This is a genomic window from Stenotrophomonas sp. YJH_SMC_27 (assembly GCF_059369815.1).
This window is the reverse complement of the sequence record NZ_JCAFTA010000011.1, coordinates 1-113485: the sequence shown is the minus strand read 5'-3', so window position 1 is coordinate 113485 and position 113485 is coordinate 1. Positions and strand designations below refer to the sequence as shown.

Annotated in this window: 99 protein-coding genes, 1 tRNA gene, 1 other RNA gene and 1 riboswitch (1 of these 102 cut by a window edge); of the genes, 49 read left to right on the top strand and 52 right to left on the bottom strand. The window is 67.0% G+C overall.

All coding sequences use genetic code 11. The annotated features are described in order from the left end of the window. Positions 1-246: the end of an ABC transporter substrate-binding protein gene (locus AC5P7R_RS16415; RefSeq protein ID WP_021204358.1), read on the top strand. Its footprint begins 810 nt before the window's first position; only the last 246 of its 1056 coding nucleotides appear in the window; its start codon lies beyond the left edge, outside the window; the stop codon is at positions 244-246. A 28-nt stretch (positions 247-274) separates the two neighbouring features. After that, complete coding sequence (locus AC5P7R_RS16410) at positions 275-925, top strand: response regulator (RefSeq protein WP_005414428.1); 651 nt, start codon at positions 275-277, stop codon at positions 923-925. Positions 926-1343: 418 nt separating this feature from the next. Here AC5P7R_RS16410 and AC5P7R_RS16405 read toward each other — a convergent pair whose 3' ends face one another. Together AC5P7R_RS16405 and AC5P7R_RS16400 are read right to left on the bottom strand one after the other, a co-directional pair. After that, entirely contained in the window at positions 1344-3986 is a 2643-nt protein-coding gene (locus AC5P7R_RS16405; RefSeq protein ID WP_227852077.1) for a hybrid sensor histidine kinase/response regulator, read from the bottom strand. A gap of 66 nt (positions 3987-4052) precedes the next feature. Next, positions 4053-5222, bottom strand: coding sequence for an OprO/OprP family phosphate-selective porin (locus AC5P7R_RS16400; protein WP_111098062.1), 1170 nt, complete (start codon positions 5220-5222; stop codon positions 4053-4055). A 328-nt stretch (positions 5223-5550) separates the two neighbouring features. On the opposite strand from AC5P7R_RS16400, the gene AC5P7R_RS16395 reads away from it, so the two are divergent. Both AC5P7R_RS16395 and AC5P7R_RS16390 read left to right on the top strand, forming a co-directional pair. Beyond that, positions 5551-6894, top strand: a complete 1344-nt coding sequence (locus AC5P7R_RS16395) for a dicarboxylate/amino acid:cation symporter (RefSeq protein ID WP_021204354.1) — start codon at positions 5551-5553, stop codon at positions 6892-6894. A gap of 229 nt (positions 6895-7123) precedes the next feature. After that, a complete protein-coding gene (locus tag AC5P7R_RS16390; protein ID WP_495214044.1) occupies positions 7124-9415 on the top strand; it encodes an NADP-dependent malic enzyme in 2292 nt (763 codons plus the stop codon). A 452-nt stretch (positions 9416-9867) separates the two neighbouring features. Here AC5P7R_RS16390 and AC5P7R_RS16385 read toward each other — a convergent pair whose 3' ends face one another. Together AC5P7R_RS16385 and AC5P7R_RS16380 are read right to left on the bottom strand one after the other, a co-directional pair. Beyond that, positions 9868-10611 carry a basic secretory protein-like protein gene (locus AC5P7R_RS16385; RefSeq protein WP_111098063.1) on the bottom strand — a complete coding sequence of 248 codons (744 nt, stop codon included), beginning with the start codon at positions 10609-10611 and terminating at the stop codon, positions 9868-9870. Then, on the bottom strand, positions 10608-13952 hold the full coding sequence (locus AC5P7R_RS16380; protein WP_495214043.1) for a GH92 family glycosyl hydrolase: 3345 nt from the start codon (positions 13950-13952) through the stop codon (positions 10608-10610). The genes AC5P7R_RS16385 and AC5P7R_RS16380 overlap by 4 nt, the downstream gene beginning before the upstream one ends. 422 nt (positions 13953-14374) lie before the next feature. On the opposite strand from AC5P7R_RS16380, the gene AC5P7R_RS16375 reads away from it, so the two are divergent. The 4 genes from AC5P7R_RS16375 to AC5P7R_RS16360 all read left to right on the top strand — a co-directional run bounded on the left by AC5P7R_RS16375 (position 14375) and on the right by AC5P7R_RS16360 (position 17602). After that, positions 14375-14572: a zinc-finger domain-containing protein gene (locus AC5P7R_RS16375; protein WP_005410967.1), complete on the top strand. Its 198-nt coding sequence runs from the start codon at positions 14375-14377 to the stop codon at positions 14570-14572. Between the two features lie 15 nt (positions 14573-14587). Beyond that, positions 14588-15703 (top strand): glycosyltransferase, encoded by a 1116-nt coding sequence (locus AC5P7R_RS16370; protein ID WP_019662058.1) that lies wholly within the window; start codon positions 14588-14590, stop codon positions 15701-15703. Next, positions 15684-17015, top strand: coding sequence for an O-antigen ligase family protein (locus AC5P7R_RS16365; protein ID WP_021204349.1), 1332 nt, complete (start codon positions 15684-15686; stop codon positions 17013-17015). The genes AC5P7R_RS16370 and AC5P7R_RS16365 overlap by 20 nt, the downstream gene beginning before the upstream one ends. Before the next feature lie 137 nt (positions 17016-17152). Beyond that, on the top strand, positions 17153-17602 hold the full coding sequence (locus AC5P7R_RS16360; protein ID WP_021204348.1) for an REP-associated tyrosine transposase: 450 nt from the start codon (positions 17153-17155) through the stop codon (positions 17600-17602). 107 nt (positions 17603-17709) lie between these two features. Here the strand turns inward: AC5P7R_RS16360 and AC5P7R_RS16355 are convergent, their stop codons facing one another. Beyond that, positions 17710-18627, bottom strand: coding sequence for an LpxL/LpxP family Kdo(2)-lipid IV(A) lauroyl/palmitoleoyl acyltransferase (locus tag AC5P7R_RS16355; protein ID WP_058983548.1), 918 nt, complete (start codon positions 18625-18627; stop codon positions 17710-17712). Positions 18628-18687: 60 nt separating this feature from the next. On the opposite strand from AC5P7R_RS16355, the gene waaA reads away from it, so the two are divergent. Further along, a complete protein-coding gene (gene waaA / locus AC5P7R_RS16350; RefSeq protein WP_058983546.1) occupies positions 18688-19986 on the top strand; it encodes a lipid IV(A) 3-deoxy-D-manno-octulosonic acid transferase in 1299 nt (432 codons plus the stop codon). Positions 19987-20211: 225 nt separating this feature from the next. Then, on the top strand, positions 20212-21438 hold the full coding sequence (locus tag AC5P7R_RS16345; protein ID WP_021204345.1) for an APC family permease: 1227 nt from the start codon (positions 20212-20214) through the stop codon (positions 21436-21438). 66 nt (positions 21439-21504) lie between these two features. Here AC5P7R_RS16345 and AC5P7R_RS16340 read toward each other — a convergent pair whose 3' ends face one another. The 3 genes from AC5P7R_RS16340 to AC5P7R_RS16330 form a co-directional block, all read right to left on the bottom strand. Beyond that, a complete protein-coding gene (locus tag AC5P7R_RS16340) occupies positions 21505-22863 on the bottom strand; it encodes a TolC family outer membrane protein (RefSeq protein WP_005419128.1) in 1359 nt (452 codons plus the stop codon). Between the two features lie 16 nt (positions 22864-22879). Beyond that, the gene (locus AC5P7R_RS16335) at positions 22880-23527 is read right to left on the bottom strand and encodes a protein-L-isoaspartate O-methyltransferase family protein (RefSeq protein ID WP_019662052.1); all 648 of its coding nucleotides are present in this window, start codon (positions 23525-23527) and stop codon (positions 22880-22882) included. A gap of 125 nt (positions 23528-23652) precedes the next feature. Beyond that, a complete protein-coding gene (locus tag AC5P7R_RS16330) occupies positions 23653-24351 on the bottom strand; it encodes a TetR/AcrR family transcriptional regulator (protein ID WP_478436033.1) in 699 nt (232 codons plus the stop codon). A gap of 117 nt (positions 24352-24468) precedes the next feature. Here AC5P7R_RS16330 and AC5P7R_RS16325 point away from each other — a divergent pair, with 117 nt between their 5' ends. Together AC5P7R_RS16325 and AC5P7R_RS16320 are read left to right on the top strand one after the other, a co-directional pair. Beyond that, positions 24469-25599: an efflux RND transporter periplasmic adaptor subunit gene (locus AC5P7R_RS16325; RefSeq protein WP_021204344.1), complete on the top strand. Its 1131-nt coding sequence runs from the start codon at positions 24469-24471 to the stop codon at positions 25597-25599. A 4-nt stretch (positions 25600-25603) separates the two neighbouring features. Next, the gene (locus tag AC5P7R_RS16320; RefSeq protein WP_111104247.1) at positions 25604-28765 is read left to right on the top strand and encodes an efflux RND transporter permease subunit; all 3162 of its coding nucleotides are present in this window, start codon (positions 25604-25606) and stop codon (positions 28763-28765) included. Between the two features lie 278 nt (positions 28766-29043). Here AC5P7R_RS16320 and AC5P7R_RS16315 read toward each other — a convergent pair whose 3' ends face one another. Next, positions 29044-29949 carry a LysR family transcriptional regulator gene (locus AC5P7R_RS16315; RefSeq protein WP_021202147.1) on the bottom strand — a complete coding sequence of 302 codons (906 nt, stop codon included), beginning with the start codon at positions 29947-29949 and terminating at the stop codon, positions 29044-29046. Between the two features lie 116 nt (positions 29950-30065). Between AC5P7R_RS16315 and AC5P7R_RS16310 the strand changes: the two genes are divergently transcribed. From AC5P7R_RS16310 to AC5P7R_RS16285, 6 genes are all read left to right on the top strand, one after another. Then, complete coding sequence (locus AC5P7R_RS16310) at positions 30066-30839, top strand: SDR family oxidoreductase (protein ID WP_021202146.1); 774 nt, start codon at positions 30066-30068, stop codon at positions 30837-30839. 125 nt (positions 30840-30964) lie between these two features. Continuing rightward, positions 30965-31987: a hypothetical protein gene (locus tag AC5P7R_RS16305; protein WP_227854052.1), complete on the top strand. Its 1023-nt coding sequence runs from the start codon at positions 30965-30967 to the stop codon at positions 31985-31987. Between the two features lie 198 nt (positions 31988-32185). Next, the gene (locus tag AC5P7R_RS16300; RefSeq protein WP_227854051.1) at positions 32186-32710 is read left to right on the top strand and encodes a hypothetical protein; all 525 of its coding nucleotides are present in this window, start codon (positions 32186-32188) and stop codon (positions 32708-32710) included. 82 nt (positions 32711-32792) lie between these two features. Next, positions 32793-33209, top strand: coding sequence for a hypothetical protein (locus tag AC5P7R_RS16295; RefSeq protein WP_227854050.1), 417 nt, complete (start codon positions 32793-32795; stop codon positions 33207-33209). Between the two features lie 151 nt (positions 33210-33360). Further along, complete coding sequence (locus AC5P7R_RS16290) at positions 33361-34215, top strand: hypothetical protein (RefSeq protein WP_227854049.1); 855 nt, start codon at positions 33361-33363, stop codon at positions 34213-34215. After that, positions 34212-35324 (top strand): hypothetical protein, encoded by a 1113-nt coding sequence (locus AC5P7R_RS16285; protein ID WP_227854048.1) that lies wholly within the window; start codon positions 34212-34214, stop codon positions 35322-35324. The genes AC5P7R_RS16290 and AC5P7R_RS16285 overlap by 4 nt, the downstream gene beginning before the upstream one ends. A gap of 336 nt (positions 35325-35660) precedes the next feature. On the opposite strand, the gene leuB is transcribed toward AC5P7R_RS16285, so the two are convergent. From leuB to ilvC, 9 genes are all read right to left on the bottom strand, one after another. Then, a complete protein-coding gene (leuB, locus tag AC5P7R_RS16280; protein WP_021202145.1) occupies positions 35661-36722 on the bottom strand; it encodes a 3-isopropylmalate dehydrogenase in 1062 nt (353 codons plus the stop codon). Then, positions 36712-37290 (bottom strand): 3-isopropylmalate dehydratase small subunit, encoded by a 579-nt coding sequence (gene leuD, locus AC5P7R_RS16275; protein WP_021202144.1) that lies wholly within the window; start codon positions 37288-37290, stop codon positions 36712-36714. Before leuD ends, leuB begins: the two co-directional genes overlap by 11 nt. Then, positions 37290-38708 (bottom strand): 3-isopropylmalate dehydratase large subunit, encoded by a 1419-nt coding sequence (gene leuC, locus AC5P7R_RS16270; RefSeq protein WP_021202143.1) that lies wholly within the window; start codon positions 38706-38708, stop codon positions 37290-37292. The genes leuD and leuC overlap by 1 nt, the downstream gene beginning before the upstream one ends. Before the next feature lie 60 nt (positions 38709-38768). Beyond that, positions 38769-39548 (bottom strand): class I SAM-dependent methyltransferase, encoded by a 780-nt coding sequence (locus tag AC5P7R_RS16265; RefSeq protein ID WP_019662044.1) that lies wholly within the window; start codon positions 39546-39548, stop codon positions 38769-38771. 10 nt (positions 39549-39558) lie between these two features. Next, positions 39559-41145, bottom strand: coding sequence for a 2-isopropylmalate synthase (locus AC5P7R_RS16260; protein ID WP_021202141.1), 1587 nt, complete (start codon positions 41143-41145; stop codon positions 39559-39561). After that, positions 41142-42233: a threonine dehydratase gene (locus AC5P7R_RS16255; protein WP_188250320.1), complete on the bottom strand. Its 1092-nt coding sequence runs from the start codon at positions 42231-42233 to the stop codon at positions 41142-41144. The genes AC5P7R_RS16260 and AC5P7R_RS16255 overlap by 4 nt, the downstream gene beginning before the upstream one ends. A gap of 96 nt (positions 42234-42329) precedes the next feature. Then, positions 42330-42581: an ACT domain-containing protein gene (locus tag AC5P7R_RS16250; RefSeq protein ID WP_005410947.1), complete on the bottom strand. Its 252-nt coding sequence runs from the start codon at positions 42579-42581 to the stop codon at positions 42330-42332. Continuing rightward, complete coding sequence (ilvG, locus tag AC5P7R_RS16245) at positions 42565-44301, bottom strand: acetolactate synthase 2 catalytic subunit (RefSeq protein ID WP_021202139.1); 1737 nt, start codon at positions 44299-44301, stop codon at positions 42565-42567. The genes AC5P7R_RS16250 and ilvG overlap by 17 nt, the downstream gene beginning before the upstream one ends. A 39-nt stretch (positions 44302-44340) precedes the next feature. Further along, positions 44341-45315: a ketol-acid reductoisomerase gene (gene ilvC / locus AC5P7R_RS16240; RefSeq protein WP_134731353.1), complete on the bottom strand. Its 975-nt coding sequence runs from the start codon at positions 45313-45315 to the stop codon at positions 44341-44343. A gap of 659 nt (positions 45316-45974) precedes the next feature. Between ilvC and ggt the strand changes: the two genes are divergently transcribed. Next, positions 45975-47690: a gamma-glutamyltransferase gene (gene ggt, locus AC5P7R_RS16235; RefSeq protein ID WP_227854047.1), complete on the top strand. Its 1716-nt coding sequence runs from the start codon at positions 45975-45977 to the stop codon at positions 47688-47690. Between the two features lie 640 nt (positions 47691-48330). Here the strand turns inward: ggt and AC5P7R_RS16230 are convergent. Beyond that, the gene (locus AC5P7R_RS16230; RefSeq protein WP_021203612.1) at positions 48331-49908 is read right to left on the bottom strand and encodes a BCCT family transporter; all 1578 of its coding nucleotides are present in this window, start codon (positions 49906-49908) and stop codon (positions 48331-48333) included. Positions 49909-50153: 245 nt separating this feature from the next. After that, positions 50154-50254: riboswitch (TPP riboswitch) on the top strand. A gap of 82 nt (positions 50255-50336) precedes the next feature. Between AC5P7R_RS16230 and thiC the strand changes: the two genes are divergently transcribed. The 5 genes from thiC (at position 50337) to AC5P7R_RS16205 (ending at position 59459) form a co-directional block, all read left to right on the top strand. Beyond that, the gene (gene thiC, locus AC5P7R_RS16225; protein WP_227854046.1) at positions 50337-52181 is read left to right on the top strand and encodes a phosphomethylpyrimidine synthase ThiC; all 1845 of its coding nucleotides are present in this window, start codon (positions 50337-50339) and stop codon (positions 52179-52181) included. 93 nt (positions 52182-52274) lie between these two features. Continuing rightward, positions 52275-52946, top strand: a complete 672-nt coding sequence (locus AC5P7R_RS16220) for an ion channel (RefSeq protein WP_019662036.1) — start codon at positions 52275-52277, stop codon at positions 52944-52946. A 259-nt stretch (positions 52947-53205) separates the two neighbouring features. Further along, on the top strand, positions 53206-55530 hold the full coding sequence (locus AC5P7R_RS16215) for a winged helix-turn-helix domain-containing protein (protein ID WP_227854045.1): 2325 nt from the start codon (positions 53206-53208) through the stop codon (positions 55528-55530). Between the two features lie 115 nt (positions 55531-55645). Continuing rightward, positions 55646-56545: a helix-turn-helix transcriptional regulator gene (locus AC5P7R_RS16210; RefSeq protein WP_019662034.1), complete on the top strand. Its 900-nt coding sequence runs from the start codon at positions 55646-55648 to the stop codon at positions 56543-56545. 49 nt (positions 56546-56594) lie between these two features. After that, positions 56595-59459 (top strand): TonB-dependent receptor domain-containing protein, encoded by a 2865-nt coding sequence (locus tag AC5P7R_RS16205; protein WP_171952672.1) that lies wholly within the window; start codon positions 56595-56597, stop codon positions 59457-59459. A gap of 178 nt (positions 59460-59637) precedes the next feature. On the opposite strand, the gene AC5P7R_RS16200 is transcribed toward AC5P7R_RS16205, so the two are convergent. Continuing rightward, complete coding sequence (locus AC5P7R_RS16200; protein ID WP_021203616.1) at positions 59638-60759, bottom strand: HDOD domain-containing protein; 1122 nt, start codon at positions 60757-60759, stop codon at positions 59638-59640. A gap of 151 nt (positions 60760-60910) precedes the next feature. Next, positions 60911-61447: an inorganic diphosphatase gene (ppa, locus tag AC5P7R_RS16195; protein ID WP_005410935.1), complete on the bottom strand. Its 537-nt coding sequence runs from the start codon at positions 61445-61447 to the stop codon at positions 60911-60913. Positions 61448-61632: 185 nt separating this feature from the next. Between ppa and AC5P7R_RS16190 the strand changes: the two genes are divergently transcribed. The 4 genes from AC5P7R_RS16190 (at position 61633) to AC5P7R_RS16175 (ending at position 66894) form a co-directional block, all read left to right on the top strand. Then, positions 61633-62106, top strand: a complete 474-nt coding sequence (locus AC5P7R_RS16190) for a hypothetical protein (protein ID WP_495214042.1) — start codon at positions 61633-61635, stop codon at positions 62104-62106. Positions 62107-62178: 72 nt separating this feature from the next. Next, positions 62179-62679 carry an RNA polymerase sigma factor gene (locus AC5P7R_RS16185; protein WP_019662030.1) on the top strand — a complete coding sequence of 167 codons (501 nt, stop codon included), beginning with the start codon at positions 62179-62181 and terminating at the stop codon, positions 62677-62679. 104 nt (positions 62680-62783) lie between these two features. After that, on the top strand, positions 62784-63719 hold the full coding sequence (locus tag AC5P7R_RS16180; RefSeq protein WP_227854044.1) for a FecR family protein: 936 nt from the start codon (positions 62784-62786) through the stop codon (positions 63717-63719). Positions 63720-63975: 256 nt separating this feature from the next. Beyond that, positions 63976-66894, top strand: coding sequence for a TonB-dependent receptor (locus AC5P7R_RS16175; protein ID WP_227854043.1), 2919 nt, complete (start codon positions 63976-63978; stop codon positions 66892-66894). A gap of 108 nt (positions 66895-67002) precedes the next feature. Here the strand turns inward: AC5P7R_RS16175 and AC5P7R_RS16170 are convergent, their stop codons facing one another. Beyond that, a complete protein-coding gene (locus AC5P7R_RS16170) occupies positions 67003-67260 on the bottom strand; it encodes a DUF2789 domain-containing protein (protein ID WP_006390068.1) in 258 nt (85 codons plus the stop codon). A gap of 106 nt (positions 67261-67366) precedes the next feature. Here AC5P7R_RS16170 and AC5P7R_RS16165 point away from each other — a divergent pair, with 106 nt between their 5' ends. The 6 genes from AC5P7R_RS16165 (at position 67367) to AC5P7R_RS16140 (ending at position 70742) form a co-directional block, all read left to right on the top strand. After that, on the top strand, positions 67367-67954 hold the full coding sequence (locus AC5P7R_RS16165; RefSeq protein WP_019662027.1) for a biliverdin-producing heme oxygenase: 588 nt from the start codon (positions 67367-67369) through the stop codon (positions 67952-67954). A gap of 31 nt (positions 67955-67985) precedes the next feature. Further along, positions 67986-68453, top strand: coding sequence for a YbaN family protein (locus tag AC5P7R_RS16160; RefSeq protein ID WP_021203620.1), 468 nt, complete (start codon positions 67986-67988; stop codon positions 68451-68453). Further along, on the top strand, positions 68440-69168 hold the full coding sequence (gene exbB / locus AC5P7R_RS16155) for a tonB-system energizer ExbB (protein WP_111098782.1): 729 nt from the start codon (positions 68440-68442) through the stop codon (positions 69166-69168). Before AC5P7R_RS16160 ends, exbB begins: the two co-directional genes overlap by 14 nt. A gap of 9 nt (positions 69169-69177) precedes the next feature. Further along, positions 69178-69603 (top strand): TonB system transport protein ExbD, encoded by a 426-nt coding sequence (gene exbD / locus AC5P7R_RS16150; RefSeq protein ID WP_021203622.1) that lies wholly within the window; start codon positions 69178-69180, stop codon positions 69601-69603. Beyond that, positions 69600-70319 (top strand): energy transducer TonB, encoded by a 720-nt coding sequence (locus AC5P7R_RS16145; RefSeq protein ID WP_227854042.1) that lies wholly within the window; start codon positions 69600-69602, stop codon positions 70317-70319. Before exbD ends, AC5P7R_RS16145 begins: the two co-directional genes overlap by 4 nt. Positions 70320-70436: 117 nt before the next feature. Continuing rightward, positions 70437-70742, top strand: a complete 306-nt coding sequence (locus AC5P7R_RS16140) for a hypothetical protein (protein ID WP_031270312.1) — start codon at positions 70437-70439, stop codon at positions 70740-70742. Positions 70743-70785: 43 nt separating this feature from the next. Here AC5P7R_RS16140 and AC5P7R_RS16135 read toward each other — a convergent pair whose 3' ends face one another. Beyond that, entirely contained in the window at positions 70786-72813 is a 2028-nt protein-coding gene (locus AC5P7R_RS16135) for a sodium-translocating pyrophosphatase (protein WP_019662021.1), read from the bottom strand. Between the two features lie 360 nt (positions 72814-73173). Here AC5P7R_RS16135 and AC5P7R_RS16130 point away from each other — a divergent pair, with 360 nt between their 5' ends. Then, positions 73174-73677, top strand: coding sequence for a hypothetical protein (locus AC5P7R_RS16130; protein WP_021203625.1), 504 nt, complete (start codon positions 73174-73176; stop codon positions 73675-73677). Positions 73678-73751: 74 nt separating this feature from the next. On the opposite strand, the gene AC5P7R_RS16125 is transcribed toward AC5P7R_RS16130, so the two are convergent. The 3 genes from AC5P7R_RS16125 to AC5P7R_RS16115 all read right to left on the bottom strand — a co-directional run bounded on the left by AC5P7R_RS16125 (position 73752) and on the right by AC5P7R_RS16115 (position 76479). After that, entirely contained in the window at positions 73752-74144 is a 393-nt protein-coding gene (locus tag AC5P7R_RS16125) for a DUF488 domain-containing protein (protein WP_109814501.1), read from the bottom strand. A 119-nt stretch (positions 74145-74263) separates the two neighbouring features. Continuing rightward, a complete protein-coding gene (locus AC5P7R_RS16120) occupies positions 74264-75058 on the bottom strand; it encodes a hypothetical protein (RefSeq protein WP_164144702.1) in 795 nt (264 codons plus the stop codon). A gap of 164 nt (positions 75059-75222) precedes the next feature. Further along, positions 75223-76479, bottom strand: coding sequence for a 6-phosphofructokinase (locus tag AC5P7R_RS16115; protein WP_227854041.1), 1257 nt, complete (start codon positions 76477-76479; stop codon positions 75223-75225). Positions 76480-76615: 136 nt separating this feature from the next. On the opposite strand from AC5P7R_RS16115, the gene AC5P7R_RS16110 reads away from it, so the two are divergent. From AC5P7R_RS16110 to AC5P7R_RS16100, 3 genes are all read left to right on the top strand, one after another. Beyond that, on the top strand, positions 76616-77179 hold the full coding sequence (locus AC5P7R_RS16110; RefSeq protein WP_019662016.1) for an adenylate kinase: 564 nt from the start codon (positions 76616-76618) through the stop codon (positions 77177-77179). Between the two features lie 330 nt (positions 77180-77509). After that, positions 77510-78874: a UDP-N-acetylmuramate:L-alanyl-gamma-D-glutamyl-meso-diaminopimelate ligase gene (gene mpl / locus AC5P7R_RS16105; protein ID WP_191863595.1), complete on the top strand. Its 1365-nt coding sequence runs from the start codon at positions 77510-77512 to the stop codon at positions 78872-78874. Next, the gene (locus AC5P7R_RS16100) at positions 78871-79449 is read left to right on the top strand and encodes an LON peptidase substrate-binding domain-containing protein (protein ID WP_021203629.1); all 579 of its coding nucleotides are present in this window, start codon (positions 78871-78873) and stop codon (positions 79447-79449) included. Before mpl ends, AC5P7R_RS16100 begins: the two co-directional genes overlap by 4 nt. 145 nt (positions 79450-79594) lie before the next feature. Here the strand turns inward: AC5P7R_RS16100 and AC5P7R_RS16095 are convergent, their stop codons facing one another. Beyond that, positions 79595-81622, bottom strand: coding sequence for a bifunctional DedA family/phosphatase PAP2 family protein (locus tag AC5P7R_RS16095; protein WP_227854040.1), 2028 nt, complete (start codon positions 81620-81622; stop codon positions 79595-79597). Between the two features lie 85 nt (positions 81623-81707). On the opposite strand from AC5P7R_RS16095, the gene AC5P7R_RS16090 reads away from it, so the two are divergent. Together AC5P7R_RS16090 and AC5P7R_RS16085 are read left to right on the top strand one after the other, a co-directional pair. Next, complete coding sequence (locus tag AC5P7R_RS16090; protein WP_019662012.1) at positions 81708-82370, top strand: serine/threonine-protein kinase; 663 nt, start codon at positions 81708-81710, stop codon at positions 82368-82370. A 14-nt stretch (positions 82371-82384) separates the two neighbouring features. Further along, complete coding sequence (locus AC5P7R_RS16085; protein ID WP_428986848.1) at positions 82385-82873, top strand: DUF2867 domain-containing protein; 489 nt, start codon at positions 82385-82387, stop codon at positions 82871-82873. Positions 82874-82924: 51 nt separating this feature from the next. On the opposite strand, the gene AC5P7R_RS16080 is transcribed toward AC5P7R_RS16085, so the two are convergent. Beyond that, on the bottom strand, positions 82925-83608 hold the full coding sequence (locus AC5P7R_RS16080; protein ID WP_021203633.1) for a hypothetical protein: 684 nt from the start codon (positions 83606-83608) through the stop codon (positions 82925-82927). Between the two features lie 108 nt (positions 83609-83716). Between AC5P7R_RS16080 and AC5P7R_RS16075 the strand changes: the two genes are divergently transcribed. From AC5P7R_RS16075 to AC5P7R_RS16065, 3 genes are all read left to right on the top strand, one after another. Then, the gene (locus tag AC5P7R_RS16075) at positions 83717-84535 is read left to right on the top strand and encodes an SDR family oxidoreductase (protein WP_021203634.1); all 819 of its coding nucleotides are present in this window, start codon (positions 83717-83719) and stop codon (positions 84533-84535) included. 93 nt (positions 84536-84628) lie between these two features. Further along, positions 84629-85621 (top strand): YiiG family protein, encoded by a 993-nt coding sequence (locus tag AC5P7R_RS16070; protein WP_021203635.1) that lies wholly within the window; start codon positions 84629-84631, stop codon positions 85619-85621. A 160-nt stretch (positions 85622-85781) separates the two neighbouring features. Continuing rightward, the gene (locus AC5P7R_RS16065; RefSeq protein ID WP_021203636.1) at positions 85782-86723 is read left to right on the top strand and encodes a YiiG family protein; all 942 of its coding nucleotides are present in this window, start codon (positions 85782-85784) and stop codon (positions 86721-86723) included. Between the two features lie 102 nt (positions 86724-86825). On the opposite strand, the gene AC5P7R_RS16060 is transcribed toward AC5P7R_RS16065, so the two are convergent. Beyond that, positions 86826-87698: an ion transporter gene (locus AC5P7R_RS16060; RefSeq protein WP_021203637.1), complete on the bottom strand. Its 873-nt coding sequence runs from the start codon at positions 87696-87698 to the stop codon at positions 86826-86828. A gap of 63 nt (positions 87699-87761) precedes the next feature. Here AC5P7R_RS16060 and AC5P7R_RS16055 point away from each other — a divergent pair, with 63 nt between their 5' ends. After that, positions 87762-88988 (top strand): acetylornithine transaminase, encoded by a 1227-nt coding sequence (locus AC5P7R_RS16055; protein ID WP_227854039.1) that lies wholly within the window; start codon positions 87762-87764, stop codon positions 88986-88988. A gap of 93 nt (positions 88989-89081) precedes the next feature. Here AC5P7R_RS16055 and AC5P7R_RS16050 read toward each other — a convergent pair whose 3' ends face one another. After that, positions 89082-89684 carry an HAD-IA family hydrolase gene (locus AC5P7R_RS16050; protein ID WP_111101884.1) on the bottom strand — a complete coding sequence of 201 codons (603 nt, stop codon included), beginning with the start codon at positions 89682-89684 and terminating at the stop codon, positions 89082-89084. Positions 89685-89807: 123 nt separating this feature from the next. Between AC5P7R_RS16050 and azu the strand changes: the two genes are divergently transcribed. Then, the gene (gene azu, locus AC5P7R_RS16045) at positions 89808-90257 is read left to right on the top strand and encodes an azurin (RefSeq protein ID WP_111098760.1); all 450 of its coding nucleotides are present in this window, start codon (positions 89808-89810) and stop codon (positions 90255-90257) included. Positions 90258-90328: 71 nt separating this feature from the next. Here azu and hemL read toward each other — a convergent pair whose 3' ends face one another. After that, positions 90329-91618 carry a glutamate-1-semialdehyde 2,1-aminomutase gene (gene hemL / locus AC5P7R_RS16040; protein WP_019662003.1) on the bottom strand — a complete coding sequence of 430 codons (1290 nt, stop codon included), beginning with the start codon at positions 91616-91618 and terminating at the stop codon, positions 90329-90331. A gap of 16 nt (positions 91619-91634) precedes the next feature. After that, complete coding sequence (gene thiE, locus AC5P7R_RS16035; protein ID WP_021204574.1) at positions 91635-92261, bottom strand: thiamine phosphate synthase; 627 nt, start codon at positions 92259-92261, stop codon at positions 91635-91637. Between the two features lie 67 nt (positions 92262-92328). Between thiE and AC5P7R_RS16030 the strand changes: the two genes are divergently transcribed. Further along, the gene (locus AC5P7R_RS16030) at positions 92329-92520 is read left to right on the top strand and encodes a rubredoxin (RefSeq protein ID WP_012512010.1); all 192 of its coding nucleotides are present in this window, start codon (positions 92329-92331) and stop codon (positions 92518-92520) included. Positions 92521-92579: 59 nt separating this feature from the next. Here the strand turns inward: AC5P7R_RS16030 and AC5P7R_RS16025 are convergent, their stop codons facing one another. The 8 genes from AC5P7R_RS16025 to AC5P7R_RS15990 form a co-directional block, all read right to left on the bottom strand. Continuing rightward, on the bottom strand, positions 92580-93425 hold the full coding sequence (locus AC5P7R_RS16025) for a SirB1 family protein (protein WP_019662001.1): 846 nt from the start codon (positions 93423-93425) through the stop codon (positions 92580-92582). A gap of 157 nt (positions 93426-93582) precedes the next feature. After that, on the bottom strand, positions 93583-94029 hold the full coding sequence (locus AC5P7R_RS16020) for a DUF192 domain-containing protein (protein WP_014648292.1): 447 nt from the start codon (positions 94027-94029) through the stop codon (positions 93583-93585). A 21-nt stretch (positions 94030-94050) separates the two neighbouring features. Beyond that, positions 94051-94698 carry a ribose-5-phosphate isomerase RpiA gene (gene rpiA, locus AC5P7R_RS16015; protein WP_227854038.1) on the bottom strand — a complete coding sequence of 216 codons (648 nt, stop codon included), beginning with the start codon at positions 94696-94698 and terminating at the stop codon, positions 94051-94053. Positions 94699-94720: 22 nt separating this feature from the next. Next, positions 94721-95200: an EVE domain-containing protein gene (locus AC5P7R_RS16010; RefSeq protein WP_227854037.1), complete on the bottom strand. Its 480-nt coding sequence runs from the start codon at positions 95198-95200 to the stop codon at positions 94721-94723. Then, complete coding sequence (locus AC5P7R_RS16005) at positions 95197-95790, bottom strand: 5-formyltetrahydrofolate cyclo-ligase (protein ID WP_478436030.1); 594 nt, start codon at positions 95788-95790, stop codon at positions 95197-95199. The genes AC5P7R_RS16010 and AC5P7R_RS16005 overlap by 4 nt, the downstream gene beginning before the upstream one ends. A gap of 83 nt (positions 95791-95873) precedes the next feature. Beyond that, positions 95874-96059: non-coding RNA, 6S RNA (gene ssrS / locus AC5P7R_RS16000), on the bottom strand. Positions 96060-96156: 97 nt separating this feature from the next. Next, a complete protein-coding gene (locus AC5P7R_RS15995; protein WP_010484026.1) occupies positions 96157-96453 on the bottom strand; it encodes a cell division protein ZapA in 297 nt (98 codons plus the stop codon). Then, positions 96450-96671 (bottom strand): TIGR02449 family protein, encoded by a 222-nt coding sequence (locus tag AC5P7R_RS15990; RefSeq protein ID WP_005410898.1) that lies wholly within the window; start codon positions 96669-96671, stop codon positions 96450-96452. The genes AC5P7R_RS15995 and AC5P7R_RS15990 overlap by 4 nt, the downstream gene beginning before the upstream one ends. A 153-nt stretch (positions 96672-96824) precedes the next feature. Here AC5P7R_RS15990 and AC5P7R_RS15985 point away from each other — a divergent pair, with 153 nt between their 5' ends. Then, positions 96825-97373: a YecA/YgfB family protein gene (locus tag AC5P7R_RS15985; RefSeq protein ID WP_138969839.1), complete on the top strand. Its 549-nt coding sequence runs from the start codon at positions 96825-96827 to the stop codon at positions 97371-97373. A 5-nt stretch (positions 97374-97378) separates the two neighbouring features. After that, a complete protein-coding gene (locus tag AC5P7R_RS15980) occupies positions 97379-98701 on the top strand; it encodes an aminopeptidase P N-terminal domain-containing protein (protein WP_029379908.1) in 1323 nt (440 codons plus the stop codon). Positions 98702-99258: 557 nt separating this feature from the next. Here AC5P7R_RS15980 and pepQ read toward each other — a convergent pair. The 7 genes from pepQ to rph form a co-directional block, all read right to left on the bottom strand. Beyond that, the gene (gene pepQ, locus AC5P7R_RS15975; RefSeq protein WP_010484029.1) at positions 99259-100590 is read right to left on the bottom strand and encodes a Xaa-Pro dipeptidase; all 1332 of its coding nucleotides are present in this window, start codon (positions 100588-100590) and stop codon (positions 99259-99261) included. Between the two features lie 75 nt (positions 100591-100665). Continuing rightward, complete coding sequence (locus tag AC5P7R_RS15970) at positions 100666-101040, bottom strand: PilZ domain-containing protein (protein ID WP_010484030.1); 375 nt, start codon at positions 101038-101040, stop codon at positions 100666-100668. Then, positions 101037-103316: a DUF1631 family protein gene (locus AC5P7R_RS15965; protein WP_478436029.1), complete on the bottom strand. Its 2280-nt coding sequence runs from the start codon at positions 103314-103316 to the stop codon at positions 101037-101039. The genes AC5P7R_RS15970 and AC5P7R_RS15965 overlap by 4 nt, the downstream gene beginning before the upstream one ends. 195 nt (positions 103317-103511) lie before the next feature. Beyond that, positions 103512-104738, bottom strand: a complete 1227-nt coding sequence (hemW, locus tag AC5P7R_RS15960; RefSeq protein WP_111102391.1) for a radical SAM family heme chaperone HemW — start codon at positions 104736-104738, stop codon at positions 103512-103514. A 56-nt stretch (positions 104739-104794) separates the two neighbouring features. Next, a complete protein-coding gene (gene rdgB / locus AC5P7R_RS15955) occupies positions 104795-105391 on the bottom strand; it encodes an RdgB/HAM1 family non-canonical purine NTP pyrophosphatase (RefSeq protein WP_005410891.1) in 597 nt (198 codons plus the stop codon). Then, positions 105388-105777 (bottom strand): VOC family protein, encoded by a 390-nt coding sequence (locus tag AC5P7R_RS15950; protein WP_005414366.1) that lies wholly within the window; start codon positions 105775-105777, stop codon positions 105388-105390. The genes rdgB and AC5P7R_RS15950 overlap by 4 nt, the downstream gene beginning before the upstream one ends. Then, positions 105774-106499 (bottom strand): ribonuclease PH, encoded by a 726-nt coding sequence (gene rph / locus AC5P7R_RS15945; RefSeq protein WP_049426699.1) that lies wholly within the window; start codon positions 106497-106499, stop codon positions 105774-105776. The genes AC5P7R_RS15950 and rph overlap by 4 nt, the downstream gene beginning before the upstream one ends. Before the next feature lie 124 nt (positions 106500-106623). Here rph and AC5P7R_RS15940 point away from each other — a divergent pair, with 124 nt between their 5' ends. Then, complete coding sequence (locus AC5P7R_RS15940) at positions 106624-107484, top strand: YicC/YloC family endoribonuclease (RefSeq protein WP_019661992.1); 861 nt, start codon at positions 106624-106626, stop codon at positions 107482-107484. A gap of 57 nt (positions 107485-107541) precedes the next feature. Here AC5P7R_RS15940 and selD read toward each other — a convergent pair whose 3' ends face one another. The 5 genes from selD to fdhE form a co-directional block, all read right to left on the bottom strand. Then, complete coding sequence (selD, locus tag AC5P7R_RS15935; RefSeq protein ID WP_227854035.1) at positions 107542-108621, bottom strand: selenide, water dikinase SelD; 1080 nt, start codon at positions 108619-108621, stop codon at positions 107542-107544. Between the two features lie 26 nt (positions 108622-108647). Next, positions 108648-108743 (bottom strand) — tRNA-Sec (locus AC5P7R_RS15930). A gap of 24 nt (positions 108744-108767) precedes the next feature. After that, a complete protein-coding gene (gene selB / locus AC5P7R_RS15925; protein WP_031270539.1) occupies positions 108768-110699 on the bottom strand; it encodes a selenocysteine-specific translation elongation factor in 1932 nt (643 codons plus the stop codon). Beyond that, positions 110696-112120, bottom strand: coding sequence for an L-seryl-tRNA(Sec) selenium transferase (gene selA / locus AC5P7R_RS15920; RefSeq protein WP_227854034.1), 1425 nt, complete (start codon positions 112118-112120; stop codon positions 110696-110698). The genes selB and selA overlap by 4 nt, the downstream gene beginning before the upstream one ends. 4 nt (positions 112121-112124) lie before the next feature. After that, positions 112125-113108 carry a formate dehydrogenase accessory protein FdhE gene (gene fdhE, locus AC5P7R_RS15915; RefSeq protein WP_227854033.1) on the bottom strand — a complete coding sequence of 328 codons (984 nt, stop codon included), beginning with the start codon at positions 113106-113108 and terminating at the stop codon, positions 112125-112127. Positions 113109-113485 lie beyond the last annotated feature (377 nt).

Sequence of the window (113485 nt, the reverse complement as noted above, 5' to 3'; positions counted from 1 at the left end):
GGCCCACACCCGGAAGAAGCCCGGCGCTTCCTCGACTACCTGCTGTCGCCACGCGGCCAGCAGGTGCTGTCGCGCGAGGCACGGCTGATGCCGATCGTGACCGGCAACGCGCGCGGCGATGATGCGCCGGGCCGCAGCCGCCGCCCGATCCAGCTCGGCCCGGGCCTGCTGGTGTACCTGGACGCGCTCAAGCGTCGCCAGTTCCTCGATGCCTGGCGCAGCAGCGTGGAGCCGGCAGGGCGCTGAGGCGGCGACCTGCCCGTACAATGGCGGCATGAGCGAATACACCATCCTGATCGCCGATGACCACCCGCTGCTGCGTTCGGCGGTGGTGCAGTCGTTGCGGCAGAGCCTGCCGCTGGCGCAGGTGCGCGAAGTCGCCAGCGCCGAGGCATTGGCCGAAGCGCTGGATGCCCACCCGGATGTGGACCTGGTGCTGCTGGACCTGACCATGCCCGGCGCGCACGGTTTCTCCGCGCTGCTGCACGTGCGCGGCTCGCATCCGGACATTCCGGTGGTGATCCTCTCCTCCAACGACCATCCGCGGGTGATCCGTCGTGCCCAGCAGTTCGGCGCGGCGGGTTTCATTCCAAAGTCTGCTCCGGCCGAGACCATCGGCGAGGCGGTGCAGGCGGTGCTCGATGGTGGCCTGTGGTTCCCGGCGATGGCCGCCGAACGCTCCGAGGCCGACGCACTGCTGGCCAGCCGCCTGGCCCAGCTGACCCCGCAGCAGTTCCGTGTGCTGCTGTGCCTGGCCGATGGCCTGCTCAACAAGCAGATCGCCTACACGCTGGGGTTGGCCGAGAACACGGTGAAGGTACATGTCACTGCGATCCTGAAGAAGCTCGAATGCCACAGCCGCACACAGGCAGCGGTACTGGTGAAGGCGCTGGAGCCTGAGGGCGACGCCGGCATCGGGTTGTAGTTTCCGGCCAACGGCGCAGCCCCTCGTGGGTGGGTTTGGGTTGGTCGCTGAAAGCAGAAGCTGCGACCGGCCTCTGACAGATTTCGGTGGCCTGCCACCCACGGAGAAGAAAAAAGATCAAAAGCAAAAGCAGGCTGTCAGGCCGCCTTTTGTAGAGCCGGGCCCACGCTCGGCTTCGCGGACCGGCCGGAAAGCAGCCGAGCATGGGCTCGGCTCTACACGAGCAAGCGCAGCGCGCGACCCGCTTTTGATCTTTTTTCTTCTCCGAGGGTGGACGCGCACGGAACGTGTCCGTGGCCGGGTAGATGGGCTGCACAGGGACGTACTTGCAGCGCCCCCTGTGCAGCCCATCTACCCGGCCCCACCGATGAACTGCTTTGCGCGACCACCCACGAGGGGCTGCGCTGTTGGCTGGAAACTATCCGCGATGCCGGATCAGCAACTGACTCATCAGCGCCCGCAGCGCCGGCGGCTTCACCGGCTTGGCCATCATTCCCCAACCGCGTTCGGCAGCCATCTCACGCAATCCCGCATCGCGCTCGGCGGTGACCAGCACCACCGGCGGACGGGCCTGCCACAGCTTTGCCAATGTCTCGTACAGCACCGGGCCATGGTGGTCACCCATGCGCACATCCAGCAGCACCAGCTCTGGCACCGCGCCTGTTGCCGCCAGCTGCAGCGCCGCCTGCGGGCCGTCGGCCAGCGCCACCTCGCAGCCCCAGCGCTCCAGCAGCGCGCGGCTGGCGGCGCAGACGTGCGGATCGTCGTCGATCACCCACACCCGGCGACCGCGAAGCGGGTTGTCCGCGGCCGGTTCCTGCATCAGCACCGGCACAGGAGCAGTAGCGGGAATCGCGCTGGCTTCGCCGAACGGCACGCCCACCGCGAACACGCTGCCCCGGCCCAGCTGCGAGCGCAGGCGGATCGGGTGGCCGAGCAGCCGACCGATGCGGTCGACGATCGCCAGGCCAAGGCCGGCGCCGCGCTGCTGGCCGTCGTGCAGGCGGCGGAACTCCTCGAAGATCTCGCCCTGCAGCGCATCGGGAATGCCGGGGCCCTGGTCGTGAACTTCGATCCACAGCAGGCCTTCGCGGCGACGGCAGCCGAGCAGCACGCGGCCACGTTCGCTGTAGCGCAGTGCGTTGGACAGGAAGTTCTGCAGGATGCGGCGCAGCAGCGCTTCATCGCTGACCACCACCGCAGCGGTATCGACCCAGTCGACCACCAGCCCACGTGACTGCGCGGCGATGCCGAACTCGCGTGCCAGCGTCTGCAGCAAAGGCCCGAGCCGGAACGCCTGTACGCGCGTGGGCAGGCTGCCCGATTCCAGGCGCGCGATATCCAGCAGGCTGTTGAGGATCGCATCCTGCGCGGCCAATGCAGCATCGATGTGGTCGCTGGTCTGTTGCTGCGCCGGGTCACTCAGCTTGCCGCGCAGCACCGAGACGAACATGCGCGCCGCGTTGAGGGGCTGCAGCAGGTCGTGCACGGCCGAGGCAACGAAACGGGTCTTGTAGCGGTTGGCCTGCTCGGCTTCGCGGCGTGCTTCGTCCAGGTCGCGGGTGCGTTCGGCGATGCGGTGTTCCAGCGCATCGGCCAGGGAGCGCAGTTCGCGCGCGGCGTTCTTGTAGCTGGTGATGTCGGCATAGCTGGTGACGAAGCCGCCGTCAGGCAGCGGATTGCCACGGATCTCCAGCACCGTGCCGTCGTCCTTCTCGCTCTCGCGCATGTGCGGGCGGCCGCTGCGCAGGTGGTTCAGGCGACGCTCGATTGCTTCATCGACGGGGCCCGGACCGAGCAGGCCACGGCGTGCGTTGAAGCGGAACAACTCCTCGATCGGCCGGCCCACGCGGACCAGGTCTGCCGGGAACCGGAACAGTTCCAGATAGCGCGAATTCCACGCGACCAGGCGCAGTTCGCGGTCGATCACCACCACGCCCTGCGGCAGGTGTTCGAGGCTGCGGCTGAGTCCGCTGTCGGCGTCGGTGGCCGCCTGCAGCAGGCCATCCTGTGCGGTGCGCAGTTCCTGTGCATGCTGCTTGAGCAGGGTTTCCAGTTCGCGGCGGCTGCGCAGGCGATGCTTGGCCAGGCGTCGGCGCTGCTGCACGAACAGCACCAGGAAGCCCAGCGCCAGCCACGCGGCACCGCCGGTGAGTGCGGCCGCGCGGCCGGCGGCGGTGGCGGCGCCGGCGTCGTGCAGCAGATGCAGGTTCCAGCCTTCGGCGGGCAGCGGCAGGCTTTGCCACAGCATCGGCTGCGGCAGTACGGGATCGAGCAGGCGCACCATGCGGCCACCATCGGCAAGCACGTCTTCAGTACGCGCGCGCAATGGCTGCAACGCGCGGTCGGCGTATTGGCGGGCGTCCAGCATTTCGCGGCGCTCATCGGCGCCCAGCGGGCGCAGCAGGCGGTAGCGCCAGCTGTCACGGTTGGCCAGGAACACCACGTCATGGTCGTCGCTGGCCAGCACCACGTCCGGGCTGCTCAACCATTCCTGTTCCAGCGCCGACAGCTCGACCTTGATCACCACCACGCCGAGCCGCTTGCCACCTTCCTCGATGGCCTGCGACAGGTAGTAGCCGGGTACGCCGGTGGTCATGCCGATGCCGTAGAAGCGGCCGCGGCCCTGCGCCAGTGCCTGCCGGTAGTAGGGGCGGTAGCTGTAGTTCTCGCCGACGTTGCTGGTCGGCTGGTCCCAGTTGCTGGCCGCCACTGCCACGCCGTCGTGGCCGACCAGGGTCAGGGTCGAGGCACGGGTGACTTCATTGGCGCGTTGCAGCTTGAGGTTCAGCCGCTGCTGTTCGGTGGGCGAGGGCGGCACACGCAGGGCGTGCAGCAGATCCGGATCCAGCGCCAGTACCTGCGGCAACGTGCCGAAGCGGTCGATGCGCTGCTGCAGGCCCTGGCCGTACAGCTGCAGCTGGCGTTGCACCTGGCTGCTTTCCTCGCCGAGGGCGCGCCGCCAGGCGTAGTGGCCGGCGGCGACCGCACACAGCACGGTGCCACCGACCATCACCAGGAGGGTCAGCAACAGCATCCGGTGGCGGCTGAGCCGGTACATGGCGGCAGTCTACGCAGGGCCGGCGGGCGTGACGTGCACGCCCGCCGGGGTCTGACGTGGAAGGGGTCAGAAGTGCATCTGCGCGCGCAGTTCGAAGATCTCCGGCGTGCTGTGCACACCGCGACGGCTGGCGTCGACCTTCACATAGTTGGCCTGGAACTTGAAGTGGCTGGTCAGGTACCAGTTCGCGCCCAGGGTCAGGTCGTGCTGGCGGCCACCAAGGATGCTGCCATCGTCGAGGTCCAAGCGGCTGTAACGGGCCACCAGTTCCACCGCGCCGTAGTCGTGCGCCGGCTTGATGTTGGCCACGGCACCTGCGTTGTACGGGCGCGACTCGCCGGTCAGCACCCAGCTGGCCATCGCGTACTGGCCGCTGCCGGTGTAGTCGGGCTTGCCGTCATGGCGGGTGACCGTGGCACGCAGGGCTTCGGCCTGCAGCGAGAACGGACCGCGGATCCAGATGCCTTCCAGGCCGGTGCGGCGGATCTGGTCGGCGGTGACCAGCGCGCCGGAATCGACATAGCGGATGTCGGTCAGGCCGGCTTCCGGGCGTGCACGCAAGCGCGCGCTGGCCTCGTGGTGCACGTCACGGCCATCGCTGTAGCCGCGCGGATTCTCCTGCGAATAGGCCAGGCCCAGGTGAATCACGTCACCCGGCGCCTTCACCGGGGTCCACACCGCACGCACGGCCTGGGTGGTGCCGGGGTTGTCACCCTGCAGGTCCTTGCCGCCATAGGCGCCGGCCTGCAGCAGGTACTGCGGGCGCTCCAGCACCCATTCCACGCCGGTGCGGCGGCCGGCGTAGAAGGCCTGCACGGGCAGCGCGGTTTCCAGGAAGCTGCCGGCGCGCGAAGAGGTGTTCGCGTCCAGGCCGACCGGGGTCTTCATGTAGCCGAAGCGGAAGCGGCCGATGTCGCGGCCGAAGAAGGCCTTGCTTTCAAAGCGCACGAACACGTCCAGCCAGGTATCGGACTGGAAGTCGTAGTAGACCATCGCGTCGTAAACGCCCTTCTTCTTCAGCGTCGCACCGAACTCCTTGCGACGCACCGCGTCGTCATCCTCCAGGCCACTGCCCGAGGAGAAATCGTTGTAGTCGTAGGCGATGTTGGCGGTAGCGGCCAGTTCGGTGCCGTCGCCGAAGGCGTACTTGGTCGGCCAGTTGTCGAAATCGGCGGCCGAGGCGAAGGCGGGAAGGGCGGCCAGCGACAGGGCCAGCAAGGTGGGATTCGGGCGCATGTTGGGTGCGGCTCTCTCGGATTGCGTGTGGACAGGACAACAACGGCCGCAGGGGCCGAAACTTTCGCAAGGACGCGCCCGGCCGTTCAGCCCGGGCCACCGGCCTTCCCGTGTCTGGGCGGTGTGGCGCCAGTGTAGGCACCTGCGCCACCTGAACCGGGGGGCTAGTACCAATAGGTTATCTGCGCCGACGTGCCCAGCGCGTACAAAGGCGTCCATTGGTCGCACCTCCTGCGCGTGCAGCACAGGGCGATCAGTTTCCACGGTAGCGGTTCCCGTGCAGTCCCGGGGCCGTACGTGCCTGAAAACGCCCCTTCCGGAGTCCGCCATGCACATCCCGACCGCAGCCCCGGCGCCTGCAAAGCCGTTGCCGATCTATCGCCAGCTGTACTTCCAGGTGATCGTGGCGATCGTCCTCGGCGCCATCCTCGGCCACTACGAACCGTTGGTGGGCGAAAAGATGAAGCCGCTGGGCGATGCCTTCATCAACCTGGTGAAGATGATCATCGCACCGGTGATCTTCCTGACCATCGTCACCGGCATCGCCGGCATGACCCACCTGCGCACGGTGGGCCGGGTGTTTGCCAAGGCGATGGCGTACTTCCTGTTCTTCTCCACGCTGGCGCTGATCGTCGGCATGATCGTGGCGCACGTGGTGCAGCCCGGCGCCGGCATGAACATCAACCCGGCCGAGCTGGACCAGACCGCGGTGCACAGCTACGTCGAAAAGTCGCATGACCTGACCCTGGTCGGCTTCCTGATGGACATCATCCCGAAGACGCTGGTGAGCGCCTTCGTCGATGGCAACATCCTGCAGGTGTTGTTCATCGCGGTGCTGTTCGGCATCGCGCTGGCCTCGGTGGGCGAGAAAGGCAGGCCGATCGTGAACTTCCTGGAGGCGCTGGTCGCCCCGGTGTTCAAGCTGGTGCACATCCTGATGAAGGCCGCCCCGATCGGTGCCTTCGGCGCGATCGCCTTCACCATCGGCAAGTATGGCGTCGGCTCACTGATCAACCTGGCCTGGCTGGTGGGCTCGTTCTACCTCACCGCCTTCCTGTTCGTGGCGGTGATCCTGGGCCTGGTCTGCCGACTGTGTGGCTTCTCGGTGTTCAAGCTGGCGCGCTACCTGAAGGCCGAGCTGCTGCTGGTGCTGGGCACCTCTTCGTCGGAGTCGGCGCTGCCGTCGCTGATGGAGAAGATGGAACGCGCCGGCTGCAGCAAGTCGGTGGTGGGCCTGGTGGTCCCGACCGGCTACTCGTTCAACCTGGACGGCACCAACATCTACATGACCCTGGCGGCACTGTTCATCGCCCAGGCCACCAACACCGAACTGACCCTGGGACACCAGATCGCCCTGCTGCTGGTCGCGATGCTCAGCTCCAAGGGCGCGGCCGGTGTCACCGGCGCCGGTTTCATCACCCTGGCCGCCACCCTGGCCGTGGTGCCGGAGGTGCCGGTGGCCGGCATGGCGCTGATCCTGGGCGTGGACCGCTTCATGAGCGAATGCCGCTCGCTGACCAATTTCATCGGCAATGCGGTGGCCACCGTGGTGGTCTCGCGCTGGGAAGGTGCGCTGGACCGCAACCGCCTGCAGCTGGCGCTGGACGGCCGCGAGAGCGAACTGCCGCCGCCGGTCGATGCGCTGCCCGAGGCGCTGCCGGCCAAGGGCTGATCCAGGTGTGTGGTACCGCGGGGCCGGCCACGACAGTGGTACGGCCCCGCGGCGTTTCAAGGCGTCCCATGACTGTCATGGGCAACGCCGATGCTGGTCTGGGGCCCCGCCGCATACGGCACGGAATTGTGCGGTCGCAGCATGGCTGCGACAGGATAGCGACAGGTCCAGACGCTCCAACGGGGGTATGATCCCCTGTCCCTTCTGCCCATTCATGTAACCCACATCGATGTCCAACGAAGATTTCAAACAGGCCGCCCTCGATTACCACCGGATGTCCCCCCCGGGAAAGATCAAGGTTTCCGCTACCAAGCCCATGCTGACGCAGCGCGACCTGTCGCTGGCGTATTCGCCGGGCGTGGCGTATGCCTGTGAAGCGATCAAGGCCGACCCGCAGCAGGCCAGCGAGCTGACCGCCCGCGGCAACCTGGTGGCGGTGATCTCCAACGGCACCGCGGTGCTGGGCCTGGGCAACATCGGCGCGCTGGCCGGCAAGCCGGTGATGGAAGGCAAGGGCGTGCTGTTCCAGAAGTTCGCCGGCATCGATGTGTTCGACATCGAAGTGGATGAAACCGACCCGGACAAGCTGGTCGACATCATCGCCTCGCTGGAGCCGACCTTCGGCGGCATCAACCTGGAAGACATCAAGGCGCCGGAGTGCTTCGTGGTCGAGCGCAAGCTGCGCGAGCGCATGAAGATCCCGGTGTTCCATGACGACCAGCACGGTACGGCGATCATCGTCGGCGCAGCGGTGCTCAACGCCATGGCGATCACCGGCAAGAAGATCGAGGACGTGAAGCTGGCGACCACGGGCATGGGCGCCGCCGGCATTTCCTGCGTGAACATGCTGGTGCAGCTGGGCCTGAAGCCGGAAAACATCCTGGCCTTCGACCGCGAGGGTGTGATCCACACCGGCCGTACCGACCTGGACCCGGAAAAGCAGCGCTATGCGCGCGATACCGACAAGCGCACCCTGGCCGAGATCGTCGACGGCGCGGACATCTTCCTGGGGCTGTCGGCACCGGGCATCCTGACCGCCGAGATGGTCAAGACCATGGCCCCGGATCCGGTGATCTTCGCGCTGGCCAACCCGACTCCGGAAATCATGCCGGAGGTGGCGCGCGCCGCCCGTCCGGACGCGATCATCGGCACCGGCCGCTCGGACTACCCGAACCAGGTCAACAACGTGCTGTGCTTCCCGTACCTGTTCCGTGGTGCGTTGGACGTGGGCGCGACTGCGATCAACGAGGAAATGAAGATCGCCTGCGTGCGTGCCATCGCCGCGCTGGCGCGCCGCGCGGCCACCGACATGGGCTCGGCCTATGGCGGCGAGACCCCGAGCTTCGGCCGTGAATACCTGATCCCGCGTCCGTTTGACCGCCGCCTGCTGGTGGAGCTGTCGGCGGCCGTGGCCCAGGCCGCGATGGACTCGGGCGTGGCTTCGCGCCCGATCGAGGACATGGGCGCCTACCGCGACAAGCTGGCCCAGTTCGTCTACCGCACCAGCCTGATGATGAAGCCGGTGTACGACCGCGCGCGCAGCGACAAGCAGCGCGTGGTGTACGCCGAGGGCGAAGAGGAAGTGGTGCTGCAGGCGGTGCAGAACGTGGTCGATGACGGCCTGGCGCATCCGATCCTGATCGGCCGCCCGGAAGTGATCGAGTCGCGCATCGAGCGCCTCGGCCTGCGCCTGAAGATCGGCGAGAACGTTGAAGTCACCAACATCAACGACGACCCGCGCTTCAACGAATACTGGCAGTACTACCACGCCCTGACCGGCCGCCGTGGCGTGACCGTGGCCGCGGCGAAGAACCTGATGCGTTCGCGCCCGACCCTGATCGCAGCGGTGATGGTGGCCCGTGGCGAAGCCGATGCGATGCTGACCGGCATCGTCGGCCGCTTCCACAAGAAGCTGGGCTACGTGCGCAGCGTGCTGCCGCTGGAGCCGAAGGTCACCTCGACCTCGGCGATGACCGGCGTGATCAACCAGCAGGGCGTGTTCTTCTTCGTCGATACCCACGTGCAGGAAGACCCGACCGCCGAGCAGCTGTGCGAAGCAACCCTGCAGGCGGCCTACCGCATGAAGCTGTTCGGCATCGAGCCGAAGGTGGCGCTGCTTTCGCACTCCAACTTCGGCAGCCACGATTCGAAGGATGCACTGAAGATGCGCCAGGTGCGCGAGCTGCTGCTCAAGCGCAACCCGCGCCTGAACGTGGATGGCGAAATGCAGGGCGACACCGCATGGGATGAAGCGCTGCGCCAGAAGCTGCTGCCGGGCTCGACCCTGCAGGGCCGAGCCAACCTGTTCGTGCTGCCGAACCTGGAAGCGGCCAACATCGCCTACAACCTGGTGCGCGTGTTCACCGACGGCGTGGCGATCGGTCCGATCCTGATGGGCGTGAACAAGCCGGTGCACATCCTGACCACCAGCGCGACCTCGCGCCGGATCCTGAACATGACCGCGATTGCGGCGGTCGATGCGCAGATCCGCAAGCAGATCGAAGCGGAAAAGAAGGCGTAAGCCTTCGTTCCGCTGCGATCTGCAGAAACGCGCCCTTCGGGGCGCGTTTCGTTTCCGCCCAGCGGAAACGGGTAGAGTCGACTGTTAGTCGACTGCCTTTCCTACAACCACCGAAAATCCCGCGCGATCGCGCGATAGTCGACTAACAGTCGACTCTACCGGTCCCGATGCCGGTCCCACCGCTGCCACACGCGCTACGCACCCCGGTCATTTCCCTGCAACGCCGCTGCGGCCCAATACGCCCACGCGGCCTGGCCGTGGGAAGGGACCGGACCGGCCTCCCCACCCTGGGCCCGACCAACTTTCCATGGACGAGGGTGTCATGCGCAATCGAGTGACGCGGCGGTACTTCCAGCAGTTGTTCGCGCTGTACGCCGGCTTCGTGCAGTCGCGCTGAGGCCGCGATGCGGTAGCGCCGGGCAATGCCCGGCGAACGTAAAGTGCGTTGGGGCTCAGCGCCGCTTGCCGCGGCGCGCTGGTGCCGGCGGCGGTGCATCCGAACGCGGCTTGGCATACTGCGTCCACAGCGCAGGCAGTGCCTTGCCGGTGTGCTTCTGCCACAGCACCGGTGCATAGCGGCCGTCGCGCAGGGCCTTGTCCAGTGCCAGCACCAGGCCCGGATGTTCGGCGTCGGCCCATTTCAGGAACGCACCGGTGACCCGGTAGCCGCTGTCGAAGTTCTGCCCCGTCTCGACCTTGCCCGGCAGTGCCCAGCCCGCAGCGGCATTGTCCATGCCGTAGCGGTCGCGTGCGTAGTCGGCGATGCCCTCCACCAGCCAACCCGGCACCCGTGCGTCGCCATAGCCCGGATAGCCCTGCACGATGTGCATGGCCTCATGGGTGACCAGGTCGATGTCGTTGGGGTGCTGCGCAAGCCAACCCGGGTTGATGGTGATCGTTGCGGCCTGGTCCTTGTCACCGACGAAGGCGATGCCGGTGTAGGCCGGGTCGATCACGATGCGCACCATCGCCGGCGCGGCCGGGTGGAAGTCCGCACGTTCGCGCAGGTAGGCGAAGAAGAACGTATCGATCACCCGCTTGCGCTGCGGCGCGGCCAGGGCGCCACGGGCGTCCTGGTAGTTCAGCGTCACGCCGTCGCGGGTCAGCTGCGTATCGAACGCCTGGGTCTGGCCGAAACTGGAGAAGGACAGGGCAACAAGGGCCAAGGGCAGAAAACGGAAGCGCATGCCGCTCATTGTACGGTGCCGGCCGCCAGCAGTTCGATCTCCGCCAGCGGCAGCCGTGCCGGTGCCGCCAGGCGCAGGCGGTATTCGCTGTAGCGACCGGGTTTTGCAATGCGGAATAGACGGGTCTGGCGGGCGGATTCGAAGTCTTCGCCGCTGCGCTGGTCGAGCACGGCCCAGCTGCCGCTGCCGTTGCGCGCCTCCAGTGTCCACTCACCGCCCTGGATACGGCTGTCACCGCTGGTCAGCGTGTACATCGTCGGGGTGCCCTCAGCCAGGCCGGCCAGCGCGATGGTTGCACCGCCGCCCAGGCCCACCGTCGTGCCGGCATCGTCATCGACCAGCGCGGGCAGGGCGCGGCCATCGGCCAACGTCGCCTTCGCGCCGCTGCCGAGCAGGTCGTGCAGCAGCTGCGGGCGCTGGCCGCGTGCGGTCAACGAGCGCGGCACATCATCCACGCCACTGCCCCAGCGCGAGGGACGGGGGCCCATCACGAAGTCGAGGGTCGCGCCCTTGGCGATCAGCTCGTGCGGCACCCAGGTCTTCGTCCACGGTTTGCCGTTGATCGTCAGCGACTGCACGTAGACGTTCTCACGCGAGTTGTTGGCCGCGTTCACGGTCAGCACGGCACCACCCTGCAGTTCCACGCGCGCATGTTCGAAGGCCGGCGAGCCGATCACGTACTCCGGTGCGCCCATGCGCAGCGGGTACAGGCCCAGCGATGCCAGCACGTACCACGCCGAGGTCTCGCCGTTGTCCTCGTCACCGGGATAGCCCTGGCCGATCTCACTGCCCACATACAGCCGCGACAGGATCTCGCGCACATGCTGCTGGGTCTTCCACGGCTGCCCGGCGTACAGGTACATCCACGGGATGTGGTGCGCCGGCTGGTTGCTGTGCGCGTACATGCCCATGCGCACGTCGCGCGCTTCGGTCATCTCGTGGATGGTGCCGCCATAGGAGCCGGCCAGTGCCGGGTCGGCGGTTTCCGGCGTGGCGAAGAAGGCATCCAGCTTCGCCGCCAGCTTGTCGCGGCCACCGTACAGCGCGGCCAGGCCTTCGCCATCGTGGGCGGCGGTGAAGGCGAAGGTCCAGCCATTGGATTCGGTGTAGTCGTGGCCCCATACGCGCGGGTCGTAATCCTTGGCGTCCACGCGCCAGCGGCCATCGGCCTTGCGGCCCTGGAAGAAGCCGGCGGCCGGGTCGAACATGGTCGCGTAGCTGGCGGCGCGATAGCGGAAGTACTCGGCCTCGGTGCTGTAGCGCTCGCGTGCAGCCGGCGTGGTGGCGCGCTTGGCCAGTGCATCGGCCATGTTGGCGATGCCGAAGTCATTGAGCGCGCCTTCCATCGTCCATGACATGCCTTCGTGCACGTCCGCGCTGGCGTAGCCACGGAAGGTCGAACGGTCCATGCCCTTGCGGCCGACATGACGGTCGGGCGGGACCACGGTCGCGTTCTTCAGCGCGGCGGCGTAGGCCTCGGCCGGATCGAAGCCGCCGATGCCCTTCAGCCAGGCATCGGCGAAGGCCACGTCCGAGCTGGTGCCGACCATCAGGTCGGCGTAGCCCGGCGACGACCAGCGCGCGATCCAGCCGCCGGCGCGGTACTGCTCGATGAAGCCTTGCACCAGCTGGCCGGCATCGTCGGGCGTAAACAGCGCATAGGCCGGCCAGGTGGTGCGGAAGGTATCCCAGAAGCCGTTGTTGACGAAGACCTTGCCGTCGCGCACGGCCGCATAGCTGCGGGTCGCGCTGCCATCGGTGTTGTCATCGCTGGCGCTGGCCTGGTTGGCGTAGCGCCAGTCGGGTAGGGCCGCGCTGCCCACGTTTTCATGGCCGGAGTTGGGGTACAGGTACAGCCGGTACAGGCTGGAGTACAGCGTGGTCTTCTGGTCGTCGCTGGCGTTGCCGATGTCGAAACGGGCCAGGCGCGCGTCCCATGCATCCTGCGCACGGCTGGCCACGCTCTCCAGCGTATCGGCAGCGCTGATTTCCAGTGCCAGATTGTGCCGCGCCTGCTCGACCGAGATCAGCGAGGTGGCGATGCGCATCGTCACCCGCCGGTCGCTGCCGGCGTCGAACTTGATGTAGCCGGTCGGGCGGCCGGTGTCGAGGCGGCCGCTGCTGCGCCACGGCTTGTCGAAGCTGGCCACCACGTACATGCGGCTGGCTCCGTTGGACAGGCCGCTGCGCGTATCGGTGTAGCCGGACAGCGTCTGCGTGGCGGCGTCCAGGGTCAGGCCACCGCGCGCATCGACATTGTCGAACAGCAGGTTGGCGTCGCCGCCCTCGGGGAAGTCGAATCGGAACAGTGCGGCATGATCGGTCGGCGCGATGGCGGCAGCGATGCCATTGTCAAAGCGCACGTCGTAACGGTACGGGCGGGCGCTTTCGTGGCGGCGGTCGAACGACAGCGCGCGTTTGCGGCGGTCGGCGTCCGGCGCGCCACGGCTGGCCGAAGGCATCACCTGGAAGGTCTGGCGGTCGCCCATCCACGGGCTGGGCTGGTGGCTCAGTGCCAGCGCCTGCAGCTGCGGGCGGTTCTGCGCATCGTTCTGTTCGTTCCAGCGGTACAGCCAGTTCAGTGCGCCGGCATCGGTCACCGGGGTCCAGAAGTTGAACCCGTGCGGCACCGCCGTGGCCGGGAGGTTGTTGCCGCGCGAGAACGTTCCGTTGGCCTGGGTGCCGCGTGTGGTCAGCACCCAGTCCGAGACGCGCTGCGGCTGCTGGCGCGGCTGCGCATCCAGGCATACGTCGTCGATCCAGCCGGAGACCGGCGCACCTTCGGCACTGGCCACCTCCAGCTCGATCGCCACCACGCGGCGGCCTTTCAGCGCGGGCACGTCGCCCAGCCGCACCGCCTTGCGCGCCCACTGCTGTGGGTACAGCGTCTTCGACTCGCCCTGCGCATGGGCGCCAAGGGCCACGCCATGCTGGTCGCGTGCCGTGCCAGCCGAAACGCGGCTGCCATCGTCCAGCAGCAGGTCCAGCGATACATAGGTCGAGGCGACGGTGTCCTTGCCGACGATTTCCGGCAGCACCAGCCACGACAGCGTGGTATCGGCCTCGATGGGCAGGTCGGCCTTGAACAGTTCGCGCCGCGCGCTGCCGCCTTGGCTGCTGTAGCGCAGCGCATGCAGGCCGCTGTAGCCGGCGTTGCGCTTGGCGGCGTAGGGCGCGGCCGGTCCATTGCCGATCGTGACCTGAAGCGCACTGGTGGCCTGCGCCGGGACAGGCTCGCCCGGTTCGAACGAGGTGTGCAGCCCCTGCGCCAGCGCCGGCATCGCAGTGGTCACGCAGGCCAGGGCCAGAGCGAGCGGAAGCAGGGCGCGGCGTGGATCAGACAGGGTCATGCAAGGGTCTCCCGAGAGGCAGGCGGCAGGCAGAACCCGCATCGGCGGACACCACGGACAGCATCGCTCCGCCCGCCGGGAGGGCAGTGGAAGAGGCGATGCCGGTCCGGTGGGGGCGGGCCATGCGATCGGGTCGGATTGGGGTGGGCCGATTCACGGCCTGGCCCGATCCTGCAACAGCGGCAGCAGCCTGACAAGTGCCATTTAGTTCGATCCAAATGCGGCAAATTTCGCAGTCGGCGGGTTTCCAGCGTGAACCCGCTGGATCGATTGAAGGATTTCCGCCAGTGCGAGGCCTTGGATCTGCCGCGCAACCGCGCAAGGAGACGCCCTGCGGCGGGCAAAGACCTGTTGTTGCGCAATGTCGGGGCGGCCCGGATGCTAGAATCACAGGCCTCGCAACCCGTTCATCGACATCCGCCATGAGCCATACCGCCACTGCGCCCGCCAACGCCGAGAAGCGCTACACCGTGCACCGCAGCGATCTGCCGCTGAGCTGCCCGACCCCGGAAATGGCGCTGTGGAACTCGCATCCGCGCGTATACCTGCCGATCGAGGACGAGCCCAATGGCGAAGCGCAGTGCCCGTACTGCGGTTCCGTGTTCGTGCTGGCCGACTAAACGGCGGCCTTTTCGATGCGCCGATTGACCGTGGTGCAGTTGCTGCCGGCGCTGCACTCCGGCGGTGTCGAGCGCTCGACCCTGGAAATCGCTGCGGCCCTGGTCGCTGCCGGCCATCGTGCGCTGGTGGTCTCCGCCGGTGGCCGCCTGGTGCAGCCCCTGCTCGATAGCGGTGCCGAGCACCTCACCCTCGACATCGGCCGCAAATCGCTGCTGACGCTGCGCCACCTGCCGACCCTGCGCCGCCTGTTCGCTGAAGTCGGCGCGGACATCGTGCACGCCCGTTCGCGGCTGCCGGCATGGCTGGGCCTGTACGCGATCCGTGCCATGCCCGCCGCCCAGCGCCCGCACTGGGTAACCACCGTGCACGGGTTGAATTCGCCCAGTCGCTACAGCGCGGTGATGACCAGCGGTGAACGCGTGATCTGCGTGTCCAACACCGTGCGCGACTACGTGCAGCGGCACTATCCGACGGTACCCGAAGCGAAGCTGCAGGTGATTCCGCGCGGCGTCGATGTCACACAGTTTCCGCGCGTGGCCCGCGCCGACCGCCGGCCACGACTGGCGCTGGCAGCCGACTACCCGTGGCTGGCGCAGGTTGGGGGCCCGCTGCTGCTGCTGCCGGGGCGGGGCACCCGGCTGAAGGGACATGCCCATGCGCTGCAATTGCTCGCCGATGTACGTGCAGCTGGTGTGCCGGCACAGCTGTGGATGCTGGGCACCGATGAACCGGGCCGCGAAGCCTACGTGGCCGACCTGCGCCGGCAGGCCACTGCCTTGGGCGTGACCGACGCCGTGCAGATCAGCACGCCGACCGCGCGCATCGCCCAGGCCTATGCAGCCAGCGATCTGGTGCTGCAGCTGTCGGACAAACCGGAAGCGTTTGGCCGCACCGTGGTCGAGGCGCTGTCGGTCGGCCGTCCGGTGCTGGGCTGGGATCATGGTGGCGTCGGCGAACTGCTTCGGCAGCTGCAGCCCGCTGGCGCGGTGCCGCTGGGCGATGCACGCGCGTTGGGTGAACGTGCGCTGGCCCTGCTGGCGCAGCCGCCGTTCCTGCCGACCCGCATCCCGTTTACGCTGCAGGCCATGCAGCGCGATACCCTCCGCCTCTATGCCGACCTCGCTGGCTGACTCCGCCGTCACCGTGCGCGACGACCGCGCCGGGCGCTGGGCGCCGTGGTGGGTGCTGACGTACGTAGCACTGTGGCCATTGCCGGGCATCGCGGAGACCGTGCTGGGCCTTGGCGCGGTCTACGCCGCCGCGCGCATGGTCATGCGCCGCCTGCAGCGCCGCCCGCATCTGTTGAGCACGGCAGCGTGGGCGCTGACCTCCATCCTGTTCCTCGGCTATTGGCTGCCGCAGGCGTTCTCGGCGTTTGATGCAATCGATCCGGCAGCGTCGTGGACGAAGGCGGCTGCCGGCCTGCGCTACCTGCCCTTCATGTGGCTGGTGGCGATCGCGGTGGCCACGCCGGAACGCAGGCGGCTGACCTTCGGTGGCCTGGCGCTGATCACCGGCGCATGGACGCTGGATGCGCTGGTGCAGGCGCTGGCCGGAACCAGCCCGTGGTTCTGGTCGCTTGAGCAGCTGAAGCTTGCGGTGAGTGGTCACGCGTTGTGCCCGGCCACTGAGGCAGCCGTGGTCGATCGCCTCAGTGGGGCACTCGGGCCGTGCAACCTGAAGTTCGGCCAGGTCCTGGCCAGTCTCTCACCGTTCCTGTTGTTGCCGCTGGCGCGTCGCTTTGGCAATCCGGGTTGGGTACTGGCCGCGGCGGCGCTGGGCTGCGTGCTGCTGCTGGCCGGCTCGCGCGCGTCGTGGATCACCTTCGCGCTGGTGCTGGCCTACAGCGGCGTGCGCCAGTTCGGTGTGAAGCGGATGCTGCTGCTGGCGCTGCTCGGCGTGCTGGGCGCCGGCGTGCTCACCGCAGGCGTGCCGCAGCTGCGCGAACGCCTTGCGCGTACCGCGATGGCGTGGGATGGAAGCGAACGCGGTGTCGACGAGGCACTGTCGGGGCGCGCGCGTATCTGGGAAGCCGCCGTCTGCATGATCGAAGAACACCCGTTCAACGGCGTCGGCGCACGCGGTTTCCGCGATGCCTATCCCGCCTGCGTGGCCGAAGAGGGGCTGGCGGTATGGGGGGATGCTCCCGCCCTGCACGCGCATCAGATCGTGCTGGAAATCCTGGCAGAAACCGGGGTGATCGGCCTGCTGCTGTGGCTGGCAGCCGTGGCCCAGGCCTGGCGGGCCTGGCGCTATGCACCGACGGCCGCGCGTGACCGGGCCCGCCCTGCGATGCTGGCGCTGGCGGTCACCGTGTTCCCGCTCAACACGCATCTGGCGTTCTATTCCGCGTTCTGGGGCGGCCTGACCGTGCTGCTGGCAGCCCTGTTCGCCGGCAGCCTGCTGGCCCGCGACGCAGATGATTCCCCGCCGGTGAAGTGACCGCGCATCCGCGCATGGTAGGGATCAACCATGGAGTCGATCAGTAGATCCACGCCATGCGTGGATGAGGCTTTCCCGACCTGAACACGGTGACATCTCCACTATCGGTGCCCCGGCAGTTCGCGCACGCTGGAGGCATGGCCAGCCCCAGACTCCGCTACGGTCGGTATTCCCGAACCGGCAACGTGTACTCATTGACCACGGCAACCCTTGGCCGTGAACCGTTATTCGCCGATGCGGCGAACATGGCGATCCTAATCGACACCCTGCGCTTCGTCGAGCGTAGGGGCTTCAGCCACAGTCTCGCCTGGGTGGTGATGCCTGACCATCTGCACTGGTTGATGGAACTGCGCAGTGGAACCCTGGCCGAGTGCATGGCCCTGCTCAAATCACGCAGCAGCCGACTGCTGAACCGGCGATTGGAGCGACGAGGGGCGCTGTGGCAGCACGGTTACCACGATCATGCCGTACGCAGCGATGAATCCCTTCATGAGAAGGCGATGTACATCCTGGCCAATCCGGTCCGTGCGGGCCTGGCCGGCACGTTGGGTGAGTACCCGCACGCATGGTGCCGTTGGCCGTTGTAGGTGCCGGCACCCGGATTAGAGCATCCACGCATGGCGTGGATCTACTTCAGAATGCTCCGCGTCATCAAATTCACGCCATGCGTGGACGAAACCCTCCCGCCCCACCGTTATTTGTAGAAATCACTCCGGCCGCCGGGCTGGCGCTTGAAGCGGCGGTGGATCCACAGGTACTGGTCGGGAGCCTCGCGCACCATCGCTTCGATGGCCTGGTTGACCCGCGTGGTATCGGCTTCCACATCCTCGCTGGGAAAGTTCTCCAGCGGCGCGCCGATCTTCAGGAAGTACTTCCCGCCCTCGCGGCGGTGGAAGTAAGGAATCACCGCACAACCGGTCATCCGCGCCAGCTGGTGGGTGGCGGTAATGGTGGATGCGGTATGGCCGAAGAAGGGCACGAACACGGTGTCCTTGCCGCGCATGTCCTGGTCCGGCGCGTACCAGAGGAAGCCGCCCTTCTTCAGGTGGCGCACGGTCGCGCGGATGTCCTCGTTGGCGAACATCGCCTTGGCATAGCGCAGGCGGCCGAACTTCACCGCCCACTCGTACACCGGGTTCTTGTGCTTGCGGTACATGCCTGAAAGATCGACGTAGTCGCACAGCAGGCGGCCGCACATCTCCAGGGTCATGAAATGGCCGGACACCAGCAGTACGCCGCGGCCTTCGGCCTGCATCCGCCGCAGATGTTCCAGGCCTTCGATCTGCACCTGTGGGCGGATGCGGTCGATGCTGCCCCACCACGCGCGGATGCACTCGAACACGCCCACACCCAGTGCGTCGAAGCTGTCGCGCACCAGGCGCTGGCGCCACGCTTCGTCCTTTTCCGGGAAACACAGCCGCAGGTTGACTTCGGCGGCGCGACGGCGGCTGCCGAGCAGGCGCCAGCTGATCCAGCCCACGCCACGACCGAGCGCACGCTGCAGCATCCACGGCAGGCGGGCGATGGCGAAGGCGCCGAGCATGGCGGCGAACATCGGCCAGTTGCGGGGATCGCGCAGCGACGGACGGACGGCGGTGGTGGCATCGGACATGGCGCCATTCTACCAACCCGGCAGCGTGTCTTTCCCGGGGGGCTCCCGTATCCTTGCCGCATGCGCAAAGACCCTGCCGAATGGATCCTGCGCGGCCTGTACTCGGCCGTGCTCTACATCCTGCTGCCGATCACCGTGTACCACCTGGTCTGGCGCGGTTTCCGGGTCCGTGAATACTTCCGGCGCTGGGACGAGCGCTATGCCTCGTATCCGCAGCCGACCGGCCAGCCGCGGGTCTGGCTGCATGCGGTCTCGGTGGGCGAAGTCAATGCCGCCGCGCCGCTGGTGAATGCCCTGCGCCAACAGCGTCCGGACATCCGCTGGGTCATCACCACCATCACGCCGACCGGTTCGGAGCGCGTGCGTGCGCTGTGGGGGGACGCGCTGGACCACGTCTATCTGCCGTACGACGTGCCGGGCAGCGTCAACCGCTTCCTCGGCCACTTCCAGCCCAGCCTGGCGCTGATCCTGGAAACCGAGCTGTGGCCGAACATGCTGTTCGGCTGCCGCGACCGCCATATTCCGGTCTATATCCTCAACGCCCGCCTGTCTGCGCGTTCGCTGCGCGGTTACCGGGTGCTGGCGGCGCTGATCCGCCGTGCGCTGCGCACGGTCACCTGCGTGGCCGCGCAGTCGCAGGACGACGCCGCGCGCTTCGTGCAGCTGGGGGCGGCGCGGGAACAGGTGCAGGCCCTGGGCAACCTCAAGTTCGATATCGCCACGCCGGATGTGCAGGGCTTCGTCGAGCAGTTCCACGCCTGCGTGCCCGCCGGGCGCCCGGTGTGGATCGCGGCCAGTACCCATGATGGCGAGGAGCAGGCGGTGATCGACCTGCATCGGCGCCTGCGCCAGCAGCACCCCGACCTGTTGTTGCTGTGGGCGCCGCGGCACCCCGAGCGCTTCCCGAAGGTGGAGGCGCTGGCGCGCGAGCAGGGGTGGAGCGTGGCGACCCGTCGTGCGAAGCAATGGCCCGAGGCCGGCACGGATGTATTCGTCATCGACACCCTGGGCGAGCTGATGCCGTTCTATGCCTGCGCGCAGGTTGCCTTCGTCGGCGGCAGCCTGCAGCCGATCGGTGGCCACAACCTGCTGGAACCGGCGGCAATGGGTACTGCGGCTGTGACCGGCCCCCACCTGCACAACTTCGCCGAGATCTCCCGCCGCATGCGTGAGGCCGGTGCCTTGCTGATCGGCGATGACGTGCAAGCGGTGGGTGACCTGCTGCAGCACCTGCTCCAGGACCCGCAGGCGCGCGAGGACATGGCGCGGGCAGGCTGCACGTTGATCAGCAATGGCCGTGGCGCTTTGCAGCGCACGCTGGCCCTGGTCGCGCCACATCTGCCGCCGCCGCGCGGCTGAGTCCACCGCCCGCACAGGCCTGCGCCCAGTCCGTCGACTGACGTGATCGACTGCATCAATTCTGCTTAGCGGGCGGAGTTCTGTCGCGACAGAACCGGGTGCGCGTCGCTGGGCGTGTCTGCGGTCACATCGCGGCGTGCACGGCAAGGATTCTGATATCGCCCTTCGGCGCAGGCTGCCAGCCTGCTGTCGACCGCGCTTGGACGGATATCAAGGGAGCTTGCGATGGATGGGGGCAGCAGGCCGGAGGGCATCGGTGATGCCCGGCCCGGCATGGAGCATCTTGCAGTGGTGGCGCTGACGCTGCTGCTGGGGGGCAATGTGGTCGCGCTGATCGGCCAGCACACGGCGGCCGAGGCTGGGCCGGCCATCGTGCTGAGCCTGTTGCTGGCCGCACTGGGTACGATGCCACTGCTGTATTGCCTGCACGCCCTCAACCAGCAGCTGCCGGCTGTCGATGGCCTGCAGGGAGTGTTGCGTGCGTGCTGGGGCCGGGCATCCGCCGGTGTGCTCGGCGGCGCGCTGTTGTTGGAACTGGTGGCGACCATGGGTGGCGTGGCGCAATCGCTGGCCCGTCATCTGCTTGCACTGCTGGCCTATTGTGGCGTCGAGGCCGACTACGCGGTGCCGGGTCCGCTGATGGCCAGCCTGGCGGTGCTTCTGATTGGTGTGGTCGGGTTGCTGCCGTGGCGACGAATGGTTCTGGTGGCGTGTGCGCTGTTGACGATGAAGATCGGGACCGGCCTGCTGCTGGTGGCACTGGCAGCCCGTTACATGCACTACGCGCACTGGATTCCCTGGCTGCCGGAGGCGACGGCTCCCTATCGCTTTGGGCTTGGTGGTGTATTGGCGGCGAGCGTGCCGCTGCTGGGTGCGTTCGCCAGCGTGGGCCTGGCGGTTGGATTTCCCGGCTTGGGCGGGCAGGTGAAGGCGCGCCAGTCGCGGCTGCTGGCGGGCATGCTGCTGCTGGCCATGCTGTTGCTGATCGTGGTCGCTGCATTGCAGGCCGGGCTGGTCGAGTTCCCTGCATTGGACAGCACGCGACCGCTGGCGGTAGCCCTGCAACCGCACCCGCAGTTGCAGTGGCTGATGCCGTTGCTGCCGCTGGCCGGCGCGGCCGGATTGGCCGCGCTGCTGCTGGTGCTGCTGCGGGTGGGCCTGTGCTTGGCGATGCAGCTGTGGCCGGCACGGCATGACGAAGCAATCGGCATGCATGTGCAGGCGGTGCCGGTCGCGTTGATTCTGTCAGCGGCGGTGCTGGCTTTCGGCGTGCCCGCGGGCATCCTGCCGGTGCTGCCCGGCCCGGTCGTGCTGGTGGTGATGGCCGCCCTGTGCCTGGCCGTACTGCGCGGGCAGTCACCGTTGGCACGTGGCCTTGCGCTGCTGGCGCCTGTGGCCGCCGGACTGTGCATGCTGGCCGCCATCGGGTGGCTGCGGGCCTGGCCCGGCTGATGGCCGTGCATCGCGCACAAAAAAGCCACCCTCGCGGGTGGCTTTTCGTTGCCGGCTGGCGACGGCTCAGTGCGTCGTCGTTGCCGGATTGCCCGCGTCCTGGGTCAGCAGGCGGTTCACGTCCTGCAGCTCGGCCACGTCCAGTGCACCCAGCGACTGGCTCAGCAGCAGGCGGTTCTGCAGGAAGGTGTAACGGGCCTGGGCGTAGTCCAGCTGCGCCGAGAACAGGATGCGCTGGTTCTGGATCACATCCAGCACGGTACGGGTGCCGACCTCCAGGCCGACCTGCGAAGCGTCGTACGCGCTCTGCGCCGAGACCACCGCCAAGCGGCGGGCTTCCACTTCGCTGATGCCCTGCACCAGGGTCTGGTAGGCATTGCGGGTATTGCGGTCCAGGGCACGCTTCTGCTGCTCGTAGCCGTCCTGGGCGATGTCACGCTGGGCCAGCGCCTGGCGCACGCCCGACTGGGTGGCACCACCGGAGAAGATCGGCACGCTCAGGGTCAGGCCGATGCTGTTGGTGCGTGCGTCCGGCGACAACGAGCCGGCGCCGGTGCTGTCGCCCCAGGTCGCGCTCTTGCCCCAGCTGCCGCCCAGCGACAGGGTCGGGTAATGGCCGCCGCGGGCAGCCTGCACGCCAGCTTCGGCCGCACTGACCTTCAGCTCCTGCGCCTTCAGCGCCGGATTCTGGGTGGTGGCCTGCTGCACCAGCTCATCGATGTTGCCGCGGTTGGCCGGCACTTCCGGGCGGAAGTCCGCCGGCAGGCCACGCAGGTTGGTCACCGGCTGGCCGGTCAGTTCGGTCAGGGCCTGGTAGTTATCGGCCAGGGTGTTCTGCGCAATGATGGTGTTGGCACGCGCCTGGTCGTACTGGGCGCGTGCTTCGTGCACGTCGGTGATCGGCGCCAGGCCCACTTCCAGGCGCTTGTCGGCGAAGTCGAACTGCTTCTTCGCGGCCGCTTCGTTGGTCTGCGCGGCGTTCAGCGATTCGATCGCCACCAGCACGTTGAAGTAGGCCGCCGAGGTGCGCACGATCAGGTTGTCGTTGGCCGATTCGAGGGTGAAGTCCGCCGCCTTGCTCAGCTCACGCTGCGAGCGCAGGTTGTTGATCTGGGTCCAGTTGAACAGCGTCTGGCTGCCGTCGATCGTGTAGGTGCGGCGCTTGTTGGTGAACGAGCCGGAGTTGGCGTCGGCGTTCGGCTCGCTGCGCGTGCGGTTCAGCGCGGCCTGGCCGTTGATCTGCGGCAGCAGGGCGGCACGCGCCTGCACGGCGCCTTCCTTGTCGTACAGCCGGGTCGATTCGGCGGCCGACAGCTGCGGATCGCCGTTGCGGGCCATTTCGTAGACCTGCAGCAGGTCGGCGGCATGGGCGGACAACGGCAGCAGGGCAGTGGCCAGCGCAACAGCGAGGGATCGGCGGATCATTGCGGCTTCCTTGGACTCAGAGGTGGAACTGGGGGGCCGGGGCGGCACCACGCAGGTAATCGATATCGGTCTCGAACAGGGACTCGGAGCTGCCGTCGGCCTTGACCAGCAGGGCCTCCATCGCCGGCGAGCGGCCGTGGATCACGAACAGGCGGCCACCCGGACGCAGCCACGAGGCGAACTGTGACGGCACCACGTCGACCGCACCAGTGACACAGATCACGTCAAAGCGGCGTTCGGTCTGCCAGGACAGGGCATCGGCCACTTCCACGCGGACGTTGCTGCCCAGGCCGGAAGCGTCCAGGCGGGCACGCGCGGCGGCGGCCAGCTCCGGGTCGATTTCCAGGCTCAGCACATCGCGCGCCAGCGCGCCGATGCAGGCGGCCAGGAAGCCGCTGCCGGTGCCGATTTCCAGCACTTCGTCACCCGGCTGCAGGTCCAGCGCCTGCAGGGTACGGCCCTCGATGACCGGCTTCATCATCTTCTGGCCGTGGCCGATCGGCAGTTCGACATCGGCGTAGGCCAGTGCCCGGTGTGCATCGGCGACAAAAGCCTCGCGCGGCAGGCGGGCCAGGACGTCGAGCACCTTGATGTCCAGCACGTCCCAGGGACGGATCTGCTGTTCCACCATCAGTTCGCGGGCGTGGGCGTAATCAATCGTCATGAGGTTCAAATCCAGCGCAGTGGGCCGGCCATTTTACCGGTGCCGGAGGCCGGCGGCGCGCCCAGAGCATCAGCTGCCGGGGGCCGGGGTCGCAGTGCCGGAAGTCATCGCGACCTCCGGTTCGTTCAGTTTTGGTTATTCAGCTGTTCCGGCCCCTCGCGGCGCGTAGGCGCGTAGGCGCGCAGGAAGAAGTCGATGCTGGCGGTCACGTGGGCAAGAGGGTCGCATTCCACCGGTGACAGTGGCATGCCGCACATCATATGCATGTGCACTTCGCCCTTGACCAGGGTCAGGAACTGCTCGCCAGCCAGCGAATAGTCGGTGATTTCCAGCTCGCCGCGCTCGGCGCGTGCCCGCAGGAAGTCAGCCAGGGCCTCGCAGGTACGTTCCGGTCCTGCCTTCCAGAACAGCTCGCGCAGGCGTTCGTCGGTCTCCGGCGCCATCATCATGCGCTGGATCGAGATCGCCGCGTCGGAGGTGATCAGTTCGAAGAAGGCCAGACCGATGCCGATCAGCTGGTCGCGCAGCGGGCCGTCCGTGTCGGCCACGAACAGGGCATCGGGCAGCATTTCAATGCACTTTGACTGCACGGCCTCGGAGAACAGGGTCTCCTTGTCGCCGAAGTGGCTGTACACGGTCAGCTTCGAGACGCCGGCCTGGGCGGCGATGGTGTCCATGCTCACGCCGGTATACCCCTGTTCGATGAACAGTACCTTGGCTGCTTCAAGGATCGCCGCGCGCTTGCCCAGATCCTTGGGGCGCCCGGGTCCGGCGGCCTTGGCAGCAGGCTTGGCCGACGGCTTGCGGGAAGTGGAAGAACTCATCGCGACAATACTAGACCAAGCGGTTCGATATTTATACTATACCGGCCGGTTTATTAAATTGGGCCGGCAGTCGCGGCTCCCCCTTGTTGCAACCCTGCGTTTTCAGGACGTTGACCGATGAAGATCGTGCGCTGGATGGGCGGTATGGTGTGGGTGGCTGCGCTGGCAGCCTGTTCGGGGCAGGAACAGGCGCCGCAGGCGGCCGTGCCGGTACTGGTGGTTCACCCCGGCGAACAGGCCGGACAGGCGCCGGCGGCGTTCCCGGGCACGGTGCGTGCCCGCCAGGAAAGCCCGCTGTCGTTCCGCGTCGGCGGCAACCTGGTCAAGCGCCATGTCGATGCCGGGCAGCGGGTAAAGAAGGGCGACGTGCTGGCCGAGCTGGATGCAGCCGACTTCGCATTGCAGGCCCGCGCTTCGCAGGCGCAGCTGGCTGCGGCCGAGGCCGACCTGGTGCGTGCCCGCGACGACCTCAAGCGCTACCAGGTGCTGGCCGACCAGCAGCTGGTCAGCCGTTCGCAGCTGGACCAGCAGTCCGCCGCCTTCAAAGCGGCGCAGGGTCAGGCCAACGCCGCCCGCGCCAACCTCGATGTGCTGCGCAACCAGGCCGACTACGCGCAGCTGCGCGCACCGGCTGACGGCGTGATCGCCAGCCGCGAGGCCGAGGCTGGGCAGGTGGTGTCCGCCGGACAGACCATCTTCAACCTGGCCGCCGACGGTGGCCGCGAAGTGCTGATCGACCTGCCCGAAGCCACCATCCGCGACTACGCGGTCGGCCAGCCGGTCGAGGTGGAACTGTGGAACCGCCCGGGGCAGCGCCTGCCGGGCACGATCCGCGAGATTGCCGCCGCCGCCGATCCGCAGGCACGCACCTATGCCACCCGCGTCAGCCTGGCCGCCGATGCGCTGGCCGATGTCGAACTGGGCCAGAGCGCGCGCGTCTACAGCAGCGCCGGTCGCCACGGTACCCTGCAGCTGCCGCTGGGCGCGCTGCAGCGCGGTGTCAACGGTGCCGCCAGCGTGTGGGTGGTCGATCCGGCCAACAGCACGCTGAAGGCCGCCTCGGTCACCACCGGTGCGTTTGGCAGCGAGACCGTGCCGGTGCTGTCCGGCGTGAACGCGGGTGACTGGGTGGTTGCCGCCGGTGGCCACCTGCTGCGAGCGGGCCAGCCGGTGATCGCCGTGGACCGGCAGAACCGCCCGGTGCTGAAGCCGGCCGCGCCGGCCGCTGCCGCCAAGGCCAGGGAGTAAGCCGGTGCGCCGCTTCAATCTTTCCGAGTGGGCGCTGGCCAATCGCCCGCTGGTGCTGTTCGCGATGCTGGCCTTCGCGCTGATCGGCGCGTGGTCGTACAAGCACCTGGGCCAGTCCGAGGATCCACCATTCACCTTCAAGGCGATGGTGGTGCGCACGCTGTGGCCGGGCGCCACCGCCGAGCAGGTCTCGCGCCAGGTGACCGAGCCGATCGAGAAGGCGCTGATGAACACCGGCGAGTACGAGTTCATCCGCTCCTATTCGCGCCCCGGCGAATCGCAGGTCATCTTCATGGCCCGCGACAGCCTGCGTTCCAGGCAGATCCCGGACCTGTGGTACCAGGTGCGCAAGCGCGTGGGCGACATCCGTGCGACGCTGCCGCGCGAGATCGTCGGCCCGTTCTTCAACGATGAGTTCGGCGACACCTACGGCAACATCTATGCGTTGACCGGCAAGGGCTTCGACTACGCGGTGATGCGCGACTACGCCGACCGCATCCAGCTGGAACTGCAGCGCGTGCCCGATGTCGGCAAGATCGACCTGGTCGGCCTGCAGGACGAGAAGGTCTGGATCGAGCTGTCCAACACCCGCCTGGCCACGCTGGGTGTGTCGATGCAGCAGGTACAGCAGGCGCTTGCCGACCAGAATGCGGTCACCGGCACCAGCTTCTTCGAGACCGCCACCGATCGCGTGCAGCTGCGCGTGACCGGCCAGTTCAACGACATCGAAGCAATCCGCCAGTTCCCGATCCGTGCTGGCGACCGCACCGTGCACCTGGGTGACATCGCCGAGGTCAAGCGCGGCTTCGCCGATCCGGCGTCGCCGAAGATGCGCTTCATGGGCGAAGAGGCGATCGGCCTGGCGGTGGCGATGAAGGATGGCGGTGACATCCTCAAGCTCGGTGCCAACCTTGATGCCGAGTTCCAACGGCTGCAGAAGACCCTGCCGGCCGGCATGCAGCTGCGCAAGGTGTCCGACCAGCCGCAATCGGTGGAAGAGTCGGTCGGCGAGTTCGTGCAGGTGCTGACCGAGGCGGTGGTGATCGTGCTGCTGGTCAGCTTCTTCTCGCTGGGCCTGCGCACCGGCCTGGTGGTGGGCGTCACCATTCCGCTGGTGCTGGCGATGACCTTCTTCGTCATGCACTACTTCGACATCGGCCTGCACAAGATCTCGCTGGGCGCGCTGGTGCTGGCGCTGGGCCTGCTGGTGGACGATGCGATCATCGCGGTGGAGATGATGGCCACCAAGATGGAGCAGGGCTACGACCGCCTGCGCGCGGCCAGTTTCGCTTGGGAATCGACTGCGTTCCCGATGCTGACCGGTACGTTGATCACCGCAGCCGGCTTCCTGCCGATCGCCACGGCGGCATCGAGCACCGGTGAATATACGCGTTCGCTGTTCCAGGTGGTGACCATCGCGCTGGTGGTGTCGTGGATCGCGGCCGTACTGTTCATTCCCTACCTGGGTGACAAGATGCTGCCGGACCTGTTCAATCCGCAGCCGCCCAAGCCGGGCAGCCTGTCCGCGCGCTGGCACGCCAAGCGCCAGCAGTGGGCCGACCGCTACCCGGCGCTGGCCAACCTGATTGCGCCGCCGCAGCACGGGCACGACCATGATCCGTACCAGCGCCCGTTCTATCGCAGCTTCCGCCGCTTCCTCGATACCTGCCTGCGCCATCGCTGGTGGGTGATCGCCGCGACCATCGCCCTGTTCGTGTTCTCGCTGATGATGTTCCGCTTCGTGCCCCAGCAGTTCTTCCCGGACTCGACCCGGCCGGAGCTGATGGTGGACATCGAGCTGGCCGAGGGCGCCTCGCTGCGCTCGACCCAGGCCCAGGCCGAGAAGCTGGAAAAGCTGCTGTCCCGCCGCGAGGGCATTGCCAACTACGTGTCCTATGTGGGCACCGGTTCGCCGCGCTTCTATCTGCCGCTGGACCAGCAGCTGCCGGCGACCAACTTCGCCCAGTTCGTGGTGTTGGCCAAGGACATCAAGGCGCGCGAGAGCACCCGCGACTGGCTGCTGCACGAGGTGATCCCGAAGTTCCCGGACGTGCAGATGCGCGTGACCCGCCTGGAGAACGGACCGCCGGTCGGCTATCCGGTGCAGATGCGCATCTCCGGCGAGCACATCGAGAAGGTGCAGGCGATCGCGCGCCAGGTCGAGGCCAAGGTGCGGGAGAACCCGCACGTGATGAACGTCAACCTGGACTGGAGCGAGCCGAGCAAGGTGGTGCGCCTGGTGGTCGACCAGGAGCGCGCCCGTGCGCTGGGCGTTAGCAGCGCCCAGGTCAGCCAGTTCCTGTCCAGTTCGTTGGCCGGGCAGTCGGTGAGCGTGTATCGCGAAGGCAATCGCCAGATCGAGATGCTGCTGCGCGGGCCGGCCGATGAGCGCAACCAGCTGGAGCTGCTGTCCAGCCTGTCGATGCCCACCGCCAACGGTGGCAGCATCACGCTGTCGCAGGTGGCGACGATGGAGTACGGCTTCGAGGACGGCATCATCTGGCACCGCAACCGGTTGCCGACGGTGACCGTGCGCGCCGACATCAGTGATGGCATGCAGGCGCTGGACGTGGTTCATCAGATCCTGCCCACACTGGATGGCATCCGTGCCGAGCTGCCCAGTGGTTACCTGCTGGAAACCGGCGGTACCGTGGAGGATTCGGCACGTGGCCAGAACTCGATCAAGGCCGGCATGCCGCTGTTCCTGGTGGTGGTGGCCACGCTGCTGATGCTGCAGCTGCGCAGCTTCTCGCGTGCAGCGATGGTGCTGGTGACCGCGCCGCTGGGCATCATCGGCGCGACCCTGTTCCTGCTGCTGTTCCGGGCGCCGTTCGGCTTCGTCGCGCTGCTGGGCACGATCGCACTGGCCGGCATGATCATGCGCAACTCGGTGATCCTGATCGACCAGATCCAGCAGGACATCGATGCCGGGCATGACCGCTGGCATTCGATCATCGATGCCACGGTGCGCCGTTTCCGCCCGATCGTGCTGACCGCGCTGGCGGCGGTGCTGGCGATGATTCCGCTGTCGCGCAGCGCGTTCTACGGCTCGATGGCGATCTCGATCATGGGCGGCCTGATCGTCGGTACGGTGCTGACGCTGGTGTTCCTGCCGGCGCTGTATGCGGCGTGGTTCCGGGTGAAGCCCGATGAATCCGGGGCGTAACGCCCCGGGTTCCACGGCCACCGCCTCTGGTAGGTGCCAACCTTGGTTGGCACTGCGGCTTGCATCCACGCATGGCCCGGATTGATCTGCTCGCGGGATCTGCTTTCTGTAGAGCCGAGCCATGCTCGGCTGCTCTTCGCGCGATGACGGGATGAGTCGAGCATGGCTCGACGCTACAGAAGCATCCACGCATGGCGTGGATCTACCGCGATTTGCCATCGCTCGGTAGGTGCCAACCTTGGTTGGCACGGATGCATGCATCCACGCATGGCGTGGAGCTACTGCAGCTGCAGGCCGGCCCTCAAGACCGGCAGCAGCCATTCGATGAACACCTGAACACGCTGCGCGCGGTGTTGCCGATGCGGTTGCAACAGCGTCACCGGCAAGGGCTGCGCCACGTGCTGTGGCATCACCTCCACCAACGCGCCGGATTGCAGTTCGGCCTGCACGTCGTAGCGCGGAATCTGCAGCAACCCCAACCCCGCCACACAGCACGCAATCGATGCCTCGGCGCTGTTCACCCGCACCCAGCCGGGCATCGGCAGCGTGCGCAGTTGGCCGCCGTCCTGCCACTCCCACGGTTCCACCCGTGCCGTGGTCGGCGACGCGTAGTTCACCGCGCGGTGCTGCGGCAGGTCGGCAGGATGCTGCGGCATGCCGTGTTCGCGCAGGTAAGCGGGCGCGGCGACGTTGACGAAGTCGAGCTGGCCCAGCGTGCGCGCCACCAGGCTGGAATCGCCCAGTTGACCGACCCGCAGCACCGCATCGCAACCGTCCTCGATCAGGTTTACCGCGCGGTCGGTCATGCCCAGGTCCACTTCCACCTGCGGATACTGCGCGAAGAATTCGGGCAGCGCCGGTGCGATGATGCGGCGGCCGATGCGGCTGGGCACGTCGATCTTCAGCAGACCGACCGGTTGCGCATCGTCTTGACGGAACAGCGATTCGGCGTCCTCGACCTCGGCGATCAGGCGCAGGCAGCGGGCATGGAACACGTCGCCATCATGGGTGGTGGACACCCGGCGGGTCGAGCGCTGCAGCAGGCGGGTGCCAAGCCTCTGTTCGAGCTCGGCCACCGCCGCCGAAACGGTCGAGCGGGGCAGGCCGAGCTGGTCGGCGGCGCGGGTGAAGCTGGCGCACTCCACGACCCGGGTGAAGATGCGGAAGCGATCGATCCGGTCCATTGTTCGCTGGCTCTGGAAAGTTAAGTCAATGTGGCGGGCTTTATCCGCTTTTTCTGCACGATATCGTCGTCAGGGCAGGGTTGCCACCCCGGGTAGCCCCTCCCGAGACCGAAGCCATGACCGAGCAATCCCTCAAGGGCAAGACCGTGCTGATCGCCGGTGGCGCCAAGAACCTGGGTGGCCTGATCGCCCGCGACTTCGCCGCACAGGGCGCCAAAGCCATCGTCATCCACTACAACAGTGCCGCTACCCAGGCCGATGCAGAAGCGACTGTAGCCGCAGTGCAGGCCGCCGGCAGCAAGGCGGTGGCCCTGCAGGGCGACCTGACCTCGGCGGCAGCGATGGAGCGCTTGTTCGTCGATGCCGTGGCCGCAGTCGGCCGTCCCGACATCGCCATCAATACGGTCGGCAAGGTATTGAAGAAACCGCTGCTGGACATCAGCGAAGCGGAGTACGACGAGATGAGCGCGGTCAACGCCAAGGCGGCGTTCTTCTTCCTCAAGGAAGCCGGCCGCCACGTCAACGACGGTGGTCGCATCTGCACCCTGGTCACCTCATTGCTGGGTGCCTACACGCCGTTCTATTCCAGCTACGCCGGTACCAAGGCGCCAGTCGAGCACTTCACCCGCGCGGCGTCGAAGGAGTTCGGTGAGCGCGGCATCTCGGTGACTGCGATCGGGCCCGGCCCGATGGACACGCCGTTCTTCTACCCGGCCGAGAGTGCCGATGCGCAGGCGTACCACAAGACCGCGGCGGCGCTGTCGGCGTTCACCCGAACGGGCCTGACCGACATCGCCGACATCGTGCCGTGGATCCGTTTCCTGGTCACCGATGGTTGGTGGATGACCGGGCAGACGATCCTTGTAAACGGTGGTTACACTACCAAGTGAGGCAGGGTGGGCGTCATCGGGCTGGGTCCATGCCCAGCTCGTCCTGCTCTGGTCATGGAGGGAATCGGCGCGGCACAGCTTGGGCAGGCACAATGTATGGCTGATCCCGGGCTGGAGTGCCTGTCATGTTCCCCGCGCCCCTTCGCACAACCTTCCTGCTGCTTGCGCTGGCTGGCATTGTCAATGCGCATGCGGCGGACGGTGATCCTGAGGCCGCTCGATTCCAGCAGAATCTGGTCTCCATCCTGGAATGCAGGGCGGATCCGGCGATCAACCAGACGGTAGGCGATACGCTGCGCGCGGCGATGTATGGCAATGCTCAGCAACGCCCCGCCCATCTACGTGGGTGGCGGTTCGAACGTAGTGGCGACGAGGATGATCCCGTCACCACCATCGACATGCCGACCGCGCTGACGGCGCAGGGCATCACTACCCGACGCCTCTTCGTTGACGCGATCGGCTTCTCGATCCCGATCGACGGTGATCAGCAGGCACGGATCATCAGGGCACACGACCTGCATCTGCGCTCCAGCACGTTGCGCGAGCCTTATCGCGTCTGGTCGCGGGGTGTCGAGGCAGCCAGATCAGAGCCCACCACAGCGGTCGTCATACGCAGCGATGGCCATGGTTATCGTCTGGGTTGCGCTCCATCCGGATGGGAGCGTGGTGAAGCTGCTCCCGCCGGTCAGCCGAGAGTTGCTGATGCTGATGATCTGGCCGCTGCGGCGGAATGCCGGGCAACGCCGGAGGCTCTGGAGCGTGTGGAGGCGTTCTGGGACCTGGTACTGGACGCCGGCCAGGACACTTGGCCGGCGCAGGTCCAGCACCTTGCATCGCGTGACAGCGACGAGCTCTACGTGGCGACGTTGTTCGATCCCATCCGCGTCCATGGCATCTCGACGCGGATCGTTACGCTGGGCATGGGATTGCTTGCCGTCGCGATCGATCCGGACGCAACGGCAGCGGCCATACGCGGTGCGGCGATGACGGCCGCCGACCAGTCCGGTCCCGGGGTATGGGAGAAGCAGCTGTCCGCCAGCAAAAGCGGGAACAACCGGGTGTCCCAAAGTCTGGTGGTCCTTCAGCGGGACGGGAAAGACACCTTGGTGGGCTGCATGCATGGTCGGCAGGTCAAGGCCGACCGATGACCCACCCGCGAGGCGCCGTGTAGAGCCGAGCAATGGGAATCAAGTGCCCACGTACCGCGCCTTTTTCGGATTGCTTGCATGTCGGTTCGCCGTTGGCTCTGGCACCGTGTAGACGGTCGCCCCACTTCGACGAAACTGTCAGGCTGGTGGCGCCGATTACAGGTACAGCGTCTCTGGGTCTTCTATGGAAACAATCGAATGGAACTGCAATCCAACCTCGCGAGCGCACTTCTCATGGTGGCGCTGCTGTCGCCATTTGCTTCTTCCGCAAGGTCGAAGCTCAACCGTACACAACAAAGCGCAGTGTCCGTCTTTGTCACTTCCGCAACGCTGTCATGGGTCGTAGCGTCGCCCGCACTGGGCATCAGTGGTGTGGCCGGGTCCATTCGCGGGGGCGACAATGTAGATGAAACAGACGATGTTGCAGTGGATCGGAACAAGGCAGGGCCGCGTCCACCATTGAAAGTAACGGGCGTGGAACCCCAAGCCAACGGCGACATTCACATCGCCGTGGAGGTGGTCGGCGAGCCGGGGCAGCACGGCGTACTGAACTGGCCGGCGCGAGCGGACAACCCTGCCAAGGCTCTGCATGCGGGCAACATACTGGCGTTTACACCCAGCGATGGAGGTGCGGGCTGGCTTGTCCGCGATGAGGGCGGCCAGTTGTTGGCATTTCTACCAACGGAGTCCGCCCTGCAGAATGTAATGAGCACGCCCTGGTGAGTCGTTGGACTCTGATTCGCGGCACCCTGCCAGACCACTCTGGTCCATGCCATGAAATCCGTACCCGCGGCCGGATGCAATCATGAAGATGCGTGCCATCGCGAGTGTTGGTGCGGTGGGGCTGCTGAGCATGGCATTGGCCTCGTGCAGCTCGCCGCCCGAGTATGTCAATGCCCTCTATTTCAGGAACAGCTGTCCGCACGTGATTCACGCGACAGCGATCAACGACTCAAACTACGACTTATCCAATACAGACGTCCATGTCACGCCGGGAGCTTCTGCGGTGGTTGCGGCTTACATGTCCAAGTGGCCGACAATCGCCACGTCGCTGGACGAAGGCTTCAGGTTGACCCTTGGCGGTGGAGCCGCACCAAGAACTGTGCTTGCAGGGGAGGTCAGAATGCTGCTCAAGACCGGAAGGGAAACAAGATGTGGCTCGGGCAGCCAGTTCACCATCACCGATTCCAGCATCTGCCGGCCAGTGGATACAGTGCGATGAGATGACGCATTGTTCTTCTTGCCGAATGGGGCTGTGAGCCGCTCAGCTGCACGGCCGTGCTGGGCGAACTCATCTACAACTTTTTGTATGGTGTTGCGCAGTTGAAGATCACATGCTTCGAGGCAGTTCTGCCCACTCGAAGGATTGTTCAATGCTATCGCTCGATTGCCGCTGCATAGCGCGATACCTGTTTGTGCCCTTCACTACATTCCTGCTGGTGATGCCAGACGTGCAGGCCAGTGCAGCCACCAAGGACGATCCGAGTGTTCCGATGTTGGAGTTGGCGCAGGTTCTTGAGTGCACCGCAAAAGATGAGGTCAAGGATCGTATTACCAATGGTATCGGCGCGCTGATCAACCACCGCCTTCGGGAACTTCCTGACGCCGCCACGTACGCACAGTGGAAGGTAACGGGACTTTCCATGGGACACGCCTTTCTGGTCGCCTTGCCAGGCGAGGTCCGGGTTTTTGGGCATTCGTCGGATCAGCTCCTCGTCACGTCTGAGGGGCTATTTGCCGTGCTCGACGGGAAAACACTGAGTGCAGTGACTGATGCTCTGGGCCTGCAGAGAAGGGACGCCACGCACGCGGCGATAACAGCGGATTGGCGCCGACTGGTCTGGAGAGCAAGCCGCCCAGGCGAAGACTGGCGATGGTCTGCCGTGGGGGAATTGGGCAAGCTGGTGTTTCTGCCAACACCTGTGATGATTGCCGGCAACGCCATAAACGCTCTCTATGGGAAATCGGGCAGCTTTTACGTCATCCATGACGGTACGACCGCGGCAAGCGTCGCCAGGAATCTCGGTATTCCGCCAGCAGCAAGCATGGATGGGGGGAAGCGTTTCCGGTATGAGATGCCGAAGGTCATTGCCGACGATGGATGGCAGGAAGGAAAGACGCTGTCGGTGTTCGATCTTCCCCAAGGGCGGGTCTTCCAAGGCTGCGATTACGCCGAGACGGTCCCCGACTGGGGGCCGGAGCTTCATGCTCCGGGGAATGGGACGTGAGCGCAGCGCGAGGCCACTTTCTCTGGCTGTTGCAAATGTCGCGTGTTGGCTTGCTCTGTCTGGCCTTCATCAGCTTCCCGCTGCCCGCACAGGTGAGTTTGCTGGACGGCAACGTCGCGCTGCAGAATCAGCGCGGTGCGTTGGCGGACCTCGCCGCGACGGTTGAATGTCGTGCAGATGAGGCGGCCAGGATCCGTGCCCATGTTCTGCTGCAGAGGGTCCTGGGCCAACAGCAAAAGCTCCCGCCAGGCCTTGGGAAATGGCGGGTCCAGCAGAATGACAAGGGTAGGGCTGTAATCTCATTGCCCAAACGTATGAAGGTGTTCGGTATATCAAGCAGAGAAGTAGTGCTGGACGGGTATGAGAAGCGCGCCATTCTGGCTCGTGCGGATCTGCAGCGATTGCTGGGCGCTCAGCAACTGCAGGCGCTGGCCCTCAGTCCCGCGCGGCAGCGGGATGAGTGGGGGAGGGTGGCGTATGTCCGCAATCTGGGCAACGGCAACGCGCTGCGGGCAGAACTCAAGGTCGTGCGCGATCACCTCAGGGGCGCTGAGACATCAATCGGGTGCACCTATTCGAACCTGCAGCGTTCCAACTGGGTAAGCGAAGATCATCGCATTCCTGTTGATGAAACAGCCAATGAGCAGACTGCCTTGGAGCTGCTGCCGCGACTGTTGGCCTGCAGAGCCGACCTCCAGGAACGCAACTGGCTCAACACCCAACTGCGCCATCGCCCGCGGCGCGCGACGTCCTGGGCTGGAGCATGGCGGTACAACGAAGATCGGCTGGGTAACGAATGGTGGGAACTCCCTGTTGAGATCGACGTAGAGGGTCTGAAGGTCAGGCGCCTCTACTACCGGGATCGGAACTTCTACGTCATACACGTGCAGGAAAGTGCGGGCCTGCTGGCGGATCGGCTGGGCCTCAGCCCGGCTGAGCGCGACGACGGGCAGCCCCGCTACATGCGCCTATACCCGCAGGTGCAGGCGGCCGACGGCTGGCTGGAGCAGAAGCGGCTTGTGGTGACAGACATGCACATGGGCCTGAGTGAGCAGGGCTGCTACTTCAAGGAGGAGCTCGCAGAGATGCCAGCCTCGGTCGCTGAGTAGGAGGGTAGAGCGTGGGAGTGGGGTGAAGCCGGGTCCTGATGCTGCGCGTCGCGCGGTTGGTTTCTGAGTGCCCGCCGATGCAGGAATCGAGTGTAGATATCCGCGGAGTCGATGGCAGGCAATATCCGGGGCTGGTGATGCGCCGATCAAACGGGTGCTTGAAACGGCGGGGTTACGTGAGGAGCCTTGATCAAGAATCGTATGTGGCTGCGCGCAATGTCCGAAAGGAAGGAGCCACGCATGGCGTGGCTGCCTGCTACCTGTAGAGTCGAGCCATGCTCGACTACTGTTGCATGAGCCGAGCATGGCTCGGCTCTACAGGTGTTGCCCGATGGGTCAGCGCAGCTTGGCGAGCACGGCGTCGGTGGCAGCGGCGGTACTCACCGCCTGGCCCTTGGCGGCCAGATCGGCGGTGAACACGCCATCGTCCAGCACGGCGTGCACTGCAGCTTCCACCGCCGCAGCCTCGGCTTCCAGCCCCAGCGAATGGCGCAGCAGCATCGCGGCGCTGAAGATCGTCGCGTACGGATTGGCGATGCCCTTGCCGGCGATGTCCGGGGCCGAACCGTGGATCGGTTCGTAGATGCCGACCGCACCCGGCTCACCCAGCGAGGCCGACGGCAGTAGGCCGAGCGAGCCGGCCAGCATCGAGGCTTCGTCGGTGAGGATGTCGCCGAACATGTTCTCGGTGACGATCACGTCGTACTCGCGCGGCTTGGCCAGCAGGTGCATGGCCATCGAATCGACCAGCTGGTGCTCCAGCGCCACCTCCGGGAACTCCTCGCGGCCGATGCGAGCGGCCACGTCACGCCACAGGCGCGAGGTCTCCAGCACGTTGGCCTTGTCCACCGAGGTGACCTTGCCACGCCGCTGCTGGGCCAGGCGGAAGGCACTGCGCAGCACGCGTTCGATCTCGGCCACCGTGTAGCGGCACAGGTCGCTGGCGCTGTCGGCGTCGCGGGTCTTGTCGCCGAAGTAGATGCCACCGGTCAGTTCGCGTACCACCACGAAGTCCACACCCTGCAGCAGCTCGGCCTTGATCGGCGAGGCGTGCAGCGCGGCTTCATGGGTACGCACCGGGCGCAGGTTGGCATACAGGCCCAGTGCCTTGCGGATTGCCAGCAGGCCCTGTTCCGGACGCACCTTGGCGTTCGGGTCGGACCACTTCGGGCCGCCGACCGCGCCCAGCAGCACCGCGTTGGCGGCCTGGCAGGCTTCCAGGGTCGACGCCGGCAGCGGTTCACCGTGGCGGTCGATGGCAACGCCACCGATGTCGTGCTCGCTGAAGGTGAAGGTGTGGTTGAAGCGCTCGGCGACGGCCTTCAGGACGGCCACTGCCGCGGCGGCCACTTCCGGGCCGATGCCATCACCGGGCAGGACAACAATTTCAGCGTGCATGCTCACTCTCGTAACGTTCGATTTCAGGGACACGGCCCAACAGATACCCCAACTGGTCGACGCCTTCCAGCAGGCAGGTCTGCGAGAAGCCATCCAGCGGGAAGGAATAGACGCGGCCATCGGGCGTGCGCAGTTCGCGCGCAGCCACGTCGATGGTCAGCGCATCGTCCGGGCGCTGCATCAGCGCCTGCACGTCGGCCTCGTCCAGCACGATCGGCAGCAGGCCGTTCTTCAGCGCGTTGCCGCGGAAGATATCGGCGATCTCGCTGCTGACGATGGCACGCAGGCCCAGGTCGGTCAGCGCCCACGGCGCATGTTCGCGCGAAGAACCGCAGCCGAAGTTGCGGCCCGCCAGCAGGATGCTGCGGCCGGCGTTGTGCGGCTGGTTGAAGGCGAAGTCGGCCACCGGCGAACCATCAGCCTGCCAGCGCCAGTCATTGAACGCGTTGCGGCCCAGGCCGGCACGCTCGGTGGTGGACAGGAACCGTGCCGGGATGATCTGGTCGGTGTCGATGTTGGTCTGGCGCAGCACCACGCTGGCCGAGGTCAGGGTACGGAAACCGGCCATCACGCCACCTCCTGTGCGAACAGTTCGCGGGTATCGGCCACGTGCCCGTTGACCGCGGCCCACGCCGCGCTCATCGGCGAAGCCAGCAGGGTGCGCGAACCGGGGCCTTGGCGGCCCTCGAAATTGCGGTTGCTGGTGCTCACGGCCAGCTGGCCGGGCGCGACCAGATCGCCGTTCATGGCGATGCACATCGAACAGCCCGGCTCGCGCCACTCGGCCCCGGCAGCGCGCACGATCTCGTGGATGCCCTCGGCCTCGGCCTCGCGCTTGACGATCTCCGAACCTGGCACCACCAGCATGCGCACCCGCTCAGCGACACGGCGGCCGCGCAGCACCTGCGCGACCTCGCGCATGTCACTCAGGCGGCCGTTGGTGCACGAACCGACGAACACCACGTCCACCGGCGTGCCGGCCAGTGCCTTGCCGGCCTGGAAGTGCATGTAGTCCAGGCCTTTCTGTGCGGCGGCATCGTTGGCGGCGGGAATCGGCGCATCCACCGCGATGGCGGTGCCCGGATGCGTGCCCCAGGTCAGGGTCGGGCGGATGTCGGTGGCGTCGATGCGTACTTCGCTGTCGAAGCGCGCGCCGTCATCACTGCGCAGCTGCTGCCAGCGCGCCACCGCAGCCTCGAAATCGGCGCCCTTTGGGCCGCGCGGGGTGTTGGCGACGAAGTCGAAGGTGACCTGGTCGGGCGCGACCATGCCGGCGCGTGCACCGGCCTCGATCGACATGTTGCACAGGGTCATGCGCTGTTCCATGTCCATCGCTTCGATGGTGCTGCCACGGAACTCGATGACGTGGCCGGTGCCGCCGTTGACGCCGATCACGCCGATGATGTGCAGCACCACGTCCTTGGCGCCGACGCCGGGCGCCAGCGGGCCATCGACGGTGATCGCAAAGGTCTTCGCCTTGCGCTGAAGCAGGCACTGCGTGGCCAGCACATGGCCGACTTCGCTGGTGCCGATGCCGAACGCCAGCGAACCGAAGGCCCCGTGGGTGGATGTGTGGCTGTCGCCGCAGACGATGGTCATGCCCGGCTGGGTGAAGCCCTGTTCCGGCGCGATCACGTGGACGATGCCGCGATTGTCCGAGGCCATGTCGAACAGCTCGATGCCGTGCTCGGCGCAGTTGCGTGCCAGCGTGGCGACCTGTGCCTCGGAGGCGGCGCTGGCATAGGGTAGCGTGCCGTCCGCGGCGGCCGGCAGGGTCGGCGTGGAGTGGTCCATCGTCGCCTTGGTGCGGTCCGGGCGGCGCGGCGACAGGCCGCGCTCGCGCAGCTCGGTGAACGCCTGCGGCGAGGTCACCTCGTGGATCAGGTGCAGGTCGATGTACAGCACGGCGGGCGCGCTGTCGGATTCGGGAACCACCACGTGGGCGTCCCACAGTTTGTCGTACAGGGTGCGGGGAGCGGAAGTCATGCGTATGCCTGGCAGAAGTACGAAATAGCGAACATCAGTAAAGAAGGCGGAACGGTCAAGTCAGCGACGGCGGGCGAGCACGCGCAGCCGCACATAGTCCGCCAGCGGCTGGCCGGCGGCGTTGCGCGGCAGCTCGGCCAGCAGCGCGCTCGCGGCCTCGCGCACCGTAGCGCGTGCCTCGGCTGGCAGGTCGTCCAGCAGCGGCGCGGCGAACACGCGCAGCCAGCCGGCCACGCCGGTCGGCAATGCCGTTGGGCGCGGCGTGCACTCGATCAGTTGCACCTGGAAGCCATGCTGGCGCAGGCGGTCGGCGTAGGTATCGGCCGTCGGGAAATACCACTGGAAGGTGCTGGCGCCATGGCCGTGGGCCACGCGCGCGGCCTGTACCGCCGCGATGATCGTGGCCACGTTGCCATGGCCACCGAATTCGGCGACAAAGCGGCCGCCGGGGCGCAGGGCGCGGCGCACGCCTTCCAGCACGCGGTCGGGAGTGCCCATCCAATGCAGTGCCGCGTTGCTGAACACTGCATCGAACTCGCTGTCGAACGACAGTGCGTGGCCGTCCATCACCTGGGCATCGACACCGCGCGCGCGGGCGGCGATCACCAGTTCCGGCGAGGCATCCACGCCGTGGATGCGCGCACCGCTCAGCGCCAGTTCGGTGCTGAGCACACCATCGCCACAGCCCAGGTCGAGGATGCGTTCACCCGCGCGCGGGTCGAGCAGGCGCGAGACCGCGCCGCCGAGCAGAGGCACGAAGCCGGCATCGATCGCATAGTCCTGGGCATTCCACTGCTGGCCAGCGGCGCTGGCCGGGGTGGGGGTGTCGAAGGCGCTCATGGCGGGTTCCTCAGGCGGTGGCGGGGGTGGGAACGTCGGTGCTGCTGTGGGCGGCGGCCTGGCGCTGGCGCAGCAGACGATTGGCAACATCCAGCCAGGCCAGCGCGGAGGCTTCGATGATGTCCTTGCTGGTGCCGGTGCCGTCGTACTCCACGCCCTCGTGGCGCACGCTCAGGTTGGCTTCGCCACGCGCATCCGCGCCGATGCCGACGCTGTGCACGTGGTAGCTGTCCAGCATCAGCTGCACGCCGGTGGCGGCCGACAGCGCGCCGAACAGCGCATCGACCGGGCCGTCGCCCTGTGCGGTTTCGGCCACGCGGTTGCCGTCCGGGTCGGACAGTTCGACCAGCGCGTTGGCGCGGCTGCCCACATCGCTGATGGTCATCGAGGCCAAGCGGTAGCCCTGTGCATTGGAGCCGCCCTGCATCAGCGTCTGCAGGTCGGCATCGGTGACCACGCGCTGCTGCTCGCACAGGCCCTTGAACTGCTCGAATACCAGCTTCAGTTCGTCTTCGTCCAGCCAGAAACCCAGCGCGCGCAGGCGCGCTTCGACGGCGGCGCGACCGCTGTGGCGGCCCAGCACCATCTGCGAATCCTCCCAGCCCACGTCTTCCGGACGCATGATTTCGTAGGTGCCGCGATGGCGCAGCATGCCGTGCTGGTGGATGCCCGATTCGTGGGCAAAGGCATTGGCACCGACGATGGCCTTGTTGCGCTGTACCGGCATGCCGACCAGGCGCTGCAGCAGCTGCGAGGTGCCGACGATGCGCGGGGTGTTGATCGAACTGTCCTGCTCGTAGAAGGCCTGGCGCACCTTCAGCACCATCGCGATCTCTTCCAGCGAGCAGTTGCCGGCGCGCTCGCCGATGCCGTTGATGGTGCACTCGACCTGGCGCGCGCCACCTTCGATGGCGGCCAGCGAGTTGGCCACGGCCAGGCCCAGGTCGTTGTGGCAGTGCGCGCTGAAGATCACATTGGCGGCGTTCGGAACGTCGGCGACGCCGGCGATGACCTGCTGGAACATCGCGCGGATTTCTTCCGGCGTGGTGAAGCCGACGGTGTCGGGCAGGTTGATGGTGGTGGCGCCGGCGGCAATGGCCACGCGCGAGACTTCGATCAGGTAGTCCAGCTCGGTGCGGGTGGCATCCTCGGCCGAGAATTCGACATCGTCGATGTACGAGCGTGCCAGCGATACATGCTTGCGTACCGATTCCAGCACCTGCTCGCGGGTCATCCGCAGCTTGTGCTCGCGGTGCAGCGGGCTGGTCGACAGGAACACGTGCAGGCGCGGGTTGGCCGCGGCTTCCAGTGCACGCGCCGAGGTCTCGATATCGGCCTGCAGGCAGCGCGACAGCACCGCCAGGCTCAGGCTCGGTCGGCGCAGTTCGCGGCCGATCAGTGCCATCGCCTCGCGGTCGGACTGCGAGCTGGCCGGGAAGCCGGTTTCGATGATGTCCACACCCAGTTCGTCCAGCGCACGCGCCATCACCAGCTTCTGCGGCGGGCTCATGCTGCAGCCGGGGGACTGCTCGCCGTCACGCAGGGTGGTGTCGAAGATGCGGATGCGCGGGGTGGTAATTCGTTCGATGGTGGTCACAGGGAAATCTCCTCGACAGCGGGCGTTGCGGCTTGCAGGTGGGAAGGGGAAGAGGTGGGGGAGGACGGCGCGCTGGCCCTGGCGGGCGAGCGGGGTGTTTCGCTGCGCCGTCGCCGCGGTTTGCGCGGCGGGCGCGGCCGGATGTCGGTAAGCAGGCCGGCCAGCACGCCGGCATCGATGTTGCCGCCGGAGACCACTGCGCACTTGCGGCGGCCCGCGACGCGGCGGCCGGCAGCCAGCGCCAGCGCGCCGGCGCCCTCGGCGATGATGTGTTCTTCCAGCGCCAGCCGCACCAGGGTTTCGCGCAGCTCGGCTTCGCGCACGATCACCACGTCGTCCAGCAGCGAGGTGCACAGGCGGCGGGTCAGGAAGCCGGGGATCTTCACTCGCACGCCATCGGCCAGCGAGGCGACGGGGGCGATCTCGCGGGCATCGCCACGGATCGCGCGCGCCATCGAATCAACGCCTTCTACCTGTGCACCAACCACGCGCACGCCCTGTGATTTCAGCGCCAGGGCTACGCCGGAGGCCAGTCCACCGCCGCCGATCGGCACGATCACCACGTCAGGGGCATGCGCGGCCAGTTCGATGCCGACCGTGCCCTGGCCGGCGATCACGTCGGCATCATCGAACGCGGACAGGAAGCGGTAGCCGTGGCGCCGCGCCAGTTCGACCGCGAAGGCGTAGGCCTCGTCGTAGCTGTTGCCGTGCTGGCGCACGGTGGCGCCCCAGTGGGCGACGCCGGCAATCTTGGTGGCGGGTGCACCATGGGGCATCACAGTGATGGCCGGCACATCCAGGCGATAGGCCGCCCACGCAACGCCCTGGGCGTGGTTGCCGGCCGAGGCGCAGATCACCGGCCGGGTATCGCCGCGCTCGCGGCCGGCCAGCAGCGCGTTCAACGCGCCGCGCACCTTGTAGGAACCGGTGCGCTGCAGGTTCTCCAGCTTCAGCCAGGTACCGAAGCGCTCGGCATGGTGCAGCGGAGTGGGCGGCAGGAAGCGGCGCAGTCGGGCCTGCGCCGCCAGTACGTCGGCAACGCTTACGTCGCCGGCATCGCTTTCCTGGCTGGTGTCAGCGGCCGGCATGGGCCACCAGCGCGGTGCGGGCGACCGCCGCATGCGGGCACGGGCGGCGAAGAAGACGCCTCCGTACCGGCACCGTGGTCGCTACGGTACGGGTGTTCATGGCGATACTCCTTCCACGGCGGTGACCTGTACGGACACGCAGTCGTAGATCTTCTCGATCTGCCGGCACAGCGTTTCCGCCGGGCGCTGGCCATCCACGACCAGCTGCAGGTGCCAGCGGCCATCGTCGGCAGCTACCGGCGCGCCGCTGATCGCACGCGGCGCGAAGCCGCGACGTTCGGCCATGCCGATCACGCGCAGCAGCGCGCCTTCGGCCGGGTGCAGCACCAGGTCAAGCCGGTATTGCATTGGGGGTCTCCTGGCGGGCATGGGCGGGATTGCTTTCCAGCATCGTGCTGTTGGCGGTGTTCGGCGGCACCAGCGGCCACACGTTGGCGCGTGCATCGATGGCCACATGCAGCAGGGCCGGGCCCGGCTCGGCCAGCAGCGCGGCCAGGCCGCCTTCCACGTCGTCGCGGTTGTCGATGCGGGTGGCGGCGATGCCGAACACCTGCGCCAATGCCACGAAGTCCGGGTTGTCGGACAGATCGATCTCGCTGTAACGCTCGGCGAAAAACAGTTCCTGCCACTGCCGCACCATGCCCAGCGAACTGTTGTCCAGCAGCACGATCTTCACCGGCAGGCGGCAGCGGGCGATGGTCGCCAGCTCCTGCACGTTCATCATGAAGCTGCCATCGCCGGACACCAGCACCACGGTGCGGTCGGGGCAGGCAAACTGCGCACCCATCGCCGCCGGCAGGCCGAAGCCCATGGTGCCCAGCGCGCCGCTGGTCAGGTGGTTGCGCGGGTGGTTGAAGCGGCAGTGCTGGGCCACCCACATCTGGTGCTGGCCGACATCGCAGGCGATCACCGCATCGGCCGGGGCCAGCTCGCTCAGGCGCTTCAGCAACGCCGGTGCGTAGATGTGCTGGCCCGGTGCGTCGTAGCGTGCGGCGAAGCGATCGCGATGCTGCGCACAGCGCTTGCGCCACGCCTCCTGGTGGGCCTTGGGGGAGGGGAAGGCCGCACGCAGGGCGCGGATGGCGTGACCGACGTTGCCAGGCACGGCGACATCGGCGCTGCGCAGCTTGGAGATCTCGTAGGCGTCCGCATCGATGTGGACCACACGGGCGAACGGGGCGAACTCGGCCAGCTTGCCGGTGGCACGGTCGTCGAAACGCGCCCCCAGCACCAGCAGCAGGTCGCTTTCCTGCACCGCCATGTTGGCCGCGCGAGTGCCGTGCATGCCCAGCATGCCCAGCGACTGCGGATGGCTGGCCGGCAGGGCACCCAGGCCGCGCAGGGTCATCACGGTGGGGATGGCACTGGCCTCGACGAAGTCGCGCAGGTCCTGCACGGCATCGCCCAGCGCGATGCCGCCACCGGCGTAGACCACCGGCTTCTCGGCTGCGGCCAGCGCGGCGATGGCCTCGGCGATGGCGGCCTCGGCCGGCGCCGGCGGCGGTTCGACGCTGCTGGGCACATGCGCCGGCAGATGGCTGGCATCGGCCAACTGCACATCCTTGGGCAGGTCGATCAGCACCGGGCCGGGGCGACCCTCACGGGCAATGCGGAACGCATCGGCCACCACGCGCGGCAGGTCATCGACGCTGCGCACCAGCCAGCTGTGCTTGACGATCGGCATCGTCAGGCCGAACACATCCAGTTCCTGGAAGGCGTCGGTGCCCAGCAGCGGCGTGCCGACCTGGCCGGTGATGCAGACCATCGGTACCGAATCGAGCATCGCATCGGCAATGCCGGTGACCAGGTTCGAGGCGCCCGGGCCGGATGTGGCCACGCAGACGCCGACCTGGTTGCTGGCGCGGGCGAAGCCGTTGGCGGCCAGCGCCGCGCCCTGCTCATGGCGTACCAGGATGTGCTTCAGCGACGAATCCACCAGCGCGTCGTAGAACGGCATGATGGTGCCACCTGGATAGCCGAACAGCGTGCCGACGCCTTCGGCCTCCAGCGCCTGGGTCAGCCAGCGCGCGCCGTTGGGCGGCGCGCTGCGATGTGTCGAAGAGTTCATGGGGGAACCTTGCAAAGCGGGTGGGGGAGGGCCGCGCGTTTACGCGGCCTGTCCTTGCAACCAGACCATCTTGGCGCGCAGTTCCTTGCCCACCTTCTCGATCGGGTGCTCCAGGTCGGCCTGCTTGAACCTGTTGTAGTTCGGCAGGCCCGCTTCGTACTCGGCCACCCAGTTCTTGGTGAAGGTGCCGTCCTGGATGTCCTTCAGTACTTCCTTCATGCGTTCCTTGGTGCCGGCATCGATCACACGCGGGCCGCTGACGTAGTCGCCGTACTGCGCGGTCTCGGAGATGAACTCCAGCATGCGCGAGATGCCACCTTCGTAGAACAGGTCCACGATCAGCTTCAGTTCGTGCAGCACTTCGTAATAGGCGATTTCCGGCTGGTAACCCGCTTCCACCAGGGTCTCGAAGCCCGCCTGCACCAGCGCCGAAGCGCCACCGCACAGCACCGCCTGCTCGCCGAACAGATCAGTTTCGGTCTCTTCCTTGAAGGTGGTCTGGATCAGGTTGGCGCGGGCGCCGCCGAGGCCGGCTGCATAGGCCAGGGCGTACTCAGCCGCCTTGCCGCTCTTGTCCTGGTAAACCGCCCAGATGCACGGCACGCCGCGGCCGATTTCATACTCGCGGCGGACCAGCGCACCAGGGCCCTTGGGCGCGACCAGCACCACGTCCAGGTCCTCGCGCGGCTTGATCATGTCGAAATGAACGTTCAGGCCGTGCGCGAACAACAGCACCGCACCCTGCTTCATGTTCGGTGCCAGCACGTCGTCGTACAGCTTCTTCTGCACCATGTCCGGGGTCAGCACGGCGACCAGGTCGGCGTCCTTCACTGCATCGGCAGGCGCCTTGACGGCGAAGCCATCGGCCTGCGCCTTCACCTCGGTCGGGCCGCCCGGACGCAGGCCTACCACCACGTCGAAGCCGGATTCGCGCAGGTTCAGTGCGTGGGCGCGGCCCTGGCTGCCGTAGCCGATGACGGCGATCTTGGTCTGGGGCAGGTCGTTGGTGCTCATGGGGGAGGTTCCTTGCGGTGGGAAGAAAAAAGAACGGCCGGTCGTCGAGGTGACGTACCGGCCGGTCAGGGAAAAGCGATGGAGGAGGCGCTGCGCATCGCACAGGCACAGCCACCACGAGGCGTGGTGGTGGTCTGGGGCCGGGCTTTGCACTGAGCGTTGGTCATGGTGGTTGCGTCTGAAACCAGGTCCTGAAATGAAAAAACCCGCACCGGGGCGGGTGCGGGTTTTGATGAGTTCCGGTGTGTTTGTTGCTTACACGCTGGCTCGTCCCGCACCTGGTGGCTGGGTAATAAGTACGAGCACAAGAATCGAACGCAGCGAGGCGGCGCCGGTGTCGGCGGCTTCAATGTGGGTTCGCAGGGGCGTGTTGTGATGCAACATGTGATCGAGAGAAACACAGCCGTTTTGGCGGTGTCAACCCTCGCGACGGTTTTTTTATCGGTTTCCAGTGAATCCAGCGCAATCGCTTGCGGCACAAGGATGGTTGCTGCTGAAAGTGTTTCGGTGAACCCGAATTCACTCCTTTCTGGGTGGTTTTTGCGCGGAATCCGTTGAATTCTTCCACCCCAGGATCAACGTCCATGACGTCTGTCCGATACCGCGTGAAGGCCGCAGCGGCGAAGATCGGGGAACCACCCGTCCATCGGAACTCGACCGTGTCCCGACGCCTTGCCCGTTCCCTGCTCGCCGCCGTGCTGGCTGCCGTGCCCGCGCTGTCCTTTGCCGCCGACCGCATTACCGGCCACACCTTCGCCTCCCGTTCGGAGGTGATCGCCCCCCATGCGATGGCCGCCACCTCGCAGCCGCTGGCCACCCAGATCGCGCTGGACGTGATGAAGGGCGGTGGCTCGGCGGTGGATGCCGCCATCGCGGCCAACGCAGCGCTGGGCCTGATGGAGCCCACCGGCAACGGCATCGGCGGCGACCTGTTCGCCATCGTCTGGGACCCGAAGACGCAGAAGCTCTATGGCTACAACGGCTCGGGGCGCTCGCCGAAATCGCTCACCCTGGCCGAGTTCCAGCGCCGTGGCCTGAAGGACATTCCGGCCACCGGCCCGCTGCCGGTGTCGGTGCCCGGCGCGGTCGATGGTTGGTTCGCGCTGCACGAACGCTTCGGCCGCAAGCCAATGGCCGACAACCTGGCGCCGGCCATCCGCTACGCCCGCGAGGGCCACCCGGTGGCCGAAGTGATCGCCTACTACTGGGACCGCTCGGTACCCAAGCTGTCGCAGTACCCGGGCTTCAAGGAGCAGTTCACGATCAACGGCCACGCCCCGCGCAAGGGCGAGATGTGGAAGAACCCGAATCTGGCCAGCACGCTGCAGAAGATCGCCGATGGCGGACGCGACGCCTTCTACAAGGGTGACATCGCCCGCACCATCGGCGACTATTTCAAGGCCAACGGTGGCTACCTGAGCTATCAGGACATGGCCGAGCACCACGGTGAATGGGTCGAGCCGGTCAGCAGCAACTACCGTGGCTACGACGTCTGGGAGCTGCCACCCAACAGCCAGGGCATTGCCGCGCTTCAGATCCTCAACGTGCTGGAAGGCTACGATTTCTCGAAGATCCCGTTCGGCTCACCCGAGCACGTGCACCTGTTCGTCGAAGCGAAGAAGCTGGCCTTCGCCGACCGTGCACGCTTCTACGCCGACATGGCATTCCAGCCGGCGCCGGTGCAGAAGCTGATCTCCAAGGAGTACGCCGCGCAGCGCCGCGCGCTGATCTCGATGGACAAGGCGTTGAAGGAAGTGCAGCCGGGCACGCCGAAGCAGCTGGAGGAGGGCGACACGATCTACATGACCGTGGCCGACGCCGACGGCATGATGGTCTCGCTGATCCAGTCCAACTACCGCGGCATGGGCAGCGGCATGGCGCCGCCGGGGCTGGGCTTCATCCTGCAGGATCGTGGCGAGATGTTCGTGCTGCAGGAGAACCATCCCAACGGCTACGCGCCGGGCAAGCGCCCCTTCCAGACCATCATTCCGGCGTTCATCACCAAGGGCGGCAAGCCGTATGCCAGCTTCGGCGTGATGGGCGGCGCGATGCAGCCGCAGGGCCACGCGCAGATCGTGATGAACCTGGTGGACTTCGGCATGAACCTGCAGGAAGCCGGTGATGCGCCGCGCATCCAGCACGAAGGCTCGACTGAACCGACGGGTCAGGCCACGGCGATGACCGACGGTGGTGAAGTGAATCTGGAAACCGGCTTCCCGTACGAGACGGTGCGCGCGCTGATGCGCAAGGGGCATCGCATCGTGTTCGCCGATGGCCCGTATGGCGGGTACCAAGCGATCATGCGTGATCCCGAGACCGGGGTTTACTACGGTGCTTCGGAGAGCCGCAAGGATGGGCAGGCGGCGGGGTATTGAGGTTTTCCGGCCACCGGGCTGAGCCCCCTCTGCGGTGGTGAGGGTTTCAGTGATGCTTGGTTTGGCCGGGCGGGTGGATTGTCTGGGGGCCGCTGCAAGTACGTCCATGTAAGCTCGGTCGCCGCTTGCTCGTGTGCACTGTCCTGCGCACACGGCAAGACCGGGGTTGGGCATCCGGCCCAACCCGCCCGAGGCATGCCTCGGGCCCATGCGGCTCACGCCCCCAGCCAACCCACCCGCCCGGCCACGGACAGTTTCCTGCGGCCGCCACCGCAGGAAGAGAAAGAAGAAGATCAAGAGCAAAGGCAACAGCAACAGCAACAGCCGCGCGCTGTGGGTTGGGGTCGGACCCGTTTTCCGAAGGAAAACGGATCCGACCCCTTCTTGTTTTCCGATACACCTGATCCACGCATGGCGTGGATCTACTGCCGTCACCGGGAAATTGCCGGAGGCGGGGAGGGGGCCGATGGCGGGACCGTCCACGGCATGGATGCCGTGGCCGAGCCTACAGGGACGTACTTGCGGCGTGTCTCGCCATCGGCCCCCTCCCCGCCAAACCAGCAGAAATCCAGAGCCGCTTTTGAAGTTGTTGTTGCCGTTGCTTGAAAAAAGCGGTGCAGCCGCAGGCTGCAAAACCCCCTCAATCCTGATCGTGCGCGCGCGCTGCCTCCGCCTGGGTTTCCTCCTGCGCCGCCATCTCGCGTGCGATCCACGCATCGATCATGTGCCGCTGGCGCTGCGCCTGCCGCCGCTCACGCGTGTACTCCTGGTCGAGCACGCGGTACAGCGACACCATCACCAGCACCATCAGCAGCGCGAATGGCAACGCCGCAATCGTGATCATGCCCTGCAGTGCATCCAGGCCACCGGCCAGCAGCAACGCCGCTGCGATCAACGCCACGGCGATGCCCCAGGCCAGCTTGCGCTTCAACGGAGGATCGCCTGCTTCGTCAGTGGACATGCTGGCCAGAACCAGTACCGCCGAGTCGGCCGAGGTTACAAAGAAGATCATCAGCAGTACCAGTGCGATGCACGACAGCAGCAGCGGCAGCGGCATGCTGTCGAACAGCGTGAACAGCACCGTCTCGTAGCCATTGCCCAGCGCCTGCACCAGGTCGGCATGGCCGAAGATCTGCGCCCACAGCGCGGTGCCGCCGAACACCGCGAACCAGAAGAAGCCCAGCAGCGTCGGCGCGAGCACTACACCGATCACGAATTCGCGCACGCTGCGGCCGCGCGAGATGCGTGCGATGAACGAGCCCACGAACGGTGCCCACGAGATCCACCAGGCCCAGTAGAAGATTGTCCAGTCCGCCACCCAGGTGCTGCCGGAGAACGGTGACATGCGCAGGCTCATCGTCACCAGCTGGTTGAGGTAGGAGCCCAGCGTGGTGGTGAACGTATCGAAGATGAAGCCGGTCGGCCCCAGCACCAGCAGGATGGCTGCCAGCAGGGCAGCCAACGCCAGGTTGAAATTGGACAGCCACTTCACACCCCGCTCCACGCCACTGGCGGTGGACGCCATATACAGCACGAAGGCGACGGCAATGATGGTCATCTGCACTGGGACGGTAGCCTGCACGCCGAACACGCGCTCGATGCCGGCGGCGATCTGGATGGTGCCGAAGCCCAGCGTCGTCGCGACACCGATCGCGGTGGCGACCACTGCAGCGATGTTGACCACCCGACCGATCCAGCCGCGATGGTGGCGGCCGATGATCGGCTGCAGCATGTCGCTGACCAGGCCACGGCCGTTGCGGTTGAACTGGAACCAGGCCATTGCCAGCCCGATCAGCGCGTAGATGGCCCACGGGTGCAGGCCCCAGTGGAAGAATGCATAGCGCATCGAGGCGCGTGCCGCATCCAGGCTCTGCGGAGCAAGCCCTTCCGGTGGTTTGCTGAAATGCGAAATGGGCTCGGCGGCGCCCCAGAACACCAGGCCGATGCCCATGCCGGCAGCGAACAGCATCGACATCCAGCTGGCCCGCGAGAACTCCGGTTCGGCGTCCTCTCCGCCGATGCGCAGGTTGCCGAAGCGGCCGAAGGCCAGGTACATCAGGAATACCAGGGCCAGGAACACGACCAGCAGGTAGAGCCAGCCGATGCCGCGGATGAGTTCGCCGAGGATGCTCTGCACCACGGTATTGAAGGGACCGGGTGCAACACCGGCGAGCAGCACCAGCAGCAGAACCAGTGCAATGGAAACGCGAAACACCATGAAGGGGCTTCTCCGATCAAGGGATTGAGGGGAGCGAGCAGAGCTTGCTGCGAGGGGCCGGCGACATGCAGCACAGACCGGGCAGGGGCCGCGAAGGCGGCGAGGAAACACCGGCCGCAGCGGCAGGATGCGCGTGCACGTTACTGAATGCGATGTCACGGTTCTGTTAATACAGAAACAGCGGATCCACGCCGTGCGTGGATGGAACAGCCATGGGCCGCAGCACGTTCTATGCTCTAATGCACACCAAGAAGCGGGGGTACCGGGCCATGTGGCCACGGTTGAGACAGTCCCTTGGAACCTGATCCGGCTCATACCGGCGTAGGGAAGCTTTGCAATGCAGCCGTGCCCGGACTCCGCCCAAGGACCGTCCGCGCGGGGTCGCAGTGCGCCGCCGCTTCGTCCCTGACCTTCCTGGACGATGCCCGATGAACGCACAGCTCTCCGCCCTGCAGCAACAGGCCCAGCAACTCTCCGAATCCGTGACCCGGCCCATTCCCGGATCGCGCAAGATACACGTGGCCGGCTCGCGCCCGGATCTGCTGGTGCCGATGCGCGAGATCGCGCTGACCCGCACGCCGACCCTGTTCGGCGGCGAAGAGAATGCGCCGGTCACGGTCTACGACACGTCCGGTCCGTACACCGATCCGGAGGTGCGCATCGATCTGTCGGCCGGTTTGCCGGAACTGCGCCGCAGCTGGGTGGAGGAGCGCGGCGATACCGAACAGCTCGACGGCCTGAGTTCGTCGTTCGGCCGCGACCGCGAGCTTGATCCGAAACTCGACGCCGTGCGTTTCCCTGCGCGCAGCCTGCCGCGCCGTGCACGTGCAGGCGCGAATGTCACCCAGATGCACTACGCGCGCCGCGGCATCATCACGCCGGAAATGGAATTCGTCGCCATCCGCGAGAACCAGCGGCTGGAAGCGATCCGCGATGCCGGCCTGCTGCAGCAGCACCCGGGCGAGTCGTTCGGTGCTTCAATCCAGAAGGTGATCACACCCGAATTCGTGCGCGACGAGATCGCACGCGGCCGCGCGGTGCTGCCCAACAACATCAACCATCCGGAAAGCGAGCCGATGATCATCGGCCGCAACTTCCTGACCAAGATCAACGCCAACATCGGCAACAGTGCCGTGTCCTCCGGCATTGCCGAGGAAGTGGAAAAGCTGGTGTGGGCGATCCGCTGGGGCGGTGACACGGTGATGGACCTGTCCACCGGCAAGCACATCCACGAAACCCGCGAGTGGATCATCCGCAATTCGCCGGTGGCGATCGGTACCGTGCCGATCTACCAGGCGCTGGAGAAGGTTGACGGCCGTGCCGAGGCGCTTACCTGGGAGATCTTCCGCGACACGCTGATCGAGCAGGCCGAGCAGGGCGTGGACTACTTCACCATCCACGCTGGCGTGCTGCTGCGCTACGTGCCACTCACCGCCAAGCGCGTGACCGGCATTGTCAGCCGTGGTGGCTCGATCATGGCCAAGTGGTGCCTGGCGCACCACAAGGAGAATTTCCTCTACACGCATTTCGAAGACATCTGCGAGATCATGAAGGCCTATGACGTGACCTTCTCGCTGGGTGACGGCCTGCGCCCGGGCTGCATCGCCGATGCCAACGACGCCGCGCAGTTCGGTGAGCTGGAAACGCTGGGTGAGCTGACGAAGATCGCCTGGAAGCATGATGTGCAGACCATGATCGAAGGCCCCGGCCATGTGCCGATGCAGCTGATCAAGGAGAACATGGACAAGCAGCTGCGCGAGTGCGGCGAGGCGCCGTTCTATACGCTGGGCCCGCTGACCACCGACATCGCGCCGGGCTACGACCACATCACCAGCGCGATCGGTGCGGCGATGATCGGCTGGTTCGGCACGGCGATGCTCTGCTACGTGACGCCGAAGGAGCACCTTGGCCTGCCCAACCGCCAAGATGTGCGCGACGGCATCATGGCCTATCGCATTGCCGCGCACGCAGCCGACCTGGCCAAGGGGCATCCGGGCGCGCAGGTGCGCGACAACGCGCTGAGCAAGGCGCGTTTCGAGTTCCGCTGGGAAGACCAGTTCCACCTCGGCCTGGATCCGGAGAAGGCCAAGGAGTTCCATGACGAGACGCTGCCGAAGGATGCGCACAAGCTGGCCCACTTCTGCTCGATGTGCGGCCCGCACTTCTGTTCGATGAAGATCACCCAGGATGTGCGTGACTACGCCGAAGCCGGCATGAAGGAGAAGTCGGCGGAGTTCCGCGCGGCCGGTGCCGAGGTCTACCGCCAGGGGTGATGCGGAAGCGGGGGTGCCGGCCAGCGGCCGGCACTACCGCTCATCACGCCGCTCCTGGCTATCCTCCGCCCATCTTCCTGGGGAAAGGACGCCATGCCTGTTGCCATCACCACCCGTTGGCTGGCCATTGCCCGCCGTCATCCTTCGGCCTGGCTGTTGGGCGCCCAGCTGATCGCGGTGCTGCTGTACCCCGCGCTGGATGACACCGCTGCGGGCCGCGCGGCGCTGGGCATGTTCGGCATGGCGGTGCTGGGCCTGGCATTGTGGGTGGTGCAACGCAGCCCGCTGGGCACCTGGCTGGCACTGCTGCTGGCCATTCCCTCGGTGGTGTTCTCGCTGGCCGGTGCACTGCTGGACCGCACTGCGCTGCTGACCACCGCGCAACTGCTGGAGAGCCTGCTGTACTTCTATACGGCCGGTGCGCTCATTGCCTACATGCTCCAGGACCATAAAGTCACCCGCGATGAACTGTTCGCCGCAGGCGCCACATTCACGCTGCTGGCCTGGGCCTTCGCATTTGCTTTTGCCGTGTGCCAACAATGGTATCCGGGCAGTTTCCAGGGCTCCGGCGGCGGTGCACAGCGCACCTGGATGGAACTGCTTTATCTGAGCTTCAGTTTGCTCTCGGGTGTTGGCTTGAGCGACGTAGTACCCCTGCATCCGCAGGCGCGTGCCCTGGTCATGCTGGAGCAGTTTTCAGGCGTGATGTACGTGGCTTTGGTGGTTTCGCGACTGGTCGGATTGACCATGCTGCGGCGCGTGTGAAAATGAACGCCAGATAAAAATTTCGCGCCCCGCAGGGCGCGAATGGTGCAGCAAATTATGTGAATGCGTCGGCGAGAGAGAGCCTGGATGTCGACCACGCGATAGGCGAGGTAACCCGCATAGGCTAGTATTCGCCCGCTTCATTGTTTTTGCGGTATGCGCCGATGCTGTGTGCGGAATCTGGCTTTTTGTTGTCCCCGGTTGGGGGCGGTATTGCTGGTGAAACCTGCCCAGGCCCGTCCCTACTGTATCCCGGAAAATGAACAGCAGCGAAATCCAGCCGCCCGAGGCTGACCGTATCCAGGTTGGCGAATGCGTCGTCACTTTGTCCTCGCGAGAGGTCGAAGTTGAAGGTGCGCGTCGTCCGCGCCGGCTGACGCCGAAAGCGCTGGGTGTGCTGCGCGTTCTGCTGCGGCAGCCCGGCCGCGTGGTCACCCGCGAGGAGCTGTTTGCCGAAGTGTGGCCCGACACGCTGCCCACCAATGACGTGCTGACCCAGGCCGTCACGCAGCTGCGCAAGGCATTCGCCAACGACGACGACAACGGCCAGACCTATATCGAGACCATCGCCAAGAGCGGTTATCGGCTGCTGGTGCCGGTGCAGGTGCTGGAGGCGCCTGAGGCTGCCGTGGACAGCGGCGAGCTGGCCGATCTTCCGTTGCCGCCCGCGGACGCCGGTGGCAGGGCCGCGGTCGGTACGGTGCCGGTGCCGGGGCTTCGCCGGGCGTGGCGACGGGTCCGGCGCCAGGTACTGTTGGCAATCGGCATATTGATGCTTGGCACGGTGATCGTGCTGACGATGCTGCTGTTGCGGCAGCCGCCGGAAGCCAGTTCACCGGTTGATGCGGCCGTGGAGAACGGCGTTCGCGTGATCGGCAGCCCGCAGCGGCCTTACCGGCTGATCACCGCGACCAGTGGTTTTGAGACGTATCCAACACTTTCGCCCGACGGTTCCCAGGTGGCCTACGAAGGGGCCAACGACGACGGGGGGGACGGCGGTGCGATCAAGGTGCAGACCTCGGGCAATGCGCCCGCGCGCCAGTTGCTGACGCCTCCGGCCGGTGCCAACGACCGTTTCCCGAGCTGGTCGCCGGATGGGCGCGAGATCGCGTTTGCACGATTCAGCGCCGGAGGCGGCTGCCAGGTGCTGATCGCCAGTGCCACAGGTGGTGCCGTGCGCCAGGCAACCCGCTGCGACGGCACCGAGCTGCTCAGTTTTGACTGGACCCCGGATGGCCGGGGGCTGGTGTTTGGCAGCATGGTCGGACGCTATGCGCATCGCGGCATCCGCGTGCTGGATCTGGCCAGTGGCCAATGGCGTGAGCTGGATTACCGCGTCGATGCCGATGATTTCGACTATGCGCCGCGCTACTCGCCAGACGGTAAGTGGCTGGTGTTCGTGCGCAATCCGCAGATGGGTGATCTGTGGCGGATGCCCGCCGGCGGCGGTACCCCCGAGCAGCTGACCAATGAAGCGGCCGAGCAGCGAGGCTGGGCCTGGCTGGGGGATGGGCGCACCATCGTGTTCGGCCGTCGCGTGGACAGTGAAGTTCGCCTGTACTACCTCGACGTCGAGCGCCGCACGCTGCGCGACGCTGGCCTGGATGATGCGCAGTGGCCTGCGGTATCCCGGCATGGCAACGTGCTGGCGTTTGTCCACCGGCGGGCGCAGTTCGGCGTGTTCAAGGTTCCGATCGAGGGAGGACGTGCGGAACGACTGTTCGCGTCCAGTGGCCGTGATGGTCAGCCGATGGCCGCGCCCGATGGCCGCCAGCTGGCCTTCACCTCCGATCGCTCCGGCAGTTTCGCCTTGTGGTGGGCTGACATGCAGCGGCCGGACTCGCTGCGGCTGATCGAAGGCCTGCGGCCGGAGGCCCGGCAGGCACCGGACTGGGCCGCCGACAGCCGGCACCTGCTGGTGGTTGGCCGCGATGACCATGGACGTACCGTGGTCTACGAAATCTCGCCGCGTGATGAGCGGCTGCAGCCACTGCCGGTGCCGGCCGAACAACCGCTGCAGGCGCTTTACGGGGCCGGCGATGACCAGCTGCTGGTGGTGGAGCGGGATGCCGACCAGCGCACGCGCTTGAGCCTGTTCGACCGCAGCTCTCACCCCTGGCGCCGGCTGGCCAGCATTGATGGGGTGTCGCAGGCACGTTTTGATCGCGCCAGCGGACGGGTGCTGTTCACGCGCCTCGCCGCTGGTGGGCTGTGGTCGGTCGATCCGGCACTGTCACCGGCCAGTGTGCAGCAGATCACTGAAGACCTGCCGAGTCGGTGGCGCTATCGCACCTGGACCGTCGTGGGGAACGGTGGCATCGGTTACCTCGGCACGTCCACGCAGTGCGGCACGACCCTGGTCCTGATCCAGGCCGGTACCGAAGTGCCGGAACGCTGCCTTGATCCGCAGCGGCTCAGCGCGGGCAATGGACTCAGTGCCAGCGCCAACGGGCGCGATCTCTACGTGGCGCTGGCGGTCAGTGACGGCGCTGACATCGGCATCATGCGGCTGCCCGAGCAAGCCCCGGCGCTGTTCCCTGCCTTCTCCAGAATGTTGATTTTGAAGAAGAATTTCTCTTCGTAATTTTTTCGTGTGGTTCTCGCCACGAATTCGTGGCGATCTCGGCAGTCTTTCCTGACGAGGTCCCACCAGATTGGGCAAAACGGAGGCCTGTACTAGGCAAATCCGTGGTGCCCCCATGCGTCAACTCTCGCTGGCCGATCGCGGCCAAACCATCTCCCTCGACAAGGCCCTGGACGACGTCGCGCCGACCTGCCTGGGCGTTGCCCGGCTGGGCAGTCTGCAGACCGCAGGCAGCAGCTTCACTGTGTGGATGCAGGTGCGCGGCAGTTCCTGGGTGGAAGCCAAGGAAGGACGCTTCCGTTTGCGCCAGGGCGAGTGGATCGCCTTCGAGAAGGAATCGCGGCCGCTGGTGCAGGCCGGTCGCAACGGTTTGTGCCTGGGCCTGAACCTTACCGTCGAAGCGCTGCGCGTGCTGGCCGAGATGGCCGACTGTGGCCTGTATGCCGGGCGTGGTCGCATGAACCGCGGCGATGCACGTGTTGCGCTGCGCCTGTGGCGCGACGCGCTGGCCAGTGGCCAGCCGGCGGAGGCATTGCGCCCGCTGCTGCTGCATCTGGCGGGCCTGCAGCGCGGGCTGGCCGACAACGTGCAGCGTTGCCCGGGTCGCTCGCGCAGCCGCAAGCGCCAGGTGTTTGGCCGCATGCAGCGCGCCCGCCTGTACCTGGAAGGCAACAGCCACCGCGTGGTGCGCATCGGTGAACTGGCTGAACTGACCAACTTCTCCAGCTGGTATCTCTCCAAGACCTTCCAGAGCCTCTACGAGGAAAGTCCGCAGTCGCTTTCGGCACGGTTGCGCCTGGAACGGGCGGCCGATCTGTTGCGCGATACCGACATGATGGTGGGCGAAGTTGCTGCCGCCAGCGGTTTCGACAACTGCTGCAGCTTCGCCAGGGCCTTCCGCGCCCGTTACGGGCAGTCGGCTTCGCGCTTCCGTGAGAACGGCGGGCTGCTGCCGCCACATTCTGCAAACTCTCCGGTTGGGTCGCGCAAATGCAGCGTCGCAACGCAATCGTAACGTGCTGGGGCGTTTTAACACGCTACTAACACGTACCTTGGAGAGATTGATGAACGTTCGTATTCCTGCAGTGCGGCTCGGCTTGTTGCCGGCCGGCATTGCGCTTGCCTTGGCACCGTCTTTCGCTTCGGCGCAGGACGCAGCTGCCGGCGGCACGACCGACCTGGACCGCATTTCGGTCACCGGTTCGCGCATCCGCCAGGCGAGCATGGAAACCGCGCAGCCGGTCATCGCGCTGCAGCGCGCCGACATTGAAAAGCAGGGCTTCACCAGCGTTGCCGACATCGTGCAGAACCTGTCGGCAACCGGCTCGCCGGCGATCAGCCGCGCCGATGCCCTGAGCTCGGGCGAAGAAGTCGGCGGCCAGTACGTTGACCTGCGCAACCTCGGCCCGCAGCGCACCCTGGTACTGCTGGACGGCAAGCGCATGGGCGTCAGCTCCGGCGGTTACACCGATCTGGCCTCGATCCCGACCTCGATCGTCGAGCGCGTGGAAGTGCTGACCGACGGCGCATCGGCCATCTACGGCTCCGATGCCATTGCCGGCGTGGTCAACATCATCACCCGCAAGAACTTCGATGGCCTGGAAGCCAGCGTCTACCGCGGCCAGTACGGCCAGGGCGACGGTGACAAGGAAACCTACAACTTCGTCTACGGCATGACCAACGACCGTGGCTCGTTGACTTTGGGTGCCGAGTACAGCGACGAGAAGCCGGTGCTGGCCAAGGACCGCCGCTTCAGCGCCTATGCCAACGGCCCACGTCATCCGTTCCCGACCGAAGATGACGCCAACGGCTGGTCGGCGATCACCGAGAAGGGCGTACTGGTCAACGGCGGCAAGAACTACGTCGTGAACCCTGGCGCCGATCCGACCGATTTTGCCAACTACCATGAGCTGACCAACGCCGACCTGTCCAACCCGACGCAGCAGATGTATCTGTCGACCGGGATCAAGCGTCGCTCTGTGTTCGCCAACGGCCAGTACGATTTCACCGACAACATCCGCGGTACCGCCAACGTTCTGTATACAGAACGCGAGGCGCTGCAGCAGATCGCCGGTTACCCGTACCGCTCCAGCGCGTATGGCACCAAGCTGTCCAAGGACAGTGCGTTCAACCCGCTGGACCAGGATGTCGACTTCATGCGTCGCACCTGGGAAATGCCGCGCCAGACCAAGTCCGAGCTGAATACCTTCCGCTTCTCGGCCGGCCTGGAAGGCTCGTTCGAGTTCGGCGATAAGTACTTCGACTGGGATGTCGGTTACGTCTACAACCGTAACAAGGGCACCAAGACCGGCACCGGCAACCTGTTCATCCCGAACGTGAAGAATGCCGTCGGCCCGTCGTTCGTCGAGAACGGCGTTGCTTACTGTGGTGCCCCGGGTGCGGTCATCGCCGGTTGCACCCCGTGGAACCCGCTGCTTGGTTATGGCATCGACGGCGCTGGTTCGCTGTCCAACCCGGATCTGCAGAAGTATCTCTTCCTGCCGACTCACGACACGTCGCTGACCACCTCCAAGGTCTACAGCGCCAACCTGTCCGGCGCGCTGTTCACCCTGCCGGCCGGTGACCTGTCGTTTGCAGCAGGCTACGAGCACCGCGAAGAGCAGGCCGAATACAACCCGGATGCGCTGCTGCAGTCGGGCCTGAGCACCGACCTGGCCGGTGCGTCCACCGCCGGTGGCTACAAGCTCAACGAGTTCTTCCTCGAGCTGAACGTGCCGATCCTGGCCGACCTGCCGTTCGCCAAGGAACTGTCGGTCGACATGGCCGGCCGTTATTCGGATTACAACACCTTCGGCAACACCTTCAACAGCAAGTTCGGCCTGAAGTGGAAGCCGATCGATGACCTGCTGGTGCGCGGTACCTACGCCACGGGCTTCCGTGCGCCGACGGTGGCTGACCTGTACGGCGGCACCTCGCAGACCTTCGACAAATACACCGATCCATGCGACACCCTGTTCGGTGCCGCGGTACGTAACCCGCAGGTTGCCGCGCGCTGCGCCGGTGCCGTCCCGGCCAACTTCCGCCAGGAAGCATCCGGCGGTATCGATGCCACTGGCCCGGGGTCTCAGTCCAACTACGCCTACCTGTCCGGCTCCAATGCCGAACTGCTGCCGGAAACCTCCAAGACCTGGACCGTCGGCCTGGTGTACAGCCCGAACTTCGTACAGGGCCTGGACATCAGCCTGGACTGGTGGAAGATCCGCATCGACAACGTGATCGCGGCCGAGTCGGTTACCTCGATCCTCAACCAGTGCTACATTCTGGGCAACGCCAACGCGTGTGATCGTGTCACCCGCGATCCGGAGAATGGCTCCCAGGTGACCGACGTCACCCGCACGCTGATCAACGGTGGTTACCAGGAAACCGCTGGTTACGATCTGGGCATCAAGTACCGCCTGCCGGAGTTCTCCTTCGGCAACATCATCATCGACTGGAAGACCACCTACGTCGATTACTTGGAGTACAAGCGCGACAACGAAGAGCAGACTGCCGTCGAGCAGCACACCGGCTGGGGCACTGGCGACTGGGGTGGCAACTTCCGCGTGCGTTCGAACCTGAACATCGATTGGAGCCTGGGCAACTTCGGTGTCAACTGGGGCATGCGCTACTACTCAGGGCTGAAGGAAGAGTGTTCCTACGACCGCACCGGTGGCGCCGAGTGTAACAACCCGGACTTCTCCTCGGCCTACACCCTGGCCATTCCGGTCCGCAACACCGGTTCGAACACCTTCCACGACCTGCAGGTGCGTTACAACACTCCCTGGAACGCCACCATCTCGGCAGGCGCCAACAACGTGTTCAATCACGAGGGCCCGGTCATGTACAGCCAGCCGAACTCGAGCTTCTCGTACTACGGTGGCTTCGACATCGGTCGTTTCTACTACATGAAGTACACCCAGCGCTTCTGATCCATCGAAGCGTCACAGCAGAAAGAGGAGGGCGGGCCGCAAGGTCCGCCCTTCTTGTTTGTGTGCTGCACCGACTGACGAGATCCACGCCATGCGTGGATGGTTCTTCAGGCACAACGGAAAAGGCAGGCCACCCGGCCTGCCTTTCATTCCCTGCGAACTCGCCCTGGGCGGTGCCTCAAGCCTCGCTGGGTACCAGTCCCATCAACGCATTGGCATGCTCCCGCCACTGCGGCAGCCTGTTGAGAACACCTGCGCGCTGCAGGTAGTCCTCGTCCACCGGATCACCATTGACCAGTGCCAGTGCCACGTGCACTGCGCCGGTCACCCAGAAGCTGCGTGTATTGGCACGCTGCGGCTGCAGATGGAACGCGACCGCTTCGATGATCGGCATCGGCAGGCCCCACAGGCCGAGCAGATAGGCACCGGCTTCGGCGTGGCCCGGGCGGGTGTCACCGGTCAGCGATGGTTCGCTGCGCTCGTTGCGCACGCCGGGCAGCAGCAGGCCGATGTCGGCCAGCAGCGCGGCGGTCGCGCCCAGTTCGGCGCTGGATTCGGGCAGCAGGCGTGCCGCCAGCCGCGAGGCGAGCAGGGCGCGCTGCTGTAGTGAATTGCGCTCGGCCGTGGACAGTGTCGGTGCCGAGAACACCTCGCTGGCCAGTACCAGATCGCGCAGCGTCGACAGGCCGAGGCGGGTCACGGCGGTGCGCAGGTCGGCGATGGTGCGGCCCTGGCTGAAGAACGCCGAGTTCGACAGCTGCAGCACCTTGGCCGCGATTGCCGGATCAGCGGCCACCAGCTTGGCGACGTCGGCGCTGTCGGCGTCGTCGTCATGTTCCAGTGCCTGGGTCAGGCTCAGGTACAGGTGCGGCGGCGAGGGCAGCTTCTCGATACGGCCGATGGCGTCGCGCAGGCGCGGGCTGTCCAGCACTTCACGCAGCTCTTCCAGGCTGGTCAGCGCTTCCAGCAACACTTCCGGTGCCAGCGGCAACGGCAGGAAGCGGTGGGCCACGCCGATCAGGCGTGCCGGCGGCGGCCGGTTGCCGTGCTGGGCGTCCACCAGCGCAATGCGGATGGTTTCCGGGCGCAAGGTCCGGATCTGGCCCAGCAGCGTGGTGGCATTGAGATCCGGCAGCTGCGGGCAGACGATCACTGCATCCACGCCCTGCGTGGCCACCGCGGTCATTGCGGACTGGCCATCGGTGGCGGTCAGCGGCTGCCAGTCTTCCCCAAGATCGGCAATGAATTCGGTCAGCTCGGCCGGCAGGCTGGCTGCATCCCCAACAAGCAGAATACGCACGACACATTCCCCTGGCTGTCTCGACGATGGATGTCGACGACGTGTGAAGTGACGCAATTTACCTAATACGGCGGCAAGAGTGATGTGCCGTCGTCATGAAACGTGACCCGCATCGCTCCGGCAGGGCATGCCGGAGCGATCCGGTTCAGGCTCAGGCCTTGCTGTCCAGATGGCGCTGGTGCGCCTCGATCAGGATCTGCTTGGCCTCAGCGGCGCCGCCCCAACCGTCCAGCTTGACCCACTTGCCCTTCTCCAGGTCCTTGTAGTGCTCGAAGAAGTGGCCGATGCGCTCCAGCCAGTGGCTGGACACCTGGGCGATGTCTTCCACGTGGGCGTAGCCACTGAAGATCTTCGACACCGGCACGGCCAGGATCTTCTCGTCGCTGCCCGCCTCATCGCTCATCTTCAGCACGCCAACCGGACGGCAGCGCACGACCGAACCCGGCACCAGCGGCAGCGGCAGCACCACCAGCACGTCGGCCGGATCGCCGTCGCCGCACAGGGTGCTCGGCACGTAGCCGTAGTTGCAGGGGTAGCGCATCGGGGTGGACAGGATGCGGTCGACGAAGATCGCGCCGGTTTCCTTGTCCACTTCGTACTTCACCGGCTCCGAGTCCTTCGGGATCTCGATGATGACGTTGATTTCTTCCGGCGGGTTCTTGCCGGGCGAGACGAGTTCCAGACCCATGGTCGTGCTCCAGGTGGGGGATATAGACGGATAGCCCCCCATTTTATGCCTTTGCCGGGCGCTGTGCAGGGGGAGGGGGCTGACGGCAGGGCGAGGAAGGCGCCGACCCGGCGGGCCGGGGTTGACCGATGGGTCCGGGGGGCGCGCGCGCGCAGGCTGGATGTACCTACCCGAGGAGTTCCCGCATGAAACCATCCGCCTTGTCACTCGGACTGTTCTGCACGCTGCTGATCGCGCCCGCCGCCCAGGCCTTTCCCTACGTGGACCTGATCGACTACCCGCACCAGGAAGCCAACTGGGACCGCTTCTTTGCCCTGGAAGGGCGTCTGCAGCACGGGTTCGACGCGATCTGCGGCGACACCTTCTGCGAGGGTGAGTACAGCGACATCCGGGCGCTGCGCCTGCGCTGTTCGGTGGACGCGGTGCGCGGCACGGTGCATGAGTGCCTGTGGGCATTTGCCGCCAGTGACCTGGCCGTGTCGCGGAACGACGGTGCGATCGTGGCCCGGCAACCGACCTGGCTATGCCGGCTGCCGCTGGTGCCTGGCACCCCGGTTGAGGACTTCCATGCGGCGCTGGCGGCCCGTAATCCGCTGCATGATCCGTTGCCCGGCACGTCGGAGAGCGTCTATGACGGGCTGACCGGCTGCATCCACTGATGCGAACGTGACTGATTCTCATTAACGGAGTAGCATGCGCGGCGCCTTCCGTCTGTCGTCCCGGTTCCGCGCATGTCCTCCAATGCCGCCTCCCTTACCGAACTGCTGATCCGTGAGCGGCCGGCACTGCTGCGTCGGGTGCAGCGCATCCTTGGCGGCGACAATGGCGCCGAGGATGTGATCCAGGCGGTGTGGTTCAAGGCCCGTGGGGTCGACGACAGCCAGGCCATCGACAACCCGCGGGCCTATCTGTACCGGCTGGCCGCCAACCTGGCCACCGACCACGGCCGCGAATCGACCCGGCGCAACCGCCTGCTGGCCGACCACTACCTGTGGGGGCCGGACGAGGTCATCTCGACCGAGGAACAGGCCATGGCACAGGACGAGCTGCAGCGGGTGCTCGATGCGGCGGGGCACCTGCCGGAGCCGACCCGCACCATCTTCCGGCTCAACCGCCTGCAGGGCCTGACCCAGGCCGGGATCGCCCGCCGTCTCGGGGTGTCGGTGACGACCGTCGAGAACCATGTGCGCACCGCCCTGCAGCGGCTGGCGTGGGCACGCAGCGGCCGATGATCGCCCCGGCTTGGGGCTGGCCCTCGCTGGAACGTCTTGATCACTGGACCGTGGATGCGGTCTAGTTCCTCCGCCTGCGCTTGAATGCGCCTGTCCGCCAGCCGATGAGCCCGCCGAACACGCTGCCCGCCGCCAATGACGATGCCCTGGCCGAACAGGCCCGGGGCTGGATCGCGTGGCTGGCCTCGGGTGACATCGGCGAAGGGCGCATGCACGAGTTCGAGCGCTGGCTGGCACAACCGGGGCACCGACGCGCCTTCGAACACGAGCGCGCGCTGTGGCGCAGTGTCGGGCCACGCCCGCAGGTCCGGCCCGCCGAACGCCCGCGGCCGCATCGAATGCGCTGGGCAATGGCCGCTGCAGCCGCGCTGGCGATGCTGGTGGCATGGCCGGAGGCCTGGTTGCGGCTGCAGGCCGACCATCGCAGCACGCATGTCGTGCAGAACGTGCAATTGCCCGATGGCAGCCGCGCAGTGCTGGATGCGGACAGTGCGATTGCCGTGCGCTTCAACGCACATGCACGCGAGATCGAGCTGCTGCGTGGGCGTGCCTGGTTCGAGGTCAGCCCGGATGCGCAGCGACGTTTCAGCGTGCGTGCGGGCAACGGCGTGATCGAGGACATCTCGACCGCGTTCACCGTCGCGCGCGGCGATGACCAGGTTGAAACCCAGGTCGGGCAGGGCAGGGTGCGCGTGGCCAGCCCGGCCGACGGTGGCTGGACTTATCTGCAGATGGGCCAGCGTGCGGTCTATGGCGAGCACAGCGGCGTGACGCGCCTGCGGGATGTGGCTGCCGACAGCGTCGGCGCGTGGCGGCAGGGCGAGCTGCTGCTGGAGCAGGCCAGCGTCGCCGACGCCGTGCAATGGGTGGGGCGTTATCGCGCCGGCCCGACCTTCGTGCGCGGCGATCTATCGCAGCTGCCGGCGGTAAGCGCGGCGTTGCGCATCGACCGCCCGGAACAGGCGCTGGATGCGCTGGCCGCGACGGCTGGATTGCAGGTGACCCGGCTGCCGCTCGGCGTCGCCATCGTCCATCGGTAGATCCACGCCATTGCCCCGGTGCCGACCAACGGTCGGCACCCACCACTACAACCAGCCACGCAACCGTCGGCACCCACCACTGCAACCTGCCGCGCAACCGTCGGCACCTGCTTCGACTGCAAATCCCCTTGGGGTTGCCACGCTTTCATCCGTCTTACTCCGCGAACGTACCCGCCGCCGCCACGTACGTCGCCGTGTCCGCCTGTGTTGCGGATGACGCCGCGCCTGCGGCACCGATTACCTGACAGGTTCCCCCATGTTCGACTCCCACCGCCCGGGCCGCGCGATGCGCCCGTCCCGCCTGTGCATCGCCCTGCTGGCCGCCGGCCTGGCCAGCGCCGCACCGTCCGTGCTGGCACAGGGCGCCACCGGCAACCACGCTGCCGTGCAGCGCTTCGACATTCCAGCGCAGCCGCTGGATGAAGCGCTGCGCAGCTATATGCGCCAGTCCGGCGTGCAGGTCGTGTATCCGGCCACCCTGGCCCAGGGCGTAACCTCGCGTGCGGTCAATGGCAGCCTGCCGGCCAACGAGGCGCTGCAGCAGCTGTTGCAGGGCAGTGGCCTGGCGGTGCGCCGCGTCAGCGCAGATGCAGTCACTCTGGAAGCGGCGACGCCGGTGCAGGCCGACAGCGGTGTGATCGTCACCGACACGCTCAGCGTGGCCGGCGACCGCGTCGACAGTGGCGCGACCAGCGACGAGGCGCGCCTGCTCGACAGCTATCGCAGTGTGGGCTCCACCACCACGCTCAGCCGCACGCAGCTGGAACGTTTCCGCGGCACCTCCAACGGCGACATCGTCAAGGGCGTGGCCGGTGTCACCGCCGGCGATCCGCGCGTTGGCAACGGCTTCGACGTCAACATCCGCGGCATCCAGGGCCAGGGCCGCGTGCCGGTGATCATCGACGGCGGCCAGTCCAGCATGGATACCTACCGTGGCTATGCCGGCCAATCGCAGCGCACCTACCTCGACCCGGACCTGATTTCCAGCCTGACCATCACCAAGGGCCCGAGCCTGCAGGCCAATGCCTCCGGTGGCATCGGCGGCGTGGTCGAGATGGAGACGCTGAAAATCGACGACGTGCTGCGCGAGGGGCGCGACTTCGGCGTACGCGTGCGTGGCGGCCTGGCCAACGCCAGCGCCAACAACCTGCCGTCCTACAGCGCCGCGCCACGTTCCGACCGCAGCGCCACCGGCAGCCAGTTCTTCAACGTCGCTGCAGCCGGTCACTGGGACCGCTTCGATCTGGTGGCCGCCTATGCTTACCGCGACAACGGCAACTATTTCTCCGGCAAGCACGGCTACGATGATTTCCCGCAGACCCGTCGCACGCTGGCGCCGCTGAACCCGCCGCACACCGAGGTCTTCAATACCTCGGCGCGCTCGAAGTCGGCGCTGCTCAAGGGCACCTGGCGCATCGACGATGCGCAGACGCTGGAAGCGGGCTACCGCCGCTACGAAGGCACCGCCGGCGAGATCATGGCGTCCCAGATCATCCGTGTGGATCGTGACCGCATTCCGCAGTGGGATCCGGGCCATGTCGACATGGACAGCTACAGCCTGCGCTACCGCTTCAATCCGGACAGCGAGCTGATCGATCTACGCGTCAATGCCGCATACACCGACACCGACAGCGTGATGTACAACAGCCTGACCGGCATCACCCCCTGGTACTTCGATCGCCGCACCGAGTGGTACGACTCGCCCAGCTTCAGCGGCGACCCCGGCTACAAGGATGCCTACCGCAATCCGCTGCGGCAGAAGCGCTTCGGACTGGATGCCAGCAACACCTCGATGTTCGATACCCGCGCCGGTGCGTTCACCCTCGACTACGGCCTGTCCTACAGTGACGAAGACATCGCACCGGGCAGCTCGGGCCCGGTCATGCACGATGACCTGGTCAACAACCGTTTCCTGCGCAATGCCGAGCGCAAGGAATACAGTGCCGTGGCCTCGCTGAAGTGGCAGCCCGATGAGCACTGGGAACTGCTGGCCGGCGGCCGCTGGAACCGCGTGGACGTGCACGACCGCAACCGCCTGGCCACGCCCGATGCCTATGAGGTGCAGGGCCAGTACCGCTACACCGAACTGCTCAATGGCAACCCGGCGCTGCCGTCGTGGCGGGCCAAGCGCATCGCGCTGCTGAACTGGTACCCGGATGCCAACGGCAACTTCACCCAGGAATCGCTGCTGGCCTCACCGTACAAGAAGGGCACGGTGGCCGACATCGGTGGCTGGAACTTCTACGACGCCGGCAAGGCGCAGGACCTGGAAGTGCCGGTCAGCTGGACGTGGTCGCAGCCGATCCGCCGCCGTGACACCGCGTTCTCGCCGACCGCCAGCGTGGCCTACCGCTTCAGCGAAGACACCATGGTCTACGTGAAGTACGCCGAAGGCACCAAGCTGCCGAGCCTGTTCGAGACCACGCTGGGCCTGTTCACCGCCGCCAAGCCAGTGGGCGAGTTGAAGCCGGAGCGCGCGCGCAGCTGGGAAATCGGCGCCAGCACCCTCCGCTACGACCTGTTCGCCGCCGGCGACCGCCTGGCGCTGAAGCTGGCGTACTTCGATACCCGCATCGACGACCTGATCACCCGTGACTACCGCACGCTGTCGGCGGGCCTGATCCGAAACGTCGACCAGTTCAAGGTCTCGGGCATGGAGTTCCAGTCCAGCTATGACAGCGGCAAGGTATTTGCCGATCTGTCCGCGCACTACTACTTCAAGGCCAAGACCTGCGCGCCGGACATCGCCGCCGAGCGCCGTGCCTACGGGGCGCAACGCAGGAACGGCGAGCTGGCCAACACGCCCGACTGCGTGGACGGCGGCTTCGAGGGCTCGTACACCAATACCCAGAACCCGCCGCGCTACATGGTCAACCTGACCCTGGGCTCGCGCCTGTTCGAGGAGCGCCTGACCTTCGGCACCCGCGTGGTCCACAACGCCGGCCCGATCAGCAAGCTGGACAAGGACTGGAACGTAGGGCTGTCGGCGATCCAGCAGCTGTACCGGCCAACCACGCTGGTGGACCTGTTCGCCAGCTGGAGCTTCAACGACCAGCTGTCGGTCGACGCCGGCGTGGACAACCTGACCGACCGCTACTACCTGGATCCGCTGGCGTTGGGCGTGATGCCGGCCCCGGGCCGCACTGCGCGGCTGGCGCTGACCTGGAAGTACTGATCGCCAGCGTATGAGCGGTGGGGTCGGACCGCCCTCGGTGGGTGCGGACCTTGGTCCGCACCGCTTCCGCCGTGCAATCGCCAGCGCCCCGCCGCGCCCGGCGTCTACTTACAGCCCGGTCGCGGCCTTCACCGCATCTTCGTGCAGCGACTCGTTCAGCTCGTCCACCACGGTGGTCCATGCCGCATCGGCCTGCAGCGACTCGGACAGGAACTGGCGCTGCGCATCGTTCCAGTACGGCGCCTCGACCACTTCCACATCGGTGGCCAGCTGGTGCTCGCGGATGAAGCGGGCGATGCCCTCGGCGCTGGCGTCCAGGCCCAGCTGCAGGAACAGGTTGGTCATGCGCGGTTCGGTGGTGATCATCGTCGGTTCCTGCGGTAAGAAGGGATGCGCCATTATCGGCGCACATAGCCTTGGGGAAAGCCCCGTGGCAAACGTCTACAGCAGGACGACCCCCTTGGCATCCCCCATGAACGCACACATCGCCCCTGAAGAAAGCCGCAGCCTGCGGCTCAAGGCCGCCACCCGCGACAGCCACGGTGCCCTGGACAAGCGCATCATGGCCGGCGACATCTTCGCCGACCGCAGCAATTTCGCCCGTTTCCTGCGCGTGCAGTATCGCTTCCACCGCAGCATCGATGCGCTGTATGCCAACCCTGCGCTGGACGCACTGCTGCCGGACCTGGGCGAGCGCCGCCGCCTGACCCAGGTCGCGCGCGACCTGCAGGACCTGGAGCAGACCCTGCCGGGGGCTGATATCGCGGCGTTGCCGTCCGATCTGGAACTGCCCGCCGCGTTGGGGTGGCTGTACGTGGCTGAAGGCTCCAACCTGGGCGGCACCATTCTGTACAAGATGGCCGCCAGGCTCGGCCTGGACCGTGATTTTGGCGCCCGCCACCTGGCCGCGCATCCGGATGGCGCGGCGCGCCACTGGCGTGAGTTCACCGCTGCGCTGGACGCGGTACCGCTGAGTGTCGAGCAGGAGCAGCAGGTGATCGATGCCGCCGACGCCGCGTTCCGCAGCGTGCACGGCCACGTCGAAGTGGAATTCGCCTGATGCGCGGCGCGCGCCCACAGGTGCAGCGCTGATGCGCTGGCTCTGGTTCGCGCTGGGCTGGCTGATGGTCGGGCTCGGGGTGATCGGCGCGTTGCTGCCGGTGATGCCGACCACCATCTTCCTGATCCTGGCCGTGGGCTGCTTCGCGCGCAGCTCGCCGAAGTTCGAGCAGCGCCTGTTGGCGCATCCGCGCTACGGCCCGTCGCTGCGGTTGTGGCGCGAGCAGGGCGCGGTATCGCGCAAGGGCAAGGCGTTTGCCAGTGCCGGCATGGCGCTGGGCTTTGCCCTGTTCTGCTGGGGCGCGCATCCGTCCTGGCGCCTGCTGTTGGGCGTGGGCCTGTTCTTCGCGGTCAGCGCCGGCTACGTGCTGAGCCGACCGGCCCCCCGGCTGGAGCCCCATCCGGTCGTGGAAGTGGACGACGCCAATGATCCGCGCGCGGCCCGTAGTCGCGCAGCGACCCCTGATGCTGATGGAAGCCGAGATGATGCTGCCTGCTGACCTGGCCCCCGTGGCCGCCCCCGCATTGACCCCGTGGGGCATGTACCTGGCCGCCGACGTGGTGGTGAAGGCCGTGATGATCGCGCTGGCACTGGCGTCGCTGTCCACCTGGACCGTGCTGTTGGCCAAGGGCTGGGAGCTGACCCGCCAGGCCCGGCAGCTGCGCGCGGCGCGCGCGCTGTTGCTGCAGTCCGCACAGCTGCCGCCGCAGAGCGGAGAGGCAAGTCTGCAGCAGGGCACCGCACTCGCCATGCTGGACGCCGCCCGCACCGAACTGCGCCTGTCGCAGGATCTGGATAGTCGCGACGGCATCAAGGAACGCATCGCCTCGCGCCTGGACCGCATCGAACTGGAGACCGCGCGCGTGCAGCGGCGCGGCATCGGTGTGCTCGCCAGCATCGGCGCGGTGGCGCCCTTCGTCGGCCTGTTCGGCACGGTGTGGGGCATCATGAACAGTTTCATCGGCATCGCACACAGCAACACCACCCACCTGGCGGTGGTTGCGCCCGGCATCGCCGAGGCCTTGCTGGCGACCGCACTCGGCCTGGTCGCGGCGATTCCCGCGGTACTGGTCTACAACCATTTCAGCCGCGTGTTGGCCGGCCTGCGGGGCCTGCTCGGCGATCTGTCGGCGGCCGTGCAGCAGCTGGTTTCGCGCGATCTTGATCGTGCCGTGCCGCGTGCCGCAGCGGCACCGCTGCGCGCGGTGCACTGAGGCGCGACGATGGCGATCAGGACCGGGTCCGACCGCGACGACGCACCGGAAGAAGCACACGAGATCAACGTCACGCCCTTCATCGACGTAATGCTGGTGCTGCTGATCATCTTCATGGTAGCCGCACCGCTGGCCACCGTATCAGTGCCAGTGCAGCTGCCGGCCAGCAGCGCCAGTGCCACGCCGCCCGAACAGGCGCCGGTGTATGTGACCGTGCAGGCCGATCTGTCGCTGCGCGTGGGCGAGCAGGCGGTGGCGCGTGACGGGCTGGCCGCTGCATTGCAGGCGGCCACCCACGGCGACACCGCGCAGCGCATCTTCCTGCGTGCCGATACCCGCGTGCCCTACGGCGAACTCATGGCCACGCTGGATGCGCTGCGTGCGGCCGGCTACCTGAAGGTGGCGCTGGTCGGTGTTGAGCAGGGTGCGCGATGAGTGGACTGCGGCGCTGGGCGACCAGCCTGGCAATCGTGCTGCTGGTGCACGCGCTGCTGATCGGCGTGGCCTGCTGGCGGGCGATGCGTTCACCGGTGGTGGCTGCGGTAGCGTCGCCCGCGGCGTTGATGCTGGAGTTGGCGCCGATGGCGCGGGCGCCATCCGTGCCCCCGCGTGAAGTGGCGACGGGCCCCCTGCAGCAGCAACAGCAGCGGCAGGCGCCGAAGCCGGTGCTGCGTGAGCAACCGAAGGCGCCGATGCAGCCGCAGGGTGATTTGCCACCGCTGCGTACGCCGGAGCCGACGCCCGCGCCGGAAACCGCCGAGACCAATGTCGCGCAGACCAGCGCACCGCCGCAGGTGGCAGCCGATGTGGCCGCACGCTACACCGCACCGCAGACCACCGCCGGCGAGCGCAGTCGCGCCGAGGCGACCTGGGAAGGACGCCTGCTCGCGCACCTGCAGAAGCACCGGCGCTATCCACGCCAGGCCGAGCGGCTGCGCCAGCAGGGCGTGGTCTACGTGCGCTTTGCCGTGGCCCGCGACGGTGTGGTTTCGGCGGTGGTGCTGGGCCGCAGCAGCGGCTTCGCGTTGCTCGACCAGGAGACGCTGGACACCGTGCAGCGGGCCAGCCCGGTCCCCGCGCCGCCGGCCGAGGTGCCTGGCGGCCCGGTGCAGGTGATGGTGCCGGTGTCATTCTTCCTGCGCGGGCGCTGACCGCCATCGGGGTCGGATCCCTTTCCGCAGGACAGGGCTCTGACCCGAGCCGGAATTCAAGGCAGCGCGCAGGCGTTATGCTCGCGCACGACCGTCAATGGACGCGCGGAGGTTGGCATGACGACACGGACGTTACGGGTGCTGGCCTGGTGCAGCGTGTTGCTGGCTGCATGCGTGGCCGTGCTTTCGCTGGCACCGTTCACGCCGGCGATCATCTTCGCCTGGCCCTTGCTGGTGTTCGCCGCCTTCTGCATCTGGCGTGGCGCGTGGCTGCCCGGCGCACTGTGTGCGTGGCTGGCTTCGCTCGCTTTCATCGGCAGCCCGCTCAGCCTCTTCGATGGCTGGGACCGGCCGATCTATGCCTGCTGGATGATCGTCGTGGTGCTGCTTGTCATCCGATGGATGAGGCGGTCGCGGCCGTAGCGTCGAGCCTGCTCGACGCTACGGGTTCATGCATGGCGTGGATCTACAACAGAGGCACCAGCAGCAGCGCCACGATGTTGATGATCTTGATCAGCGGATTGATCGCCGGGCCAGCGGTGTCCTTGTACGGGTCACCGACGGTATCGCCGGTCACCGCAGCCTTGTGCGCTTCGCTGCCCTTGCCGCCGAAGTGGCCATCCTCGATGTACTTCTTGGCGTTGTCCCAGGCGCCGCCGCCGGTGGTCATTGAAATGGCCACGAACAGGCCGGTTACGATCGTGCCGATGAGTAGACCGCCGAGTGCGCGCGGCCCCAGCAGCAGGCCGACCACCACCGGCACCACCACCGGCAGCAGCGAGGGCACGATCATTTCGCGGATCGCCGAGCGGGTCAGCATGTCCACCGCCTTGTCGTACTGCGGCTTGCCGGTGCCCTGCATGATGCCGGGGATCTCGCGGAACTGGCGCCGCACCTCTTCCACCACTGCCCCCGCCGCGCGGCCGACCGCTTCCATCGCCATCGCACCGAACAGGTAGGGAATCAGGCCCCCGATCAGCAGGCCGATGATCACCGTGTGGTCGCTGAGGTCGAAGCGGAATTCCTGGCCGGGGTTGGCGGCCTGCAGGTTGTGGGTGTAGTCGGCGAACAGCACCAGTGCGGCCAGTGCAGCCGAGCCGATCGCATAGCCCTTGGTCACTGCCTTGGTGGTATTGCCCACCGCATCCAGTGGATCGGTGATGTCGCGGATCTCCGAGGGCAGCTCGGCCATTTCGGCGATGCCGCCGGCGTTGTCGGTGATCGGTCCGTAGGCATCGAGCGCGACGATCATGCCAGCCATCGACAGCATCGCGGTGGCGGCGATGGCGATGCCATACAGGCCACCCAGCGCGAACGCACCCCAGATCGCAGCACACACCGCCACCACCGGCAGTGCAGTGGACTTCATCGAGATGCCGAGGCCGGCGATGATGTTGGTGCCGTGCCCGGTGGTCGAGGCCTGCGCCACGTGTTGCACCGGCTTGTACTGGGTGCCGGTGTAGTACTCGGTGATCCACACGATCAGCCCGGTCAGGACCAGGCCGATCAACGCGCAGCCGTACAGTGGCATCGGTCCATGTACGTTGTCACTCATCAGCCCGGTGGTGATCGGGTAGAACGCGATCGCGGCCAGCACGCCGGAGACGATCACGCCCTTGTACAGCGCGCCCATGATCGAGCCGCCAGGCTTCACCTTGACGAACAGCGCACCGATGATCGAGGCGATGATCGACACACCGCCCAGCACCAGCGGATACAGCACGGCATTGGCGCCCGCCTCGGCCAGCATCAGGCTGCCCAGCAGCATCGTTGCGATGACGGTGACCGCATAGGTCTCGAACAGGTCGGCGGCCATGCCGGCGCAGTCGCCGACGTTGTCACCGACGTTGTCGGCGATCACCGCCGGGTTGCGCGGGTCATCCTCGGGAATGCCGGCTTCCACCTTGCCGACCAGATCGGCGCCGACGTCGGCGCCCTTGGTGAAGATGCCGCCGCCCAGACGCGCGAAGATCGAGATCAGCGACGAACCGAACGCCAGACCGACCAGCGCGTGCAGCGCCTGTTCCATCGGCAGGCCCATCCGCAGCAGCAGTGCGTAATAGCCGGCCACACCCAGCAGGCCCAGGCCGACCACCAGCATGCCGGTGATCGCACCGCCGCGGAAGGCGACGTCCATCGCCGCACTGATGCCATGGCGCGCCGCCTCCGCGGTGCGCACGTTGGCGCGCACCGACACGTTCATGCCGATGTAGCCGGCGGCGCCGGACAGCACCGCGCCGACCGCGAATCCAATCGCGGTATACCAGCTGAGGAACACCCCGACCAGCACGAACAGCACCACGCCGGCGATGCCGATGGTCAGGTACTGGCGGTTGAGGTAGGCACGCGCACCTTCCTGGATCGCGGTGGCGATCGCGACCATGCGCTCATTGCCGGTGGGTTGGCGCAGGATCCAGCGCGCCGAGACGATTCCGAACAGGATCGCGAGAATGGCGCAGCCCAGCGCCAATGAAAGCCCGTGACGTTCCAGCATTAGACCCCTCCGCAGAATGGATGTAGGCATCCAGTGGCGATGAACGGCACCACGAGGGGGACGACGGGCTGCAGCCTGGAACCAACCCGTACCGACCTTGGCGGTCGTCCGACGTATGGCGGTGTTCAGCATTCCCTGGTGCCCGCAGTATGCGTGCCGCCACTTGTAGAGTCGAGCCATGCTCGACTGGCCTCTACGAGCCGCACCTCGTGATCCTGTGGGCGCCCTCAAGACGGAACGCATCGCCATGCGCGCGGGCCCTGCCGCCGGGCCATGGGCACGATTCGAGAGCCATCAGGCCTTTGCGCCCCGTTAAGCCAGTCTCTGCAAGCCTGCGCACAGTCCCGTAGGAGATCCCACATGCGCCTGTCCCTGTTGATGCTTGCCGCCCTGGTCCCTGCCGTGCCGGCATTCGCCGCGGAAACCCCGGAACTGCAGCGTGCCGTGGGCGTGCCCCAGGCGGTGGGTGCGGTGCATACATTGCGCCAGATCCCCGAGGCCTGCGCGCGGCTGGAAGGTGTGTTCACCGGCGACGCCGCCGCGCCCTACCGCTTCTCCGCCGTGCGTACCAGCGAACAGTGCCAGCCACGCGCGCGCTTCGTCGATTACACCAAGGCGCAGCCAAGTGCGGACAAGGGCTGGAAACTCAACGATGTGATCCGCGTGCCGAGCGCGGCGTGCCCGGCCCAACAGGCAGTGGTGCGGGTGTGGCGCCTGCCGTCGAGCAACAAGGTCGAGCTGGACGGCCAGGGCCAGTCGCGCATCTATCTGGAAGAGGCGAAGAAGCAGGCGGCTGCCGGCCAGATTCCGCAGGTGACCATGTTCGCCGCGCAGCTGCAGATGGAAGGCAAGGCCTGTAATTGATACAGGTGGGTGCCGACCGTTGGTCGGCACCGATGCCGCATCCACGCATGGCGTGGATCTACTGCGGCGCGCCATCATTCTCCGGCCAGCTTCGCTCCCCGCGCTACCAGCAACTCGCGCAATGCCTTGCGGTGGCAGTGCGCCTCATCCTCGCAGTAGCACCCCACGCTGAGGTCGCTGTGCTGCGACATCGCAGCCAGCAGGTCCAGCGCGTGGGCGGCATCAGGCGCCTTCATCTCGGTCGCGTAGTGGCGGAAGAAGGCGTTCCAGTCTGCGGCCGTTTTCGCCTCGTGCGCCTGCTTCACCAGCTCCGCGCTCGGTGACAGGGTCGGAAACCAGACGTCGTACCAGTCCTGCCGGGCGAACTCGCTGCGCGGCACGCCGCGCGGTGGGCGCCTGACGGTGCCGATACGCAGTCCCTCGCCGGGTTGGCGCGGCGTACCGAGTCGAACAACACGCAGTGCCATGACGATCTCCTGGCAGGGCATCCATCATCCTGCGATGCACGTGCGCCAGGCGTGAACCGCTGTGGAAACGAAAAGGCCCGGGCGCCTGCGCACCCGGGCCATTCCCATGCCTGCAGCGATCAGTTGCCGCGGCAGTCCTTCAGCCACAACACACGACCAATCTGGTCGTAGCTGTCGACCACGCCGGTCAGCGTCACTTTCTCGCGCGGTCGCAGGGCCAGCGCATACGCGGCCTGGTTGGCTGCGAACGAGCAGGAAATAGCCACGCGCTCAAAGTCGATGCTGCCATCGCTGGGCAGGTCGAAGCTGGTGTTGTAGGTGCCGCCACTGCGCAGCACGGTGGTGATGCGACCGGTGATGGCGTAGGTCTTGCCCTTGTAGCGCGGCTCGATCGCGGCCGGGTTGTCCTTGTTCTGGTTGCGCAGCTGGAAGCCAAAGCGGTCGGCGGCGATCGTTACCACCGACGCCTGCGGAGTGGCCTTGGCCGCCTGTTCGCCAGCCTTGCCCGGCTTGACCTGGTTGAGCAGCTTGCACATTTCTTCGCGCACGCCATCGGCCGAGGCAATGGCGCCCTTGTTGACCTTCACCACCATGCCGACGGTACCCTGGCCGCCTTCGGAGGTGGCACTGATGATCATCGGGATCGGCTTGTGGGCCAACGATTCCGGCTCTTCGATCAGCATCGAGCCGCCTTCCACGTCCTCGCTGAGGACGTCCATGTTGGCGTTCTTGGCGATCACCCGCATCTGGCCGATGGCACTGGCCACGGTCAGGTCCGGATGGGTGACCGATGAAGTGAAGGTCGTGCCGACGAAGGGGTTGCCCTTCTTCTGGAAGTTGCTTTCGCAGGTCGCAGCGAAGGCGGGTGCGGCGGCACCGCACAGCAGCGCGGCGATCAGGATCGGGTGCTTCATGGTTACAGTCCTTGTGAAATGGCAGCACAGGCCCGGGCCACGTGGCCGGGCAGCGTCGAATCTGGCTTGCGGCGGCCCCTTTGCCCCGGGCCGGAGCCCGATTGTGGGGCGCTTCGGTGGTCTCCGCAATGCGCCCTGTGCTCCGCACAGGGCGCAGGTGCACCTCAGCCTTCGAAGGCCGGCAGCTTCTGCTTCACCGCCACGTTCTTCAGGGTGACGTACTTCGGCAGGCCATCGGTGCCATACGGAAGCGGCGCTTCGCCCTTGATCAGCGGCGACAGGTAGGCGCGCGCCTTGGCGGTGATGCCGAAGCCGTCGCGGCGGATGAAGCCGGCGGGCATCTTCTTTTCATGGTTGGCAATCTTCGACAGCGGCGCCGCTTCGATCTTCCAGCGGTAGGGCGCGTCGCTGCTGCGCACGATCACCGGCATCACGCCGTTCTGGCCCTTGAGCGCCAGCTGCACCGCAGCCCTGCCGACCGCCTGCGCCTGCTCCCAGTCGGTCTTGCTGGCCAGGTGGCGGGCCGAGCGCTGCAGGTAGTCGGGCAGGGCCCAATGCACCTTCAGGCCCAGCTGGTCCTTGACCCGTGCGGCCAGGTGGGCAGCCACGCCGCCCAGCTGCGAGTGACCGAACGAGTCCTTGCCGCCGCCAGCATCGGCGACGAAGCGGCCATCGGCGGTGGCGATGCCTTCCGACGCCACCACCACGCAGTAGCCGACCCGCTCGACCACGGCCTTCACCTTGGTCAGGAACGCGGCCTCGTCGTAGGCGCGCTCGGGCAGCAGGATGATGTGCGGCGCTTCGTCATCACCGTTGCCAGCCAGGCCGGCGGCCGCGGCCAACCAGCCGGCGTGGCGGCCCATCGCTTCGTAGATGAACACGCGGGTGGAGGTCTCGGCCATCGCCGCGACGTCCAGCGCCGCCTCGCGCACCGAGACGGCGGTGTACTTGGCCGCCGAGCCGAAGCCGGGGCAGGTGTCGGTCACCGCCAGATCGTTGTCGATGGTCTTGGGCACGCCGATGCAGGTCAGGTCGTAGCCGGAGGCCTTGGCCAGCTGCGAAACCTTCAGCGCGGTGTCGGCCGAGTCGTTGCCACCGTTGTAGAGGAACCAGCGCACGTCATGCGCGCGCAGCACCTCCAGCAGCCGGTCGTAGCGGGCGCGGTCGGCGTCCAGCGATTTCAGCTTCACCCGGCACGAGCCGAAGGCGCCACCCGGGGTATGGGCCAGGGCGCGGATCGCGGCGGCGCTCTCCTTGCTGGTGTCGATCAGCTCCTCGCGCAGCGCGCCGAGGATGCCGTTGCGGGCGGCCAGGACCTTGATGCCCTTGGCCCGGGCCTGCTCGATCACCGCCGCCGCCGTGGCGTTGATGACCGCAGTAACACCGCCGGACTGGGCGTAGAGGAGAGTACCGTTGCGCATGCTTCTACCTGCTCGGGGGAGGGGACATTGCAGGGACATTACCCGGATGCGGTAAAGTGGCGCTATTGCGGTGCAGCGATACCGGTCCGTCCGGGACGCGAACCTTCTTTGTTTTCAACACGTTGGAGTCAGGTCAATGCGATTGGTTCTGTTGGGACCGCCCGGTTCGGGCAAGGGGACACAGGCGACGCGCCTGAAGGAAAAGCTGGGGATCGCCCACATTTCGACCGGTGACATGCTGCGCGCGGAAATCGCCGCGGGCACGGAACTGGGCAAGCAGGCCAAGACGGTGATGGATGCCGGCAACCTGGTGTCGGACGACATCCTGCTGGGCATGCTGGAGTCGCGCCTGACCCAGGCTGATGTCGCCAAGGGCTTCATCCTCGATGGCTACCCGCGCAACGTGGCCCAGGCCAATGCGATGGACGGCCTGCTGGCCAAGATCGGCCAGCCGCTGGACGCGGTGGTGCAGCTGGACGTGCCCACCGAACTGCTGGTGGACCGCATCGCCGGCCGCGCCAAGGAGCAGGGCCGCGCCGATGACAACCCGGAAGCGGTGCGCCAGCGCCTGCAGGTCTACAACGAGCAGACCGCCCCGGTGGTGGACTTCTACGCTGGCCGCGGCACCCTGGCCCGGGTTGACGGCGTCGGTGAGCTGGACGAGATCGAAGCCCGCATCCTGGCGGCGATCAACGCCTGACCCGGCGGGGCCGGCGTGCTGCCGGCCGCACGGGCGCAGAAAAAACACAGGCCTGGTCCGTGAGGATCAGGCCTGTGTCGTTTGATAGGCGCCAGCAGAGGGCTTGCTCAGGGCCCCGCAGCATGAGCTCCCTTGGGGATGGCCTCTTGGGGAGTAGGACCGGTTCGGGTACTGCGGCTGGCAGTTCGAATTGTGTCCGGGTTCACAGAACATCGCTATCGGGATTTCCCTGACAGATGATTGGAGTTTCCTCACATCCTGTGTAGGACTTGTCTTACCCAAGAGCGGACATTGGCCCTATACAGCCGTCATCGGTCACAATCCTCGGTCATGAGCAGCGTACATATCCTTGCAATTGCCGGCACCTTCATGGGCGGCGTGGCCGCCCTGGCGCGGGAACTGGGCCATACGGTCAGCGGCAGTGACCAGGCCATCTATCCGCCGATGTCCACCCAGCTCGAGCAGCTGGGTATCACCCTGGACCAGGGCTACCGCGCCGACAGCGTGCCACCGGGCACCGACGACGTGGTGATCGGCAACGCACTCTCGCGCGGCAATGCCGCCGTTGAGGCCGTGCTCGACGCCGGCCAGCGCTATATCTCCGGTGCGCAGTGGCTGTCCGAGCAGGTGCTGCCGGGCCGCGACACGCTGGCCGTGGCCGGCACCCACGGCAAGACCACCACTACCACCATCCTCACCTGGCTGCTGGAAAGTGCCGGTCGTTCTCCCGGTTTCCTGATCGGCGGCGTGGCCGAGGATTTCGGCGTCTCCGCCCGCCTGGGCCAGGGCCGTGAGTTCGTGGTCGAGGCCGACGAGTACGACACCGCCTTCTTCGACAAGCGCAGCAAGTTCGTGCACTACCGGCCGCTGGTGGCCATCCTCAACAACCTTGAATACGACCACGCCGACATCTTCCCGGACGTGGCCGCGATCCAGCGCCAGTTCCATCACCTGGTGCGCACGGTGCCGGCGCGTGGCCGACTGATCGTCAATGGCGAGGATCAGCATCTGGCCGAAGTGCTGGCGATGGGCTGCTGGACCCCGGTTGAGCGTTTCGGATTCGATCCGTCGCTGGAATGGCATGCCGAGCTGCTGGCTGCCGATGGCAGCGCGTTCCGCGTGCACCACCGCGGGCAGGCACTGGGTGATGTGCAGTGGTCGTTGCTGGGCCGCCACAACGTGCTCAACGGCCTGGCGGCGCTGGCAGCCGCACATGCGGTGGGTGTTGCGCCGGCCGAGGTGATCCCGGCGCTGGCGCGCTTCCGCAGCGTCAAGCGCCGCATGGAAGTGATCGGCAGCCACGAGGGCATCACCGTCTATGACGATTTCGCCCACCACCCGACCGCAATCGCCACCACGCTGGAAGGGCTGCGCGCCAAGGTGGGCGATGCGCGCATCGTGGTCGCGATGGAGCCGCGCAGCAATTCGATGCGGCTGGGCGCACACGCGCAGGCGCTGGCCCCCTCGCTGGCGCTGGCCGATGAAGTGGTGTTCCTGCATCGCCCGGAACTGGCCTGGGATGCTGCTGCGGTGATCGCCGCAGTGCGTGGCGAAGCGCACGCGGTGCCCGATACCGACGCGCTGCTGGCGCAATTGCAGGCCAGCGCGCGCAGGGGTGACCACGTGGTGTTCATGTCCAACGGTGGCTTCGACGGCGCACCGCGCCGCTTCCTTGCCGCGCTGCAGGCACGATGAGCGTCGACGGTTCGCTGCCGCTGTTTCCGCTGCACACCACGCTGGTGCCAGGTGCGGCGGTGGGCCTGCGCGTGTTCGAACGGCGCTACCTGGATCTGGTGCGCGACAGCGGCCGCAGTGGTGAGGGCTTTGGTGTCTGCCTGATCCTCGACGGCCAGGAAGTGGGAGCCCCGGCAACGCCGGCCGCGTATGGCGTGCAGGTACGCATCGAAGACTTCGATGTCGGCGCCGACGGCGTGCTGCAGTTGCGTCTGCGCGGCACCCGCCGTTTCCATGTCGAGCGCACGCGCGTGCGTGACAACGGGCTGGTGGTAGCCGACGTGCGCTGGTGCGATGAAGACCCCGACGACGAACTGCGGCCGCAGCATGCGCTGCTGGCCACGGTGCTGGGGCACATCATCGAACAGGCCGGCGAGGCCTATGCGCCGGCCAACCCAGCGCTGCTGGACCAGGCCAGCTGGGTCGGCTGGCGGCTGGCCGAGCTGCTGCCGCTGAGCGAGCAGCAGCGGTTGCAGCTGCTGCAGTTGGACGACCCGCACCAGCGTTTGCAGCAGTTGCTGGGCTGGATGCCGTAACAGCCTGCCCCGGGTGGTGTGCGCCCTGGTGCACACGCTGGGGTATGCGGGGAATGCCATCCACGCATGGCGTGGATCTACTGTAGAGCCGAGCCTATGCTCGGCTTGATGGTTCCCGCGAAGGCAGCCGAGCATGGGCTCGGCTCTACAGTGGGTGGCTGCGTGCCGGTGCCGGTCGGGGCGCCGTGGTCTTCAACCGCAGCACCGGCAACCCGGTTTCGCTGTGCACGTCCTCGCGTTGCGGAAGCTCCTGCACGGCGTCCTTCACCGCGTTCAATGCCGGGTCGACGCCGCGCAGTGGATGCCACATGCCGATCCATTCGAAATGGCGCTGGTAGCGCAGGGTCTGCGCACTGCCCAGCCACAGTGGCGTATTGCCCGGCTGCAACTGTGCAGGGGCTGGCCACAGGCGCAGTACGTAGCGCTCATCGCGATGTGCACCCTGGCGCACCATCAACAGCGCTTCCACGCGGGTGTCCAGCGTCGCCGGCAGCACCGGCAGGTCATCGGCGCCGGTGTTCTTGTCCAGCATCAGCAGCGCCTGCTGCCAGCCGGCCTGCTCCTGTCGCTTCCAGCCGCGCGCTTCCAGTTGCGCCTGCAGCGGTGCCAACGGACCGGCCACCTGCACGTCCAGCGGCCAGCGCTGGTCGTCGTCGAACTCGTTGCGGCGCGCCGGCAGCGTGGCCCAGTCGTGCTGCCACCAGGCCTGCGTGTCCATTGCCTGCGGGGCCGGCAGGGTCGGCTCGAAGCGTTCCAGCTTCACCGGGATGTTGCGCGGTGCGTACCACATCGCGGCGACGGCGAAGACGCCATAGAACAGCCAGGCCACCGGTTTCACCCAGAACGAGCGGTTGAAGCGGCGGCGGTAGGCGATGCCCAGCACCAGCAGCCAGAACGTGCCGAACAGCATGCCGCCGATCACGTCGCTCAGCCAATGCGCACCCAGGTACAGGCGCGAGAAGCCGATCAGGCTGACCACGATGCCCGACACCAGGTACGGCCAGACGCGGGTACGGCCGGGCATCTCGCGGGCGATCAGCACCGCGAAGAAGCCGAAGGTGATGGTGGCCATCGTCACCGACACCGACGGGAAGCCGAAGCCGCTGCTGGCGTCGACCGGGCGCACCACATCGACGGTAGCGCCGAGCAGCATGGTCAGCGCCAGGCCGAACGCCAGCGCGGCCAGCCAGTGGGCGGCCGCCATCCAGCGCCGGCGCCAGATCAGGTAGCCCATCGCTGCAGCGGTGGCCGGCAGTAGTACCTGCCAGGCGCCCAGCGACGCCAGCGCGGCCATCGGGTAATCGGCCAGCGGGTTACGCAGCGCCAGCATGGCCTGGTGCACCAGCAGGTCGATCGCCAGCGGCTCGCCGTGCGCGACCACCACGGTCAACAATGCGAACCAGCCCCAGCCCAGTACCAGCAGCATCAACGCCAGCATCGCCAGCGGCACCGATTCACGGCGCTTGGGATCAAGCACGCCGACGGTATAGCGGCCCAGCGTGGGGTGGCGGTTGGACCAGTCCAGCAGGCGTGCCAACCAGTTGTCCATGCGCGCGGCCGACCAGCGGTAGCCGTACAGCACGATGGCCCAGACCAGGCCGAGGATCACCGCCAGCAGGCCGACCACCACCACCAGCCGACCGGCCACCGCCGCCACCGCGTCATAGGCCTCGCCAAGAATCCAGCCGGGGGCCAGGAACAGGACCGCCCATGAAATGCTGGCGATACCACTGGCCTGTACATAGCGGCTGGCTGGCATCTTCATCATGCCCGCGATGGCGGGCACGAATGGCCGGATCGCGCCGACGTAGCGTGCCACCAGGATGCTCTTGAAGGCATTGCGGCGGAACAGGTTTTCGCCGCGGTCGAGCAGCTGCGGGTAACGGCTGAACGGCCACACGCCGCGCAGGCGGTCGCCCCAGCGGCGGCCGATCCAGTAACTGATGCCATCGCCGGCAAACGCACCCAATGCCGCAGCCGCCACCGCGTACGGCCCGGAGATCTGGCCCAGGCCGATGAACACGCCCACCGCGAACAGCAGTGGCAGCGCCGGCACGATGGCGCCAAGAATGATGACCGCATCGCAGAAGGCGATGAGGAAGATAACGGCGCCCGCCAGCACGGGGTGAGCGGCAATCCACGCGAGCGTGGCGTCGATCCATGAAGAGTCCATTGCCCGATTATAGGGGCGTGAAGGTGACTGGTTCCCAGCCGCTTGGTGACCGTTTGCAACCAGTGCCATCGCCTAGAATGGGCCCATGCCGCATACGCCCGACGCTCAACCGCATGCTTTGAAGGCCGACAGCTTCGGCCGGATCCTCCTTGTGAAAGGGCCCGATGGTCCCTTTGTGCGCCGTGATCTTGGTGCCACGCCGCTGTGGTTGCGGCTGCCTGCATGGTGGCTGGCCCGCCGCGAGGCCCGCGCGCTGCAGCACATTCACGGCATGGCCGATGTGCCGCAGCTGCTGGCCTGGAATGGCCATCACCTGGATCGCAGCTTCATGGCCGGCGACGCCATGTACCAGCGCCCACCGCGCGGCGACCTGGCCTGGTTCCGTTCCGCGCGCCGGCTGCTGCAGCAGCTGCATCGCAACGGCGTGGCCCACAACGATCTGGCCAAGGAGGCCAACTGGCTGGTCACTGAAGATGGACGGCCGGCGCTGATCGACTTCCAGCTGGCGGTGATCGGCAACCCGCGCTCGCGCTGGATGCGGCTGCTGGCGCGCGAGGACCTGCGCCACCTGCTCAAGCACAAGCGCATGTACTGCCGTGAATCGCTTACGCCGGTGGAGAAGCGGTTGCTCAAGCGCACCTCGTGGGTGCGCGAACTGTGGTTTGCTACCGGCAAGCCGGTCTACCGCTTCGTCACCCGCCGCATCCTGCATTGGGAAGACAACGAAGGGCAGGGGCCCAAGCCGTGAAGGCTTCGCGGATAGTGACCGGCCCGCCGAGCGCGGGCAATGTGTTGCGTGCGCAGTTGCCTGGTGCCGACTTCGTGCACGCCTGTCAGGCCACCACCCGGCGCGACGGGCGTACCGCACTGCAGGCCTACCGCGACATGGCGGCGACCATTCCCGGCTGGTTCGATGGGCTGATGGCGCTGCGCAACCACGGCATGCGCCTGCTGGGCATGAAGCATCTGGGTTCGTTGCGTGCAGTGCAGGTTGTTGAAGATCCTCAACCCGGCCAGCGGCTCGGCATCTTCACCCTGCAGTCGATGGATGACGATGCCATCGTGCTGGAAGACGACGACCGCCATCTTCGCGTGCAGCTGGCGCTGCAGTGGCAGGGCGACGTGCTGGAAGTGGCGACCGTGGTGCATACGCATAACGCCTTCGGGCGCGCGTACATGCTGCCGGTTGCGCCGGTGCATCGGTTGATCGTGCCGCATCTGCTGAAGAAGCAGGTGCAGGCATACCGGTGATTCGACACTGCGCTCGCCGGGCCATGCCCGGCGAGACGCGGCGTTTCCGGGTTACGGCGTCGCCGGCACGACCTGCTGGCCGATGAAGTTGCGCTTGGCGTCGAAGTCGTAGGCGATCTGCAACTGCCCGACATCCGGGCAGGCGTGGCAGTCGCGCAGCGGCGTGCGGTACAGCAGGCGGATGCCACCATTCTCCAACGGCGAGGCGCCGGCCGACTGCGCCGGTGCGAACGGCGTGGCTTGCGGATTGGCCTTCAGCAGTTCCTGCACAGTGGGGTCGGCACGCAAGGTGTCGTCCAACTGCACGGCATCCACATCGATGCGCTTGCCGCTGGCATCGACCAGGCGGGTACCTTCATTGGTGTTGGCGCGGAACGGATACTCGACCGTGGCAATGCCCAGTCCTTCGTTCTCGTGCCACGCGGTCACATAGGCCAACTCACCGCCGGTGGACAACTGCTCGGCGGCGGTGATGGCCTCGGCACTGGCGCCACCGGCGCGCATCGCGTCGCGAAGGCAATCCCGGGTGGCCGCGTTCTCGCCTTGGCGGCAGGCGTTGAGGTCGCCATCCCAGACCACCGCCTCGCTCCAGCGCATCTTGCCGTCGGCGGCGGCCTTCTCCGCGCTGGGCGTGTCACCGGCGGGTGGCTCCTTGCCGGGTTCCGGCGAACGGCCCTGGCAGGCAGTCAGCAGGGCAAGCCCCAAGGCAGGCAGCAACAGGCGGGAACGGCGCATGGCGTGTACCTCGTGCGTTGTCTGGAGGCCCGAGTATCGTCAAGGGCGGGTGAACTCCGCGTCGGCGCGGCATACTAGCGGCTCATTGCATACGCTGGAGTGCGGAACGTGGGCAGTCTGCAGGGCAAAACGCTTTTCATCACCGGTGCCTCGCGTGGCATCGGCCTGGCCATCGCACTGCGCGCCGCGCGCGACGGGGCCAACGTGGCGATCGCGGCCAAGTCGTCGGTGCCGAATCCGAAGCTGCCGGGCACCATCCACACCGCCGCCGAAGCGGTGACGGCTGCAGGCGGGCAGGGCCTGGCGCTGAAGTGCGACATCCGGGAGGAAGAGCAGGTGCAGGCGGCGGTGGCGGCCACGGTCGACACCTTCGGTGGCATCGACATCCTGATCAACAACGCCAGCGCGATCTGGTTGCGCGGCACGCTGGATACGCCGATGAAGCGTTTCGACCTGATGCAGCAGGTCAATTCGCGCGGCAGCTTCCTGTGCGCGCAGGCCTGCCTGCCGTACCTGCTGCAGGCGCCGAACCCGCACATCCTGACCCTGGCGCCGCCGCCGAGCCTGGAGCCGAAGTGGTGGGGCGCACATACCGGCTACACGCTGGCGAAGATGGGCATGAGCTTCGTCACCCTGGGCCTGGCTGCGGAATTCGGCCCGCAGGGCGTGGCGGTGAATGCGCTGTGGCCGCGCACCGTCATCGCCACCGATGCGATCAACATGATTCCGGGCGTGGATGCGGCTGGCTGCCGCACGCCGCAGATCATGGCCGATGCTGCGCACGCGGTGCTGGTGCGCGAGGCGGCGGGTTTCCACGGCCAGTTCCTGATCGACGATGACGTGCTGGCGCAGGCGGGTATCACCGATCTGTCCAGCTATGCGGTGGATCCATCGCGTCCGTTGTTGCCGGATCTGTTCCTGGACTGATCGCGCGTCGCCGGCAGAGGCCGAGGGCTGCGACCTTCGGCCCGCTGCGCTAGAATGCGCGGCTGTAATCGTTTTCAACAAGGACGTGAACCCATGTCACGCACTCTTTCCGTCGCGGCGCTGGCCGCTTCGCTGTCGATTGTCCTGGCTGCCTGCGGCAGCAAGGCGCCTGCAACCGCTGGCGACGCCGGCCCTTCCAGCACGCCCGACGCCAGCGCGGCGCCGTCGGACACACAGCAGCAGTTGACCGCCAAGCTCAACGCCTACATCGGCTGCTTCAACACGCTTGATTCGAAGACCCACGGCAGCATCGAGTCCTATACGCGCTGGATCAAGGACGTCGAGGCCGGCCCGACCGGGCGCGAGACCCAGGTGTACGGTCCGTTCGAGATCAGCGACTACGACATGAAGCAGTGCGATGGCCCCGTGACCGAGGCGATGGCTGCCAAGCCGGCGCTGGCCGAGCTCGATGCCGCTGCTGGCCATTACCAGCAGGCGCTGAAGGCACTGGTGCCGATCAGCAAGGAGGCGCACGACTACTACGATCGCCAGGACTACGAAGATGACCGGTTCGCCAAGGGCAAGCAGCTGCATGCGCCCTTGATGGCCGCCTTCAAGGAGTTCGTGGCTGCCAGCGCAACGTTCAACGCCGAGCTGGAGCGCCAGAACGACGCCGCCCAGCGCGAGCAGCTCAAGGCGCTGGAACAGGCCGAGGGGCGCACGCGCGAGTACTACCGTCTGGCGATGATGCTGGAAGCCAAGGCCATCATGGATCTGATGAGCGAGGACGATTTCGACCAGGCCAAGGCGCGCGAGCGTCTGGATGCGTTCAACCGCATTTCCGACGAAGCGCATGCGAAGGTGGCTGATCAGGAGCCGGGCAAGCTGGACTGGAACAGCTTCGAGCGTGAGGCCGAGAACTTCCGGCGCGAAGGCAAGGAGCGGCTGAAGCGCGTCAGCGAGAACACGCCCTATACCGATTTCGAACGGCGCATGCTGGATTCGCCCTCAATGGCGCCGAGCGGCTCTGCCAGCAAGCTGATGCAGGAATACAACTCGCTGGTTTTCCAGAGCAACCGCCAGTAGGCGGGAAGCTCAACGCGCTATTTTTGTCGCGATCGAGCAGGTTGATCGCGACATGACACGCCCCGCAGCCCCGAATGCCAGCACCTTCCCGAGGTGCTGGAGCGCGCGCTCGCGCCATGCAGGACGATGGCTGCAGTTTTCACTGGTGCAAGGAACTGATTTGAACGCATCCACACGCCTGATTCCCGTTCTCCTGCTCGGCGCGCTGGCCGGCTGCAACAGCCCGGCGGGGCTGGCGGTCGCCGACCCCGGGCTGGAGAAGGTGAACGCCTACATCGAGTGCTACAACGGCGTCGAACAGCCCATCCACGAAGGCTTCCAGACTTACACGGGCTGGATGAAGGACCCCAAGGCGGGGCCGACCGGCAAGGAAGCGCAGCCGCGCTCACCGGGCAAGCTGTTGTCGCACCGCGTCGAGTACTGCGGCCAGCCGCTGACCGATGCGCTGGCAAAGACCCCTGCCACGCCGCTGGATGCACCCGCGCGACAGTACCAGCAGGCATTCCAGGCACTGAACACCCTGATCGAGCGTGCCGATGGGTACTTCACCCGCGAGGACTATCGTCGCGATGGTGGCGAAGGGATGCGCAGCCAGCATGCCCCGCTGATGCAGGCCTATGCTGATTTCTTCAAGGCCAGCGAAGCAATGGATGCGGCGCTGGAAAAGAACGAGAACGATCGCCGCGCCGCCCAGCTGAAGCAGATCGAGGAAAGCGAAGGCCGCTCGCTGGCCTATTACCACCTGCGCCTTGTCGGCGATGGCAAGCAGCTGGCGATGGCGTTCCAGAGCGACGCACCGGACGTTGCGGCGTTGCGCGGCCAGCTGGCCGACTATCAGGCGCTGGTGACGGAAATCCAGAACAGTGGTGTCGGCAAGGACGACCCGATGTGGGGCCATGTGCAGCGTTCGGCCGACAAGCTGGTGCGTACCGCTGGTCGCGGTGTCGAGCGTCTGGAGCAGGGCAAGCCGATCACCGCCGATGCGTTGGCCGCCGAGCGCAAGGCGTCGGGCAGCTGGCTCACCACCGATCCTGAAGGGGCACAGTCGACGATCCTGGACGCCTACAACGACCTGGTGACCACCAGCAACCGCATGCGCTGAGGGCGATCCACACAGGGCGTGGACCCGTCCACGGCGGCACCGGGCCATGCCCGGCGCGCACCCTGCGGGGTTGGCAGTGCCGGCCGCTGGCCGGCATGTGCCTCAATGGCTGAATGCGTCCGGCAGTTCACCACCGCACTTGCGGCAGTGCCGCGCATCCGGTTCATGCCCCTCCAGCCCGCAATGCGGGCAGCCGCGGGCATCACGGCGCGCGGCCAGTTCGGCCTCGCGCATGGTGCTGGCCAGTTCGGCGGTGTAGATGCCGGTGGGCACGGCGATGATGCTGTAGCCGATCAGGATCAGCACCGAGGTGACGAAGCGGCCGAGCACGGTCTGGGGCACGATATCGCCGAAGCCGACCGTGGCCATGGTCACCACCGCCCAGTACATGCTGGCCGGGATGTTGGTGAAGCCGTGTTCGGGGCCCTCGATCACGTACATCAGCGCACCGGCGATGATGGTGATGGTGATCACCGTGAACAGGAACACCAGCACCTTGCGCCGGCTGCGCCACAGTGACGTCATCAGGACGCCGCTTTCCTCGATGTAGCGGGTCAGCTTGAGGATGCGGAACACCCGCAGGATGCGCAGCGCGCGCACCACCAGCAGGCTCTGCGCACCCGGGATGAACATCGACAGGTAGGCGGGCAGGATCGACAGCAGGTCGATGATGCCCCAGATGCTCACCGCGTAACGCAGCGGGCGCCTGACAACCGCCAGCCGCAGCAGGTACTCGGCGGTGAAGATGATCGTGAAGCCCCATTCCAGGATGTACAGGCCGGTGGACCATTCGGCATGCAGGTGCTGCACGCTGTCGATCATCACCACCAGGATGCTGGCGACGATCGCCACCACCAGGATCAGGTCGAAATTGCGCGAAGGGCGGGTGTCATGGCGGTAGATGATGTCGAACCACCGACGGCGCCAGCCGGTCTCGGTTGCGGGGTTGAGCTGGGGGGCGGAAAACGGTCGCATGGGCGCATTGTGCCGCAGGGGTTCCGGCGCGAGAATGGGCATTCCTGAACCCTGCCGACTGCCATGACCGCCGCGACCGATCCGCTGATTTCCCTTTCACACTACTACCTGCCGGTCTACAAGCCCCGCCAGGTGGTACTGGAGCGCGGCCAGGGCGCCCGTGTGTGGGACAGCCAGGGCCGTGAGTTCATCGATCTGGCCGCCGGCATCGCCGTGTGTGGCCTCGGCCACAACGATCCGGACCTGGTGGCCGCGCTGGTCGAGCAGGCCGGCAAGCTCTGGCACACCAGCAACGTGTTCTACAGCGCGCCGCCGCTGCACCTGGCCGAGGAGCTGGTCAAGGCCAGCCGCTTCGCCGAGCGCGTGTTCCTGTGCAATTCCGGCGCCGAAGCCAACGAAGTGGCGATCAAGATGGTCCGCAAGTGGGCCTCCAGCCAAGGCCGCCCGGCCGACAAGCGGGTGATCATCACCTTCCGCGGCAGCTTCCACGGTCGCACCCTTGGCGCGGTGACCGCTACTGCCCAGCCGAAGTACCAGGAAGGCTACGAGCCGCTGCCCGGTGGCTTCCGCTACATCGATTTCAACGATGAGGTGCAGCTGGAAACCGCGATGGCCGCCGGTGACGTGGCGGCGGTGATGCTGGAGCCGATCCAGGGCGAGGGCGGCGTGATGCCGGCCAAGTCCGGCTTCCTCAAGCGCGTGCGCGAACTGTGCGACCAGCACAACGCGCTGCTGGTGCTGGACGAGATCCAGGCCGGCATGGGCCGCACCGGCACGCTGTTCGCGCACTGGCAGGACGACGTGGTGCCGGACATGGTCACCCTGGCCAAGGCACTCGGTGGCGGCTTCCCGATCGGCGCGATGCTGGCCGGCCCGAAGGTGGCCGAAACCATGCAGTTCGGTGCGCACGGCACCACCTTCGGTGGCAACCCTCTGGCCGCTGCGGTCGCACGCGTTGCGCTGCGCAAGCTGGCCTCGGCGGAGATCGCCGCCAATGTCAGCCGCCAGTCGAAGGCGCTGCGCGATGGCTTTGCGCGCATCAACGAAGAATTCGGCGTGTTCAGCGACGTGCGTGGCCGCGGCCTGATGCTGGGCGCGGTGCTGGGCGAGGACTTCGCCGGCCAGGCCGGGGCGATCCTCGACCATGCCGCCGAGCAGGGCCTGCTGACCCTGCAGGCCGGCCCGGACGTGCTGCGCTTCGTGCCGTCGTTGAACATCACCGACGAAGAAGTGGCCGAAGGCCTGAAGCGCCTGCGCGCGGCGATTGCCGCGTTCATCGCCGCGCGCTGAAGCCTGCAGAGGCATCTGTAGAGCCGAGCCTACGCTCGGCTCATCGCGATGTCAGGCAACAGGAGCCGAGCATGGGCTCGGCTCTACAGCGCGTCACGCGATCCGATAGCGCTTCAACACCTTGCCCAATCCCCGGCCATCGCGCACGGTTTCCGCGTGCAGGCCGGCAGCGCGCGCGCCACGCACATTGGCGAACAGGTCATCGACGAACAGCGCGCGCGAAGGCGCCACGCCCAGCGCTTCCAGCGTGCGCAGGAACACCGCGGGCGCCGGTTTGCGCAGACCGAACTCCGCGCTGCAGAACACGCGGCCCTGCAGCGCAGGGAACAGTTCCGGTAGCAGGGTGGGCAATGCCTGCTGCATCAGCGCGCCGTTGTTGGTCAGCACCGCGATTGGCAGCTGCAGGGCCTGCAATCGTTGCAACACGGCCGCCTGAGGATGGCTGGCGGCCCGTCGCGCCGCGGTCCATGCAGCCACTTCGACAGTCGTGCCCAGAAGCTCTCCCAGCTGCGCCAGATAGGCCGGGCCATCCAGCGTGCCATTGTCATGTGCCGCTTCCAGGCCGCTGTCATACAACGCGGCCTGCACGGCCTGCGTCGGAACCTGCAGTGCTTGGGCCAGGTGCAGCACGCGCTGCGCGCGCTGGTACTGCACCAGCACGCCATCCACATCCAGCAGCAACAGATCGATCCGCATCGGCCGAGCATGCCATTGCGATGAGTGCGCGGGAAACCCTGGAGCTGCCATGCGACAGACGGTCGCAGCCGGGCGGGCATAGGCCTGCCTAGAATGGCGCTCGAATCCGCAGGAGATGCAACGATGAAGGCTTGGGTGGTGGCAGTGGGACTGGGCGCGCTGATGCTGGCGCCGTCGGCGATGGCGCGGGTGTGTGCGGTGAGCATCGACAGCACCGACCAGATGAGCTTCAGCAGCCGCGAGATCAAGGTCGCCGCCGACTGCACCGCCGTAGACCTGACCCTGCGCCACACCGGCAAGCTGGCCGCTACCGCGATGGGCCACAACTGGGTGCTGACCCGCACTGCCGATTACCAGCCGGTGGCGATGGCGGGCATGCGCATGACGCTGGCTGACAGCTACCTGCCGAAGGCCGACAAGCGCGTGCTGGCGCACACCAAGGTGATCGGCGGTGGCGAAACCACACGCGTGCGTTTCTCTACCCAGGGCCTGCAGAAGGGCGGTGACTACACCTTCTTCTGCTCGTTCCCCGGCCACTTCGCGATGATGAGGGGCAAATTCGTCTTCGGTTGAAAAAAGGGGACGGAGGGGATTAAGTCGTTTGTGCACAAACGACTTAATCCCCTCCGTCCCCTTTTTTGCGATCAGCCCTTGGCGGCCTTGAACGCCACGCGTGCTGCGGCCAGCGTCGCCTCGATCACGGCATCGTCGTGGGCGCTGGACAGGAAGCCGGCCTCGTACGCCGACGGGGCCAGGAACACGCCCTGCTCCAGCATCGCGTGGAAGAAGCGGTTGAACGCCGGGATGTCACAGGCGGTGGCCTGCGCATAGGTCTCCACCTTCTCGCTGGTGAAGAACAGCCCGAACATCGCACCCACGCAGGTGGTGGTCACGGCCACACCTGCGTCGGCGGCGGCCGCTTCCAGACCCGCACACAGGCGTGCGGTGCGCTCGGCCAGGTCGGCGTGGAAACCCGGCTGCTGGATCAGCTCCAGCATCGCCAGGCCAGCGGCCATTGCCACCGGATTGCCGCTCAGCGTACCGGCCTGGTAGATCGGGCCGGCCGGGGCGATCTGCTGCATCAGCTCGCGACGACCGCCGTAGGCGCCCACCGGCATGCCGCCGCCGATGATCTTGCCGAAGGTGGTCAGGTCCGGGGTGATGCCGTAGTGCGCCTGCGCACCGCCGAGGGCGACGCGGAAGCCCGTCATCACTTCGTCGAAGATCAGCAGCGCGCCATGCTTCGTGCACAGCGCACGCAGGTGTTGCAGGTAGCCCTCGCGCGGCGGGATGCAGTTGGCGTTGCCGACCACCGGTTCGATGATCAGGCCGGCGATGTCGCCACCCTGCTGTTCGAACAGCGCGGTGGCGGCTTCGAAGTCGTTGTAGGGCAGGGTCAGGGTCAGTTCGCTCAGCCCGGCCGGGACGCCCGGCGAGGTCGGCACGCCCAAGGTCAGCATGCCGCTGCCGGCCTTGACCAGGAACGAGTCGCCGTGGCCGTGGTAGCAGCCTTCGAACTTGACGATGCGGTTGCGGCCGGTGGCACCACGCGCCAGGCGGATCGCCGACAGCGTGGCCTCGGTGCCGGAGTTGACCATGCGCACCATCTCGCACGATGGCACCAAGCGGGTGATGGTTTCGGCCATGGTCACTTCGGCCGCGCACGGCGCACCGAAGGACAGGCCGTTGTCGATCGCCTTCTTCACCGCCTGGCGCACGGCCGGGTGGTTGTGGCCGACGATCATCGGGCCCCAGGAACCGACGTAGTCGATGTAGCGGTTGCCGTCGACGTCGTACAGGTAGGCGCCGTCGGCGCGTTCGACGAAGAACGGCTCGCCGCCGACCGACTTGAACGCGCGCACCGGCGAATTGACGCCGCCCGGCAGCAACTGCTGGGCGCGGGAGAACAGGGCGTGGGACTGGTCGTGGTTCATGGGGCTTTCCTGGGCGTTACGCGAACTGGGCGAGGTAGGCGCGCTGGGTCGCGACCGGGTCCTGCGCGGCGTAAATGCCGCTGACCACGGCCACCAGGTCGGCGCCGGCGTCGATGATGGGACCGACATTGTCCGGCGTCAGCCCGCCGATCGCCACCCGCGGCACGCCCAGTGCGGCGCTTTGCCGCAGCAGGTCGGTATGGGCGCGGCTGGTGGTGATCTTGGTGGTGGTCGGGAAGAACGCGCCGAAGGCCACGTAGCTGGCGCCGGCAGCCACGGCCTTCTCGGCATTGGCCAACTGGTCGTAGCAGGAGGCGCCGATGATGGCGTCGGGGCCGAGCAGGGCGCGCGCGCTGGGGATGTCACCGTCGGTGCCGCCCAGGTGCACGCCGGCCGCGCCCACGGCCTTGGCCAGCGCCGGGTCGTCGTTGATGATCAGCGGCACGCCGCGCTCCGCGCACAGCGCCTGCAGCGCGATTGCCTGCTCCTGCCGGAGTGCGTCGCTGGCGGTCTTGTTGCGGTACTGCAGCCAGGTGGCGCCAGCGGCCAGCAGCGGCGCGGTACGGGCCAGCAGGCGCGCGGTATCGGGCTCGTCCGGGGTGATCAGGTAGACGCCGCGGGGCGCCGGGGAAGCAGAAGTCATCGATGGCTACCGGTGCGTGGGCCGCGATGGGACAATGGCGGCCCGTGAATCCAGCCGTGATTATCCGATGAGCGATGCCACCCCCACCACCTTGCGCACCTGGATGTGCGTGGTCTGCGGCTTCCTGTACAGCGAAGCGGAGGGTCTGCCGGAAGAGGGCATCGCGCCGGGCACGCGCTGGGAGGACATTCCCGAGACCTGGACCTGCCCCGATTGCGGGGTGACCAAGGCCGATTTCGAGATGGTCGAAGTCGATTGACTGGAGGTCCACCCGGCCCATCCGGTGGGTGTGGACCGTTGGTCCACACACCGACGCCCTCAATGCAGCCGCGGCATCGGCCCGCCGAGGTCGATCAGCTTCTCGCGCAGCCACTGCGCATCGCTGGCCTCGGGATTGCGCTTCAGGTACTGCCCCAGGTCATGGCGGGCACCGGCCAGATATTCCAGCTGCAGATAGGCCAGGCCACGGTCACGCAGCGCATCGTCCTGCTCCGGGGCGAGCTTCAGCAGGCGGTCGGCACTGCGCGCGGCGCGATCCCATTCGCCGGCCTCGGCATACACGCCGTGCAGGTTGCGCAGCATGCGCATCAGGATCGCGCGCGCCGGCGCCGGGTCGAGAATCTGCGCCAGCACTTGGTCGTCGGGCATCTGCCCGCCCAGGTGTGACTTGGCGCGTTCGCGCAGTTCGTCCACGTCCAGCGGGCGACCACCATTGAACGGGTCCATCACCAGCACGCCGTCGTCCACCGGCAGGCGCACCAGGAAGTGGCCGGGGAAGGACACGCCGTCGAGCGGGATCCCCAGCCGTCGCGACACTTCCATCTGCACCAGCGCCAGCGAGATCGGGTTGCCCAGGCGCCGCTCGAACACCTGGTTGAGATAGCTGTTGCGCGGATCGTAGTACTTGTCGTGGTCGCCGCTGTAGCCCAGCTCGTCGAACAGGTGGCGGTTGATCGCCGCCATCTTCAATGGACTGTTGTCGATGCTCTCCACTTCCGAGCGGAGGTGGTCGACGTGGCTCTGGATCAACGCGTCGTAGGTCGACGGCTGCAGATCGGGGTATTCATCGCGCGCGATCAGCAGCGCGGTCGGCAACAGTGGCAGCGCCTCGTCTTCGAGGTCGGCCAGTGCATCCCAGTCGGGGAGTGTGATCCGGTCCTGCATGGCCACAGACTGGCGTCATTCGCAGGCGGTTTCAAGCGGTGTCGCGTGAAAAATCCGGGGTCAGATCCCTTTCGTGAGCGAATGGGATCTGACCCCTGCAGGGGTGCCGGCCAGCGGCCGGCACTACAGCGCGTGCCGGGCGCAGCCCGGCCGCACCTTACTTTTCGATGCCCGGGCCGAATTTCAGCTCCGTACCGTCCTTCAACTGCAGCTTCTCGGCCTGGCCGGCGTTGAGCTCCAGCACGTAACGTGCCGGGCCACCGCTGGGGTAGGGCGGGCACATGTCGCCGGCCGAGCACGGCGGCACATCACGCTGCTGGCTGACCAGCCTGCGCTGGCTGTCGAAGTACAGGATGTCCAGCGCGATCCTGGTGTTCTTCATCCAGTACGCCTGCATTTCCTCGCGGTCGTGGATGAACAGCATGCCGTGGTCGGCCGCCATCTGGTCGCGGAACATCAACCCGCGCGCGCGGGTTTCATCGTTGGTGGCCAGCTCGACCTGGTAGCGGGCGCCATCCAGTTCGACCCAGTGGCGGGCCGCGTCGGTGGCGCAGCCAGCCAGGGCCAACAGCGGGAGCATCAGCAGCGAACGCAACAGCGACATCGTCAGGATCCTTCGAAAGGGTCAGAGCACGACCGGCGGCTTGCCGCCGACGATCACCACATCGGCGCGGCGGCGCGCGAACAGGCCCACGCAGACCACGCCCGGCAGTTGGTTGAGCTCGCGCTCCAGCTTTTCCGGATCGGTGATCTGCAGGTTGTGGATGTCCAGGATCTGGTTGCCATTGTCGGTCACCACGCCTTCGCGCCAGGTCGGCTGGCCGCCGGTCATGTCGCGGATCTGGCGGGCGACCAGGCTGCGCGCCATCGGGATCACTTCCACCGGCAGCGGGAATTTGCCGAGCACCGGCACCTGCTTGCTCGGGTCGACGATGCAGATGAAGCGCTCGCTGGCCTCGGCGATGATCTTCTCGCGGGTCAGTGCGGCGCCGCCGCCCTTGATCAGGCACTTGTTCGGATCGCACTCATCGGCGCCGTCCACGTACAGCGACAGGTTGCCGCTGTGGTTCAGCTCGATCACTTCGATGCCGTGCTGCTTCAGGCGCGCGGTGCTCTGCTCGGAGCTGGACACGGCGCCCTTGATGCGGTGCTGGATGCGGGCCAGGGCATCGATGAAATAGGCCACGGTGGAACCGGTGCCGACACCGACGATCATGCCGTCTTCAACGTACTCGATGGCTTTCTCGGCGGCCAGGCGCTTGGCTTCGGACATGGGAGAACTCTCAGGCAGGGAATCAGGATTTCTTTTCCAGCGACAGCAGCAGCTTCCACTGCGCAGCAGTCACCGGGAACACCGACAGGCGGTTGCCCTTGGCAACCAGCGGGAAGCCTTCACCGAGCTCTTCGGCGTGCAGCTTGATCTCGTCCAGCGCGATCACCTGCTTGAGCTTGCGGTCGAAGGCCACGTCCACCAGCATCCAGCGCGGGTTCTCGCGCGTGCTCTTGGGGTCGTGGTAGTCGGATGTCGGATCGAACTGGGTGTCGTCCGGGTAGGCCGGGCTGGCCACGGTGGCCAGGCCGACGATGCCGGGCACCTTGGTATTGGAGTGGTAGAACAGGATGCCGTCGCCCACCTGCATGCCATCGCGCATGAAATTGCGTGCCTGGTAGTTGCGCACCCCGTTCCAGGGCTCGACCTTGACCTTGGCCAGATCATCGATGGAGAAAGCGTCCGGTTCGGACTTCATCAGCCAGTAGCGCTTGCGGGCGGTCATGCGTTCACGGGGGCAGCGGAGGGGAACAGGGTGCCGTCTTCGGTGCAGATCGCGTCCACGGGCACGTCCCACGACGCCACCGGCAAGGCCTCGACCTGCTGCACCGCGAACGCAGCACCGACCAGCCAGGGCGGCGCCGGCCGATCGTGGCGGAAGGCGAAGCTGCGATCATACCAGCCGCCCCCCATGCCCAGCCGTCGGCACTGCGCGTCGAAACCCACCAGCGGGGTCACCACCAGCGCCATCTGCGCCGGTTCCAGGGTGTCTTCCAGCGCCACGTCCGGTTCGGGAATGCCGTAGCGGTTGCTGGTCAGCGGCTGCCCCGGCCGCCACGGTGCGAAGCGCAGCACCTCACCGGCCAGCACCGGCAGGCAGTAGGTGAGGCCTTCGGGCAGTTGCAGCTGCCAGCGGTGCAGGGCGATTTCGCCATCCAGCGCCCAGTAGCCAGCCACGGCGCCTTCGCGCGGGGCGAACGGCAGCGCCAGCAGGGCATCGGCAAGGGGTTCGGCGGCGGCGATGCGCTCAGCGGCGGAAAGGTCACGGCGGCGTTGCCGCAGGTCGTGGCGCAGGGCCTGGCGCGGGTCGGTCATGGCAGCGTGCGGCAAGGATCAGCCGTCATTGTGCCGCAAAGAACAAGGGCGACGCCCGAAGACGCCGCCCTTGCTGGAATATTGCATTCTCCGCAATGTCGATGCATGCGAAACGACCTTGAACCCGGGGGCTCAAGTGGGAACGCTGGAGAACCATCGGGCTTCCCGCTACAAGGCGGACCTGCACTCCCGGCGCTGTCGCGCTCCCGGTGTCGTTCTTAAGGGACAAGGCGAATGTTTGCACATGCCGTCGAGTACCGCAGAGAACGCGTGGCCATTATAGCCAGCACGCAGGATCTGGATAGGCCGTTCGTCGGCAACAGTCCGTGCCAATTCAGATATGAGAAGACGCGTTGTGCACGACCTTCAGGCGTTGCCGTCGATGGCGCGGTCCAGACGCCGGTTCAGGTCGGCCAGCGTCTGCTGCAGGGCCACCGCCTGGCGGGCGTTTTCGTCGCGCAGCAGCTGCAGTTCGTGGGCCAGGTTCAACGCGGCCAGCACGGCGACGCGATCGACCGCGGCCATGCGGTTGCTGCCGCGGATCTCGCGCATGCGCGCATCCAGCAGGCGCGCGGCGGCCATCAGGCTGTCGCGTTCATCGCCGCCGACGCCCACGGTGTATTCACGATCGAGGATGCGGACACTGACCGGTTCGGCGCTCATGTGTGCTGCTCCAGGGATTTGAGCCGGCTGATCATTGCTTCCACCCGCGAACGTGCCTGCTCATTCTTGGCCAGCAGCGTCGAGCGCTCGGCCACCAGCTGTTCCTGCTGGTGGCGCAGGCTGCGGTTCTCCTCGGCCAGGCGCTGGTTGCGTTCAAGCAACGCTTCCACGCGGGCGGCGAAGTCCTGCAGCTGGGCAAGGGGATCAGCGGGTTCCATACGGGCACGATAGGCAAGCCGGGTAAGGGCGGTCAAGCGTTGTCGCAGCAAGGCTGGACGGCTGCGGAGAGGATGCCGTCGGGTTGCTACACTACGGGGTCTCACGGGCGCGCGCGTGCGCGCCCCGGGTTTCCTTTCCGAACGAGCCGCACGATGACCGAACTTCCCTCCGTCGACGACGTTACCCGCGCCAGCCAGGAACTGGGCCTGGGCGCCACCGCTGCCGAGCTGCACGGCGCGCTGTGTGGCTGGCTGGCCGCCGGCGGCGCCCCCGGCAACGACTGGCCGGCGCGCGTGCTGGCCGACGACAGCCTGGCGCCGGTGGCTGCCGACAGCGTGCTGGCGCAGCTGCTGCAGGTCACCATCAAGCAGCTGGAAGACCGTGACTTCGCCTTCGAACTGCTGCTGACCGATAACGATGACGTGTCCGCGCAGGCCGATGCCATGTTCAGCTGGACCCGCTCGTTCCTGGGCGGCTTCGGTCTGGGCAGTGGTGGCAACCGGCCAGCCCTGTCCGAAGAGGGCGAGGAAGCGCTGACCGACATGGCCAGCCTGGCCCGCGCCTCCAGCGAGGATTTCGAGGCCGGCGGCGATGATGACGACGAAGCCCTGTCGGAGATCGAGGAATTCATCCGCGTGGCGGTGCTGCTGCTGCACGGTGACGTGGTGCTGGCCTCGCGCCATCGGCAGCGCCTGAACTGATGGACATCAAGCAGCGCACCGGCATCGCGGCCGGCGAATACAAGCGTCGCCGCCGCCAGCTGATGGACATGGCCGGCGAGGACGCGATCCTGGTACTGCCGGCCGCAGCCGAGAAGGTGCGCAGCCTCGATACCCATTATCCGTTCCGCCAGGATTCGGACTTCCAGTACCTGAGCGGCTTCCCGGAGCCGGAAGCGGTGCTGGTGCTGATTCCGGGCCGCCGCCACGGCGAGGCCATCCTGTTCTGCCGCGAGCGTGATGCCGAGCGCGAGGCCTGGGACGGCAGCCGCGCCGGCCAGGAAGGCGCGGTGGCGCAGTACGGCATGGACGATGCCTACCCGATCGACGATCTGGACGACATCCTGCCGGGCCTGCTGGAAGGGCGCTCGCGCGTCTACTACCACTTCGGCCGCGATGCCGACTTCGACCTGAAGCTGATCGGCTGGGTCAACCGCGTGCGTTCGCAGGTGCGCCACGGTGCGCAGCCACCGCATGAGTTTCTGGAGCTGGGCCACCTGCTGCACGAGCAGCGCCTGTTCAAGTCGGGTGCGGAAGTCGCGTTGATGCACCACGCCGCGCAGATCAGCGTGCGTGCGCATCTGGCTGCGATGCAGGTGGCCAAGGCGGGTATCCACGAATACGAACTGCAGGCCGAGCTGGAGCGTGTGTTCCGCGCCAACGATGCCGTGCCGGCGTACTGCAGCATCGTCGGTGCCGGCCGCAACGGCTGCATCCTGCATTACCGCGACAACAACGCGCGTTCGCGCGATGGTGAGCTGGTGCTGATCGATGCCGGTGCCGAATACCGCGGCTACGCCAGCGACATCACCCGCACCTTCCCGGTGAATGGCCGCTTCAGTGCCGAGCAGCGTGCACTGCACGACCTGGTCGGCGATGCACAGGCCGCTGCGTTGGCCCAGGCCAAGCCGGGCGTGCCGTATGAGGCTGGCCACCTGGCGGCGGTACAGACCCTGACCGAAGGCCTGCTGCGGCTGGGCCTGTTGAAGGGCACGCTGGAAAAGAACCTGTCCGAGGGCCTGTACCAGCGTTTCTACCGGCACAAGACCGGGCACTGGATCGGATTGGACGTGCACGATGTAGGCGATTACCGCCTCGCCGGTGATTCACGCCTGCTGGAGCCGGGCATGGCGTTCACCATCGAGCCGGGGCTGTACATCGGCGTGGACGACACGACGGTGGAGCCGCGCTGGCGCGGCATCGGCATCCGTACCGAGGACGACGTGCTCATTACCGATGACGGACATCGTGTGCTGACCGAAGGCCTGGCGCGCAGCGCCGACGAAATCGAAGCGGTGATGGCGGGGTAAGGGGGGGCTCTGCAGGGCTTGCAGCCCTGCACCCGCAGACGCAACAGCTGGAGCAACAGCAACAGCGGGCTATCCGTGGGATGGCGGGGCACTGTGGGTTTGCGGGGACGCCGTGAATCCGTCCGTGGAGGCTTGGTCGCCGCATCCATGCGGCTCACACCCCGCAAACCCACAGTACCCCGCCTTCGACAGGTTCACGGGGCTGTTGGTGGGTGCCGACCGTTGGTCGGCACATCTGTCAGACATCGAATGAATCATCCACGCATGGCGTGGATCTACTGGCAATTGCGGTTGTTGGAACGAACGACGATTGGTAGGTGTCGACCCTGGTCGACACAGAGCGAGCGCAGCGAGCGACCCGCTTCTGCTTTTCTTTTTTCTTTTCCGTGGTTGGACGCGGCAGGAAACTGTCAAAGGCTGGGCGGGGTGGGTTTGCAGGACCGTTGGCGCCATGGATGGCGCCATCGAGCCCCCATGGATGGGTTTACGGCGTGTCCTGCAAACCCACCCCGCCCGGCCAAGCGCGGCTTTTGATTCAACGGGCAACCACGAGGGGCTCAGCCGTTGGCCGCCGCAAACTCCGGCCGCGTCAGGTTGTCCGCCTCGCCCTCTGTGCACAGCACTTCGTCTTCGATGCGGATGCCGCCATACGGGCGGAAGAAGTCCACGCGCTCCCAGTTGATCGCGTCGCCATGGCCGGCGTCCTTCACTTCGTTCAACAGCATGTCGATGAAGTACAGGCCCGGTTCGATGGTCACCACCATGCCCGGTTCCAGCACGCGGGTCAGGCGCAGGTAAGGGTGGCCGGCCGGGCGTTCGATGCGGCCGCCTTCGTCGCTGGCCGCGAAACCCGCCACGTCGTGCACCTGCAAGCCGATCAGGTGGCCGATGCCGTGCGGGAAGAACGCGGCGCTGACGCCGGTCTCCAACGCGGTCTGCGGCGACACCTTGATCACGCCGAAGTCCTTCAGCACGCCCATCAGTGAAAGATGCGCGTCCACGTGCAGCTGCTTGTAGTCAAAGCCCGGCCGCACCGCTGCGCACATCTGCTGCTGGGCGGCGTCGACGGCGGCAATCATCGCGGCGAACTCGTCGTGGCCCTGTGCGGCGTAGGTGCGGGTGATGTCGCTGGCGTAGCCGTAGGCGCTGGCACCGGCATCGATCAGGAAGCTGCGCAGCGGCTGCGGCGCCTTGCGGCCCAGCTCGGTGTAATGCAGCACGGCGGCGTGTTCGTTCAACGCCACGATGTTGCCGTACGGCAGCTCGTTGGCATCCTGGCCCACGGCCTGGCAATAGGCCATGTGGATGCTGAACTCGTCGGCGCCGTTGCGGAACGCAGCTTCGGCGGCGCGGTGGCCGCGCACGCCCAGCACCTGCGCCTGGCGCATCAGCGCGATCTCATACGGCGTCTTGCTGCCGCGGTGCCATTCCAGGTAATTCACCACCGGCGCCGGGTTGTTCGGCACGTAGTTGCCCAGCGCGCTCTGTGGCTCGCCCAGGATCGCGCAGCGCGCCGGGTCGGCCGGCAGCAGGGCCAGCGCCTCTTCGGGCTTGCGGATGATGTGGATGTCGAAGTGCTCCACCCACCAGCCGCTGGGGGCGTCCGGCACCACGTGCCAGTAGTCGAAGGGCTGGTGGAAGATCACGGCCGGGCGCTTGCCCGGGGTGAACACGATCCAGCTGTTGGGCACGCGGGTCAGCGGCAGCCAGGCCTTGAACTGAGGATTGACCGCATACGGGTAGTCGCGGTCGTCGAACACCTGGTAGTGCAGGGTGCCGCTGGGCACCACCAGGTGATCGAAGCCACCGCGGGCCAGCGCCTGTTCGGCACGTCGGCACAGCACGGCCAGGTGGTCGGAATACAGGGCGCCGGGGTCTTGCTGGATCATTGCGGTGGCTCGACACGGAAAACGGCCCTAGATTCTGCCGCATACCGCGAAAAACCGCTGTGCCGGAACCGGCACTCAGGCCGTCGAAACCGGTCCCTCGTCGCTGTCCTCGCCCACCCACTGCCGCAGCAGCTGCCGATGCTCGCGTGACAGGGTGAGGAAGCGGAAGCCGGTCCAGCTCTGCCCGGGTACGTGCGCGGGCTCGCTCCATAGCAGATGCACGCCCACGTCGATGGCCTGCTGGCGGCCATCACCCAGTGGCAACGGGAAGCGCAGCTGGTACAGCGCATCCTCGCGCAGCGGCACGCTGGCCAGCATCAGCATGCCGGTTTCGGAGACATTGCCGAGGCGTCCGACCACGCACTCGCGCATCTGGTCGGTGACCGGCACCAGGTCCGAGACCTGGCGGCGCGGCGCGCGGCGGGTGTCCTGCGGCGGTACGGCTTTCATGCGGGGGTCTCCTGTGCGCGGCCCGTGGCCAGTGCACGCAGCGCACCGAGGCTGGCTTCCCAGGCACGGTCGACCAGCCGGCCCTTGTCTTCGGTGACCAGCTGCGCGCGCCCAGCACTGATCTGCCGTGCCAGCGTATCCAGGTCGGTATCGGTGATCTTCTGCCCGCGCGCATTGACGAACAACGCGTGGCCGGTCAGCAGGCTGTACCAGGACAGGCGCTGGCGGCGCAGCGTGCCAGCGCCCGTGTCGATGTCGAACCAGCTGCCGAACGGCAGCGTGGACAGCTGCTGGTAGGCCGCTTCTTCAGCACTGCTGCGCGGTGTGGCAGGCGCGGTGCCACTGTTCGTGCCGGCGTGCTCGCCCAGGCGCGCACGTGCCTTCAGGCGTGCGCTGAGCTCGGTACGCGAGGTGCTTTCATCCTCGCCGCCGGGCGTGGCCAGCCTGCGCGCGACGGCGGCGGCTTCCTCGGCGTGGTAGCCGACCTGCAGTAGTGCGGCCTCCACGTCCGCTGCCAGCGCGGTATCGGTGCCGCCAGGGGCGTCGATGGCCTGTGCGGTGATGGCAGCGATGCGCTCGGTCTGTTGCAGGCGCTCCTGCCACTGTGGCGAATCGTCGCCATGGCGCAGGCGGGTGAGGGTCAGTGCATCGGCCCAGGCCTGGCGCAGCAGGGTCTGCACGAAGCGCGGCGGCGACTGCGTGTCGCAGCACTGGTCGATCTGTGCGGTGGCCTGGCGGCGGGCCAGTTCCAATCGCTCCTTGCCGCGGGCGGCTTCCACATGGCGGCGCTCGGCCAGTTCGGCACGATGGGCCGCCGCGCGCTGGTGCTGCTGCACGTCTTCGTTGGCGGCGGCAAAGGCCTCCGGCGCACGTGCATCCTGCCCCAGCAGGCCCTGCACGCTCTGCGCCATGCGCTGCAGCAGCTGTGGGTCCACATCGTCATCGCCCAGCCAGTTGGCGCCGACTTCGGCGATCTGGTTGAGCAGCTCACGCGCAGGGTGTTCGTCGCGCACGAAGAAGCCCGGGTCGGCCATGGCCGCGCGTGCCAGGGGCACCTGCAGGCGCGCCAGCAGGGCGGCCGGCACCGGATCGGGACGCTGCTGCTGTTGCACCTGCTGCATCAGCATGCGCAGCAGGTCGAGGTTGTCACGGTCGTGACTGCCCAGCTGGGCCTGCGCACCATGCTCGCTGCGCAGCTGCGCGACCACGGCAGCCTGCAGGTCGGCCACTCCGGTTGCGGCACTGGACTGGGCCTGCAGGCGCGCGAGGACTGCGTCGACTGCCGCGCTGGGCACCGCGCCGCTGTCCGCCGGGGCAGGGCTGGCATGCCGCGCCTGCTGCAGCAGCTCATGCAGTGCACTGCCGGTGGATGTGGTCACGCCCGGCGTGGCGGGGCCGGCTGCGCCGCCCCCGTGGAAGGCGTCCTGTACCAGGCTGGACCAGGAGCCGGCCGGTGCCGATCCGTTCCAGCCGGTCAGTGGCGCGGCGGCACGCTTTGCCGGCTGCGTGGCGCGACCACCGCCCACCGACTGGGTGATGATCCGCCGGGTGCTCGATGAACGCGCCAGATAGGGGGTGTAGACCAGGCCGGGCAGCACGCCGTGCTGGGCCAACAGGGCATTGGCACGGTCGAGGATGTCGCCCAGGCGCTCCAGCACCTGGCGTTCGAAGCTGCGGTACAGCGCCAGCTGAACGTCGACAGTGAGCGAATCCTGTTCGGCAATCCGGCGCAGCATGGCGCACAGTGCCTGCGGTGCCAGTGGCAGGGTGTCGGCCTCGAAGGCCGGTGCTGCCGCCAGTACGCCTAGGCGTTGGCCCAGCAAGTTGAGCGTGTTGGTCGAACGCAGCGTCTCCCGCCGCACCATCTCGGTCAGCAGCAGGTCGCGGTCCACTTCATGTTCATCGACCAGCGACAGCCCGAGCATGCCGGGCAGCGGCGGTGGCGTGGAACCGGGGCTGAGGTGGGCCATGGGTTCGCGCAGCCGTATCAGCGCATCGGCCACGGCGTCGAGCATACGGTCGGCGAAGTGGCCGGAGAACGCATGCAGCTGCCCACGCTGGGCCATCAGCTCGGCCTGCTGCTGCGGATTGCGTGCGCGATCGGCATCGTGCAGCAGGGTCTGCTCCAACGCTTCGACGGTCAGGATCAGCGGCGCGGCCAGCGTCTGTCGGCAGAGGCCGATCAACGCACCCAACAACTCGCGCACCCGCGGTGACAGGTTGCTGGCGGCGAGCCGGGCTTTGTCGGCGGAGGTGAGGGAAAAGACAGCTGACATCGGCAGGCGGTATCCGGATTCCCGCGGATCGATCTTGTGAATCTACCGTGTCGGCCGCAGTCGGCGCTACTTTAGGCTGAACGGGAATCGCATCCGCCCGGTATGGCCCTGATGTGCGGTACTGCCGGCCGCTGGCCGGCAGCGCTGTCTTTACCGGAGTGCCAGTGGCCGGCACTACCCTCTGCCAAGCGAAGATCACTCCTCCAGGAACAGGCTCACCACATCGTTGGTGAATCGGCGGCCCAGCTCGGTCGGCTGCACATGGCCATCGGTCATGTCCAGCCAGCCGCGCTGCACGGCCTCGGCCAGGGGAGCGTCCAGCACGCTGCGCGGCAGCCCCGTGCGCGACTCGAAATCGCGCAGGCCAAAACCTTCGTGCAGGCGCAGCAGGTTGAGCATGTATTCGAACGGCAGGCGCTCCGGCGCGATCACGTCGTCGCCGCCCAACGAGGCGGGCGTGCCGGCGCTGTCCAGGTAGGCCTGCGGGTGCTTCAGCTTCCAACGCCGCAGCACATGCTGCTCGGCGCCGGAACTGATCTTGCCGTGCGCGCCGGCACCGATGCCCAGGTAGTCGCCGAAGCGCCAGTAGTTCAGGTTGTGCGCGCTCTGCCGGCCGGGGCGCGCATAGGCGCTGACCTCGTACTGGCCGAAACCGGCCTGTGCCAGCAATGCCTGGCAGTGTTCCTGCATGTCCCAGGCGTTGTCTTCGTCGGGAATGCCCTGCGGCGGCCGCGCGAAGAACACCGTGTTCGGTTCCAGGGTCAGCTGGTAGTGGGAGATGTGTGCCGGCTGCAGCGCGAACGCGCGTTCCAGGTCGGCCTCGGCACCGGCCAGGGTCTGTTCCGGCAGCGCATACATCAGGTCGATGTTGAAGTTGTCGTAGCCCGCGTCCTGCGCCATCTTTACCGCGCGCTCGGCTTCGCCACTGTCGTGGATGCGGCCCAGGCGCTTGAGCATCGCATCGTCGAAACTCTGGATGCCGAAGCTGAGGCGGTTGACGCCTGCCGCGCGGTAGCGGTCGAAGCGGCCATGCTCGGCGGTGCCCGGGTTGGTTTCCAGGGTGATTTCGGCGTTGGGGGCAAAGCGCAGGCGCGCGCTGGCCTGCTGCAGGAAGCGGTCGATCGCCTCCGGCGGGAACAGGCTGGGCGTGCCGCCACCGAAGAACACGCTGTGCACCACCCGGCCCCAGACCAGCGGCAGGTCCTGGTCGAGGTCGCGCAGCAGCGCATCGATATAAGCGTCGAACGGCAGCTCGCCCTTGGCCTGGTGCGAATTGAAATCGCAGTACGGGCATTTGCGCACGCACCACGGCAGGTGCACGTACAACGACAGCGGTGGCGGCACCAGCCGCGGCGGGTTGTCGTGGTCGGCGGAGCAGGCTTCGCCGGGCAGGTGGTTGCAGTGGTCGTGGGCGTGCGGCATGGGCTTCTTCGGTAGTGCCGGCCGCTGGCCGGCTTCCCTGGGTCGATCGGGTGGCGTCAGTACAGCGTCGCCAGTTGCTGCTTGAGCTGCTGCAGGGCAATGGCGCGGTGGCTGATGGCGTTCTTCAGTGCCGGCTCCATTTCCGCGGCGGTCAGGCCATGGGTGGTGTCCAGGAATACCGGGTTGTAGCCGAAACCATTGGTGCCGCGCAGTTCGCGGATGATCTGCCCTTCCCAGCGGCCTTCGCAGATCAACGGCTGCGGGTCGGTGGCGTGGCGCAGCAGCACGATCACCGCATAGAAGCGGGCGCTGCGCTGGCCATCGGGAATGTCGGCCATCGCGTCCAGCAGCTTGGCATTGTTGGCCGCAGCATTGGTCGGGTGGCCGGCATAGCGTGCGCTGTACAGGCCCGGCGCACCGCCGAGGGCATCGACGATCAGGCCCGAATCATCGGCCAGCGCCGGCAGGCCGGTCGCTTCGCAGGCCGCGCGTGCCTTCAGCAGCGCGTTCTCGACGAAGGTCAGGCCGGTCTCTTCCACATCGCCCAGCCCCAGTTCGGCGGCCGAGGTGATCTGCAGCGGCAGATCGGCGAGGATCTCCTGCATCTCCACCAGCTTGCCGGCGTTGTGGCTGGCCAGTACCAGTTTCTTCATTGACGGGGCTCCAGCAGGTCCCAGGTGTTGCCATACAGATCGCGGAACACCGCAACCGTTGCATAGGGTTCTTCGCGCGGCGCTTCCAGGAACTCGACGCCGGCGGCGACCATCGCCGCGTGGTCGCGGCGGAAGTCGTCGGTGTTGAGGAAGAAGCCGACGCGGCCGCCGGTCTGGTTGCCGATGCGGCTGCGCTGTTCCTCGTCGCTGGCGCGGGCCAGCAGCAGGGCGGCGGCGCTGCCGTCGGTCGGGCCGACCACCACCCAGCGCTTGTGGCCCTGGTCGATGTCCTCCAACAGTGCGAAGCCGAGCTTGCCGGTGTACCAGGCAATGGCTTCGTCATAGTCGGCCACCACCAGGGTGGTCAGGGCGATGCGGCGGTTCATGCCGACAGCGCCGCCTGCTGCGCGGCCAGCAGCTCGGCCACGCCCTTCTCGGCCAAGCCCAGCAGCGCGTCCAGTTCATCGCGACGGAAGGCGTGGCCTTCGGCGGTGCCCTGCAGCTCGATGAAGCCGCCACCGTCGTTCATCACCACGTTCATGTCGGTGTCGCAGTCGCTGTCTTCGGCGTAGTCCAGGTCCAGCACCGGGGTGCCGCGGTACACGCCTACCGATACGGCGGCCACTGCGCCCAGGATCGGGTTGCGCTTGATGTCGCCACGCTTCATCAGCACGTTCACCGCATCGACCAGCGCCACGTAGGCGCCGGTGATGGCGGCGGTGCGGGTGCCACCGTCGGCCTGCAGCACGTCGCAGTCGAGGGTGATGGTGCGCTCGCCCAGCGCGTTGCGATCCACGCAGGCGCGCAGGCTGCGGCCGATCAGGCGCTGGATCTCCAGCGTGCGGCCACCTTGCTTGCCACGGGCCGCTTCACGGTCGCTGCGGGTGTGGGTGGCGCGCGGCAGCATGCCGTATTCGGCGGTGACCCAGCCTTCGCCCTTGCCGCGCAGGAAGCCCGGCACGCGGTTCTCGACGCTGGCGGTGCACAGCACACGGGTTTCACCGAAGCACACCAGCACCGAACCTTCGGCGTGGCGGGTGAAGCCGCGTTGGATGACGACCGGGCGGAGCTGGTCGGGCTGGCGGCCGCTGGGGCGGGAATCGGACATGGTGCGGGTTCCGTAATGGCGAGGGAGTACGCCGCCACGCCCGCGGCCTTCATGGGGCGGGCAAGGGGGCTCTGGTGAGGGCGCTAGGGTACCATTCCCCCTTTGCACGCACCGGACACATTCCATGATTCGAAGCATGACCGCCTATGCCGGCGGCGAGCGGGTCACCCCGTGGGGCACGCTGGGCTGCGAGCTGCGCTCGGTCAATCACCGCTTCCTGGAGGTCGGCACCCGCCTGCCCGAGGAGCTGCGGGCGCTGGAACCGCAGCTGCGCGAGCGCATCGCCGCGCGCCTGAGCCGTGGCAAGCTGGATCTGGTGATGCGCCTGCGCGCGCCGGAAGCGGCGGCCAACCTGCAGGTGGACGAGGCGCTGCTGGGCCAGCTGGGTCGCCTTGCGCACCGGCTGACCTCCGATTTCCCCAACCTCCAGGTCAGCTTCACCGACCTGCTGCAACTGCCGGGCGTGACCCGTGGCGAGGCCACCGATGCCGCCGCCCTGCAGGTCGAGGCGCTGGCGCTGCTGGACCAGGTGCTGGATGGCTTCGTCGAGGCCCGTGAGCGCGAAGGCGGCAAGTTGTCGGCGGCCATCAGCGAGCGCGTGGACGGCATCGAGCGCATCGCCACCGAAGTGCGCACGCTGATTCCGGCCATTCGCGACGGCCAGCGCGCCAAGCTGGCCGCACGCCTGGCCGACCTGCCGCACCCGGTCGACCCTGGTCGTGCCGAACAGGAGCTGGTGCTGTGGCTGCAGAAGCTGGACGTGGATGAAGAGCTGGACCGGCTCGGCAGCCACATCGTCGAGATCCGCCGCGTGCTCAAGCAGCGCGAGCCGGTCGGCCGCCGCTTGGACTTCCTGCTGCAGGAGTTCAACCGCGAAGCCAACACGCTGGGCTCGAAGTCGGTGGACAGCCGCACGTCCAATGCCGCGGTGGAGCTGAAGGTGCTGATCGACCAGATCCGCGAGCAGGTGCAGAACATCGAATGATGTTGCATCCGGCGATACAGCAGGGGCGCCTTCGGGCGCCCTTGTCGTTCCAGCGCATCAGCGCACGCTGACGCCCGGCGCGCCTTCGGCCAGCCGCCCCACCACGGCCGCCTGACCGAACCCGGCGTCGTGGAAACAGGCCAGCACCGCGTCCACCGCTTCCGGGGCACAGGACACCAGCAGGCCGCCGCTGGTCTGCGGGTCGGTCAGCAGCGGCTGCCAGTGTGCCGGCAACCCATCGGCGAAGCGCACCTCGGCGCCATACGAGGCCCAGTTGCGGTGGGAAGCGCCGGTCACGCAGCCACGCTGCAGCAGCTCCAGCGCCTGCGGCAGCAGCGGCACCTGTGTACTGTCCACCTCGGCAGCGACACCACTGGCGCGGCACACTTCCAGCAGGTGGCCGAGCAGGCCGAAGCCGGTGACGTCGGTCATGGCATGCACGCCGTCCAGCGCAGCCAGCGGCACGCCCACGGTGTTCAGGCGGGTGGTCGACGCGATCATCTGCTGGTAGCCGTCGGCGTCCAGCACTTCCTTCTTCAGTGCTGACGAGTACACGCCTACGCCCAGCGGCTTGCCCAGCACCAGCACATCGCCGGCACGGGCATCGGCATTGCGCTTGAGTCGCTGCGGGTCGAGCACGCCGATCGCGGCAAGGCCATAGATCGGTTCCACCGAATCGATGCTGTGACCACCGGCCACCACGATGCCGGCATCGGCGCAGGCACGTTCGCCGCCCTGCAGGATGCCGCGGATGGTGTCCTGCGGCAGGCTGTTGATTGGCATGCCGACGATGGCCAGCGCGAACAGCGGGCGCGCGCCCATCGCATACAGGTCCGACAGCGCGTTGGTGGCGGCGATGCGGCCGAAGTCGAACGGATCGTCGACGATCGGCATGAAGAAATCGGTGGTGGCGACAATCGCCTGGCGATCATCGAGGCGGTACACCGCGGCGTCGTCGCTGGTCTCGCGGCCAACCAGCAGTTCGGCCGGTGCCGGAAGTGCTGGAACGCCGCGCAGCAGTTCGCTCAGCACGCCCGGCGCGATCTTGCAGCCGCAGCCGCCGCCATGCGCGAGAGACGTCAGTCGTTGCGGGGCATCGGCCGTTGACGGGGCGGGGGACTGCACGTGCGTGGCCATGCCGACATCTCCAGCGGAAACACGAATGGCGGAAGACAGCAGGAGTCGAACCTACCAGGGAACGATCGACGCCCCCTACTGGGTTTGAAGCCCAGCCGCATGCCCGGATGCGCATGCCTTCCGAAAGTACGGCGGTAGCGGTGGGCTCAGTCGCGGGCTGCGTTCCACTGCAGGTCGCCGCGCGGCCGATGCTGGTCACCGACGCGTCGAGTGTAGCCAACGCGGTTGAAGAACTCCAAGATCTGGATGCTGCGCTTGCGGCCCAGGCCGATGGCATCGCGGAACGTGGCCGCATCCACCGTGCCGCTGGCCTGTGACAGCTGCGCGACGATCGCGGCGAGTTCGGCAATGCGTGCGGGTGCATAGAACAGGTCCGGCACCACCTGGAACAGCTCGCCACGTGCGGTGGCGCGGCGCAGGACGGCGCGGATCTCGTCTTCGGCCATTCCGATCTCCGCGGACAGGGTGCGCACCCACGGTGGATCGAAGCCCCCGGCGTGCAGTTGCGGCAGCACGCGTTCCAGCAGCAGACGCTCGCGTTCCGGTGGCGCATGGTCATGGCCGGGCAGGCGCCACCAGGCACCCACGCGTTGCACACTGCCGTCGTCCAGTAGCTCCTGCAGCAGGGCATTCCAGAGGCTCGCTGCAAGCGAGGGCAGGGTGCTGCGCTGCAGGCGGCCGCTGTCGACACCGGGTTCGTCCGGGCGTCGCTCATGCCATCCACGCAGTGAGGCGATCACCTGCTCGCGCAATGCCTGCCAGTGCGAGGCGAGGATGACCACCGTGTCTTCGCGGGTGATGACGCGCTGTGCGCCTGCGGGAAGAACGATCCGGTCGGCGGCGCGCCGGCAGTAGCGCTGCAGCGCGGCCATGGCAACACCGAAGGGCGCCTGCTGCAACAGTGGGCCGATTCCCGCACCCGCGGCCAGTTGCTCCAGTGCTCCCAGCCATGCGAGCCGTGCAGGACTGCGTCGGCGCCGCTGTGGCGGGTCCGGATCGAGCACGAGGCCGCCGCCCAGCGTGTGGGTGGCCGCTGAATCGCGGGCAATGAAGCGGTCGCCACACATCGCACAGACCGGAGCATCGAACACCAGCTGCACCAACTGCCCATCACCGTGGTCATGGTTCTCCAGCAGCACCACATGGGCCTGCCGGTGCATCGTGCCCCAGTGGATATGCAGCGGTGCCCAGTCGCGCAACGGTGCGGCCAACGCGGACAGCCGCAACCGCACATCAACGCGGGTGGTGGCCAGCAGTGCGCGTGCGTCGGCGATCCAGTCACCGCGGCGGATGTCATCACGGGCGATGGCCGCCAGGTTCAGCGCGCAGCGCTGCCTGGCCATCGCGTGGTCACTGGCCTGGTTCTGCGCGTGGATGCTGCGTATGCGCGCTTCAGTGGCGGCCGGCATCAGCTGCAGATGCTCACCCACCGCGGCGATGCCGCCGTGCACTGCGCCGGTCACCAGCGTGCCGTGGCCGGCCAGCGAGAACACGCGGTCCACCGGCATGCGGAACAGCTCGCTGCGCAGTTCGGCCTGGCGCGTGCTGGCGTCGTCCGCCGCCCACGCGTGCAGCTGGGTACGCAGCGCGTTGATGCCAGCATCGTCGGGTGCGGTGCTGTTGCAGGTGAACACAGGGGAATCCTGCAGCGGCGTGCCGGCCAGCAGGGCAGCGACCTCGATCTCGACCCGGGCCAGGCGCGCCGCATCCACACGGTCGATCTTGGTGAGCGCCACCGCACCGCGGTTCACGCCCAGCAGTTGCAGGATGGCCAGATGCTCGCGGGTCTGTGGCATCACGCCGTCGTCGGCAGCGATGACCAGCAGGGCGACGTCGATACCCGTGGCGCCGGCCACCATCGTATGCACGAAGCGTTCATGGCCCGGCACATCGACGAAGCCCAGCGTCGCGGCCGGACCTTCGACGTCCCCGCTTTCCACCGGGACATAGGCGTAGCCCAGTTCGATCGATATGCCGCGCGTACGCTCTTCCCGCAGGCGATCGGTTTCGATGCCGGTCAGTGCGCGTACCAGGCTTGTTTTGCCATGGTCGATATGCCCGGCGGTGCCGACGATCATGCCTGCAGCATGCTCCATTGGGCCAGGAAGGCCGCTTCGTCGGCGGGTTCCAGGCAGCGCAGGTCCAGCCACAACGCGTCATCGGCAATGCGGCACAGCACCGGGCGCGGCAGCTGACGCAGATGCCTGGCCAAGCGATCCAGTCCGCCACGGCGCGCGCTGGTAATGCGCAGTCCGGCGCTGGCCAGCTGCGCCTGTGGCTGGGCGCCGCTGCCGATCTGGCTGTGCATTGAGGCCTCTTCAAGGGTGTAGTCGTCTGCCAGCATGGACTTCATCGGCTCCAGCAGGCGATGGGCCTGCGCAGCAACGTCATCCTGCGTGCGCGACAGGGTGCGCAGGGTGGGCAGCCGCTGTGCCAGCAGCTCCGGTTCGCGGTACAGGGCCAGCACCGCTTCCAGTGCGGCCAGGCCCATCTTGTCCATGCGCAGTGCCCGCTTCAGCGGGTTGCGGTTGATCCGTGCAATCAGGTCGGCGCGGCCGGCGATGATCCCGGCCTGGGGCCCGCCCAGCAGTTTGTCGCCACTGAACGAAACCAGATCGGCGCCGGCCGCCAGTGCTTCCTGCACGGTGGGCTCGTGCGGCAGGCCGAAGGCCGCCAGCTCGCACAGGCTGCCACTGCCCAGGTCCACCACCAGCGGCAGGCCATGTTCGTGCGCGATCGCAGCCATTGCCGCGGTGTCGACCTTGGCAGTGAATCCGGTGATCGCGTAGTTGCTGGCATGCACCTCCATCAGCAGCGCTGTGCGCGCGCCGATGGCGTTGGTGAAGTCGGCCGGATGGGTACGGTTGGTGGTACCCACTTCCAGCAGCCGCGCGCCCGCGCTGCGCATCACATCGGGGATGCGGAAGGCACCGCCGATCTCCACCAGTTCGCCGCGCGACACCACCACCTCGCGGCGGTTGGCCAGGCTGTTGAGCAGCAGCAGGACCGCCGCCGCATTGTTGTTGACCACGGTGGCGGCTTCGGCGCCGGTCAGTTCGCAGATCAATGCCTGCACCCGCGCATCGCGGTCGCCGCGACGGCCACGGATGACGTCGAACTCCAGATCCACCGGCGCGGTCGTCGCGCGGGTGACGGCCTGCACCGCAGCCTCGGGCAGCAATGCGCGGCCCAGGTTGGTATGCAGTACGGTGCCGGTCAGGTTGAACATCGGTTGCAGGTCCAGCCGTGCATCGGCTGCCAGTGCGGCCTCGACTGCCGTCGCCAGCGCCGGGCCGTCGACCGCTTCCTGCAGCTGCGCGGTCGACAACTGGCTGGCGCTTACACGCTCACGCAGCACCTGCAGGTGCGAACGCAGCAGCTGGGTGATGCGGCTTCGACCGTGGCCTTCGATCAGTGGCGCCAGTGCAGGCAGGCGCAGCACCCGGTCCAGCGAGGGCAGGGCGGCGGCCGATGCCGGGGCGGGGGGCATGGCTGTCATCGCCTCAGTCGCCGTCGGATTGCCATAGCAGCGGATTCTGGCTGGCACGCGCATAGCCTTCCTCGGCCAGCAGCAGATCCAGCGCCAGCGTGCCGAGGTCATCGGCCACCGGCTCCAGTGACGGGTCTTTCTCCAGATACAGGATCTTGCGATAGCCGTGGCAGTGGTCGCAGGTCTCAGCGCGTACCGCGCTCTCGCGCACCGCCTCGCCGCTGTCGCCGTCCACATCGGCCAGGGCGCGATAGGCGATGTCCTTGCCGGCGGCACCACACTGGCTGCACTGCACGCGCACGTAGTGCCACTGGCAGGCGCACAGCGAGCACGACAGGTAACGGTACGATGCATAGGGTGGGCGTGCCTGCACCACGCTGGTCACCGGCAACGTGCCGCACAGCGGGCACAGCCCTGGCGCATCAGCCAGCGGCTTCAGGTCGATAGGGCGGAAGCTGGCTGCGAGCACCGCCCAGTAAACCTGCAGTGCGTTCATCACCAGCAGTGCAGCGACCGCATCCACCGATGGCGCGTCATCACGCTCCAGCACGGCATGGGCCTGCGCATCCAGCCAGGCATCGTCGGCCGCGGCGACGCGATGCAGCTCCTGGCGGGTTTCCACCGGCAGCCCGGCCTCGTTGGCACAGTGCTGGCACAGCGTGCGCAGCCAGTCGCGCCAGCGTCCATCCAGGTGAAGCGTGTTGGCCGGCCGCAACGGCATGCCGGCACCGGCCGCCGCACTCGACTGCTGCGCACGTGCCTGCGATTGCAGCGCTTCGCGTTGCTGTGGTGTCAGTTCGTCCAGCAGTGCCTGCTGTTCATCTGCCAACGCCGCCAGCAGCTGCAGGTAACCGCCGATGGCACTGTGCGCGGCCAGGCTGCGCAGGCGCGTCGCGCGCTCGGCGAACAGGGAAGCGACATCGGGCAGGATGATGCGCGGAACATCGCGCGAGGCCAGTGTCTCGATCTCACCGGGTTCAAGGATGCGTTGCGCCATGCAGGGCCAGCCAGAAGAACCAGGCTCCATCCTCGCCGTTGTCAGCGCTGGCGTCCAGCGTGTTCAAGCAAAGCAGTCGAGCATGGCTCGACTCTACAAAAGTGGATCCCGACCGTTGGCCGGGATTCGATCAGTGCCGACCAACGGTCGGCACCCACCATCAGATCGCAGGAAACTGTCGAAGGCAGGGTGGGTCCGGTTGCGGGGGCGTGAGCCGCATGGGCCCGAGGCATGCTTCGGGCGGGTTGGGCAGGACGCCCAACCCCGGTCTTGCCGTGTGCGCAGGACAGCGCACACGAGCAAGCGGCGACCGAGCTTACATGGGTGAGGGCGCTTTGCTTGCGAAGCACTGCTTCGCAAGCGCCCGAACGCACAGC

Bases quoted from the DNA above. Each gene is read 5' to 3' on its own strand.
- AC5P7R_RS16095 (WP_227854040.1), bottom strand. From the start codon at position 81,622: ATGGACTCTTCATGGATCGACGCCACGCTCGCGTGGATTGCCGCTCAC.
- AC5P7R_RS16090 (WP_019662012.1), top strand. From the start codon at position 81,708: ATGCCGCATACGCCCGACGCTCAACCGCATGCTTTGAAGGCCGACAGC.
- AC5P7R_RS15990 (WP_005410898.1), bottom strand. From the start codon at position 96,671: ATGGAACCCGCTGATCCCCTTGCCCAGCTGCAGGACTTCGCCGCCCGC.
- AC5P7R_RS16375 (WP_005410967.1), top strand. From the start codon at position 14,375: ATGAGCCATACCGCCACTGCGCCCGCCAACGCCGAGAAGCGCTACACC.
- leuD (WP_021202144.1), bottom strand. From the start codon at position 37,290: ATGGCCGGTTTCCGTACCCTGACCTCGGCCAGCGTGGTGCTGCGCCAG.
- AC5P7R_RS15940 (WP_019661992.1), top strand. From the start codon at position 106,624: ATGATTCGAAGCATGACCGCCTATGCCGGCGGCGAGCGGGTCACCCCG.
- AC5P7R_RS16205 (WP_171952672.1), top strand. From the start codon at position 56,595: ATGAACGTTCGTATTCCTGCAGTGCGGCTCGGCTTGTTGCCGGCCGGC.
- AC5P7R_RS16140 (WP_031270312.1), top strand. From the start codon at position 70,437: ATGACGACACGGACGTTACGGGTGCTGGCCTGGTGCAGCGTGTTGCTG.
- AC5P7R_RS16255 (WP_188250320.1), bottom strand. From the start codon at position 42,233: ATGCCGGCCGCTGACACCAGCCAGGAAAGCGATGCCGGCGACGTAAGC.
- AC5P7R_RS16160 (WP_021203620.1), top strand. From the start codon at position 67,986: ATGCGCTGGCTCTGGTTCGCGCTGGGCTGGCTGATGGTCGGGCTCGGG.
- leuB (WP_021202145.1), bottom strand. From the start codon at position 36,722: ATGCACGCTGAAATTGTTGTCCTGCCCGGTGATGGCATCGGCCCGGAA.
- exbB (WP_111098782.1), top strand. From the start codon at position 68,440: ATGCTGCCTGCTGACCTGGCCCCCGTGGCCGCCCCCGCATTGACCCCG.
- AC5P7R_RS16005 (WP_478436030.1), bottom strand. From the start codon at position 95,790: ATGACCGACCCGCGCCAGGCCCTGCGCCACGACCTGCGGCAACGCCGC.
- AC5P7R_RS16305 (WP_227854052.1), top strand. From the start codon at position 30,965: ATGTTCCCCGCGCCCCTTCGCACAACCTTCCTGCTGCTTGCGCTGGCT.
- AC5P7R_RS16055 (WP_227854039.1), top strand. From the start codon at position 87,762: ATGACCGCCGCGACCGATCCGCTGATTTCCCTTTCACACTACTACCTG.
- AC5P7R_RS16355 (WP_058983548.1), bottom strand. From the start codon at position 18,627: ATGTCCGATGCCACCACCGCCGTCCGTCCGTCGCTGCGCGATCCCCGC.
- AC5P7R_RS16330 (WP_478436033.1), bottom strand. From the start codon at position 24,351: ATGAGTTCTTCCACTTCCCGCAAGCCGTCGGCCAAGCCTGCTGCCAAG.
- AC5P7R_RS15970 (WP_010484030.1), bottom strand. From the start codon at position 101,040: ATGAAAGCCGTACCGCCGCAGGACACCCGCCGCGCGCCGCGCCGCCAG.
- AC5P7R_RS16180 (WP_227854044.1), top strand. From the start codon at position 62,784: ATGAGCCCGCCGAACACGCTGCCCGCCGCCAATGACGATGCCCTGGCC.
- AC5P7R_RS16300 (WP_227854051.1), top strand. From the start codon at position 32,186: ATGGAACTGCAATCCAACCTCGCGAGCGCACTTCTCATGGTGGCGCTG.
- AC5P7R_RS16050 (WP_111101884.1), bottom strand. From the start codon at position 89,684: ATGCGGATCGATCTGTTGCTGCTGGATGTGGATGGCGTGCTGGTGCAG.
- AC5P7R_RS16130 (WP_021203625.1), top strand. From the start codon at position 73,174: ATGCGCCTGTCCCTGTTGATGCTTGCCGCCCTGGTCCCTGCCGTGCCG.
- pepQ (WP_010484029.1), bottom strand. From the start codon at position 100,590: ATGATCCAGCAAGACCCCGGCGCCCTGTATTCCGACCACCTGGCCGTG.
- AC5P7R_RS16365 (WP_021204349.1), top strand. From the start codon at position 15,684: ATGCCGACCTCGCTGGCTGACTCCGCCGTCACCGTGCGCGACGACCGC.
- AC5P7R_RS16100 (WP_021203629.1), top strand. From the start codon at position 78,871: ATGAGCGTCGACGGTTCGCTGCCGCTGTTTCCGCTGCACACCACGCTG.
- azu (WP_111098760.1), top strand. From the start codon at position 89,808: ATGAAGGCTTGGGTGGTGGCAGTGGGACTGGGCGCGCTGATGCTGGCG.
- hemW (WP_111102391.1), bottom strand. From the start codon at position 104,738: ATGCCGCACGCCCACGACCACTGCAACCACCTGCCCGGCGAAGCCTGC.
- AC5P7R_RS16370 (WP_019662058.1), top strand. From the start codon at position 14,588: ATGCGCCGATTGACCGTGGTGCAGTTGCTGCCGGCGCTGCACTCCGGC.
- AC5P7R_RS16220 (WP_019662036.1), top strand. From the start codon at position 52,275: ATGCCTGTTGCCATCACCACCCGTTGGCTGGCCATTGCCCGCCGTCAT.
- rph (WP_049426699.1), bottom strand. From the start codon at position 106,499: ATGTCCGATTCCCGCCCCAGCGGCCGCCAGCCCGACCAGCTCCGCCCG.
- AC5P7R_RS16185 (WP_019662030.1), top strand. From the start codon at position 62,179: ATGTCCTCCAATGCCGCCTCCCTTACCGAACTGCTGATCCGTGAGCGG.
- AC5P7R_RS16380 (WP_495214043.1), bottom strand. From the start codon at position 13,952: ATGACCCTGTCTGATCCACGCCGCGCCCTGCTTCCGCTCGCTCTGGCC.
- AC5P7R_RS16120 (WP_164144702.1), bottom strand. From the start codon at position 75,058: ATGAAGCACCCGATCCTGATCGCCGCGCTGCTGTGCGGTGCCGCCGCA.
- AC5P7R_RS16215 (WP_227854045.1), top strand. From the start codon at position 53,206: ATGAACAGCAGCGAAATCCAGCCGCCCGAGGCTGACCGTATCCAGGTT.
- AC5P7R_RS16190 (WP_495214042.1), top strand. From the start codon at position 61,633: ATGAAACCATCCGCCTTGTCACTCGGACTGTTCTGCACGCTGCTGATC.
- fdhE (WP_227854033.1), bottom strand. From the start codon at position 113,108: ATGGCGCAACGCATCCTTGAACCCGGTGAGATCGAGACACTGGCCTCG.
- hemL (WP_019662003.1), bottom strand. From the start codon at position 91,618: ATGAACCACGACCAGTCCCACGCCCTGTTCTCCCGCGCCCAGCAGTTG.
- AC5P7R_RS15965 (WP_478436029.1), bottom strand. From the start codon at position 103,316: ATGTCAGCTGTCTTTTCCCTCACCTCCGCCGACAAAGCCCGGCTCGCC.
- selA (WP_227854034.1), bottom strand. From the start codon at position 112,120: ATGACAGCCATGCCCCCCGCCCCGGCATCGGCCGCCGCCCTGCCCTCG.
- rpiA (WP_227854038.1), bottom strand. From the start codon at position 94,698: ATGTCCGAAGCCAAGCGCCTGGCCGCCGAGAAAGCCATCGAGTACGTT.
- AC5P7R_RS16390 (WP_495214044.1), top strand. From the start codon at position 7,124: ATGTCCAACGAAGATTTCAAACAGGCCGCCCTCGATTACCACCGGATG.
- selB (WP_031270539.1), bottom strand. From the start codon at position 110,699: ATGATCGTCGGCACCGCCGGGCATATCGACCATGGCAAAACAAGCCTG.
- AC5P7R_RS16115 (WP_227854041.1), bottom strand. From the start codon at position 76,479: ATGCGCAACGGTACTCTCCTCTACGCCCAGTCCGGCGGTGTTACTGCG.
- AC5P7R_RS16025 (WP_019662001.1), bottom strand. From the start codon at position 93,425: ATGCAGGACCGGATCACACTCCCCGACTGGGATGCACTGGCCGACCTC.
- AC5P7R_RS16230 (WP_021203612.1), bottom strand. From the start codon at position 49,908: ATGGTGTTTCGCGTTTCCATTGCACTGGTTCTGCTGCTGGTGCTGCTC.
- AC5P7R_RS16310 (WP_021202146.1), top strand. From the start codon at position 30,066: ATGACCGAGCAATCCCTCAAGGGCAAGACCGTGCTGATCGCCGGTGGC.
- AC5P7R_RS16020 (WP_014648292.1), bottom strand. From the start codon at position 94,029: ATGTCGCTGTTGCGTTCGCTGCTGATGCTCCCGCTGTTGGCCCTGGCT.
- AC5P7R_RS16265 (WP_019662044.1), bottom strand. From the start codon at position 39,548: ATGAGCGCCTTCGACACCCCCACCCCGGCCAGCGCCGCTGGCCAGCAG.
- thiC (WP_227854046.1), top strand. From the start codon at position 50,337: ATGAACGCACAGCTCTCCGCCCTGCAGCAACAGGCCCAGCAACTCTCC.
- AC5P7R_RS16030 (WP_012512010.1), top strand. From the start codon at position 92,329: ATGAGCGATGCCACCCCCACCACCTTGCGCACCTGGATGTGCGTGGTC.
- AC5P7R_RS16080 (WP_021203633.1), bottom strand. From the start codon at position 83,608: ATGCGCCGTTCCCGCCTGTTGCTGCCTGCCTTGGGGCTTGCCCTGCTG.
- AC5P7R_RS16010 (WP_227854037.1), bottom strand. From the start codon at position 95,200: ATGACCGCCCGCAAGCGCTACTGGCTGATGAAGTCCGAACCGGACGCT.
- AC5P7R_RS16135 (WP_019662021.1), bottom strand. From the start codon at position 72,813: ATGCTGGAACGTCACGGGCTTTCATTGGCGCTGGGCTGCGCCATTCTC.
- AC5P7R_RS16335 (WP_019662052.1), bottom strand. From the start codon at position 23,527: ATGACGATTGATTACGCCCACGCCCGCGAACTGATGGTGGAACAGCAG.
- AC5P7R_RS16340 (WP_005419128.1), bottom strand. From the start codon at position 22,863: ATGATCCGCCGATCCCTCGCTGTTGCGCTGGCCACTGCCCTGCTGCCG.
- AC5P7R_RS15995 (WP_010484026.1), bottom strand. From the start codon at position 96,453: ATGAGCGCCGAACCGGTCAGTGTCCGCATCCTCGATCGTGAATACACC.
- AC5P7R_RS16295 (WP_227854050.1), top strand. From the start codon at position 32,793: ATGAAGATGCGTGCCATCGCGAGTGTTGGTGCGGTGGGGCTGCTGAGC.
- exbD (WP_021203622.1), top strand. From the start codon at position 69,178: ATGGCGATCAGGACCGGGTCCGACCGCGACGACGCACCGGAAGAAGCA.
- AC5P7R_RS16210 (WP_019662034.1), top strand. From the start codon at position 55,646: ATGCGTCAACTCTCGCTGGCCGATCGCGGCCAAACCATCTCCCTCGAC.
- AC5P7R_RS16360 (WP_021204348.1), top strand. From the start codon at position 17,153: ATGGCCAGCCCCAGACTCCGCTACGGTCGGTATTCCCGAACCGGCAAC.
- AC5P7R_RS16110 (WP_019662016.1), top strand. From the start codon at position 76,616: ATGCGATTGGTTCTGTTGGGACCGCCCGGTTCGGGCAAGGGGACACAG.
- AC5P7R_RS16145 (WP_227854042.1), top strand. From the start codon at position 69,600: ATGAGTGGACTGCGGCGCTGGGCGACCAGCCTGGCAATCGTGCTGCTG.
- AC5P7R_RS16290 (WP_227854049.1), top strand. From the start codon at position 33,361: ATGCTATCGCTCGATTGCCGCTGCATAGCGCGATACCTGTTTGTGCCC.
- AC5P7R_RS16325 (WP_021204344.1), top strand. From the start codon at position 24,469: ATGAAGATCGTGCGCTGGATGGGCGGTATGGTGTGGGTGGCTGCGCTG.
- ilvG (WP_021202139.1), bottom strand. From the start codon at position 44,301: ATGAACTCTTCGACACATCGCAGCGCGCCGCCCAACGGCGCGCGCTGG.
- rdgB (WP_005410891.1), bottom strand. From the start codon at position 105,391: ATGAAGAAACTGGTACTGGCCAGCCACAACGCCGGCAAGCTGGTGGAG.
- waaA (WP_058983546.1), top strand. From the start codon at position 18,688: ATGCGCAAAGACCCTGCCGAATGGATCCTGCGCGGCCTGTACTCGGCC.
- AC5P7R_RS16170 (WP_006390068.1), bottom strand. From the start codon at position 67,260: ATGATCACCACCGAACCGCGCATGACCAACCTGTTCCTGCAGCTGGGC.
- AC5P7R_RS16315 (WP_021202147.1), bottom strand. From the start codon at position 29,949: ATGGACCGGATCGATCGCTTCCGCATCTTCACCCGGGTCGTGGAGTGC.
- AC5P7R_RS16345 (WP_021204345.1), top strand. From the start codon at position 20,212: ATGGATGGGGGCAGCAGGCCGGAGGGCATCGGTGATGCCCGGCCCGGC.
- ilvC (WP_134731353.1), bottom strand. From the start codon at position 45,315: ATGAGCACCAACGACCTGCCCCAGACCAAGATCGCCGTCATCGGCTAC.
- mpl (WP_191863595.1), top strand. From the start codon at position 77,510: ATGAGCAGCGTACATATCCTTGCAATTGCCGGCACCTTCATGGGCGGC.
- AC5P7R_RS16060 (WP_021203637.1), bottom strand. From the start codon at position 87,698: ATGCGACCGTTTTCCGCCCCCCAGCTCAACCCCGCAACCGAGACCGGC.
- AC5P7R_RS16165 (WP_019662027.1), top strand. From the start codon at position 67,367: ATGAACGCACACATCGCCCCTGAAGAAAGCCGCAGCCTGCGGCTCAAG.
- AC5P7R_RS16175 (WP_227854043.1), top strand. From the start codon at position 63,976: ATGTTCGACTCCCACCGCCCGGGCCGCGCGATGCGCCCGTCCCGCCTG.
- AC5P7R_RS16250 (WP_005410947.1), bottom strand. From the start codon at position 42,581: ATGCAATACCGGCTTGACCTGGTGCTGCACCCGGCCGAAGGCGCGCTG.
- AC5P7R_RS16400 (WP_111098062.1), bottom strand. From the start codon at position 5,222: ATGCGCCCGAATCCCACCTTGCTGGCCCTGTCGCTGGCCGCCCTTCCC.
- AC5P7R_RS16395 (WP_021204354.1), top strand. From the start codon at position 5,551: ATGCACATCCCGACCGCAGCCCCGGCGCCTGCAAAGCCGTTGCCGATC.
- leuC (WP_021202143.1), bottom strand. From the start codon at position 38,708: ATGACTTCCGCTCCCCGCACCCTGTACGACAAACTGTGGGACGCCCAC.
- AC5P7R_RS16385 (WP_111098063.1), bottom strand. From the start codon at position 10,611: ATGAGCGGCATGCGCTTCCGTTTTCTGCCCTTGGCCCTTGTTGCCCTG.
- AC5P7R_RS15950 (WP_005414366.1), bottom strand. From the start codon at position 105,777: ATGAACCGCCGCATCGCCCTGACCACCCTGGTGGTGGCCGACTATGAC.
- selD (WP_227854035.1), bottom strand. From the start codon at position 108,621: ATGGCCACGCACGTGCAGTCCCCCGCCCCGTCAACGGCCGATGCCCCG.
- AC5P7R_RS15985 (WP_138969839.1), top strand. From the start codon at position 96,825: ATGACCGAACTTCCCTCCGTCGACGACGTTACCCGCGCCAGCCAGGAA.
- AC5P7R_RS16070 (WP_021203635.1), top strand. From the start codon at position 84,629: ATGTCACGCACTCTTTCCGTCGCGGCGCTGGCCGCTTCGCTGTCGATT.
- AC5P7R_RS16410 (WP_005414428.1), top strand. From the start codon at position 275: ATGAGCGAATACACCATCCTGATCGCCGATGACCACCCGCTGCTGCGT.
- AC5P7R_RS16405 (WP_227852077.1), bottom strand. From the start codon at position 3,986: ATGTACCGGCTCAGCCGCCACCGGATGCTGTTGCTGACCCTCCTGGTG.
- ppa (WP_005410935.1), bottom strand. From the start codon at position 61,447: ATGGGTCTGGAACTCGTCTCGCCCGGCAAGAACCCGCCGGAAGAAATC.
- AC5P7R_RS16125 (WP_109814501.1), bottom strand. From the start codon at position 74,144: ATGGCACTGCGTGTTGTTCGACTCGGTACGCCGCGCCAACCCGGCGAG.
- thiE (WP_021204574.1), bottom strand. From the start codon at position 92,261: ATGACTTCTGCTTCCCCGGCGCCCCGCGGCGTCTACCTGATCACCCCG.